Source organism: Actinophytocola sediminis (assembly GCF_054779715.1).
Map to the genome: position 1 here is coordinate 1 of NZ_BAAGXS010000029.1, position 115,343 is coordinate 115,343.

Consider the following 115,343-nt stretch of genomic DNA (forward strand, 5'->3'; position numbering starts at 1 on the left):
GCCCGCGGCGGCATCGCGGCCGCCGCCGCGTTCGCCGAACGGGCCGCGGCCCTGTCGTTGGACCCGGCCACCCGGCTCGCGCGGACCCTCACCGCCACCCGGGCCATGCTCGACGCGGGCGCCACCGACGCGGCCGAGACACTGCTGGGCACCATCGCCGCGACCCCCGATCCGCGCCGGCAGGTCGACATCGACCTGCTGCGCGGCCGGCTGTCCTTCATGCGGCACAACGACGGCGACGGCCCGATGTTCATGCTGCGCGCCGCGCACCGGATGTCGGCCACCGATCCGGCCGCGGCCCGCGAGTACTACCTGGACGCGCTGGAGATGGCGCTGGTGGTCGGGCGGGCCAGCGGGGTGCTGGACAAGGTGTTGGCCGCCGTGCGCTCGGCGCGGCCGACCGCGAGCGGGGACGTGCTCGACGCCCTGGTCGTGCTCGACGCTCACGGACACCGGGCGGCGGCCCCGATGTTGCGCGCGGCGTTGGTCGACCGGGTGCTGTGGACCGAGCGGCCGGCGCTGGCGATCATGATCGCCGGTGAGCTGTTGGACCCGCACACCCATGCCACGGTCATCGAGTCGCTGCTGAAGTCCGGCCGGGAGACCGGCTCGCCGCTGGTGTTGCGGCTCGCGCTGGCCCAGGTCGCCTCCTACGCCGCGGTCACCGGCGACCTCGGGCAGGCGATGGCCGCGATCGGGGAGGAGGAGGCGCTCGCCGACGCGATCGACGGCCCGCCGATGTTCTACCCCCGGCTGTACCTGGCCGCGATGCGCGGCCACCGCGAGGACGCGGCGGCCGAGTTCGCGACCGCGACCGCCACCGCGACCAGAAGCGGCGCCGGACAGCTGATCGCCAACGTGCACTGGGCCGAGTCGGTGCTGCACAACGGCTTGGCCGACTATCCCGCGGCTTTGGCCGCGGCCCGCCGCGCGACCGCGCACGGCGACCTGCTGCTGGCCGGGCTGGCCCTGCCGGAGCTGGTCGAGGCCGCCGTGCGCTGCGGCGACCGGGACACCGCCACCACCGCGCTCGCCGAGCTCACCGAACGGACCGAGGCCAGCGCGACCCCGACCGCGCTGGGCGTCGGCGCCTACGCCCGCGCGCTGGTGACCGGTGTGGAGGACCACTACGTGGAGGCGCTCGACCGGCTCGAGGGCAACCCCCTGCGGCCCTACCACGCGCGGGCGCACCTGCTGTACGGGGAATGGCTGCGCCGGGCAGGCCGCAGACGGGAGTGCCGCACCCAGCTGCGCACCGCGCACGACCTGCTGTCGGCCGCCGGGCTGACGGCGTTCGCGGCGCGGGCGGCCACCGAGCTGCTGGCCACCGGGGAGACCGCGCGCAGCCGCTCGACGACCACCCTGCACCTGCTGACCATGCGCGAGACGCACATCGCCCGGCTGGTGGCCACCGGCGCGACCTCCGCCGAGGTCGCCGCCCGGCTGTTCCTCAGCCCGAGGACCGTCGAGGCCCATCTGCGCAATATTTATCGCAAGCTCGACATCAGCTCGCGCCGCCAGCTCAGGGACCTGCCCGACCTCTATCATTCCGCCGGTGATGACCTACGACGATGACGTGTTCGAGCACCTGGACGTCTCGGCCCTGCCGCCGCGCCAGCAGCGGATCCTGGTCGTGATCCGGGACTGGGTTGTCCAGCACGGGTACTCCCCCAGCACCCGCCAGATCGGCGACGCGGTCGGCCTGCGGTCATCGTCGTCGGTGTCCAAGCACCTGGCGAGCCTGGAGGACAAGGGTTTCCTGCGGCGCAGCGCCGCGGTGTCCCGCCCGATCGACGTGCGGCTGTTCCTGCGCCGGCCGGCGGAGCGCTCCGGCGAGGATGTCGTGCCGGTGCCCGTGGTCGGCGACATCGCCGCCGGGATCCCGATCATGGCCGAGGAACACGTCGACGACGTGCTGTCGCTGCCGCGCGGGCTGACCGGCCGCGGCACGGTGTTCGGCCTGCGGGTGCGCGGTGACTCCATGACCGAGGCCGCGATCTGCGACGGCGACATCGTGGTGGTCCGCCAGGAGAGCGAGGCGCACTCCGGCCAGATCGTGGCCGCGATGCTCGACGGTGAGGCCACGGTCAAGGTCTACCGCCGCCGGGGCGGCCACGTCTATCTCGAACCGCGCAACCCCGCCTACGAGGTCATCGACGGCGACGAGGCGGTCGTGCTCGGCGTCGTCGTCTCGGTCCTGCGCAGCGTCTGACCACCGACAGGTCAGACACCGGCGGGCACCGGGCCCTGGTCGCGCCAGACGGTGCCGCGCCGCTCATGGGCGAACAGCGCTTCGACGGCGTGCGCGATCCGCGGACCCAGCTCGCGTTCCAGCAGGTACAGGCCAAGGTCGAGGCCGGAGGTGACGCCGGCGCCGGTGACGAGGTCGCCGTCGTCGACGACGCGGGCTGTGATCGCGTGCGCACCGGCGGCCCCGAGGGCGTCCAGGCCCAGGTGGTGCGTGGTGGCATGACGGCCCGCCAGCAGGCCGGCCATGGCCAGCACGAGCGAGCCGCCGCACACCGTGCCGACCGTCACCGCCGGATTTTTCATCGCCGCCGTCAGCAGTGTGGGCAGCTCGGTGGTCAGCGTGCGGGCCAGGCGCACCGAGATGACGTCCTCGCGCTGACCGTTGTGGTCGGGCTCGTCGAAGCGGCCCGCGGCTCCCGGGACCACGATCAGGCCCGCGCGTGCGGGGTCGAGGGTGCCGGTGGCCCGCAGCGCGAGGCCGCCGGTGCCGCTGACCACCTCGCGCGGCCCTTCGGCGGAGACCAACTCCACGCTCAGGGCGCCACCGGAGGCGATGCCGCCGGCGTGCAGCACCTCGTAGGGGGCGATGACATCGAGCGGGTCGAAACCGTCGAACAGGATGATCTGGGCGTGCATGCGGGGTTCCTTCTGGGGTGTGCCAAGTCCGGTCCGCGCCGACGCTAACCAGCTGCCGCCGCCGCTCCCAGTGGCATTGGTGACACCTTCCAACGGGATATCGCCACGGGGGGACGAGTCCCTGGTTGGCCGGTATTTTCCGGCCATGCACACCGTCGCCGTGCTCGCGCTGGACCAGGTGGTCCCGTTCGACCTGTCCACCCCGATCGGGGTCTTCGCCCGCTCCCGTCTTCCGGACGGCCGCCCCGGCTACCAGGTCCGCGTGTGCGCGGAGAAGCCGGACATCGACGCGGGTGCCTTCACTCTGCGCGCGCCCTGGGGGCTGGACGGGCTCAGGGGCGCGGACACGATCATCGTGCCCGGTACCGACGACCCGGCGACCCCACTGTCCCCCGCGGTCCGCGACGCACTGCGGGCGGCGGCCGCGCGCGGTACGCGCATCGCCGCCATCTGTTCTGGCACCTTCCCGCTGGCCGCCACCGGGCTCCTGGACGGCCTGCGGGCCACCACCCACTGGATCGCGGCCGACCGCCTGGCCGCCGCCCACCCGGACATCACGGTCGACGCGGATGTCCTGTACGTCGACAACGGCCAGTTCCTCACCTCCGCCGGCGCGGCGGCCGGCCTGGATCTTTGCCTGCACCTGATCCGCCGCGACTACGGCTCGGCCGTGGCCGCCGACGCCGCCCGGCTGTCGGTCATGCCCCTGGAACGTGAGGGCGGACAGGCGCAGTTCATCGTCCACGACTACGTGCCCGTCCCGCGCGGCTCGACCCTGGAGCCGCTGCTCACCTGGTTGCAGGACAACCTGAGCGCCGACCTCACCCTCGCCGGCATCGCCGCGCACGCCGGATCCAGCACCCGGACCCTGATCCGCCGCTTCCGCGAACAGACCGGAACCACCCCGCTCCAGTGGCTCCACCGCGCCCGCGTCCGCCGGGCCCAGCACCTGCTGGAGACCACCCGCCACTCCGTGGAACGGATCGGGGCCCAGGTCGGCTTCGGCTCACCCACCGCCTTCCGTGACCGCTTCAAGAAGACCACCGGCGTCAGTCCCTCCGCCTACCGGCGCGCCTTCAGCTGACCCCTGGTGGTCTGTACCATTGACTGGTTTAGACCAATGGTGCTTTGCTGGGGAGGTCACTCCGTGATGCTCCGATCGTCCCCTGCGCGAAGGAGTAACCCATGACGTTGCGCCGTACCCTGGTTCTCGTCGGCGTGCTCGCGGCCGCGGTGAGCCTGGCCACCGTCACCACCTCGGCCTCGGCCGCGCCAGCAAGACCGTCCGCACCGGTCGCGCCGTCCGCGGCGGCCTGCGACTACCCGGCCTGGCAGGCGGGACAGAACTACAACCCCGGCGACATCGTGCGCTACACCGACGGCAACCACTACATCGCCGTGCACGCCAACCCCGGCTACGACCCGGTGATCAGCCACTGGTTCTGGGACCCGTACGACTGTGACGGCGGCAGCGACCCGGATCCCGGCGGGTTCGTGGTCAGCGAGGCCCAGTTCAACCAGATGTTCCCCGGAAGGAACTCCTTCTACACCTACAGCGGTCTGCGCACCGCGATGGGCGCCTTCCCCGCCTTCGCCAACACCGGCAGCGACACCGTCCGGCGGCAGGAGGCGGCGGCGTTCCTGGCCAACGTGTCCCACGAGACCGGCGGCCTGGTGCACATCGTGGAGCAGGACCAGAACAACTACCCGCACTACTGTGACTGGAACCAGCCGTTCGGCTGCCCGGCGGGACAGTCGGCCTACTACGGTCGCGGCCCGATCCAGCTGAGTTGGAACTTCAACTACAACGCGGCCGGCAACGCGTTGGGCCTGCCGTTGCTGACCGATCCGTGGCTGGTGCAGAACGACGCGGCCGTGGCCTGGAAGACCGGCCTGTGGTACTGGATGACCCAGAGCGGCCCCGGCACCATGTCCGGCCACACCGCGATGACCGGCGGGCACGGTTTCGGCCAGTCGATCCGCAGTATCAACGGCGCCATCGAGTGCGACGGCGGGAACCCCGGCCAGGTACAGAGCCGGGTGACCAAGTACCAGCAGTTCAGCCAACTCCTCGGGGTCTCCCCCGGCGGCAACCTCTACTGCTGAGTCGTGACGCCCCGGTGTGCCTCCCTCACAAACGCGAGGCAGGCACACCGGGAAGCCGACGCTATGAGCCAGGTGGCTGCCAACCGCACCCAAGGGGAACGGAACGCAACCCAGCCACCGACAAGCACAAACCGGCAGAAATCAATCCAACGAAACGGAAACTTTTAATCCCGGAGAGGCGGATCAGTATCGATCAGGCCGTGTGGGGGGACGGTGACGGTGCGCTCGCCGGGCGAGCCCGCGAGGATGACCTCGCGCAGGGACATGTTGTTGGTCAGGTCGGTCTCATACAGGTTGTGGTCCGGGTTCGCGATCACCTGTACGTAGTAGGTCCCGTTGGGCAGGTCGGTGATGTCGAAGGACTGCCCGGGCAGGTACTGCAGGTAGGTGTCGCCGGAGCCGACGTCGAGCACCTCCCGCACCGCCAGCGAACCCTCGCTACCGCAGGCGGTGTGCAGGTCGGTGTTGTAGGGGTTCCAGTTGGCGTTGGGCACGGTGTAGTCGATCGCGTCGGTCGCGGCCAGGCAGAACGCCTCCTTCTGGCTGCGCACGACCTCGGACTGGGTGGCGTTGAGCAGCCGGTAGCTGGCGAAGTCGGTGAAGTGCCAGTGGTGGTGGCCTTCCCTGGCGTCCCATTCCATGGTGCCGGTCGGCGCGTAGCCGACCTGGTTCCCGTCGGCGTCGTAGAAGTACTGGTAGGCATCCATGATGTCCTCGCCGGTACGCCGGAAACCGTCCAGCACCAACGGTGACGGGCCGGCGTTCCACACGTTCGCGGCGAACCGCAGGTAGTCGCGGCCCTCCGCCGGCGCGATGTCGATCTCCCAGGCCGGCAGCGCGCGCAGGTCGGGCCTGGGTCCCTTCGGCACGCTGGGCGCGCCGGCCGGGCGGGTGGCGTTCGGTTGCGGCGCACCGGATCGCGCCGCCTCGGACAACGGGTCAGACAACGGGTCGGACACGTCAACGGCGTGCACGGTCACCTGGATGGTGACGCTCGCCTGGTCGGCCGGGATGCCGAACAGGTCCCGGTACCGCTGGGCGACGCTGATCTGGGCGGTGTAGGCGCCTTCGGCGAGGTCGACCCGGCCGTTGTACCAGTCGGTGGCGCTGGTGGCCCAGCCCGCCTGCACACCCCAGACACTGCCGAGGGTGAACGGGTTGAGCGAACAGTAGGCCGGGTAGGGCGAGGTGTCCGGGGCGTCCGGTCTGGTTCTCGCGGTGTCATTGTTGGGACAGAAGGTCTGGTCGGTCTCCAGCGCCACGTTCCCGGCCGCGTCGGTCACCGTGACGTGCAGGAAGTCCGGCAGCCCGGCGAAGTCGGTCAGCAGGCCATCGGGGAGTTTCCTGGCGCGGCCGTGCACGATCTGGGTGGCCACGATCGGTTCGGTGTAGGACTCGCGGGTCACGCGGATCTCGAACGGCGAGGACCCGGTCACCAGGTGCACCCCGAGGTCGAGCAGCACGCTCTCGCCGGGATAGCGGTGGAGGGTGACCGTCTGCGAGCCGGCGACCAGCCGCAGCGGCGGTTGGCCGGCCGCCACCGCCTGCGCCGGGATCGTGGCGGCCACGGCGGCCACGATCCCGGCCAGGACAAGTACGGGCCGTATTTTCTTGATCATTGCTCCCCTTCTCTGTCCAGGGATTTGCCCCATTCCACTGATAATGACGCGCGGGCGCGCCACGAAGTTGACGCCCACGCGCATCAATCCTGTGTGGACAGAGAAAGGCGGTGGTCACCGAGCCGGCAGTCGCCAGATCTGGTTGGTCGCGGCGGTACAGTCCCAGATGACCAGGCGGGTGCCGTCGGCGGAGGACCCGTTGGGCGCGTCCAGACACCGGCCGGACTGTGGGTTGCGCAACGTCCCGTCGGCGCCCGCTTCCCAGACCTGGGCGCCGGTTCCGTTGCAGGTCCACAACTGGGTCAGCGTGCCGTTGGCCGTGCCGCTGCTGGTCACGTCAAGGCATTTGCCGAACGCGACGATGGTGGCGCCGCGCGGGGTCCACTGTTGGGCGCCGGTGCCGTTGCACGTCCAGAGTTGGATCGGGGTGCCGTCCGCGGTGTTGCTGGTTTGCACGTCGACGCATTTGCCGCCGATGCCGGTGATCGGGCCGACGCCGCCGCCGGATCCGGTCAGATACAGGCTGTTCGCGACATTCCAGTGGCTGGCCAGATAGCTGCCGGCCGGCGGGGTGAGATGGAAGTAGTCGTCGTTGTTGCAGTCGATCTGGTTCTCCGGGGCGCCGGGGCAGACTTTCACCAGATCGCCCGGCGGGTTCGGGATGCCGCCGTCGTTGTAGCACATGATGTCCTCGTCGTCCCAGCAGTGCCCGTGCGCGGTGGCGTTGGGCGCGCTGGCGCGCACCGCGCCGATGGTGTGCAGCAACTCGTGCGCGCTCGCGGCCCATGACCAGCAGCTGGTGCCCAGCGCGGCGTAGTGCGGGCCGGCGTTGTACGGGTTGTCCGCGCCAGGGCGGTCGTCGCCGCCGCTGCCGAAGGCCAGGCCGCAGCCGGAGTTCTCGTACCAGTACAGGTACTTGCGGTCGGTGCGGTTGTAGCCCCGCGCCTTGAGCGCATTGGTGATCGTGTCGACGGTGGCCATCGCCGACTGCGGGATGACCACGTTGTCGATGACCGCGCGGCAGCCGGCGTCGGTCACGAACCGCACGTGCCGCACGCCACCGGTTCTGGCGGCCGCCTCGACGAACGCCGCGTCGATCTGGTCGGCGAAGGACTGGAACTGGCCGACGAGTTGGGGATAGCGGTCCGGTTGCCCGTCGCCGCGGACGTAGATCGGCTGCACCCGCCGACCGCTGACACCGTCGCCCGCACAGACGGTCGCCGCGACACCGGCGCCGGGCGGGGTGACCGGCTCGTCGGAGAACGCCGATGGCGGGTCGGCGATCACCGGCGGCGGCGCGGCGCTGGCCTGGGCACCGAACGAGGTGACCGTCGCGGCGAGGACGAGTACCGCCGCCGCGGCGGCGGTACCGAACCTGTTTCCTGTCATGTGCTTCCACCTTCATCACGAGCGCAGGGATTCTCGGAATCGACCCGGAAGCGGTTCCGGGCACTCCTGAACGTAGCCCGATCCGAAGATCATCAGGTCCCGCGCCGAACGCTGCCGGAACGCTGACGACCGCTGGCGCACCGAATAGGGCGCCGCGAGTCGCGGCGCCCTATTCGGCAACGTGGTCGCTACTTCGCGGCCTCGGACACGACGCGCTCGATCGCTTCCACGACGACCTGCGGCTCGTCGCGGTAGATGTGGTGGGCGCTGTTGGCGGCGGTGCTCAGCGTGCTGTTGGTGGACACCGCGAGCCACTTCCGCTGTCCCTCGCCCCACGCCCGCTCCAGGCCGGGGCCGAACTCGGGCAGGGCCGCGAGGTACTGCTGCCCGTGCTGGATGACCTCCACCGGGATGTCGCCGGCCGACTCGACCTCGCCGTCGGTGATCACCAGTTGTTCCTGGTTCTCCCCGCCGTAGGCGGCGATGGTCCCCGCGCGCAGCGTGCCCGCCTCCCCGGTCGCGGTCTCGGGAATGATGTTGGTGGTGTCCGCGACCGTGGTCGGCGTGGTGGCGTCGATCAGCACCAGCCCGGCGACGGTGTCCTGATGGCCGGGGGCGTACCGGGCGGCGATCATGCCACCCAGGGAGTGCCCGGCCAGCACGACCGGCGCGCCCCCGGCGACCCGCTCGACGAGCTTGGTCAGGATCTCCCCGGTGCTCTCGAAGGTCTGCTGGCCGTCGGGCTGGTCGCTCTCGCCCTCGCCGAGCCGGTCGTAGGCGCAGACCCGGTTCCGCGCGCTCAGGGTCTCCTGGATGCCGGCCATGTCCTTGATGCTGTCGCCCAGACCGGGCAGCAGGATGACGACCGGCCGGTCGGCCGCCGGCTCGCCGGCGCAGGACACGTTCACCGTCTTGCCGTCGATGGCGATCTTCACGGTCCCGGAGATCACGTCCTCGCCGCCATCGGCCGACGGGGACGAGGCGCCGTCGGCGGACGTGGCCGGTGGGTTCGGGCGGTTCGGCGCGGCCTCCGAGGCTTCCTCGCAGCCGGCCAGCACCCCGCCGACCAGGGTGGCGCACAGCGCGATCACAGCAGGTGCCTTGACGTTGTGAAACAAGAGTTTTCCCCAACTGACGTCACTCGACAGAGTTCTTCCGACACCGGAGAGCCCGGCCAACCGAACGTTAGGGAGTCGCCGACCCGGAATCATCCCCGCGTGGTGGACAGCTGCGTGTAGCTCGCACGGGGGACAGCGGTTGCTGGCCGTGTTCGCCTCGCCACTACGCTCGGTCCGTGATCGATCCCCGCCGATTCACCGAACAGTGGCAGCGGTTCGACGTCACGACCAGGGATGTCCCCTGCGCGCTCCTGCTCGCGGTCATCTCCCTGGTGCCCAACATGGACAGCCACGGCACCCAGGTCGGCGGGCTGCCCCACCGCCCGCTCGACGCGCTGGCCGTCGCGGTGATCCTCACCGAATGCCTCCCGCTGATCATGCGCAGACGATGGCCTGCGGCCTGCCTGGCCACCGTGTCGGCCGGCTTCACCGTCGACCAACTACTGGGCTACCACACGGTCTCGGGCACCGCGATGGCCATCGCACTGCTCAGCGCGGGCGCCCACCTGCGCCAGCGCCGCCGCCTCACCGCGGCACTGGCCACAGCCGCCTACGTGCCGCTGGTGATCGCCATCGACCGGGTCGGCGGCACCGAGAGCGTCGCCGGCTACGTCACCTTCTACTTCGGCATGGTCCTGGCCTGGGGCATCGGCTCCTGGCTGCGGCTGTCCAGAACAGCAGAGGCGCAACGCCGCCAGCAGGTCGCCGAGGCCAGCCGCCTGGCCGAACGCACCCGCATCGCCCGCGAACTGCACGACGTGGTGACCCACCACGTGACCGCCATGGTCGTCCAGACCGAGGCCGCCCGCTATCTGGCCGCCTACCCCGCCCGGCTCGACCAGACCCTGGTGGCCGTCACCACCACCGGCCGCCGCGCCATCACCGACCTGCGCCACCTGCTCGACCTGCTCAACCCCGACCACACCACCGACGAGCCGGCACCGGCGGGCGGCCACCTGCACGCCCTGGTGGCCCAGATCAGACAGGCCGGACAACCCGTGCAGTTCACCGAGGAAGGCCGACCTGTCGACGCCGCCGGCAACGCGGGCGCCGCGGCCTACCGGGTCGTGCAGGAAGCACTCACCAACGCCCTCAAGTACGCCCACGGCAGCCACACCACCGTGCACGTGCGCCACGACGACCAGGACATCACCGTGGAGATCGGCACCCACGGCACCGGCACCCGCGCCGGGTTCCCCGGCGGCAGCGGCCGCGGCCTGGCCGGCCTGCACGAACGAGTCGGCGTGCTCGGCGGCGAGTTCAGCTCCGGCCACCGCGACGACGGCGGATTCGTCGTCCGCGCCCGCATCCCGGCCGGCAGCCAGCCGTGACCACACCGGTACGCGTGCTCATCTGCGACGACCAGGCGCTGATCCGCACCGGGTTCGGCACCATCATCGACGCCCAACCCGACCTCGAGGTCGTCGGCGAATGCGCCGACGGCCACACCGCGGTCGACCTCGCCGCCCGCCTCCACCCCGACGTCGTGGTGATGGACGTGCGGATGCCGGTACTGGACGGCATCGAGGCGACCAGACTGCTCGCCGGCGCCGGCGTCGCCGACCCGGTCAAGGTGCTCGTGGTGACCACGTTCAACCTCGACGAATACGTCTACGCCGCGCTACGCGCCGGCGCCAGCGGGTTCCTGCTCAAGGACGCGCCCCCAGCACAACTGCTCCACGGCATCCGCACCGTGGCCACCGGCGCGGCACTGCTCGACCCCGAGGTCACCCGCCAACTCGTCGGCCGCTACGCCGCCAGGATCCGCCCCGCCGACGACCCCGGCGAGAACATCCCCCTCGCCCCACGGGAACTGCAGGTACTACGCCTGATCGCCGACGGCCGCTCCAACGGCGAGATCGCCGCGGCCCTGGTACTCAGCCACGAGACCGTCAAGACCTACGTGTCCCGCATCCTCACCAAACTCGACCTCCGCGACCGCGTCCAGGCCGTCGTCTACGCCTACCGCCACGGCCTGGTCACCTGATCACCGGACAGGTCCGCCGCACCGCCGACTCCGGCGTCGGCTGGATGAACCGCACCACCACCGCCGTGACCGGCGACCCACCGCCCTGCACATGCACGGCCAACGCGGTGCACACGATCTGATCAACACCCGTCGGGGTCACATCCTCGACCGCCAACGGCACCATCAGGTGAATCGTGCCCGGCTCGCTGGTCACCACCACCCTGGTCGTGCCGGTGGGCGTGATCTCGGTACCCACCGCCGAATCCCCCGGCCCGGACAGCAGCAACGTCATCGCCTCGGAGATCGTGCCCAACCGGTCGGTCCGCCGCACCTGCGCCACCAACTCGTGGCGGCTGTCGACGAAGTACAACGTCACCCCGGGCGCCACCCCCGTTGGCGCCTCACCGGCATCGGTCACCCCCGACGGCCGCACCCCACACCCCGCCACCAGCACCAGCACCACCGCCACCCAGCCGCGCCTCACCCGTCATCCCGGTGTCGCGGCAACCGCAGCACGAACCGGGCACCACCACCCTCGGCATCACCCTCGACATTGCCCGCAGTCAGCTCACCACCGTGCAGCCGGGCGTTCTCCCGCGCGATCGCCAACCCCAACCCACTGCCCGGAGTACGGGCACGCGCCGCGTCCCGCTTGTAGAACCGGTCGAACACGTGCGGCACCACCTCCGCCGGCAGCCCCGGCCCGTGATCGGTCACCTCGATCCACGCCTGCCCACCCGCGGCCGTCACCGACACCCGCCACGGCGGCGCACCATGCCGGATGGCGTTACCGACCAGATTCGCCACGATCACGTCCAGCCGACGCCGGTCCACCCACAACACGATCGGCTCCGGCGCCACCAACTCCACCTCCGCCAGCCACCCCCGAGCCCGCAGACAGTCCCGCACCGCGCCGACCACCTCGACCTCCTCCACCCGCACCGGCGCCGTGCCGGCGTCGAACCGGGACACCTCCATCAGATCCTCGACCAGCCGCACCAGCCGATGGATCTCGGTCACCGCCAACTGCGCGGACTCCCTGGCATCCGGCGCCATCCCGTCGGCCGCGCGCGCGAGCACCTCCACCACCGCGGTCAACGTGCTCAACGGCGTCCGCAGCTCATGGGAGACATCGGCGGCGAACCGCTTCGCGTCGGCCTGCATCCGGCGCTGCTCGGCCATCGAGGACTGCACCGACTCGGCCATCTCGTTGACCGTCGCGGTCAGCTCGGCCAACTCGTCGGCACCCTGCGCCGGCGACCGGGCACCCAGATCACCCGCGGCCAACCGGCGCGCGGTGTCCCGCAACTCCCGCACCGGCCGCAACACACTTGCCGCGGCCAGCAACGCCACCACCACCGCGAACGGCAACGCCAACGCCGCGGTCACCGCCGCCGACCTGGTGAGCCCGTCGATCTGCTCCGCCACCCCGGTGAAGTCGTGCACCGAGAACACCTCGATCCCCGACGCCGCCCGCGACCCGTCCGGACCGGTGATCGTGACCGGCGTGCCGATCACCAACCACGGCCGGTCATCGGCGACGATCCGCTGGGCGACCAGCCGGTTCCCCGACCGCACCGCCGCCCGCACCGCGTCGGTGACCAACGACGTCCTCGTCCCCGCCACCGAACGCCGATCACGGTAGGTCACCAGCGTGTCCGGCCCCACCGCCGCCCGCAGCCGATCCAGGGACGCCTGATCAGGCGGATAGGTCAACTCCGGCGCGATCGCGGCGATCCGGTCGGTGGTGGACTCGGTCAACCGCCGCTGGGTCGAGGTGACCAACGCGGTACTCGCCGACCCCGCACTCGACCAGGCCGCCGCCGCGGCCCCGAGCACCGTCACCACCACGAACGCGACCACCAGCCGGGGACGCAACCCCCTCGGCCACCACCGTCGGGTCATACCGGCCCGAACCGGTAACCGAACCCCCGCACCGTCTGCACGTACCTCGGCGCCGCCGGACTGGACTCGACCTTCGCCCGCAACCGCTGCACACAGTTGTCGACCAACCGGGAGTCGCCGAGATAGTCATGCTCCCACACACCCTCCAACAACTGCTGACGGGAGAACACCTGACCGGGAGACCGCGACAACGTCAGCAGCAACCGCAGCTCGGTCGGGGTCAACGGCACCGGCTCACCGCGCACCGACACCGTCAACGAGGCGGTGTCGATCCGCAGGTCACCATGGACCCGCACCCCGTCGGACGTGCCGGCACTACGCCGCAGCACCGCCCGGATCCGCGCGTCGAGCACCGTGGGCTGGGCAGGCTTGACCACATAGTCGTCCGCACCGGCCGCCAGCCCACCGACCACATCGGCGTCCTCGCCCCTGGCCGTCAACATGATCACCGGCACGTCACCGGCCGCCCGAATCCGCCGGCACACCTCGAACCCGTCGATGCCCGGCAGCATCAGATCCAGCACCACCAGGTCCGGTCTGGCCGAGCGGAACGCCGCCAACCCGTCCTCGCCGGTGTCCGCCGTGCGGATGTCGTGACCGTGCCCGCGCAGCGCGAGCTGAAGCCCGCGCCGCACGAGCGGGTCGTCCTCGATGAGCAGTACCGCCGCCACCCGTCGAGTATGGACAACACCCGAGCCGTCGGTGATCTTCTGCGACACAACCGGGACGTGCTCAGCGCGCCGGCGTCAGCTCACCCGACCACAGGTACTCCTCCGCCGGCACCGTCGCGTCCCGGAACCACGCCTCGAGAAACCCGGTGAGCTCCTGCCCGGTGACCGTCTCCGCGAACTCCTCGAACGCCGGCCAGTCGACGTAGCCGCCGCGATGCCGCTCGGGCCACTGCCCAAGCAGTTCGTCGAACGCCTGGTCACCGACCTGATGCCGCAACGCGTGCAGCGCCACCGGACCCTTGCTGTACAGGTTGATCCCCGGCGTCTGGCCGGGGCGATACAACGCGGCCCAGAAGTTCGGGTCATCCACACCCGCCGCCACCTGCTCCCGATAACGGCCGTCCAGATCGACACCGTCCTTGACCTCGTCCCACAGCCAGGGCGCGTAGGCCGCGAAACACTCCGACAGGCAGTTGTCCGCCGACGCCGCGGGCGCCACCGAGATCCCGTACCACTGGTGAGCCTGCTCGTGCACCACGGCCGTCAGATCCATGAACCGCGCGTTGCCCGCACCGAGATAGACCGGCCGGGTCTGCGGCGCCGTCGCCGGCCCGTCATCGTTGACATGCACGAACACGTTGCCCGCCGACGAGAACGGGTACCGGCCGAACACGCCGGACAGGAAGTCGATGATCTCCGGCAGCCGATCGGCCAACGGCTCGGTCGCCGCCCGCAGACCAGGGGCGTACGCGGTCACCACCGGCGTGCCGTCGGTCAACGACGAGCGCTCAACCTCCAGCCGGTCGATGGTCACCGCGACATGCGCCGGATCCACCGCCGGCTCGGTCCAGCGGAAGGTGTCATCCCCACCGGCCGCGTGCGCCACCGGCGCGTCCCGACCGATGGCCACCGCGCTCCACCCCGGGGGAACAGTGGCGGTGAGATGGAAGTCCGCCTTGTCGTGGGCATCCTCGTGCGCGGGGAACCAGGCACTGGAGCTACCCATGAACGAGGTGGCGCCACCGGAGGTCGTCGGCAACCACCCGGGTCCCGGAGTGCCGTCGTACTCAACCCGGACCTCGAAGTCCGCGCCACGGCCAAGGGGGACCGCCGGCACGATGACCAGATCCTTGTCCCCGGACTGGGTGAACGACGCCGCGCCCCCGACCGACACCGCACGGACAGTCGGCCCGCTGAGGTGGAGGGTGAAACTGTCCAGGTCGTCGGTCGCCGTGGCCCGGACCACCGTCACGCCCCGCAGAGTGCCCTCCGCCGGCAGGTAGTCCATGGTGATGTCGTAGCTGGCGACGTCGAACCGCCCCGCGGCCGGCACCGTGGCGTCCGAGGACCGGCCGCCCACCGCGACACTCGTGCCGACCCCCACCAGTGTGCAGGCCACCACGGCCCCGACCACCAGGAGCCGACGAGGTCCACTACGCCTGCTGTGAATGAGATCCATGCCGACCACCCTGCTCGGCGGATGTCCGACCAACGTCCGACCCGTGTCGCAGTCCGGTCCCAAACTGGTCAGCGATCGGTGATGCGGCGTTCCGCACGGTCCTCGTCCGCGTCCGGCCACGTGTGCCCGGTCCGGCCCAACAACTCCGTCAACTCCGGCGACAACGTCACCGTCACGCCGGCCCATCCCCGATCCGGTCGAAGACACCGCCAGCCTCGTTGTCCGCGTGTTCGTAGGCGTCGGCCATCCCACGCAGACCCGACCTACTGTGCTCGAGGCCGCCGCCGACCAGCTCCAGCGCCTCACCGGTCAACGACGTCAGTTCCCGGTACAGCGCGCCGATCAACACATCGGTGAGCAACGTGGTGCCCCACGGCGGAACCTCGCCGGCCTCCGTCTCACCGTGCAACCGACCGACATCCGCCGCCGCCCCGGCATGGGTGTCGCCAATCGCCGCACCATTGGCCCGAAGATTCTCCGGGTCGACGTCAAAGCCCATGTGCACCTCCCCAGGTACGACCGAGGCTACCGAAGCTGTGTCAGCGCCGCGCGCACCCGCTCCACCGCACCCGACCCGGTCGAGGCGTGCGGCGACAACCGCACCTGATCCGGGCGCACCGTGGCCACCACCTCCACTCCGGTCAGCGCCGCCGACACCTCGTCGGAACTCCGCCCAGGCAGCCGGAACGACAGAATCCCCGCCCGGCGATCGGTCGCGGACACGATCTCGGCGCCACCGGCGAGCAACACCTCCTCGAACTCCGCCACCCGCTCCGCAATCCGCCGGGAGATCACCGACAACCCGAGCTCCTCGACCAACTCCAGCGCCCGCGCCAACGCCCCGGCGTTCACCGGACTCAGATGACTCACCGACCACGACCGCGCACCCGGCGCGGACTCGTGGATCTCGTCGTCGAACACCCCCGGATCACGGACGCCGGTCCACCCCGAGATCAGCGTGCCCATCCGCTCCAGCGCACGGTCGGACAACACCGCGAAACCCGTCCCCCAGCCCGCACGCAGCCACTTCTGCCCACCGCACACCAACACATCGGCCACCTCCCACGGCTCGTCCACCACCCCGACACCCTGGATACCGTCCACCACCAGCAGCCGATCACCGACGACCTCCCGTAGCGCCGCAAGGTCCGCCTGGTACCCGGTCCGGAAGTCCACCGCGCTCACCGACACCGCCGTGGTACTCGCGGTCAGCGCGGCCGCGACCGCCTCCGGAGTGACCCGACCACCCGGCGCCCGCAACCAGCGCACCGTCAACCGGCCAGCCTGCTCGGCCCGCACCCACGGATACCTGTTCGCCGGGAACTCGCCGGCCGACACCAACACCTCACCCGCCGGCACCCCGAACGCCGCCTGGAACAGTCCCTGACTCGTGTGCGGCAACAGCACGACCCGGTCCTCGACCGCACCACACAGCCGCGCCACCGCGAGCCGCGCCCGCACGTCGTTGGTCATCAACTCGTCTACTGTGGACGGTCCGGCGGCCGCGATCATGCCGAGCAACGCCGTACTCTCCTCGACCACCGCCCGCGACGGCGGCCCGACTCGGGCGAAGTCGAGATACCCGACCGACTCGTCGAACTGCTCCTGCCAGATGTCACCCATCGGGCCAGTGTGCAGCACACCAGACCCTGCCCTCAGGGCTTCTTTTGGATCTTTGGTCGTACTTGGCCGCGACCGCGCCTGAGCGGTATTATCGGACATCTATATAATGACTAATCAATAGTAGGAGAGTGGTCCGATCAGGGCCGAACTCGTCACGATCGGACCACCGGCGGGCTGATTGCGAATCTGGCGCGGGCCAGTTCCGCCACGACCTTCGGCGACCCGGGCCTTGCCGGCGGACGCCGGCGACATCCGTACCACCAGTCCGAGGTGAACGCGCCGAACCAGACGACTCCCCTTGACGGTTCTCGTGGCCTTTGGGTGACGCGGGACGCGACCGAACCCAGATCCGTGCGACAATATCGGACATCTATATAGTTTATAGTAGATACTAAGAGAGTGACCGGCTTGCCGCGTTGGCCGAGGGCTCGTGGTTGGGTGTTCGCGGCCCCGCCGACCCAGTGAGGAACCACGCCATGACCACCCCGATCCACGTGCCCGACCAGGTCCTCGATGACCTGCGCGCCCGCCTCACGCTGACCCGGCCGCCGCTCGACGAGGGCAACGAGGACTGGTCCTACGGCGTCCCGAACAGCTATCTCCGCGAGCTGATCGCCTACTGGCGGGACGCCTACGACTGGCGCGCGGCCGAAGCCGCCATCAACGCCTACGAGCACCACCAGGTGACTGTCGCCGGGGTCCCGGTGCACTTCATGCGCAAGGCCGGCCGCGGCCCGCGGCCGGCCCCGCTGATCCTCACCCACGGCTGGCCGTGGACGTTCTGGCACTGGTCGAAGGTGATCGACCCGCTCGCGGACCCGGCCGCGTTCGGCGGCGACCCCGCCGACGCGTTCGACGTCATCGTGCCGTCCCTGCCCGGTTTCGGCTTCCCCGGGCCGCTCACCGGCTTTCCGGACGTCAACTTCTGGAAGGTCGCCGACCTCTGGCACGCCCTGATGACCGACACCCTCGGCTACGAGAAGTACGCCGCCGGCGGCTGCGACATCGGCGGGATCGTCTCCAGTCAACTCGGCCACAAGTACGCCGACGCGCTGTACGGCATCCACATCGGCTCCGGACTGCCGCTCGACTTCTTCACCGGCGACCGCGCCTGGGACTTCGCCCGCAACCGGCCCCTCACCGGCGACCAGCCCGCCGACGTCCGCGCCCGCATCATCGAGCTGGACCACCGCCTGGCGTCCCATCTCACCGTGCACATGCTCGACGGCGCCACCCTGGCCCACGGGCTGAGCGACTCACCCGCCGGACTGCTCGCCTGGCTGGTGGAGCGCTGGCACGCCTGGAGTGACCACGGCGGCGACCTCGAGTCCGTCTTCACCAAGGACGAGCTGCTCACCCACGCCACGATCTACTGGGTGAACAACTCCATCGCCACCTCAATGCGGTACTACGCCAACGCCAACCGCTACCCCTGGTCCCCCGCCCACGACCGCACCCCGGTCGTGCAGGCTCCAGTCGGCCTCACGTTCGTCACCTACGAGAACCCGCCGGGCATCCACACCGCCGCCGAACGCGTCCAGGCGTTCACGTCCGGCCAGCAGAGCGACTGGTTCAACCATGTCAACGTCAATGCGCACGACCACGGCGGGCACTTCATCCCCTGGGAGAACCCCGACGCCTGGGTGAGCGACCTGCGCCGCACCTTTCACGACCGCAGGCCATGATCGTCAGGCGCCTCAGGTGACTTCCCGGTCCAGGCCGAGGGTCGCATCCGGTCGGCTGGTGCCGAAGGCGAGCAGGTCCAGCATGGCGTCGACGATGCCCTCCACTGTGGACTCGTCGAAGGCGGCCCGGTTGTAGATGAGCCGCAACCGCCACGGCGCGGTCGATCGTTCCTCCCACACGATCTTCAGGTAGGTGGTCCTGGTCGTGGGGGCGACGTCGGGTAGGTAGCGGGACACCGGGGTCGTGCCGAGGGGCGGGGGACGACGCTCCACCTCGTGCAGGAACATCAGTCTGCCGAAGAAGTCCCGTGGCGCGCCGAGGATCTCCATCAGCGGCAGTCCCGCGTACGCGTAGGCCCGCGCCGCCTCGGCCGCGGTGTGTGCCAGCAGGTCGGTGAACGAACGACACTGTCGCGGGTGGAGGGACAGGAAGATCGGGTTGGCGAAGAAGCCGATCAGGCGTTCGGCTCCGGGTATGTCCCGGCCGTGGTAAGTGGTGCCCAGCGGCAGCGCCGGTCCCTCGGTGAGCGGGGCGATCGCCGCGGCGGCGGTGGCCATGCCCACGGTCGCCGCCGTGACGCCGTGGTGGCGGGCGACCGCGCGCACGCTGGTCGCCAGCGCCGCCGGCAGGTCGCGGGCGACGGTTCCGGCCGGCCACGCCACGCCCTGCGGTCGCTGTGGCAGGACCCGGTCCGTGTGCAGCGTGACCGGTGCCCAGTCCGCCAGCCCGCGGGTCCAGTACTCGCGGGCCGCGGTGCCCGCGTCCGCCGGCCAGTGGGCGCGCTGCCAGTCGGCGTAGTCGGTGTACTGGAACGGCGGAGGGTCGGGTGCCGCGCCGCCGGTGGTGAGCGCGGTGTGTGCCGCGGCCAGTTCGGCCAGCAGGTTGTCGAAGGAGATGTCGTCGGCCAGGACGTGATGCAGCGCGAAGGACAGCAGCGCACGGTCGCCGAGGTCGACCAGTCGTGCGCGCCACGGGCTGGTCGGGTCGTCCAGTGTCGGCGGGTCCCGCGGGAACGAGCCGGCCACCGACTGGAGATCGGTGTCGGTGGACCGCTCCAACGCCAGGCGCGGTCCGTCACCCGGCCGGACGAGCTGCACCAGCTCACCGTCCACAACGGACAGGGTGGTGCGCAGGACGGCATGCCGGGCGACCACGCGGTCCAGCGCCCGCGCCACGGTCGCCCCCGAGACCGGCCCGTGCACCAGATAGTGCTGGGTGAGCAGGTAGTGCCGGCAGTCGGGTTCGCGCTGCCACAGGTCGAACAGGCGCTGCTGACCGAAGGACGCGCGCGCGGGTCCGGCACGCGCCCGGGGCACGGCCCGGGTGTCGGCCGGTCGGTGCTGGGCAAGGGAGTCCGCCAGCCGACGCACCGTGCGTGACCGCAACAGGACCTCGGTCGGCAGGAACACGCCGAACTCGCCGTGGATCAGGGTGCGCAGATCGAGCAGGCGCAGCGAGTCGCCGCCGAGGGCGAAGAAGTCGTCGTCGCGCCCGACCCGCTCGGTGAACAGGATCGTCGACCAGAGTTCGGCGAGCCGACCTTCGACGGTGCCGCCAGTGTCCTCTGCTCGCGGCTCCGGGGGCCGGCGCAGGGCGTCCCGGTCGACCTTTCCGTTGATGGTGAGCGGAAAGCGGTCGTGATACTGGAAAGCGGCGGGGATCATGTAGGGCGGCAGGCGGCGCCGGAGGTACGCGCGCAGCTCGGTCTCGCTCGGTCGGCGGCCGGCGATCACGTGCGCGATCATCCGCCGCTCGCCCGCGCTGTCGTGGAACGTCTCGACGACCGCGTCGGCCAGGTCCGGGTGCGCCCGCAGCGCGCTCTCCACCTCGCCAAGTTCCACCCGGAACCCGCCCAGTTTGACCTGGTTGTCCAGCCGGCCAAGGAACTCCAGCGTCCCGTCGGGGCGTGTCCGGACCTGGTCGCCGGTGCGGTAGAGCCGATCGTCCGGGGCGACCGCGAGTGGGTGCGGCACAAAGGATCGTGCGGACAACTCGGCGTTGTTCCAGTATCCGACGGCAAGACCGGGACCGCCGAGGTACAACTCCCCCACCAGTGACGCTCGCCGCCCGTCCTGGTCGAGCACGACCGCGGTCCCGGCGCCGAAGGCCGACCCGATCGGCACCGTCCCGCCGCCGTCCAGACCGTCCACTGTGACCGGATGCGCGGTGGCCCACACCGTCGCCTCGGTGGGGCCGTACAGGTTCCACAACCGGACATCCCAGTCCAGGATCTCGCGGGCGAGCGGCTGCGGCAACGCCTCACCGCCGGCGACCACCGTGCGCACCGATTCCGGTCGCCGCGCGCCGGGCACGCCCAACAGCCTGCGCAGCGCGGACGGCGTCTGGCTGAACACCGTGATCCGCCGGCGCGCCACCAGGTTCAGCAGGTCCTCCGGCGACCTGGCGGTGTCGTGGTCGACGACGGTCACCGACCCGCCGGTCAACAGCGGTGGCCAGTACTCCCACACGGACAGGTCGAACGCGAACGAGTGGGTACACGTCCAGCGGTCCCCCTCGCCGTAGCCGAGCAGCGACCGGGTCGCGGACACCAGGTGGGTCACCGAACGGTGGCGCACCAGCACACCTTTTGGCCGGCCGGTGGAACCGGAGGTGTAGATCAGGTAGGCCGGCGACTCCGGCGTCGGCGCGCACGCCGCGGGCGGGGACCCGTCGAGCATCGCGGCGCGGACCAGGACAGCGGCCAGGCGTTCGGCGTCCAGCACCAGCGTGGGCGCGGCGTCGGCGAGGATGAGTTCGGTGCGCTCCCGCGGATGCCGCGGCTCGAGCGGCAGATAGACCCCGCCGGCCTTGAGCACGCTCAGCAGGGCCACCACCACGTCCGCCGAACGCGGCAACAGCACACCGACCCGGTCGCCGGGCCGCACGCCGTGCTCGGCGACCAGCACGGCCGCGATCCCGTCGGTGAGCCGCGCGAGCCGGGCGTAGGTCAACGCGGTCGCGTCGTCCTGGACGGCGAGCTGATCCGGCCACTGTGCGGCCGCCTGAGCGAAGCAGGTGGTGATCGTCGTCAGTTCCACGTCGTTCGCCCCGGTAGCCATGGCCGCTCCACTGTATCCGAGCGGATCACCTGTTCAGGCCAACCGTTCCCGCGCACGGTGATCACCGTTTAGGCTCCCCCCGTGGCCATCACCATGCCCCGGCCGGAGTTCGCGGCGCCCGGCCCCGGCCGCTGGTACCGCGACTCGCTGCACTGGACGAGCCCGATGACCCGGTGGCTCGGCCCGATCTACCACCTGACGTTGCGACGCGGCCTGGGCCTGTCCGCCGCCCGCTACGGCGCGCTGGAACACTACGACTTCGCCGCGGTGCACGGCGTGTCCTACGCGTCACCGCGCTGGCCGGGGGTCGATCCCCACCGGACAACGGGAATCGACGACGTGCTGCGCACCGGGCCGGCGGACGTGCCGGCCAGAATCGCGGCCAGCGAACGAGTCTTCCGGGACCGGCTCTGGCGCCAGGACATCGCGCGCTGGGACGGCACGTGGAAGCCGGCGCTGACCCGCGCCCTGCGCGCGCTGCGGGCGGTCGAGCCGGCCGGGCTGACCGACACCGCGCTCGCCGAGCACCTCGATCGGTGCCGCCGCACGCTGCTCACCTCGATGTACCGCCACCACGCGCTGAACCACTGCTGCCACGTCGCCGTCGGCGACTACGTCCGGCGGGTGCGGGAGTGGACCGGCGCGCCGACCGACCGGCTCACCGACCTCCTCGGCGGCGCCAGCCCCGCCTCGGTCGGGGCGCGCGCCGAGCTGGACGCGGTGCGCGCGGCGCTGGCCGACGACCAGGACGCCGCGACGGCGCTGCGGTCGGCGCGGGACGCCGCCGAGGTGCTCGACCAGCTGCTGGCCAGTCCTGCCGTCGGCCAGCGGATCCGGGACTACCTGGAGGTGGCCGGCCTGCGCATGGCCACCGGTTACGACGTGAGCAACCGGTACCCGTTGGAGCTGCCACGGCTGTTGGTGACGCTGTTCGAATCCGGGCGCGCGGACCCGAACGGGCAGGCGCGGGACCGGACCGCGGACCTGCGCGCGGAGGTCGCGCCGGAACGACGAGCCGAGTTCGACGAGCTGCTCGGCGAGGCGCGGGCCTGCTACCGGATCCGCGACGAACGGTCCTGGTACGGCGACGCGTTGGCCACCGGGATCGCCCGCAGGGCCCTGCTGGCGGCCGGGGACCGGTTGGTGGCCGCCGGTCGGCTCGACGATCGGGGCCAGGCCGTCGACCTGACGCACCGCGACCTGGTCACCCTGCTTCGCGGTGGGCACGTCGACACCGGCCAGGCCAGGGACTACGCGCGGTACCGGGGCGCCACCTCGGTGCTGTCCGCGCCGGAGGTCCTCGGCCCGGCGATCGAGTATCCGAAGCTGACCTGGCTGCCGCCGGGCGCCCGGCGGCTGGCCGAGGCGCTGTCCGACGACGGGTCGAGCGACGAGCCTGCCTGGTCCGGTGCGCCCGACGCGCTGCCAGGAGTCCCGGCCAGCCGGGGCGTGGCGGAGGGCACCGCCCGCGTCGTGTCCTCTTTGGATGACCTGGATCGGTTGGCCGAGGGGGACATCCTCGTCTGCCGCGCCACCTCACCGGCCTACAACGTCGTGCTGCCGGTGATCCTGGCGGTGGTGACCGCGCAGGGCGGGCCGTTCTCGCACGCGGCGATCGTGGCGCGCGAACACGGCATCCCGGCGGTGGTCGGGGTTCCTGGCGCGACCGAGCTCATTCCCGACGGCGTCCGGTTGCGGGTCGACGGCGACACCGGTGTCGTGGAGGTGCTCGGCTGAGCCGCGCTCAGCCGGCCACCGTGCGCGCTAGCTCGATCTCGTCGTGGAGTTCGATGTCGTGCGCGCCGACGAGCGGAATGCTCGGCTTGACCTCCCGTGCGCGGTCGATGGCGCCCGGGTACACCGCGGTGATCCGGTAGCCGGCACGCTGGTAGAACCGGAGCGCGTCGATGTTGTCGTTGCTGGTGACCAGCCAGACCCGGGTGGCACCGAGCCGCCTGGTCTCCTCGGCCAAGGCGTCCAACAGCGCCCGGCCGACACCGACGCCGGGGCGCAGCGCGTTGATGGTGATGAGTTCGACCTCGTCACCGGTGTGGTGGTAGGTGAGCAGCCCGGCGCGTACGTCGTCGATCTCGGCGACGAAGGCCGGCAGCTGGTCGGCCGCCAGCGCGACGCCCCGGGTGACCATCGTCGTCGAGCCCCACTGTTCGGTCAGCAACTCGGCGACCCACGGCCGATCTTCGTCGGTGACAGCACGAATCCGCATGCGCCTCATCGTGCCAGCACCGGTGCCGGCGATGGCGCCCGCCTGGCGGCCCACGGGACCAGATACCCGGCCAGCGCGCTACAGGTGAGGAAGAACAGCGCCGCCACCGCCCAGCCGAACAGCCCGAGTCCTACCGCGACGCCGGTCGCCAGTGGCGGACCGACGACCCCGCCCAACCCGGTGCCGAGGGAGAACGTGGCCTGATACCGGCCGTGTGCCTCGGGATCGGCGAGTTCGTAGCTGAGGGTCCAGGACGCGGCCGAGGTCAGCATCTCGGCCACGCTGAAGGTCACCACGCCGAACACCAGCAGCGCCAACGCCGCCGCGAACGGGGCCGCCGGCGCCACCCCGATCGCCAGGCAGGCCACCACGAACACGTAGCCGCCACGCCACATCGACCGCGCCGCCCCGTCCAGGGTGTCGGCCCGGCCGGCCAACCGCACCTGCAACAGCACACACAGCACCGTGTTGACCGCCAACAGCACCCCGGCCAGGCCGCGCGGCAGTTCCTGGTCCATGCCGATCCACAGTGGAATCGCGGTGGTGAGGATGCTGCCGCGGGCCACGAGCACGCCACACAGCGCGGTGATCACCAGGTACGAGCCGTCGGCGAGCGCGGTTCGCCTCGGTCGGCCGTCCGGGACCGGCCCGCGCGCGCGGGGTCCGAACCAGACACACGCGACCGCCACGGCGGCGGCCACCGCGTTGGCGTGGAACACCGTCAGATACGCGTCCCGGGTGTCCACCTGGAGTGGTACCACGGCCACCAGCGCACCGACCGCCATGCCGAGGTTGGTCGCCGACCGCGAGTACGCCTGGTAGCGCACCCGGGTTCGCCCTTCGAACAGGTGTGCGACCAGCGTACGCACGCCGACCATCATGCCGAGCAGCGCGACGTTGACCACGCCCTCCACCGCGGCGAACACGACCAGCGAGTCCACCGCGGCGAACCAGGGCAACGCCGCCGCCGCGACCACGCCGAGCGCGATGGCGACCGCTCGGCCGCCGACCCGGTCGGTGCACCGACCCACCAGCGGCAGCGCCGCGAACCCGACCACATTGGCCACCAGCAGGCCGGTACCGACCTCGCCGGGCGACAGCCCGACCGAGCGCACCAGATACAGCGCGGAGCACACCGACGTCGCTCCCGTACCGGCCGCCGCGAGCAGCCGGCCCAACAACAACAGCCTGGCCTGACCGAACTCGGCGAGCGGCAACGCGAATCCCGGGCCGGACCGGGTCATCGACCAGTCCCCGGCAGGCATCGGCGAGGATGGCCGACGCGCGGTTCAGGACAGGCGCAGGCCGTCCGACCTGCCGTCCGACAGTCCACAGGAGCCATCTGATTCCCCCAGCGTGCGCGGAACGTCCAACAGTTCGGCGGACAGCCTACGGGCGAACAATCCAGTGGCACGCAACGACTCCACCCCCCTGCGGAGCACCTCGCGGTGGCGGCCTGCGGCGCGGTCGGCGAGGAACTCCTCGGCCCGCCGCGCGGTCGCGCCCGCGCCGAGACACGCGGCGCCGGCCAGCAGCTTGGCCAGGCCCATCGGTGGAATCCGGTCGGTGAGCACGGACCAGGAACGTTCGACCTCGGCCCACGCGTGCTCGTTCACCCACCTGTTGGCCAGCAGCCGACCGAGCAACACCGCGGTCGCCGGGGGCGGCAGTTCACCGATGGCGACCGCGACCGTGTCCGCGACCAGCGCCGGGTCCCGGAAGCGGGCCAACGCACAGCCGTAGCGCACCCTCTCCTGTGGACCGCGGGCGGCGCGCAGGGCGTCGAGGAACGCCGCGTGCTCCCGGTCGCCGCCATGCGCCGCGACGACGGTGACCACGGTGTCGGTGAACATCGGCGCGCACCCCGTCCGCCAGGCGTCCCGGGCCCAGTCGGCGGTCGGCCGGTCGGTGCAGGTCACGCCGAGCAGCAGCAGGATGGTCGCACGCTGTCGGGCCGGCGCGGAAACGGTGGCCCGCCGCAGGACCGGCGCGAGCCAGTCGACGAATCTGGCGTGCCCGGCCCCGGCCAGCAGGGACTCCACGGTGGACAGTTGGTCGGCGGCCAGTGTCCAGGTGGGAGCGGTGGTGGCGCCGGACAGGCCGGCGATCAGCGCGGCCCAGTCGGCGGTGGCCGCGCGGCCGGCCAGCAGGCACGACCAGACGTCGCGCAGCACCACGGTCTGGTCCACCGGCGGGAGGTCGGCGAACCCCGCCAGGATCGGCGCGAACGCGGCCGGCCGGTACCGCACCCGGACAAATCCCCAGCCGCCGGCGTTCCCGACCACCGCCCGTGTGGTGTCCGCGGGGAGTTCGGCACGGGCACCGGTGAGCAGGATCGTGCTGTCCCCCACCGCCACCGGCACCGGCGCGCCGGCCCTGGTCCGTTCGACCAGGACTCGACCCGGCGTGTGGTCCACTTCGATCTCCGGATGGCCCGGCGTGTCCAGCCAGGCCGACATGAGGTCGGCGACCCGTGGCTCGTTGTCGTTGTCACCGGCCAGTGCGCGCCAGAGGTCCTCGGCACCGGCGACGCCGTGGGCGTGCGTGCGCAGGAACGACACGACACCGGCCCGGAACCGGTCCTCGCCGAGGTAGCCGCACAGCATGTGCAGCAGTGCTGCGGCTTTCCGGTAGGCCAGCGCGTCGAACATGGCCTCGGCCTGGTCGGTGGAGTCGACCGGTCGCCGGACCGGCCGCGACGACGGCTGTTCGTCGGCCTCCATGGTGGCCGCCCGTTCCACCAGGAACTCGTGCCACCGCGCCCATTCCGGCTCCCACGCGCTCACCGCCCGGTGGGACATGAAGGTGGCGAACCCCTCCTTGAGCCACAGCTCGTCCCACCACGGCATGGTGACCAGGTCCCCGAACCACAGGTGGGCCAGTTCGTGCGCGAGAACGTCGGCGACCCGCCGCAACGCGGCCTGGTCGGCGTCCACCTCGGACACCAGCAGGTCGGCCTCGGGGAACACCAGCGCGCCGAGGTTCTCCATCGCTCCGGCACAGGTCTCCAGCGCGATCAGGTCGCAGGTACGCACCGGCGCGCGCTGTCCGAAGTAGTCGGTGAACAGGCGCAGGAAGAACGCTGCCGCCCGCAGCGCGTACCCGGTCAGCCGCTCGCTGCCCGGCCGGTGCACGACCCGTACCGCCACGCCGGCCGAGGTGACCGGCGCGGTGCGCCGCAGCCTGCCGACAACCAGCGCGAGCAGGTAGCTGCTCATCGGCGGGGTGTCCGCGAACGTGGTCCGCAGCCGCCCGTGCGGCAGCGGTTCCCGCCGCACGGGGTCCATGTTGGACACCGCGAGCAGGTCGGCGAGCGCGGTGACGCTCAGGCAGAAGACCGCTTTGCGATCCGGCTCGTCCCAACACGGGAACACCGTGCGGGCGTGCGCCGGCTCCAGGTGGGTGGCCAGCAGGTGTCCGCCCGCGCCGTCGGCGGCGCGGAACAGCCCGCGCGGCGTGTCGCCGATCGCCCCGGCGAAGCCGATCCCCAGCTCAGCGATCCCTGGCTGGACGGGGTGTGCGAACCGCAGCACGAGCAGGTCGTGCCGCTCGTCCACGAGGATCTCGGCGGACTCGTCCCGTCCCGGGGCCGACAGCCGTGCCCGGCGCACGTCCAGTGCCCGCGCGTGCAGGGTGATCTCCCGCGTCGCGGCGACCACCTCGACCGTCACGTCCACCGTGCCGGTGAACCTCGTCCCGGACGGATCCGGCACGAGGTCGACCCGGTAGCGCCGGGGGACGACGGTGCGGGGCAGCCGCATCCCGCCTCACCCGAACCGCAGCAACTGCCGGATCAGCCGCTGGGTCTCGTGGTAGACGTCGGGATTGCGGTTCTGGCTGGCCAGCATGTCCGCCACCGTCACCTCGCCGACCGCCGCCGGCAACTCGCCGAGCAGGTGCTCCAGTTCGGACCGTCCCTCGGCGGTGAGCAGGTCGCCGGCCGTCGCCAGCCGCCGCCACCGCCGGTCGCCCGCCAGCCGGGTACGCAGCTCGGCGAGGACGTAGTCCAGCCAGGTCGGCTGGCCGAAGGTGATGTTGATGGCCAGGGTCTCCCAGCTGGACTCGGTGGCATGCCAGTAGCCGCGCGGCAGGAACATCCGGCTGCCGGGCCGCAGGAGCACCCGTTCGGCGTCCGGCAGGCCGTCGGCTGGCGGCTCGCCCTGCCAGTACGCGGCCAGCTCGTCCGGCAGGTACGGCGCGTCCGCCAGCTCGTAGTGCTGCAGCGGCTCCGCCGCGTTCGCGTTGGGCTGCAACAACCACGCCTTGTCCCCGACGAGCTGGAAGACGAAGTTGCAGTAGGCGTCGAAGTGCGGGCGCAGCCCGCCACCTCGGGTGGCCGCGTAGGCGATGGCCTTCTTGGAGGTCGTCTTCGGCAGCCCCAGCTCGCCCCGCAGCCGCTCGGCGAGCCGGCCGAGCTCCGGCACGAACTCGTCGAGCATGTCGAACTCGAGGGCCGCGCCCTTCTCGTACCATTCGAGACACTTGTCCGCGTCGACCAGCATCCGGTCGCTCACGCCCTCGGTCTCGGCGATGATGACCTCGCCGTAGACCATCACCGGACCGTCGTACCTGGCCACCACGTCGTCCAGGGTGCCGACGCGGCGGAACGCCGGCTGTGCGCGCAGCTGGTCGACATCGCCGTGTTCGACGACGTGCCGGTCGGGCCAGTGCTCCCGCGCGAACCGGTCGGGGTCGACGGATTCGAAGATCGTCGCCAGCGCCTCGCCGGGACGGCACGCAGTCTCCATGGTCATTCCACCCTTTCACCCAGTTCGACGGCCGGGCGCACCCGCACCACCCCGAAGTCCACGGCCTCCGCCAGCAGCTTGCGCACGTCGGACTCGGTGGCCTCGGCCGCGACCAGCAGCTCCGTCAACGGGGTCTGACCGTCCATTCCGGACAGCACGCGCAGCCAGGCGCCGGCGTCGTCCTCGGCGAGCACGTAGTGCGTGCCCTCCTGGCCGTTCATCAGGTACCACTCGCCGGTGGCACCGCGGTCGGCGCGCCGGGCGAGGACCCAGTCCGGGGCGAGGGTGAGCACCGCCTGTCCGGTCAGCTCCTCCCGGCGGACCGCGAGGTCGAGCCCGATCGCCGCCTCGTCCCAGTCGTCCACCCGCACCGCCGACCGCCGGGGCAGCGCGATCGGCAGTGCGGCGGGCGCGGCCCGGCTGACCGCCATCGACTGCAGCAGCCCGAGGTTCACCAGCCGCAGCAGGAACTCCATGCCCATCGCCTCGGGGTCGTCGGCCAGCCGCGCCAGCACGCCGAACACGGCGTCGGCGTCGACCACATCCGGCATGGCCGCCAACGCCTCCTCGACCAGTGCGTACGAGTCGGCGGCCAGCAGCGCGAGCATCATCCGCTGGGTGTAGCGCAGGTCCGGGCCGTGGAAGAACGGCACCTTGGGGCGGTCGCACAGTGCACGGGGCAGCACGTCCCTGGCCGCCCGGCGCAGGATCGTCTTGTCCCACAACAGTCGCCGCCCGCGTGCCGGCGGGATGCCGACCATCAGCTCGACCAACCGGTGGTCGAGGAAGGGCACCCGGTTCTCGACGCTGTTGCCGGCCGCGGTGCGGTCCTCGTGCCAGCAGTTGTAGGTCTGCAGGTCGCGGTACTTCGTGCGGATGTAGGCGGGCCAGGCGTCCTGCGGCCGGTCGCCGGCGAGCGCGGCGACGAAGTCGGGTGTGAAGACCGGGAGCAGCAGCTGCTGTTCCCAGGCGTCCAGATACGGCACCCTGGCCGCCAGACCGTTGTGCCGCACCGCGTCCAGCTCGGCGAGCAGCTCCGGCCACGCCGTGCCGTCCTCGCCGGGCGGGGTGAACAGGGTCGAGTAGCCGCCGTTGAACTCGTCGCTGCCCTGCCCGGTGAGCATGACCTTGAGCCCCGGCCGGATCTGCTTGGCGTAGCGGTACAGCTCGTACTTGTACATCTGCTCGGCGCCGCACAGCGGGGTCTCGCACAGCCACAGCAGCTCCCGCCACTGCTCGGGCCCCCACTGCGAGTCCTCCCATCGGAACAGCACCTGGTGGTTGGGCAGCCCGAACTCCCGCGCGGTCAGCTGGGCGTACCTGGCGTCCTCGTTGGCCAGCGTGCTCTGGCTGAGCACGGTGAACGTGTGTGGCTCGGCGCCGCGCGCGGCCAGCGCGGCGACCAGCGCCGAGTCGATGCCGCCGCTGAGCAGCACGCCGATCTCCACGTCGCTCATCAGGCAGTCGGTCGTGGCGGCGGCCAGCAGGTCCCGGCAGCGCGCCACCAGCTCGTCGTCGGTGGCGTCGGTGTCGGTCTCGGCGAACTCCAGCCGCCAGTAGACGTCCTCGCGGAGGCTGCCGTCGCGGGTGTCGGCGACCAGGGTGGACGCGGCCGGCAACTGGGTTATGCCACGGAAGTAGGACGCCGGCCGGCCGGTGTTGGCGGCCACCGCGCCGTTGATCGCCGGGTCGCACACCGCCTGCGCCCAGTCCACCTCGCGGGGACAGTCGGGATGGGCCAGCAGCGCCTTGATCTCCGAGGCGAAGATCAACCGGGAGCCCTGGCGGGTGTAGAAGAGGGGTTTGACGCCGAACCGGTCCCTGGCCAGCAGCAGCCTGCCGGCCCGCGCGTCCCACACGGCCAGCGCGAACATGCCGCGCAGCCGGGGGACAAGGTCCGGACCGTCCTCTTCGTACAGATGGGGCAGGATCTCGCAGTCGGAGCCGGACGCGAACCGGTGCTCACCCCGCAGCCCGGCGCGCAGTTCGCGGTGGTTGTAGATCTCGCCGTTGGCGACCGCCACGACCGAGCCGTCCTCGCCGCGCATCGGCTGCCGGCCACCGGCCTCGTCGTTGATGGCCAGCCGGGCGAACGCGAGCCCGATCGGGCCATCGCGATACAGCTGACGGTCATCCGGGCCGCGATAGCCGATCTCGGCGAGCATGCCGAGCAGCACCTGCTCGTGTTCGACCCCGAGCGGCCGTCCGTCCAGTTCGAGCACACCGACCACACCACACATGGCTGCTTACGGCCCTTCTCCCCGGAGGCTTACCGCTTTGCGGACCACGACCCGCTCGGTCCGGTCGTCGTGTTCGATCTCGACGTCCAGGCCGAGCCGCGCCGCGTGCGCCCTGGTGAGCACCGCGACGTAGGCGGAGAACTCCACGGGCTCCAGGCCGAGGAAGAAGAACGCCTCGGTCGGGTCGGCGCGGAACCAGATCGGGGTGGTGATCTCCCAACAGTCCTCGCCCGGCCGCTCGCGCGCGGTGCTGTGCGCGTAGAGCAGCCGGCGACCACGGACGAAGTCCGCGACGAACGCGGCCGTGTTGCCGGAACCGTTGCGCGCCCGCCACTCCGCGTAGTAGCCGAGCTCCTCGTAGTGGCCGTGCAGCCAGTCGACGAGCTCGGCGTCGGACACGCCGTGGTGGTGGGCGAAGGCGACCAGTGTCGCCAGGTAGTTGAGCGTGCTCCTGGCCCGGTCGGCGGCCAGCTCGGCGTCGCCGTCCGGAACCGCCGTCGTGGTCACGGCGCCGGCAGGGAGGCGCCGACCGGCCGCAGCACGCCCTCGGCGAGCAGCTCGTCGGCCAGGCCGGTGACATCGGCCAGCACCGTCTCGTGGTCCACCTCGTACTGGGCGGTGAGCCGATCGCAGATGTCGCGCACCGACCGGACGCCGTCGAACAGCCGGTAGACCTCGCCAGCGCTCTCGTTCAACGTGATCCCCGGCTCGATCACCACCCCCTTGAGGTAGTCCCTGGCCGGCCGGTCCGGGCTCGGCTCGAGCACGCTGCGCTCGTCGATCCGCATCGCCATCACCTTCAGGCCTTCTGTTTCGTCGCGGTCAGGTACCAGACGTCTACCTGGTCGGACTCGGCCAGGTTCAGCTCGGGAAACTCGCCTCTGGCCTCCAGCACGTCCATCGCCTCCAGCAGGTCGAGCTCGTCGAAACGCAGCCCGGCCAGCTCGTACTCGGCGATCCGCGAGCGGGTGACCAGCTCGTCGACCTGGGTAAGCGGGTAGCTCTCCCGCAGTGCCTCGTCGACGAACCGGAAGTACTCCGGCTCGACGATGGCCTGCCGCAGGGCCGCCCCGGTCACCGCCAGCCGGTGGGGCCGGATCGTGTCGACCAGGTACAGCAGGCCGCCAGGGCGCAGGATCCGGTGGCACTCGTTCAACGCCACCACCGGGTCCGCCCAGTGGTGGAAGCAGGAATAGGAGACCACCAGGTCCGCGTACCCGTCGGCGAAGGGCAGCGCGTGCACGTCCGCGTCGACGATGCGGACCCGGTCGGTCACCCCGGCCTGGGCGAACTCCGCGGCAGCCAGCTCGTGCATCGCCGGGTTGATGTCCACCGCGTCGACGACGGCGTTCGTGCGCAGCGCCAGCTCCGCGGTCAGGTAGCCAGGGCCGGTGCCCAGGTCGACAATGGTGCTCACGGTTTCCGGAAGACTCCGGCACACGCGACCAGCCAGCATTTTGTAGAGATAGAGCTGGTATTTCTCGACGAAGTCCCGATACGTCGAGCACTCGCTCGCGGTCAGCATCTCCGGGCCCTTCAGCGGAGTTTGTTCAGAAAATTACGCACAGCGGGTACGGCAGCCGCTCAGGCTACCCGGTCAACCATCGTCAGTGACCGCCTGCGGACAGCGCCCGGCTGAGTCGGAACACGCGCGGAGTCTTATAAACCTTCTTCATCGCTCATCACCCCCAAATCAGAATGACAGGGGGAGCGCAGCAGAGAGCTCCCCGAACTCGGTTGATTGTGGACTGAACAACTGCCGTACCCGAATTGAATATTAGGAGCGCCGGCAACCCAGGTCAACCAGCCCGAACACCGACGGCGAAATAGGTGCGCTCGACCCCGGAAATGAAAGAGATACACCCCGCCCGCGACCGGCGCCGACTTTCAGGCGGTCACGTCGAGGCTCTGTTCGAGGGACTCCGCCAGTTCTCGCCAGGCCGCGGCACAGTGCCGGGCGAGGTCCGCGACGGCGATCGCGGCATGCGGCGGCAGGCCGCCCACGATCTCCCCGACATTCGCGGACTCGATGGCGTGGGTGGCCAGCCACTGCAGCAGCTTGCGGCCCGACTCGGTGAACCGCAGCGACGGATCCCCCTGGAGCGTGCGCAGCAGATGCCGGCTCCGCCCGACGGACATGGCCTGGTTCACCGACAGCCGATCGTCGGCGCGCGCCAGCCCGGCCGGCGTGCCCTGCTGCGCCGGCGCGGACATCAGCAGCCGCGTCGGCACCGGGTCCTCGCCTCGCTTGAGGCGTTCCCGCACGTCACGCGCGGTGCCGATGGAGATGCCGGCGGCCCGCGCGATCTCCCGCAGGGACGCGTCCGGACGTTCACAGATGTACGCGGCCGCCGACCGCCTGCCATCCACCGAACTCAGCGGCCTGGTCCGCCCGTCCCGGCCGAGACGGGCGTTCAACTGCGGATTTTCCTCAGTTGAACGCGCCCTGATGGCCGCGACGGTCTTGGCCGACAACCCGGACACCGCCCCGATCGCTCGATCGGACCAGTGCGGATACATGCCGATGATGCGACTGGCCGCGGCCTCCCGGTCGGCGATCGTCAACGGCAGGCCGTGGGCGATGTTCGCCTCGACGGCCAGCACGAACGCGGCCTCCGCCGAGCCGTCGAAGAAGCGCACGTCAATGGTCGTGCGACCGTTCTGTCCGGCCGCCCGCACGCGATGCATTCCGTCAATCACCCGCATGGTGCCCCGGTGCACGACAATCGGCGGCAACTCGGCCACGGTTTCGGCGAGCGCGTTCACATGTGTTCGATCGATCCCCGCCTGGCGGGGCGACTCCGCGAGTCGCAACGACGCGATCGGGACGGACACGACCGGCGAACGCGACATCGACGATAGGCGAGCGTCATTATCCGGGTCCGCATTGGGAGCAGCTGGCGATTCCGAATCTTCTTCAAGCGGCAAACCGGCATCCAAGGTGCTACCCCCAGTAGCTTGTTCGCTGGCGTCAAACCCTTCCCAATTAGCAGTCACCTTCGTGGGACGATAACAGCGAACGGCCAGTGACGCCATCGCGAACCCGTGTCACAGTACGCGTGCTGGACGCCCGACTCGATACACGAACGGCTGTCCCGCGTCAAGGCAGTTGACCGCAACCGTGGGGCACCCCCAGAAACCGTCCACCCCCGCCACGCAATCACTTGACGATAACTTATCCACCTCATACGTTCGGCCTTGGCGACCAGCGTACGGAGGCGCTATGCGAGTGGTGTTCTCGGAACACGTTCCGGATTTCACGAACTACGTGTTCCCCTACCACGTATGGGGTTTCCCGGAAGCCGGAGAGAGCGTCCGGACCGCGTACGAATGTGGTTTTCTGCCGGTCGCGTACGATTTGTCCAGGTTCTACCTGGTCCGCGGAATACGCATAGCCCTCGGTGACTACACACCGAACGGGCGGGTGCGCAACATCAGGCGCCGGTGCGCGCACATCGAACACGAACTTGTCGACCGCGGCGAATACCAGGTCTCCCCCGCCGTACGCGAGCTGGCGCGGACCTACTTCGCCACCCAGGAGGTGAACGTCGACTACCGGCTACGACGTTTCTTCGAGATGGTGGACGCACCGTTCTGCACCCATGTGCTGCGGTTCTGGGACAGCGGCCACGGCCGGCCGGTCGGCCTGGTGCCGCTCCTGGTGCGCGACGGCATCGTGCACTACGGCATCCCCATCTACGACCCGGCATACCGGACGACGAGCATCGGCAACCACATGATGGGCACCGCGCTCAGCACGTTCGCCGAATCCGGCCACGACCACTGCTATCTCGGCTCCTGCTACACCCCCGGCGATCTCTACAAGACCCGCTTCAACGGCATGCAGTTCTTCAACGGCTACACCTGGTCCGACAACCGCGACGAGTTGCATTTCTTCGTCAGTCGCCGCGACACCACCGTCGACAACCACACTCTGGGCTCCACCGAGTATCTCGACGAATTCTGCGCGGCCGATGTGCAGCTACTCGGCAAACAGACCGAACTGACGATCACCGCCGGTGCGGCAGTATCTCGGCCATAGGGGAAACCGTGCGTCTAGCGTTGATCGGCGGGGGCGCCGCCGCGGTGAGCACCCTGGTGAGCCTGCTCGACACGGCCGGCGAGGACCTGCGTTCACCGGAGATCGACATCTACGAACCGGCCAAACTCGGGCACGGCTCGGCATTCGGCCCCGACCTGGACTGCGCGCTGGCCAATCTCCCCAACAGTGACATGACCGCACACCCCGGCCAGCGCGACCACTATCTGCGCTGGCTGCGCGCTCGGCACCCGTCGGCAACCAGTCACGACGACCACGCGCTCGCCACCGACTTCTCCCCCCGCCGGCTGTTCGGCGCCTATCTGAACGACCAACTCACCACCGCACGCGCCGAGGCGGCCTGCCGGGGCTGGACGGTTCGCGTGCATTCCCAGGCCGTGCGCGACCTGACCGACGGCACCGGCCACCAGCTGGCGGTGACCACCGCGACCGCGGTCCGGGAGTACTCCCACGTGGTCGTCGCGATCGGCTCGGGCGAGCCGGCCGACCCCTACCGACTCGCGGGCAGCCCGAACTTCGTCGCCGACCCGTACCCGTTGTCCACGACCGTGCCCGACATCCCCGCCAGGGAGCCGGTCGTGGTGGTGGGCACCGGCCTCACGGCCGTGGACGTCACGATGGCCCTGCTCACCCACGGCCACCAGGGGCCCATCGTGCTGGCCTCCCGCCACGGGATCCTGCCGGAGGTGCGGGCCGCCCAGTTCACCAGGGACCTCGACCAGTTCACCGCCGAACGGGTCGGCGCGCGTCTCGCGCGGGACCCGGCACTGCGCGTCGGCGAGATCTGGCGCATCCTGGAGGCCGAGCTGCGGTCGGCCGACGCCGACCCGGACGCGGCCACCGCCTGGTTCCGTACGCCGGTGCGCGCCCGGGAACACCTTCGCCACCAGCTCACCGACCCGCTGGCCAATCTCGTACAGTCGATCTTCATGAAGGTGCCACTCGAGCTCGCCAGGACGATTCGCGCCGCGTTGCCCTCGGCCGAGTTGAGCCAGCTGACGCTGCACAAGCGCCGCCTCAAGAGCCTGCAGTGCCCCATGCCGGCGCGCACCGCGCGCACCCTGCTGCACGCGATGGACTCCGGTCAGCTCCAGGTCGTCCCCGGCCTCAGCGCGGTCCGCCACGAGCACGGCCGCTTTCGGGTCCTGGCCGCGCGGGACGTGCCGGCCGCCCGCTACCTCGTCGACGCCACCCGGCTGGCACCGGGCAGCACCAGGGGCCCGGCGCGCCCGCTGATCGCGGCGCTGTCGGCCAGGTTCGGGTCCTGGGACTCCTTCGGCGGGCTGCGCACCGACCTGGCCAGCGCCCGGGTTCGCCGGCCGGACGGCACCCACGACCCTCGCCTGTTCGCCATCGGCGAGCTCACCGCCGGGGACATCTACTTCGCCAGCAGCCTCCCCGCGGTCAACCGCGGCGCGCACGCCGTGGCGGCCTCGCTCGTGGCCCAGGCCGGCGCCGCCGAGAAGAGGGTGTCCTGATGAGCGCGACGTGTGCGGTCACCGCCGACTTCCTCGACCGCAGCGGGACGACGGAGACCGAACTGGTCGACTGCGTGCGCTCGTTGCCCTTCGAGCTGTCGAACCTGGCCAACACCCTGCCCCGGCCGTTCTTCGCGCCGACGAAGGAAATGGTCGAGGTGGCCGAGGACACCGCCGGCATCATCGCCATCCTGGCCGAGCTGCCCCGGCGGTTCTTCAACGGCAGCATCGACGCGTACCTTGCGGCCCAGGGCTACGGCCAGCAGATGCGCGAGATCATGCGGCTGGGCTGCGTCGGCCAGGACATCTCCTACGGCCGGGTCGACGCCTTCCAGTCGCCCGGCGGCACCCGCGCGGTGGAGATCAACACCGGCAGCGCGATCGCCGAGTACAAGAAGGTCAAGCTGAACGAGCTCCTGTTGCGCACGCCGCGGTTCGCGGAGTTCGCCAACCAGTTCGACCTCACCTATGTGGACACGATCGCCCGGCTGGCCGAGGAGATCACCGCGATCGGCGACGCGGTCGTCGGCCGCGCCCAGCCGACGGTGGCGATCGTCGAGGAGACCGGCTGCCAGGGACTGTGCGAGTGGATGCGCGGCGAGTTCCAGGAGCGCGGCTTCCAGACCGTCTACGGCGAACTCGACGACCTCGAGAGCGACCGGGGCAAGGTGGTCCTCCACGGGGTACGCGTGGACGTCGTGCTCCGGAAGTTCTTCGTGCGCCACATCCCCGGCGAGAAGAACGGCAGGGACAGACTGCGTCTGCTGCGACACGCGCACCAGAACGGGCAGACGGCCCTGTTCACCGCGTTCGACTCCGAGATGCACGGCAGCAAGGCCGCGCTCGGCCTGCTGTACGACCCGGCCGTCAGCGCCGTGCTCTCCCCCACCGAGCGCGACCTGGTGGCCAGGAGAATCCCGTGGACCCGGCGTCTCGGCCGGGTTTTCGGGCTCACCGACACCCAGGAGCACCGCGCCCTGCTCGACGAGGTCCGCGCCCGGCGCGCCGACCTGATCCTCAAGCCGGCCGCCGAGAGCGGGGGCGCCGGCGTGGTCTACGGCGACGAGGTGACCGACCAGGAGTGGGCGGTCCTGCTGGACCGCCCCGACCGCGCGGACTACGTCGTGCAGGAGCGACTGCACCCGCTCCCCCAGGACGTGATCGACCCGGAGAGCCGCGTACGGGAGCGCTGGCACATCCTGTGGCAGGTGTTCTTCGACAGCCAGGGCTACGCCGGCCTGTCCGCCCGCGGTCGACGCGCCAGCGAACCCGGCGTGATCGGCGGCGGCAACCCCGGCACCCAGAGCGGCTGCGCGTTCACCTACTCCTGACCCCATGCCCTGAATGAGGCATTGGCGACGCTCACCGTCCCGAATGAGGCATTCAGGGCGGTTACCTGCCGAGGACCTGGCGCACGCGAGCCTGCTCGGCGACCAGGAAGTCCAGCAACGACGGCCAGGTCTGCGCGATCGCCTCCGCGCCCTCGACGTACCGGTGCACCGGCCCGGACGGCTGCCCTGGCTCCATCCAGTACAGGACGTAGCCCTGGTGGGTGCCCAGCGTCAACGACCCCGGCGCGACCAGCCGCTCGATCCCGTTCTCGTCGACGATCTCCTGGCCCCACTCACCGACGTTCAGGATCGCCGGATAGAAGAAGTCCGTGCCACGCAACAACTCCCCCGCCTCCCGGCCCATCACCGTGAGGAACTCCGCATACTGCGCCGGCAGTTCGGCGATCCCCCTGGCCTGACGGAACTCGCTCAGCTGCGCCGGCGTGCAGCCAAGGACCGACCCCTCGGTCGCCAGCCCCACCTCGACGAGCGCGTCCGCCAACGCGCGCATGCTCTCGATCAATACGTCACGGTCCTTCCCTGCGGGGTGGGGTGGTCGGGCCCGGCTCCACCGTAGTCGGTGTACTTGATCTCGATGTTCGGGTACATCTGTTTGAACTGGTCGATCACCCCCTGACAGTCGGGACAGGCCGGGCGCTCGGAATGGAAGTGGATCGTCCCGCTCGACTGCGGGGTCAGGCCAAGGTCGTTGATCAGCTCGTTGAGGATCTTGGGTTCCGAGTCGAGCGGACTGTTCGTGGTGAACGGCGAGTTCGACGGCGACGGCGCGGCGTTCGGATACTGGTGCCCGCCGCTGGGCGCCATGTTGCTCCTGCCCGTGTTGGTGCCGATCTCGTAGTCCGCGAACGCGATGTTCCGCTTCATGCCGACGCGCTGCTGGGTCCGATAGTCCCGGATGTCCTGCAGATGACACGGCGCCAGACCGAGCGGATCGATGCTGCGCCGAGGATCCGACACGTAGCCGTACGGGTTCTCCCCCGCGGCCGCGCCGACCGGGTCGGGGCTGTAGTACTGGCCGGCCACCGGGTCGTAGTACCGCTGCAGGTTGTAGTGCAGCCCGGTCTCGGGATCGTAGTACTGGCCGGGGAACCGCAGCGGCGTGCTGACCGGGCCCGGCGGGGACAGCACCTGGCCCCACAGCGTCGCCGAGCGCCGCCACGCGAGCGCCCCGTGCTGGTCGAACAGCTCGCTTGGCGCACCGACCAGGTCGGTCACGATCGCGTAGAACGCGGCGTCGATCCACTCCTGGTCGGCGCCCCGCACCCGCTCGATCTGGGCCAGCGGGCGGGCGGTGACCGGGTCCCAGTCCCAGCCGGTTGCCCGGCCGTCCGACTCGACCTGCTCCACCAGCAGCGCGCCGTCCCAACAGAAGCGCACCTCGTGGGCGACCGTGCCGTCCTCGGCCAGCCGCTGCTTGCCGACCCGCCGGCCGAACGCGTCGTACCGGTAGCGGTAACGGGTGCCGTCCGGGGTGGTCACCCCGGCCATCCGGTCGCTGGTGGTCCAGGTGAACCGCCACGTCGCCGGCTTGGCCGACAGCCGCTTCCGTTGCCGGAGCACGACTCTGCCCTGCTGGTCGCGCACGAACCGGACCCCGCCGGCCGTGGTGACCGCGTTGCCGGCGTACTCCCTCGGCCCGTGCAGGTCGCTGTCCTGGCCCGGCCAGCGCGCTGCCGACACGGCGCCGGCCTCGTTGTAGGCGTAGTCCTCCTGCCACTGGGGACCACGCACCGCGGTGACCCGGCCGAACAGGTCCAGGTCGAAGCTCCTCGGCCCGGCCAGCTGGTCCTCGACGGCCAGCAGCCGCCCGTCCGCGCGGTACCGGTAGCCGCGGTGCTGGGCGATCTCCTGGCGCTGACCGCCGCCTCGGGTGACCGACTGGCTGGTCAGCCGGTGCACCGGGTCCCAGGACTGGGTCACCGTGGTCTGGCCGAACGTCCGCCGCAGCTCCCGGCCAGCCTGGTCGAGCCCGAGCGTCATGGTCTGGCCGGCGGTGCGCAGTTCGACGGCGCGGTCGTTGCCGTCGAAGCGCCAGGTGTTCTCCCTGCCCGACGGGGTGCGCACGCCGGTCCGCCTGCCGAGCGGGTCGTAGCTGGACCGCACGGTCAGGCCGTCGATGCTCTCCGCCAGCACCCGGCCGAGCGCGTCGCGTTCGAACCGGACGTCGGCGTCGGCGTTGCGCGCCCGGCTCACCCGGCCCATGACGTCGTAGGCGAACTCCGCGACCTCGCCGTCGGCGTCCACCCGGCGGATGTTGCCCAGCTGGTCGTACTCGTAGCGGGTCACCTGGCCGGCCGCGGTGATCCGCTCGACCAGCTGACCCGCGGCGTCGTACCGGAACCGCAGCTTGCGGCCGTCGGGGTCGGTCTCGGTGATCCGGTTGCCGGCGGCGTCGTAGGCGTAGTGCCAGACCCGGTCCGGCGCGTCCACGAGCCGCACGACCCGCAGGTTGGCGTCGTAGGTGAACCGGCTGCGGGTGCCGTCGGGCCGGGTCTCGCCGGCCGCCAGGTCGAAGTGCGTGACCTCGCGCTGGTGTACCTGACCGAGCGGGTCGACGTAGCTGGTCTGGTTGCCCTCGCCGTCATAGGTCCAGCGCTCGACCGAGCCGTCCGGCCGCTCCAGCGCCCACAGGTTTCCCTCGACGCTCCACCGGTACCTGGTCGTGCCGCCGACCGGGTCGGTGATCGTGGCGACCCGGCCGAACCGGTCCCAGGCCACCCGGGTGACCGCGCCGGTGGCGTCGGTGAGCACGGTCGGCAGCCCGACCGGGTTGCGCTCGATCCGGTACCGCGCGTCCAGGGCGTCGGTGATCGAGGCGCGGTAGCCGTGCGCGTCGTAGCCGTAGCGCTTGACCACCCCGGTCGGGTCGGTCATCGCGGTGATGTTGCCCCGCTCGTCGTACTCCCGCAGCCACACCCCGCCGTCGGCCTCGACGACCTCGGTGACCTGGTGCGCGTCGTTGTGCCGCGCCTGGATCTGGCTGCCGTCGGCCCGGGTGACGCCGCTGAGGTTGCCGGCGTCGTCGTAGCGGTAGCGCGTCGTGCGGCCGAGCGCGTCGGTCTCGGCGAGCAACTGGTCGCGGTGGTCCCATTCCCTGCGGACGACCCCGCCGAGCGGGTCGGTCTCCGCCACGATCTGCCGCAGCTCGTTGTACTGGTAGACCGAGGTGTTGCCGAGCGCGTCGACGAACCGGGTCTCGCCGAGGTCGGGGTGGTAGCTGAAGGTGCCGTTCAGGTATCCGCCGTCGCCCTGGTTCGCCACGCAGCGGCCGTGGTCGTCGTAGAGATAGCGGTACCAGCGGCCGTTGCGGTCGGTCCACTGGGAAAGCCGGCCGGCGTGGTCGTAGGTGAACCGAAGTGCGAGCTGGGAGGAGTTGACGACCTCGGTCAGGTTGCCCGCCCGGTCGTAGCCGTACCGGACCAGCAGGACGTCGTCCTCCTGGTCGCCGGTCAGCCAGAGCGCGGCGACCCGGCCGTCGGCGGAGTCGACGCGCACGTGGTACCCGCCGGAGTGCCGGATGTCGGTCACCACCCCGTCGGCGGTGCGGGTGAACCGGACGTGGTCGCCGTTGCGGTCCACGATCTCGGTCAACGGCGCGGTGTCGCCGACGGTGGTGAACCGCAGGTCGACCAGCTCGGCGCCGCGGGAGACGCGGAACCCGTCCTCGGTGGCCCGCAACGGCCATTGTGGACCGAACCTCGGCAGTACGACGTCGTTGCCTGGATGGGGATAGACCAGGATCATGCCGTCGTCGGCGACGTAGACCACGCCGTCGTCGTCCACCGAGAGTCGTTGGTCCATTGTGGACGCCCAGGACGGGCCGAAGCCGCGGCCGGCGCGGTAGGAGGACACGTGCACCCGGCGCAGCACGACCGGCAGCGCGCCGGCCAACTCGACATCGGTCTGCGCGAGCACCACCTCGCCGGACACGACATCGACCGGGTCGTTGCAGGTCCGCCGCAGGTCGTCCGGGGCCCTGGTCGAGCCGGGGTCGCCCGGCCGGTCCGGCGAGCTGCCCGCCGAACTCGGCGAGGTCGAGTCCGGCGACGTGCCGTCCGGTCGGGTCGTGCCGGACGGGGTCGTCGATGTGTCCGGTGTGGACGGTGTGGCGGACGGCGTGGTCGACGATGGTGTGGTCGACGATGGTGTGGTCGAGGACGGTGTAGTTGAGGACGGCGTGGTTGATGGTGTCGACGACGGGGTGGTGGTCGAGTTCGGGGTGGTGGTGCCGCTTGGCGCGTCCGCGTCGCCCCTGCGCATCAGCTTGGCCAGCTTGGCGATGATCTCGTCGAGCTTGGAGATCACGTTCCGGATGCGGGGCGCGACGTTGCTGATCGTCTTCACCAGCTTGCGCACCACCTCGGTGACCCGGCTGACCACCGACGAGATCGCGGCCGTGGCCTGCGCGACCACCGCCGGGGTGGCCAGGCCGAGCGTCGCGGCGAGCTCCAGCGCCCAGGCGATCAACCGGCCGACCAGCTCGCCGACCATGTCCCGGATGAACTCGCGGACGAACGCCACGACCTCACCCATGATCATCACGCCGACCGAGATGCCCTCGGCCAGCGTGCCCGCGCCCTGCAACGCGTCGGCGGCCTCCGTGGAGTGTCCCCGGTAGGTGTCGGCGGCCTGCCCGGTCCACCCGGCCGTGCCGGCGTTGGCCTCGGTGAGGAACTCCTGCGCGACCGCGGTCACCTCGGCCGCGACGTTGCCCCACGTCTGGGAGAACGACTGGATGACCGGCGGGTCGCCGGCGAACCAGTCAAGGGCCTCCTTCAACGGCTGGACGTGTTCGATCAGCCAGGACACCCCGTAGGAGGCGAGCGTGCCGAGTGGGTCGATCACCATCGACAGCACCTCGAGGCCGACCCCGGCGGCCGACAGCCCGGCCTCGACCCAGTCGCCGTTGCTGATCCCGCTGGCCAGTCCCTGCGCCGACTCCGCGATCCCGATCCCGGTCACCGCGGTCGTCGTCTCCTCCGGCGCCGCGACCAGCTCGTTCCCCTCCGGCATGGAGCACCCCCATCAGTGTGGAGCTACAGGTCGCCCTCGATCCCCTGGTGTCTGGCGGCCTCCGCGTCCTCTGTTCCCTCGTAGTCGCGCACGGTGTCGCGGACCTTGCTCGCGGTGTCGGCCAACGCCGCCGCACCGTCACGCAGGGCCTGCACGCCGAGCTCCTCGAACGGCTGGAGCATGAGCGCGAATGGTTGGCACACCACGCCATAGGCACTGTTGTCCATGGTCACCGTGTTGGCGGCGTCGACCGCCGTGCGCAGCCGGTCGGTCAACCCGTCGACCTTGCCGGCGTGCGCGGACAACTCGTCGCCGAGTACCTGGAAGCCGTCCACTCCTCGACCTCACTTTCGCTGCCGTTCACCGACTTCGATGCCCGCGAACGGCATTCAGTTCCTCGCCGGACGCGTTTCCGGTCAGTGCTCTGGACGTCCCGGGGGCAGGATGCTCTCCTGATGGTCCAACTCCCGTTCCAGGATGCGCAAGTCCGCGTCCGGGAGCTGTCCGGAGTCGCGCCAGGCGAGCAGTTCCTCGCGTTCGGCGGCGAGCATCTCCCGGCGGGCCATCAGGGCGCGGTGGTACTGGGTGTCCACCGGGAGCGCGTCGTCCTCGACCGAGGACAGTTCGGTGACGCGGTCGGTGTAGCGCTCCAGGCGCAGTTCCGCGGTCTGGCGCAACGGCCGCACGGCCGGCTCGAGCCCGGGGTCCTCCTCCACCAGTTCGTCCAGTCGTTGCAGGGCGGCGCCGGTGGCCGCCGCCCGCGCCTGGTTGCGGGTCAGCGCGCGGGCGACGTCGGTGCCGGGGATCCGCAGGCGGCGCAGCAGCGGCGCGAACGTCAGGCCCTGACCGATCAACGTCACCAGCACCACCAGGTAGGCACAGAACAGCAACAGGTCCCGGTTGGGCACGTCGACGGGCACGATGTACGCGGCGGCCAGGGTGATCACGCCGCGGGTGCCGGCCCAGCTCAGCGCGAGCAGCTCCCGGCCGGACAGCGGCGGGTTGCCCGGCCTGGGGTCGCCGCCGAGACGCGCGTGCATCCTGGTCGGCAGGTGCGCGCTGGCCAGCAACCACAACGGGCGCACCAGCAACACGATGCCCACCGTGACCACGGCGGCGACCACCACGGTGCCGGTGTCGTACACGGCGAGATCGCGCAGCAGACCGGGGAGCTGCTGTCCGATGAGGACGAAGACGTAGCCCTCCAACAGGAACTCCACGAACCGCCAGACCGCCCGCTTCTGCAGCCGGGCGCCGCTGGACTGCAGGTAGGGGTTGCGGTGGCTGAGCCACAACCCGGCGACCACGACCGCGAGCACCCCGGACACGTGCAGTTCCTCGGCGAGCAGGAACGTGGCGAACGGGGTGGCCAGGGACAGCGCGTTGTCGATGAGCGCGTCGGTGACCCACCGGCGCAGCCAGCCCATGAACAGCGCCACCACCATGCCGACGACCAACCCGCCCGCGGCGACGAGGAAGAACTGGCCGACCGCGCCCGCCGGCGAGAACGAGCCGCTCACCGCGGCGGCCACCGCGACCTTGAGGATGGTCAGCGCGGTCGCGTCGTTGAGCAGCCCCTCGCCCTCCACGATGGTGATCAGCCGGGGTGACAGGCCCGCGCGGCGGCCGATGGCCAGCGCGGCGACCGGGTCCGGCGGCGCGACGGCCGCGCCGATGGCGACCGCGACGCTCAGCGGCACGGCCGCCGCCGCGCTGAGCCCGAAGCCGACCGCGAGCGAGGTCACGATGACCAGGAACACCGACAGCCCGATGACCACGCGAGCGTTGCGCCGCAACCCCATCAGGCTCGACTGCAACGCGGCGGCGTACAGCAGCGGCGGAATGATCAGGTACAGCACGACTTCCGGGTCGAGTTCCAGGTTCGCTCCCGGCAGCGGCAGGTAGCCGTAGCCGATCCCGGCCACCACCAGCAACACCGGTGCGGGCAGCCCGGTCCGGTCGGCCACCGCGTGGGCCACCATCACCACGGCCAGTCCACCGAGTACCAATGCCAAGGTCGCGATCATGCCCGGCATTCTCGCGTACCACCGAGCGCGGTGACCGGCGTGGTCGCACCCGTCCGGCCGGCACCGCCGATGCCGGCCGGACGGGTGGGTATCAGATCCCGAGACGGCAGCCGGACAGGATGATCTCCTGGCCGAGCAGCGTCACGATGCGGACCGCGTACTGGGCCAGCCGCCCGTCCGGAGTGGTCACCGTCTGGTTCACGTGTACCGCGGCCACCCCGATGATGTTGATCGTCGCCGGTGCGGTGCCGATCGGCCGGCCGTTGACGGTGCCGACGCGCGACGAGCCGGACAGCCCGTTCTCTGTTGCCACACAACGGGTTTCGATGTCGGCGATGCGGATCAGCCCACCGAGCAGGTTCGCACCGCTGATCTCGGCCGAGGCGTCGGTGTGCCCGTTGTCCTCGTCCAGCGTGCACTCCGCGTGCAACGCCTGCACGGTCGCCAGTCCGGGCACGGTGATGGTGGCGGTGGTCAGGTCGCTGTCGGGCGGGCACACCGCGTGCGGTGTCTTCGCCACGTTGATCAGCCCGCTGGCGCTGATCGCCCAGGCCTCCGCCCGGACGTGGGACACGATCCGGACCACCGCGGTCGCCGAGTCGCCGTCGTCGTCGGTGATGGTGACCAGCGCCAGGTGTGCGCCGACGCCGGTGTAGGTGTGCGCCGCGGCGCAGGAGCCGGCGCCCGCGCCCTGGGTGACGGTGCCGGCCACGACCGGGGTCCCGTCGTCGAAGTCGACCGTGCAGGTGTGCGTGTCGTTGGTCGCGATGTCGGTGAACGGCGCGGTGACCGACACCGGGGTACCACGCACCACCAGGGTGCCGTCGGCGGGTGCGGAGATGCTCACCTGTGGGGCGACGTTGGTCAGGGTGAGCTGGGTGGTCGCCACGACCTCGGCGTGCAGGCCGTCGTCGGCACTCAGGCGCAGCGTCCACTGGCCGTCGTCGGTGCAGGTCACCGTCGTGGACAGGGTCGAGGCGTCGGCGAACGAGCAGCTCGCGCCGGCGTCCACGCCCGCGTTCGGGGTGGCGCTCCACTGGGTGGTCAGGCCGGGGCCGTCCGGGTCGGTGACCAGGCCGGCGAGCGGCACGGGTGTGCCCTCCTGACCGGCGTACGGTCCGCTCGGATCGACCGAGGGTGGATCGTTGATGATCACGTGCACGCAGTCGATGACCAGGCCGGCGCCGCCGTGGTCGGTGCCGTTGGCGGTCACGCAGATCTCGTGGCGGCCGGAGGTGAGGGTGCCGGTGGTGTAGGAGTAGGTCACCGCCGCCGGACCGGTCTGTGGCGGTACCGGGCTGACGTCGGTCACCGGCTCGGCGCTCCCGCCGTCGACCGACGCGGTGAGGCCGGTCAGCGTCGACTCCAACAGCTGGGGCAACACGTCGGGCAGGTTCGCCGGGTCGGGGACGGGGGTGCAGTCGCCGCCGGTGCGGTCGGCGATCACCTGCAGGCTGGTGTTGTAGTCGGCCCCCTGGCAGGCCGAGCCGCTGCCGACGGCGAAGGTGTGGATGTCCACGTTGGCCGGCACCGCGTCCAACGCCGGGTTCACGTCACCGCCGGAGAACCCGTCGGACAGGAAGACCACGATCTTGCGGGACTCGGTCTGCGCGGCGGTCACCGTCGTGGTGTCGACCACCGCGTCCGGGAAGAACGTCCCGGTCGGCACGCTCTTCGCGGTGAACAGGCCGGCCTGCCCCTGGCTCAGCGAGCCGAGGACCTCCTCGACGTCCCGGGCGCTGTTGGTGTTCTGGTCGGTGGCCGGGCCGGTCAGCGCCTGGTCCCCCGCGGCGGGCTGGAGGTCGGCGATCGCCGCGGTCGAGCCGAAGATGACCGTGCCGACCGTGCCGATCACCGAGGTGGGCTCGGCGGCGCGCTCGTTCAACGCGACCGAGGCCTCGATCTCGCACTGCAGGATGGTGCGTCCGGTGCCGTCGCAGCTGGCCGCGGTGCTCCCGGAGACATCGACCACATAGGTCAGCGCGGTGTCCTTCACCACCGTCGCCGAGCCGACCGATGCCGTGCCGGTCACCGTCACCGGGCCCTGCGGGAACACCGTGTCCTGCGCCGGGCTGTCGATGGTGACCGAAATCGCGGTGCCGCCGGGCAGTTGGCCGTCGACGGCCAACGCGGTACCGGCGAACACCGCCAGCACGACAGTGGCTGTCAATCCGGATCCGACGAGCGTTCTTCGTCTCATCCCGTCACTTCCCTAAATTGTGGGTTATGCCTCCCCGGTGGTGTGTCGGAAAATCGAACAAAGGGTTACCGCGACAATTACGAACGTAATAACCCGCGCGCGGGACAAAGAAATAGCGGAAATTGTCAGTGCGGTACCGGATGGCGCCGTTCCAGCGCCGCCCCTTCCACGTCGACATTGGGCAGTACGCGGTCCAGCCACTTCGGCAGCCACCACGCCCCGCGGCCGATCAGGTGCATCAGCGCCGGCATGAGCAGCATCCGCACGACGAACGCGTCGAGCAGCACGCCAACGCTGAGTCCGAACCCGACCGAGCGAATGATGTTCGAGTCGGAGAACACGAACCCGCCGAACACCGAGATCATGATCAGCGCGGCCGCGGTGACCACCGACCGGCCGGCGCGGAAACCCTGGGCGACGGCGAGCCGGGCCGTCGACCCGTGCACGAACGCCTCCCGCATCCCAGTCGCCAGGAACAACTGGTAGTCCATCGCGAGACCGAACAGGATGCCGACCAGAATGACGGGGAGGAAACTCAGAATCGGCCCGGTCGTGGAGACGCCGAACACCGAGCCAAGCCATCCCCACTGGAACACCGCGACGGTCGCGCCGTAGGTCGCCAGCAGCGACAGCACGAACCCGCCGGTCGCGACCAGCGGCACCAGGATCGACCGGAACACCACGATCATGATCAGCAGCGACAGGCCGACGACGACCGCGAGATAGGTCGGCAGCACGTCGGCGAGGTTCTCCGAGATGTCGATGTTGATCGCCGCCTGGCCGGCCACCCCGAGGTCGGTGCCCGCCAGCGACGTGCCGTCCAGCACGCCCGGGGCCCGCAGGTCGCGCACGAGCTGTTCGGTGGACGAGGAGTTGGGCCCGTCGGTCGGCTTCACCTGCAACGCGGTGAGCCGCCCGTCCTCGGAGACCGCGATCGGGGCCACGGCGTCGACGTCGCCGACGTCGGTGATCGCGCGCGCGATCTCCAGCTGCGCCATCGCGGTGGTGCCCTCGTCCAGCCCGGCCGGCAGGTCGGCGGTCACCAGCAGGGTGGCGTTGGAGCCCGCGCCGAACGCCTCCGAGGTGAGCTCGTAGGCCCGGTAGGTGCTGGAGTCGACCGGCTCGGAGGACCCGTCCGGCAGACCGAGGCGCATCGACAGCGCCGGCATGGCGATCACCAGCAGCGCGGCCACGCCGACCACGATGGTGACCACCGCGCGCAGCATGCTCATCGGCGCCACCTCGCCGCCGCTGACCGGTTTGGCCGACAGCCGCGCCCGAGCGCGGGCGCCGAGCACCCGCTCGCCGATGAGCCCGAGGATCGCCGGGGTCAGCGTCACGGCGATGATCACCGCGACCGCGACGCACACCGCGCCGACGGTGCCCATCACCCCGAGGAACGAGACGCCGGTGATGTTGAGCGCGAGCAGCGCGACGATCACCGTCGACCCGGCGAACAGGACCGCGTTGCCCGCGGTGCCGTTGGCCAGCGCGACCGACTCGTCCACGTCCATGCCGTGCGCGAGCTGTTTGCGGTGGCGGTTGACGATGAACAGCGAGTAGTCGATGCCGACGGCCAGGCCGAGCATCACGCCCAGCACCGGGGTGATGGAGGCCATCTGCACGATGTCGGAGAACCCGAGCGAGGCCAGCACGCCGATGCCGACGCCGACGATCGCGGTCACGATCGGCAGCGCCGCCGCGACCACCGTGCCGAGCATGACCAGCAGCACCACACACGCGATCACCAGCCCGACGGCCTCGCCGACGCCGAACACCTCGGGCACGCCCTGCGCGATGTCGGTGGAGTAGTCGACCGTGACGCCATCGACCTGGTTGCCGTCGAAGAAGTCGACGACCGCCTGCCTGGTCTCCTCGGACATCTCCAGCCGAGGCGTGGTGAACGCGACGTTGATCACCGCGACCGAGCCGTCCTCGGACACCAGGCCGATGCCGCCGGAGAGGTCGAGCAGCTCCTTGGCCATCTCCAGCTGCGCGCGCTGGGCCTCGAGCTCGGGGTTGGGCGTGCCGAGGGTGGCCGGCGCCTTGGCGAGCTGGGCCAGACCGCCCTCGACCTCGGCCGCCCGGCCGGCGCGCAGCTGCTCACTGGCGAACGGATCGACGACGTTCGCCACGTCGGGCAGCTCGTCCTTGGCCCGCGCGACGATCTCGGCGTAGGCCTGTTGCTGCGCGTCGGTGAACGCGGCGCCGTCGTCGGTGTGGATCACGACCAGGCCCGAGGCGCCGCTGTAGGCCGGCAGCTCTTGCGCGAGCTCGTCGATGACCTCGGAGGACGCGGTCCCGGGGATGTCGAAGTTGTTCGACAGGGTGCCGAACCCGAGCGCGAACCCGCCACCGGCGACCGCGAACACGACCACCCACGCGGCGACGACCCGCCACCCGCGCCGGGCAGCCGCCCTACCGATCCGATACAACCACTCCGCCACGCGTCACTCCCTAGATCTCCGTTGCACGGCACGATACGTTGTGTCTCGTATTTCGCCGCAGGGAGGATCCCAGACATGGCGGGACCGGGGCGGCGTGGCCCCAAACGCAGTGAGGAAGCCCGGGTCGCGATCCTGGCGGCGGCCGCCGCGCGCGTGCTGGCCGACGGCTACGACCACCTGACGATGGAGCACATCGCGGCCGACGCGCGGGTCGGCAAGCAGACGATCTACCGGTGGTGGCCCTCGCGCAGCGCGCTGGTCGCCGACTGTCTGGCCGAGGGACTGCTGCTGCCGGAGCTGTTCGTCCCCAAGGACTCCGGCGACCTGCGCGCCGACGTCACGCGGTGGCTGGACAACATCGTCGCCTTCCTGACCGCGCCCGGCAACGGGGGCCTGCTGCACTCGCTCGTGGTCGCCGCCGCCGACAACCAGGACGTGGCCACCCGGTTGAACGACCGGCTCGGCATGTGGGAGATGCTCGGCGAGCGGTTCACCGCCGCGATCGCCGCCGGCCAACTGCCACCCGGCACCCCGGTCATCGAACTGGGCGACGCGCTGATCGGCGCGATCGTCCTGCGCGGCCTACGCCACGGCGACCTCGACACCGGGTTCACCCACCGGCTCACCGACCTCCTACTGCCCCCGAGAGACTGACGGTCAATAGCCCTGAATGCCCCATTCGGGACGTTGAACGTCCCGAATGGGGCATTCAGGGCGTTACAGCCAGGCGGTCTGTGGGGGCAGGGGCATGCCGGAGCGGCTGGCGGTGGTGATCGTGTCGCGGAAGGCCTTCGCGGCCGGGGACAGCGGCCGGTGCGGCACCCGGACCAGGGCGATCCGCCGGTTCATCGGCGGGTCGCCGAGCGGGCGGTGTTCCACACCGGCGAAGCCGACCAGCGGGAGCACCAGGCCGGGCACCGCGGACACGCCGAGGCCGGCGGCGACCAGCCCCGCCACCGCGCTGATGTTGCGGGCCTCGACGGCGTTGCGCGGGTGGGTGCCCGACTCCAGGAACGCGCGGTCGAGGTGTTGACGGATGCTCGTGGTGCGGTCGAAGGCGATGAACGCCTCGCCTGCCAGGTCGGCCCAGGTGACCACCTGGCGCTGGGCGAACGGGTGGCCGGGCGGGAACACGCAACAGAACCGGTCGCGCGCCACCGGGGTCACGGCCAGGTCGTCGATCGGGTCGTCGGTCGCGGAGACCACGGTGACCGCGAAGTCGACCACCCCGGCCCGCACCCGCGCCAGCACCTCGCCCGCGAGCGCGTCCTCGATGGACAGTTCGACCGCCGGGTGGGCGCGCTGGTAGCCGGACACGATGGCGGGCAGCAGGATCGCCGCCAACGACGGCAGCGTCGCCACCCGCACTCGGCCGCGCTGCCCGTCGAGCAGGCCGGCGAAGTGCCGCAGGTTCGCCTCGAACGCGGCCACCGTCACCCGCGCCAGCGCCACGAACTCCCGGCCCTCGGCGGTCGGCTCCAGCCTGCGGGTGGTCCGCTCGAACAGCGCGACCCCCAGCCTGCGTTCGACCTCGAGCACCGTCCTGGACAGCGAGGACTGCGCCTGGAGCAACGACTCCGCCGCCGAGGTGACGCTGCCCGCGTCGTGCACCGCGATGACGACCCGCAGCTGCTGAACAGTCAGATCCATGCGCACAGCGCATCAATCTATCGAATACTGATGCTTGCCCGCGATAGGTGGCGGCCGGGAAGGTGAGCGCGACGCCGCAGGAGGTCAACGATGCTCGCCGCGAGTGGTTTCCTCACCATTGCCCTGTTCCTGGTCGCCGTGCTGTCCAGGCGGGTCTCCGTCCTCATCGCACTGACCGCCCTGCCGATCCTGGTCGCGCTGGTCGCCGGCTTCGGTGGTGACCTCGGCACCCTGATCGGCGACGGGCTGCTCACGGTGGCGCCGGTCGCGATCATGATCACCTTCGCGGTGCTGTACTTCAGCCTGATGGTCGACGCCGGCCTGTTCGACCCGGCGGTCGCCCGGGTGCTGCGCTGGGCCAAGGGCGACCCGCTCAGGATCACCGTCGGCACCGCGGTGCTGACGCTGCTGGTCGCGCTCGACGGCGACGGCGCGTCCACGTTCCTGATCACCGTGTCGGCCATGCTGCCGATCTACAAACGACTCGGCATGCGCAGGCTCGTGCTCGCCGGGGTGATCTGCCTTGGCGCGGGCGTGATGAACATGGTGCCCTGGGGCGGCCCGACCGCACGGGCGATGGCCGCGCTCAAGCTCGACAGCGCGGAGGTGTTCGTGCCGGCGATCCCCGCGATGGCCGCCGGCATCGTGTGGGTGCTGGTCGCCGCCTACCTGATCGGCCGCACCGAACGTAGGCGGCTGGGCGTGATCGAGCTGGACGAGGTCGTGCCGCCCACCGAGCCGAGGGCGGGGCTCGACCGGTTCCGGTTCTGGTTCAACGTGGTGCTGACCCTCGCGCTGATCGGCGTGCTGCTGGCCCAGCTGATGGCGCTCGAGGTCGTGTTCGTGATCGCGTTCGTCATCGCGGTGATCGTGAACCGTCCATCGTGGACCCAGCAGCAGGACCTGTTCGCCAAGCACGGAAACAACGTCGTGCTGGTCACCACGATGATCTTCGCGGCCGGGGTGTTCACCGGGATCCTCGGTGGCACCGGCATGATCGAGGCGATGGCCAGGTGGCTGGTGGACATCATCCCGGACGGCGCCGGTGGCGCGCTGCCGGTCATGGTGGCGGTCACGAGCATGCCGCTGTCGCTGGTGTTCACCCCGGACGCCTACTACTTCGGGGTGCTGCCGGTACTCGCGGAGACCTCGGCGGCCTTCGGCGGCAGCGCGGCCGAGGTCGGCACAGCCGCCATTCTCGGCCAGATGACCACCGGCTTCCCGCTCAGCCCGCTGACCGCGTCCACGTTCATCCTGGTGGGCATGAGCGGCGTCGATCTCGGCGCACACCAACGGTTCATCTTCAAGTGGGCGTTCGGCACCACGCTGGTCATGACGGCCGTCGCGCTGGTCACCGGCGCCATCTCGTTCTAGGAGGAATCCGCTTGCGCAGCACCAGGATCGGCAGTGGGGCGGGGTTCTCCGGCGACCGGGTCGAACCGGCGGCGGACCTGCTGGCGCGGGGGTCGCTGGCCGACCTGGTGCTGGAGTGCCTCGGCGAACGCACCGTGGCCCAGGCACAGCAACGAAAGCTCGCCGACCCGGCGCTGGGCTACGAGAGACGGCTGCCGGCCAGGTTCACCCGGCTGCTGCCACTGGCCATCGGCAACGGCGTCCGGGTGATCACCAACATGGGCGCGGCCAACCCGCTGGCCGCCGGGGAGGTCACCAGGACGCTGATGTCCGCGCTCGGTCTGCGCGGCACGGTCGCCGTGGTCACCGGCGACGACGTGCTCGCCGACCTCGACCTGGACGCGCCGGCCTGGGAGACCGGCCGTCCACTGCGGACACACGGGGAGATCGTGTCCGCCAACGCCTATCTCGGCGCGGACGCGCTGCTGCCGGCGCTGGCCGCGGACGTGGTGATCACCGGCCGGGTGGCCGACCCGTCGCTGTTCCTCGCACCGCTGGCCGACCGGCTCGGGTGGGACCTCGCCGACGTGCCGCGCGCCGCGGCCGGCACCCTGGTCGGGCACCTGCTGGAGTGTGCCGGCCAGCTCACCGGCGGCTACTTCGCCGACCCCGGCTACCAGGACGTGCCCGACCTCGCCGCGCTCGGCTTCCCGTTCGCCGACGTCACCGCCGACGGGGTCGCCCGGCTGGGCAAGCTGCCCGGCACCGGCGGCCTGCTGTCCAGGGCCACGGTCCGCGAGCAGCTGCTGTACGAGATCACCGACCCGGCCGCCTACCGCACCCCGGACGTGGTGCTGGACGTGCGCGGGGTGCGGGTGACCGACGACCTCACGGTGTCCGGCGCCGTCGGCGCGGTCCGGCCCGACGAGCTGAAGGTGAGCGTCGGCTACCGCGCCGGGTCCAAGGTGGAGGCCGAGATCTCCTATGTCGGCCCGAACGCCGCCCGGCGCGGCGCGCTGGCCGCGGACATCGTCGGCACCAGGCTGGCCGGACTGCCGCTGCGCGCCGAGGTGCTGGGCGGGGAGACCGACTGCCGGCTGCGGGTGGCCGCGATCAGCCACGATCCCGCGCTGCTCGACCGCGTCGGCGACGAGGTGGAGTCGTTGTACACCAACGGTCCCGCCGGCGGCGGCGGGGTACGCGTGCACGTCACCGAGGTGCTCGGCATCGCCTCGACGCTCATCCCCCGCGCCGCCGTCCGGCCGGCCGTGACCCTGTTGGAGGTCACCGATGCTGCTTCATGAGCTGGCCCACTGCCGCGCGGGCGACAAGGGCAACGTCGCGACGCTGTCGGTGTTTCCCCGCGATGACGCCGACTATCCGCTGCTGGTGCGGACACTGACCGCCGACCGGGTGCGCGCGCACCTCGCGGAGTTCGTCGAGGGCGAGGTCACCCGGCACGAGCTGCCCGGCCTGTGCGCGCTGCACTTCGTGTGCCACCAGGTGATCGACGGTGGCGTCACCACCTCACTGGCCCTGGACACCCACGGCAAGTCCCTGAGTTCCCGGTTGCTCACCCTGGAAGTCTGATGAGGCAGGTAGCGGCCCCCGAACCGCAGCGAAGGGTCCCTTCACCGCGCCCAGTGCAGCGAAGGGACCCTTCGCTGCGGTGAGGTCGGCGGGCAGCCGGCGACCCGGGGCGGGCGACGCTACCGGCCGGCGGCGGTGAACAGCGGTGGCAGCACGCGCAGCATGAGCGTGGACCACACCAGGTGGGTGACCATCGGCGCCCCGACGCCGCCGGTGGCCCGGCGCTGCAGTCCGAACACGACACCCATCACCGCGGCCGCGGCCACCAGCGCGGGGTTCCTGGTGGCGGCGGTGACCAGCACGTACGTGCCGGTCGAGGCGACCACCGGCATCCGGTCGCCGACCGCGACATAGACGGCCTGCCGGAAGAACAGCTCCTCGGCAACACCGTTGACCAGTGTCGTCGCCAGCACCGCGCGGTCGCCGCCCCGGTTGGCATAGGCCAGCACGGAGGTCAGCATCCGACGCAGCGGCGGCAGGTGGCGGCCCACCATGGCCACGCCGTAGAACGGCAGGAACGCCAGCACGCCGAGCGCGGCCGGTGCCAGCACCCCGCGGCCGGGGCGTCCCCACTGGACCGGACCGGCCAGCAGGCCGCCGCCCGCCCAGGTGGCCGCGGTCGCCGCGGTCAGCACGTAGAAGCGGGGCGACCCCGGTGGGCTGGCCAGCGACGCGCCGAGCAGACCGGTGCCGGTCACCGCGGCGGCCGCGACCGCGCGGCGGCGTAACCTCCTCATCGGGTGCTGGTCTCCTTCGCCCGTTCGGCCAGCGCGGCGATCACGGCGTCGTCGAAGGTCAGCGGGTCGTGCGGGACCACGTCGTCGATGCCGTGGTCGTTGACCACCACCTCGGTGCTCATCGAGTCGATCAGCGCTCGGCTGGTGTGCGCGTCCACGTTGGCGAACAGCGCGATCCACCGCGCGGACAGCCAGGTCACCGGTTCCACCATCGGCACCATCGCGGGCAGGATCGGCATGTACCGGCCCTCGATCACCGCCAGCCTGCGCATCATCTCCAGGTAGGAGAACACGTCCGGGCCGCCGATCTCGAACACCCGGCCGGCCGCCGCCGGCAGGTCGAGCACGCGCACCAGGTAGTGGATGACGTCGGCGACCGCGACCGGCTGGCACCTGGTGTTGGTCCAGCGCGGCACCACCATCGCCGGCAGGCGTTCCACCAGCTTGCGGGTCATCTCCCAGGAGATGCCGCCGTGGCCGACGATGATGCCGGCGCGCAGCGTGGTGACCGGCACCCCGGTCGCCCCGAGCAGGGACTCCACCTCACGGCGACTGCCGAGGTGCTCGGACAGGCGCTCGTCGTCGGCGCCCAGGCCGCTCAGGTACACGATCCGGCGCAGGCCGGCCACGTTCGCGGCGTGCGCGAACGCGGTCGCCGCCCGCGCGTCCCGCTCGGCGAACTGCCGTTCGGCCAGCGAGTGCACCAGGTAGTAGGCCGCGTCGCAGTCCTGGGTGGCCAGCGCGAGCGAGTCGGCGTCGTGCACGTCGCCGTACACCGGGCTCCCCGCGCCGTCGTACTCCTCGACCCGGCGGGTCATCGCCCGCACCTCGTGCCCCTCGTCCACCAGCGCGGCGGCGAGCCGCCGACCGACGAACCCGGACGCTCCGGTGACCAGTACTCGCATGACCGTCAAGTCTCACCGAACCCGCGCGGTTCCGCTCGCTCAGCCGGTCCGTCACCCAGACGGTGGGTGGCGGCCGGGGCCGCCACCCACCCACCGGCTACGGCGTCCAGGCCGCGGCCACGCTCCAGCTGACATCCACGTCGTAGGACGACGGGTTGTCATAGATGTGCGCACCGCCGCTGGAGGCCACCCAGACCTCCTCCGCGTAGTGGCGCATGTTGGTGCCCAACTCGTTGATCGACGTCAGCCGCACCGAACCCGCGCTCGACCCCGGCTGCGCGCAGAACGTCGCGTCCTTGCGGTAGACGTCGCTGTTCTCGGTGCCCGCCAACCGCACCCGGAACGACTGGTGGCGCAGATAGCTGCCGGGGAAGTTGCGCGCCTCGAACGAGTAGCACGACGGGTCGGCCAGACCCCGCCGCACCACGAAGGTGGCGTCCGACTTCAGTACCGCCGAGCTCGCCGAGGTCACCACGTCGGTGCGCGCCAGGCTGTCCTGGTGGCGCAGGTAGCGGTCGGTGAACCCCGGTGTGGTCACCCGCAGCGACCTGGTCTGGTCCAGCGGCAGGTCGGCGGCACTGCGCCACAACGGGATCACCGCGGCCCAGGTCGTGTCGGCCGCGAAACCGGCCGCGGTGTCCCACGGGTTCGACCCGCCCTCCCGTGCCAGGTAAACCAGCTCGTTGTGGTGCCGGATGAACGCGCCGGGGTTGTTGAACGACTCCAGCGCGGTCGCCCCGTGGCCCTGCCTGGCGCAGAACGTGGCGTCGCCGTTGAACGTCGCCGACCCGTCGGAGGCGTCGAGGCGGATCCGCGAGCTGGCGTGCCGCAGGTAGCGGCCGGGCGCGTTGCGGGCCTCGAAGGACACACAGGACGCGTTGGCCAGGCCGGGGCGCACCAGGAACGTGGCGTCCTTCTTCAGCAGATCGGTGCCACTGTCCACATCGGTCCGGCCGAGACTGTCCTGGTGGCGCAGATAGCGGTTGGTGTACCCGGGGGTGGTGACCCGCAGCGACACCGCCTCACCGCGCCCCACCTCGGTGCCCGCCGCCTGCGCGAGCACCCGCCGGTTGACCTCCAGCACCCGCGCCGCGGTCATCTTCAGCACCCGCCGGTCGTAGGTGTAGAACCCGTTGACCTCGTTCTCCAGGTCGTAGGGCTCGGTGTAGACCGAGCCGGACAGTCCCCTGGTCTGGACGAACCGGCCGACCTCGCGGGTGATCTCGACATACCGGTTGGTCAGCGAGGTCTCGTCGGGATACAGGTCGCCGTAGGCGAATCCGGCACCCGGCTCCCACTCGTGGCCGACCACGCGCCTGCCGAGCCCGCCGTACTCACCGAGCACCGCCACCCGGGTGGCCGTCGGCGGTCGGGTGCCAGAGGACATCTGGTAGCCGTGGTCGTCGATGATGTCCCCATTGGACGGTTCGGGGTCCGACACACAGCAGTTCGAGCCGGAGTTGTGGTTGATCAGCCTGCTCGAGTCGATCGAGCGCACCAGGTCGACGATCCGCCCGTTGTCGTACTCGCCCCAGCCCTCGTTGAACGGCACCCACTGCACGATCGAGGTGATGCCGATCAGGTTCTCCACCATCCGGCGTAGCTCGGACTCGTAGTTCGCGTGCGCCCGCGCCGGCACGTCGTCGACCGCGTCCAGTGCCGGCATGTCCTGCCAGACAAGCAGTCCGAGCCGGTCGGCGTGATAGAACCAGCGGGCGGGCTCGACCTTGATGTGCTTGCGCACCATGTTGAACCCGAGCGCCTTCTGCCGTTCGAGGTCGAAGCGCAGCGCCTCGTCGGTCGGCGCGGTGTAGATCCCGTCCGGCCAGTAGCCCTGGTCCAGGGTGCCGAGTTGGTAGACGAACTTGCCGTTCAGCAGCGGGCGCATGACCCCGCCGACGACCGCCTTGCCAAGGGAGCGCATGCCGAAGTAGCCGGTGACCACATCGGACCCCATGGTCACCCGCAGGTCGTAGAGGAACGGGTCGTCCGGCGACCACAGTCGCGCGTTGGGTACCGGGATCCGCAGGTGCGTGCCGACGGTCCCGGTGGCCGAGCCGATCACCGTCGTGCCGGTGCGCACCTCGGCGGTCACCTGCTGGCCCGCGGTGCCGCGCACGACCAGGTCGAGCACCCCCGCCGGCACGTCGGGCACGGTGTCCAGGCGGGTGATGTGGTTGGCCTGCACAGGTTCCAGCCACACCGTCTGCCAGATCCCGGACGCCGCCGTGTACCAGATCCCGCTCGGGTCGCGGCGCTGTTTGCCGATCGGGAACGTGCTGCCGTCGATCGGCGAGTACGCGCCGACGATGATCTCGTTGGCGCCGGCGCGCAGCGCGTCGGTGATGTCGAAGGAGAACGGGTCGAAGCCACCGGTGTGCGTGCCGACCCTGGTGCCGTTCACCCAGACCCTGGTCTCCCAGGTGACCGCGCCGAAGTTGAGCTTGACCCGCCGACCGTCCCAGGTGGACGGCACGGTGAACGTGCGGCGGTAGTACATGTTGTCCTCGTGGCGCTGGATCCCCGACAGCGCCGACTCGATCGGGTAGGGCACCAGCACGCCTTCGGGCAACGTCTGGCCGATCGGCGGCGAGTCCAGGTTGGGCGCGCCGGCGAACTCCCAGACGCCGTTGAGGTTGAGCCAGTCCGCGCGGACCAGCTGCGGGCGCGGGTACTCCGGCAGCGCGTTGGTCGGCGAGACCTGGTCGGTCCACGGGGTGCTCAGCGGTGGGGTCTTGGGTATCCACTCGGCCGCGTGCGCGGTCGGCGTGACCGCGACCGCGGCCGACGCCGCGATCAGCAGCGTCGTGATGCTGGCGAGGATCCGTCTCATGGGTGGTACTCCCTCATTCGGCGGTGAGCGCTTCGAGGCCGCTCGCCTGGGTGCGCCAGTCGGTCGGGTTGGGGCTGCCGCCCGCCCAGCGCCCGCCGAGCCGGTTGAGCGCGTCGCGGTCGGCGGCCCAGATGGTGTTCGCCTGGGTGCGCAGGAACGCCTGGTAGGCAGGCGATCCGGTGGCGGAGGCGAGGTCGGCGAGGTAGCGGACGAAGATGCCCTTGAACTGCTTCTGGTTGTCGTCACAGGTGTTCTGGCCGACGTCGCAGCTTTCGGTCAGCACGCCGGCACTGGTCAGCACCGGACTGGTGGTGCCGGCGTCGGCCAGGCGCCTGGCCGCGTCCAGGTAGCCGGTCTGGCCGGTGGCCCGCCAGGTTTCCAGCAGGCCGCCGATCGCCAGCCCCTGGTTGTAGGTCCACACGGTCTGGCCGTTGTTGCGGCAGTCGCGGGTCAGCCCGTCGTTGACCAGGTTCGCGGAGTTGACCAGACCGCTTGCCAGGTACCAGTCCGCGGCGGTGCGGGCCCTGGCCAGCCAGACCGTGTCGCCGGGGATACGCCGATGCAGCGACGCGGTCAGCCGCAGGTACTGGCCGGCGGTCACGGCGTTCTTGTAGGTGCGTTCCCGGTCCCACCACACCCCGCCGCCGCAGCTGGTCTGGTCCCAGAAGCCGTGCACGTAGTCGGCGATGGTCCTGGCCATGTCCAGGTAGCGGGTCTGTCCGGTGTGGTCGTAGGCGGCCACCCAGGCCAGCGCCCACCAGGCGCTGTCGTCGATGGACCGGCTGACGAAGTTGCCCTCGATCGGATCGGTCCCGCGCCCGCCGGCGGGGAAGGTACCCCGGTTGCGGTCGAAGGTGCGCGCGATGACCCAGTCGTAGCGGCGGTCGCCCGTGCGGGCGGCGTACTCGATGACCGAGGTGAGCGTGGCCGCCGAATTCCACCAGCTGCCGGCCCACCAGCCGTCGTACGGGTCGTAGGAGTACAGCAGTGCGTCGGCGGCCGCGGCCGCGCGGGCCGGGGCCGGTCGGGCCCATGCGGTGCAGCTGCCCTGTGGGTACTGGGCGGCCCGGCCACAGGCGCGCACCGCGCCGCCGTAGTGGCGGGCGCGCGGGTCACGGGTGGCGAACATGGTGGTCCTGGCCGAGGCGCCGGTGGCCGAGGTGCGGCCGAGCGACGAGCCGTCCGGCCAGCTCACCCCGGTGTCCCAGGAGCGGTCCAGCCAGATCTCGTCGCCGGCGCCGCCGGCCTCGATGGTCCCCCAGGCCATGCCGGTCCGGTCGACGTGCAGCCGGATCGTGCGGCCGTGCAACGTGGTTGGCGGCACCGGCTGGAGGTCACCGTCCGCGCCGCCGGCGTCGGTCCGGTCGCACTGGACGTCGCACACCATCGGGTACACCCAGTCGGTGCAGACGATCCCGGCGGCGTCGCCGCAGGCGCGGATGACGCCCCGCCGGTGTCCGCGCGGGTCGGCGATGTTGTACATCAGGGTGCGGGTGCCGGTCCAGGTGTCCGGGACGCTCGCCTTGCCGAGCAGGCCCTCCCAGGTGGCGCCGCCGTCCCACGAGCGGTCCAGCCAGACCGCGTCGCCGGTGGTACCGGCGTCGATGCTGCCCCACGCCATGCCGTCCACATCGGACACGTGGAGCACCAGCCGTCGGCCGTTGATGGTGCGCTCGGGCACCGGGAAGGTCTCCTGCCCGGCCTGGGACGGGTCGAGCCGGTCGCAGTGCAGGAAGCACACCTCGGCTCTCGGCTCTGCCTGTGCCGCTGCCTGTGCCGCTGCCGGCACGGTCAGTGTGCCGGCCACCAGCGCGGCGACCAGCGCGATCGCGGCCCTCACCGCAGGCCCCAGAGGTGGTCGGCCGTCCCCGTGTCGGCGAACTGGACGACCTGCGCCGAGTCGGCGTGGGACATGCCGTCGACCGCGAGCACCTTGCCCGAGTTGGCGTTCTGCAGCCGCCACACGTTGTCCGTGCTCGACCGCAGCCGCCACAGATGGTCCCTGGTCCCGATGTCGGTGAACTGCACCACCCACGCCGAGTCCGCTGTGGACATCCGATCGACGGCCAGCACCTTGCCGGCGTGCCGGTTGCGGATCCGGAAGTAGCCGTCCTCGTCCGGCAGGAACTCCCAGTCGTGGTCGGGCGTGCCGTCATCGGCGTACTGCACCACCCGCGCCGAGTCCGCTGTGGACATCTGGTCGACGGCCAGCACCTTGGTGGAGTTGAGGTTGGACACCCGGACGAACCCGTCCGGGATGATCCGCCACAGGTGGTCGGCGGTGCCGTTGTCGTCGAACTGCACCACCGGCGCGGAGTTCTCCGTGGACATCAGGTCGACGCCGAGCACCTTCGCCGAGTGCCGGTTGCGCAGCCGGAACCAGCCGTCGCCGTTGTCCACCAGCTCCCACACGTGGTCGGGGGTGCCGGTGTCGCCGAACTGCGCGGCGGGCGCGGAGTTCGCGGTCGACATGCCATCGATGCCCAGCACCCGGCCGGAGTGCTCGCTGCCGACCTTCACCCGGCCGTTGCCGCAGTCCACCAGCCGCCACCGGTGGTCGGCCGTGCCGTTGTCGTCGAACTGGACGATCCTGGCCCCGTCGGCCGTGGACATGCCGTCGATGCCCAGCACCTTGCCGCTGTGCCGGTTCTGGATCCGGCACAGCACGCCCGGGGTGCCCCAGCCGGCGGATCCGCCGGTCTGTGGGAACGCGGTGATCCGCAGCCGGGCCGCGCCCATCGGCACCAACGTCACCGGCCGCACGGGCGCGGCCGTGGCGACCGGGCCGCCCTGCAACGTGCCGACGACGTGCTCGCTGTCGGCGGTCCAGTCCGGGATGTCCCGTGCCTGCGCGGTGATCCGGATCGGTGTGCTGGCCAGGGTGAACGGGTCGTCGACATCGCCGCCGGTGCGCACGGTCAGCGCCGCGCCGGGCACCAGGCCGACGTTCCACGCCGAGCCGGGCGTGACCTCGTACTCCGGCCAGGCCTCGGTGCCGCCGTAGCGGCGCCACCGCTCGTCGATCTCCAGGGAGAAGGTCAGCGGGCCGTGGTCCACCGACACCGCGTGGTGGTTGCGTTGCCAGACCTGGGTTCTCGGCGTCATCGGCAGCCGCAGGACCACGGTGTCGCCGCTGGTCCAGGTCCGGTTGACGGTGACGAACCGGGGGCCGCCCGCCGCGCCGACCGCGGCGCCGTTGACCGTCAGCACCGGGTTCGCGCACCAGCCGGGTATCCGCACCGCGAACCCGAACGCGCGCGGCGCCGGCAGCGCGAACCGGAAGGTGATGGTGTCCCCGAACGGATAGTCGGTCTGCTCGGTGATGGTGACCTGGTCGGCGGTCACCGAACACGGCCCGTACAGCGACGCGGCCAGCCCGCCGCCGGGCAGTGACAGCCACATCTCCTCGACGAAGTAGGGCCAGCCCTGGCCGTAGTTGTGCGGACAGCAGCGGTACTGGTCGATGCCGGGTTTGTAGGCCTGCATGGCGAACTCGTTCTGGAACTGCCGCCGGCCCTTGCCGACGTCGTCCAGCCACACCGAGTTGGCGCTGGTGACGTAGTGGCAGACCTTGCCGAGCGGATCCAGGCTCGGAGCAAGCAGGTTGAACGCGAGCTCCTCGGTGCGGTCGGCCCACACCGGGTCGCCGGTGAGCCTGGTCAGCAACTCGTGGCTGGCCATCAGCTCCACCACACCGCAGGTCTCGAACCCCTGGCGGGGATCACCGAAGCCGGGTCGGGCGTTCTCGTCGCCGGCGAACCCGCCGCCGGGGAACTGGCCGTAGGTGGCCATCATCCGGTCGTAGACCCGGTAGACCGATGCGCGATGAGTGTCCTCACCGGACAGCTGCCAGTACTGGGCCGGCTCCCGGAACCCCTGCGCGAAGTTGACGTTGTGCAGGCTCGGGATGTTGTCCACCCAGTTCGCCGAGTGCAGGTGGATGCGGTGGGTGAGGTCGAGCAGGGTGGCATCGCCGGTCCGGTCGTACAGCCAGTGCAGCACGTCGATCGTGTCGCCCCAGCGGGTGGTGCCCCAGCCGTCGACGAACACCGCGTTCGGTTGCCTGGCCACGAACTGGAAGTACCGGGTGAGCAGCCCGTCGATCCGGGTGTCCTGGTGGTACTCGGCCCAGGAGCGCAGCGCGTGCAGCATCGGCATGTGCGGCCACAGGTCGGCGTGCCCGAACTGCGAGGAGCGGTGCTGGGCCGGCCCGAAGTAGCCGTCGGCGGCCTGGGTGGCGATGACCGCCTCGATCCAGCGCTCGGTGTCCGCGAGCACCCGCGAGTCGCCGGTGACGTAGCCGAGGTCGCCGAAACCGCGCAGCCAGTAGGGCAGTTCCTCCCAGCCGGCGCGATCGGACTGGACCCAGCCGCAGTCGTCGTAGCGCAGGAAGTGGGAGACCTCCTGGAACCGGCCGTTGAGCCCGTTGACCTGCCGGTCCAGTTGGGTGGCCAGCCACCCGGCCGGCCGGACCGCGCCGGGTGGGAGTCGATGGAAGGCCGCCGGCCGAAGCGGCGGACGGCGGCCGGGGTCGGCGACCGCGGCGGTTCTCGCGGTCAGGGCGCCACCGATGGCCAGTGCGCCACCGGTCAGGAAAGTACGTCGCTGTACTGACATGTCTGCTCCAGGTGCAGGGGGGTCCTGGTGCTGTTCGGTTATGGCGTGGTGCTCTCGCGGATCTCCAGGGTGAACGGGATCGAGATGTCCTCGGGTGGGAACTCGGGGTCGATGCGCCTGCGGTTGACCAGGTCGACCGCCGTGGTGGCGAGCGCGGTCTTGTCCGGGGCGATGGTGGTCAGGGACGGGACGCTGTAGGCGCTGTACTCGGCGTTGTCGAAGCCGGCGATCGCGACGTCGCGCGGCACGTCCAGGCCGCGGTCGACCGCCGCCCGGACCGCGCCCTGGGCGAGCAGGTCGTTGAAACAGAACACCGCGTCCGGCGGATCGGCCAGGTCCAGCAACCGGTCCATGGCCGCCGCGCCGTCGCGGTGGTGGTAGCGCAACGCCTCGGCGACCAGGTCGTCGCGCGGGGGCAGCCCGGCCTCGGTGAGCGCCGCGCGGTAGCCGGACAGCCGTTGTGCGGCGGTCCCTCTGGTCGGGTGGTGGCCGATGACCGCGATCCGCCGCCGCCCGATGTCGACCAGGTGGCGCACCGCGGTGTGCGCCGCGCGGACGTTGTCGATGCCGACGTGGTCCAGCGGCAACGCCAGCGAGTGCTCGCCGAGCAGCACGACCGGCACGCCGATCGCGGTGAGGTCGCCCGCCTCGACGGCCTGCGGGCTGACCAGCGCGCCGTCGACCAGGTGCGGCCCGAGGGCGGCCAGGGTGTCGCGTTCGCGGTCCCGGTCGCCCTGGGTCTGCTCGATCAGCACGTTCCAGTCCAGCCGCGCGGCGGCCTCGATGACTCCGCCGGCCAGCTCGCCGAAGTAGGGGATGCTCAGTTCGGGCACCACCAGCGCGATGAACCCGGTGCGCCCGCGCCGCAGGTTGCGCGCGCCGACGTTGGGCCGGTAGCCGGTGGCGACCAGCGCGTCCTCCACCCGGCGGCGGTTCTCCGGCTTCACGAACTCGTAGCCGTTGACCACGTTGGACACGGTCTTCACGGACACCCCGGCGAGCACCGCGACATCCCTGAGCGTGGCCATGCCGCTGAGCCTACCGCTTTTACAACGATGTACCAACGATGGAATCAGGCAAACCGGCTTCCCAGGAAATGGGACGCCGCGCCAACCCGGCCGGCGACCGGCATCATCAGATAGCCGGCGCGGCGAGAGAGGCAGCGGAATGACCCAGCGCGAGGACCTCACCCACGAAGCCACCTACGACCGGGCACGCCTCGGCAGACGGACGTTCCTGCGACTGGCGACCATCACCACCGCGGCCGTGCCACTGGCGAGTCCACTGTGGACCGCCACGGCCGCGGCCAAGGCCGGCCCGATCGTGAAACCGTTGCCGGCGGACACGTTCATCGTGCACGGCACCAACGCCGAGACCCGGTGGGAGGCGCTGTCCGGAGTGGGCAACCTGGTGCCGGCCGACCGCTTCTTCGTGCGCAACCACACGCTGACCCCGTCGCTGTCGGCCGACACCTGGCGCCTCCAGCTGTTCGGCAGCGGTCTACTCGGCGCGCCGCCGGCGGACAACCCGGTCGAGTTCACCTACCAGGACCTGCTCGACCTGCCAGCCGAGACGGTCACCGCGCGGATCGAGTGCGCCGGCAACGGCCGGAGTCTCTTCACCACCCAGCAGGGCCAGACGGTCTCCGGCACCCCGTGGCGGCTCGGTGCGGTCGGCGTCGCGCGCTGGCGCGGGGTCCCACTGTCCACTGTGCTCGAACGGGCCGGGCTGACACCCGCCGCGGTCGACGTGCTCCCCCACGGGCTCGACCCGGACTACGTCACCGGCGGGGTCAACCTCGGCCCGGTGCGCCGGCCGCTGCCCGTACGCAAGGCGCTCAAGGACGTCCTGGTCGCCTACGAGATGAACGGCGAGCCGCTGCCGCCCGATCACGGCTTCCCGGCCCGGCTGGTGGTGCCGGACTGGATCGGCATCTCCTCGATCAAGTGGCTCGGCCGCATCGAGGTGTCCGACACCCCGTTGCTGTCGCCGTGGAACACCCAGTTCTACCGGTACTTCGGCCCGGACTACCCGCCGGAGGGCGAACTTCTCGGCGCGCAGAACACCAAGAGCGCCTTCGAACTGCCATGGGAGGGCACACTGTCCGCCGGCCGCACCCACCAGCTGCGCGGCCGGTCGTGGTCGGGCACCGGCGGCATCCGCAGGGTCGAGGTCAGCACCGACGGCCACTCCTGGCACCGCGCGACCCCGCAGGGCAGCGGGAACGGCTGGCAGAGCTGGTCTGTTCCCTGGCGCCCCACGGCGCCCGGCGCGTACACGCTGCGCGCCCGCGCCACCGACCGCACCGGCGCCACCCAGCAGGACAGCACGCCCTACAACACCCAGGGCTACCTGTTCGGCGCGGTGGTCGGGCATCCGGTCACGGTGGCCGCCTAGCCGACCAGCAGGCCGTCGAGGGCGTAGCCGACCAGCCGGGCCGCCTGCTCGGCCGACGCGTGCTCCTGGGTCCACGCGCCCGCGTTCATCAGCGCGAACACGTCGGCCCCGGTCACCTCCGGCCGCACCACCCCGGCGCGCACCGCGAGCGTGACCAGCCGCTCGCCGATGCCGTCCATCCGGGTGCAGGACGCGTGCAGCTCCGATGCCTCGTCGTCGACGCCGTCGGCGAGCATGGCGGCGAGCCCGTGGTAGGTCGCGGCGTGCTCGACGACCAGCGCCACCCACCGGCGCAGCGCCGTCCCGGGCGGCTCGCCGGCCAGCGCGTCCCCCTCGGCGAACAGCGCCTCGTTCCGTTCCCGCAGTACCGCGCCGACCAGTGCCCGCCGGTTCGGGAAGTGGCCGTACAGGGTGCCGATCGCCACGCCGGCACGGCGCGCGATGCCCTCCAGCGACGCGCCGGTGCCCTGGTCGCGGAACACCACGTCGGCCTCCGCGAGCAACCGGTCGTAGTTGCGGCGCGCGTCCGCTCTCGGCCGCCTGGGTGCCACCCTTGCCTCCCGATTAATCTGAGGTAGCCTCGACTTAACTACTCGAGTCACCCTCAGCTTAACGGGAGATCCCGATGATCCTGGTCTTCGGCGCGACCGGCAGTATCGGCCGCCACCTCGTCCACCAGCTGCGCGACGTCACCGCGTTCGTGCGCGACCGGGCCAGGGGCGAGGCGCTCGGCTGCCCGTACGTGGTCGGCGACCTCGACGACCCCGACTCGGTGGCCGCCGCGCTGACCGGCGTCGACCGGGTGTTCCTCAACGCCGGCGGCGCCCAGCCGGCCGACGGCGAGCAACCGATGATCCGCCAGCAGCGCGCGGTGATCGACGCCGCCGTCGCGGCCGGGGTCGGCCACGTGGTGAAGCTGTCGGTCTGGCACGCCCGCGAGGGCGGGCGGCTCGCCGAGGGCGCGCACTGGGTGATCGAGGAACACCTCAGGGCCTCCGGGCTCGGCTGGAGCATCGTGCAACCGAACGGGTTCATGCAGAACTTCCGCACCGGCGCGGCGGTGTTCACCGAGCACGGGGACATCCTCGGTGCCTACGGCGACACCCGAGTGTCCTATGTGGACTGCGTGGACATCGCGGCGAGCGCGGCCGCGCTGCTGACCGGCGACCCGAGGCATAGTGAGACGTTCGTCCTCACCGGGCCGGAGGCGTTGACCCACACCGAGATCGCCGCCAGGCTCTCGGCCGTGGCCGGCAGGCGGATCCACTACGTCGACCTGCCGGCGGGCGCGTTCGCCACCCGGCTGGCCGCGCTCGGCCTGCCGGCGGACTTCGCCGACGACGTGGCCACGTTGTTCGCCCAGGCGTCGGACGGCAGGCTCGCGGCCACCACGACCGCGGTCGCCGACCTCACCGGCCGCCCGGCCCGCACGTTCGACGAGTTCCTGCGCGACAACGCCGAGACCGTGCGGGCGTCCTGGTCAGCGTGACGGCAGACCGAGGTGGTCCCGCAGCGTGCTGCCGGTGTACTCGGTGCGGAACACGCCGCGCTCCTGCAGCAGCGGGACCACCTGGTCGACGAGGACGTCCAGCCCGCCCGGGGTGATGTGCGGGACGAGGATGAACCCGTCGCTCGCGTTCTGCTGCACCAGGTGGTTGATCTCGTGAGCGACCGTGGCCGGTGAGCCGACGAACGTCTGCCGGGCGCTGACCTCGATCATCAGCTCGCGGATCGACAGGTTCTTCTCCGCCGCCAGCGCCCGCCACTCCTGGGCCCTGGCAACGGGATCCCGCGTCATCCGCACGCTCGCCCTGCCCTTGGACACGGTGTTCTCCCCCGCGACCGGGTCCTCGGCCGGCAGCGGCCCGTCCGGGTCGTAGGCGGACAGGTCCCGGTTCCACACCTGTTCGAGCAGCTTGATCGCGGTCTGCCCGCTCACCTGCTGGCGGCGCACGATGCCGGCCAACTCGCGCGCGTCGGCGTCGGTGTCGCCGAGCACGAACGTGGCCGCCGGCAACACCTTCAGCGAGTCCGGTGTGCGGCCGTACTTCGCGAGCCTGCCCTTGACGTCGCGGTAGAACGCCTGGCCAGCCTCGAGGGTGCCGTGCCGGGAGAAGATCGCGTCGGCGGTGGCGGCGGCGAACTCGCGGCCGTCGTCGGAGTCGCCGGCCTGGAAGATCACCGGTCTGCCCTGCGGGCTGGTGGGCACGGTGAACCGGCCGGCGATGTCGAAGTGGTCGTCGCGGTGGGCGAACCCGCCCGGTGCCGAACCGGCCAGGAACCGGCCGGATTCCTTGTCCGCCAGGATCTCCTCGCCGCGCCACGAGTCGAACAGGGTCCACGCGGCGCGCAGGAACTGCTCGGCCCGCCGGTAGCGGTCGGGCTCGGCGAGGAAGCCGCCGCGCCGGAAGTTCTCGCCGGTGAACGCGTCCCACGAGGTGACCACGTTCCACGCGGCCCGCCCGCCGGAGAGGTGGTCCAGCGAGGCGAACTGCCGCGCCACCTCGAAGGGCTCGTTGAACGTGGAGTTGATCGTGCCGGCCAGCCCGAGCCGGGTGGTGACCGCGGAGAGCGCGGCGAGCACGGCGAACGTGTCCGGCCGGCCGACCACGTCGAGGTCGTAGAGCACGCCGCCCTGCTCACGCAGCCGCAGCCCTTCGGCGAGGAACATGAAGTCGAACTTGCCCCGTTCCGCCGTACGCGCGAAGTGCTCGAACGAGGAGAACTCGATGTGGCTACCCGCCTCGGGGTCACTCCACACGGTCGTGTTGTTCACCCCGGGAAAATGCGCGGCCAGATGTACTTGTTTGGTCATCGGGTCACTTCCGCGTACCGGTTGGCTGGTGTGCCGAGGCCAAGGCGATCGCGCAGGGTGCCGCCGGGGTAGGAACGGCGGAACCGGCCGGCTGCCTGTAAGACGGGGACCAGGCCACGGGTGATGGCCTCGAGGTCGTGGGGCAGGCGGCCCGGCCGCAGCCGGAAACCGGTCAACCCGGCGGCCTGCCAGGCGAACAGCTGCTCGGCCAACGCGGCCGGCGTGCCGGTGAACACCGCCGCGTCCGAGGTGTAGGGCTCCCCGGCCAGCTCGTCGAGCCGGGCGAGCCCGTCCGCGGCGGCGCCCGGGGTGTCGTCGAGGAACACCACGAGATCACCGAACACGTGCGCCACCCCGTCGATGCGCTCGACGATGTCGGCCGCGTCGTCGGTGTCCTTCGGCGTCACGAACACGACGTCGGCCGACCGCTCGGCGAACCGGTACGCCGGGTCGGCGTGCGCCAGCGCGAACACCGGCGGCTGTCCCTGCGGCGGCCTCGGTGTGATGGACGGGCCCTTCACCGAGAACCAGCGCCCGGCGAAGTCGATGTAGTGCAGCTTGTCCCGGTCGACGAACCGGCCGGTCGCGGTGTCCCGGATCTCCGCGTCGTCCTCCCAGCTGTCCCACAGCCTGCCGAGCACCTCCACGTAGTCGGACGCCTCGGCCATCAGGTCGGCCACCAGCGCCGCGCCCCGCTCCACGCCGACCAGCTCCGGACGCCGGCCGACGTGGGCGATCTCGTCCTGGCTCGCCGACACCCGCACCCGCACGCCGGCCCGGCCGAGGCTCGCGTAGTCCAGCGTCGCGATCGCCTTCGAGATGTGGAAGGGCTCGGTGTGCGTCGCGACGACCGTTGGCACAAGGCCGATCCCGCTGGTGCGGGGCGCGACGGCGGACGCGATCAGCGCGGCGTCGAGGCGGCCGAGCACCCGGTCGGTGCGGCCGTCGGCGCCCGGCTGGAGGCTGAACGAGTCCTCGAACGTCACCAGGTCAAGCAGCCCGTGTTCGGCCTCGCGCACCAGGTCGGTCCAGTAGCCGGCGGTGAACAGCTCGGCCGGCCGAGCTGCCGGCTCCCGCCACGCCGCCGGATGCCAGCCGGCACCGTCCAACGCGACGGCGAGGTGTGGCGATGCGGCTCCTGCCACCGTCATCGCCACACCCCCGGCGCGGCGATGGGGAGCGCCGCCGCCAGCTCTCCCACCGCGGCGTCGACCGTGGCCCGCACGTCCGGTGCCAGCACCACGCCGGTCGGCGTGCGGTCGATCTGCTTGTCCAGCAGGAACAGTCCGGACACGACGTGCCGGGCGCCCAGCGCGGTGAGCACCGGGCGCAGCGCGTAGTCGATGGCGAGCTGGTGGATCGGCGCGCCGCCGGTCAGCACCGGCAGCACCGCCTTGCCGGCCAGCGCGGAGCCGGGCAGCAGGTCGAGAAACGTCTTCAGCACCCCCGAATAGGCCGCCTTGTACACCGGCGACCCCACGATCAGCGCGTCGGCCGCGGCGACGGCGGCCACCGCCTCCGCGACCGCCGGGTCCGCGGCGTCCGCGCCGAGCAGCGCCTCGGCCGGCAGCGCCCGCACCGGCACCACCCGCACGTCGTGCCCGTCGGCACTCAGCCCGGTCGCGATGTGCGCCAGCAGCGCGACCGTGCGGGAGTCGACCGACGGGCTACCCGCCAGCGCGATGATCGAGGACAAGTGAACCTCCATACCCGGTGGGCGGAAAGCGGCCGACCGTCCATTTTGGACTACGGATGGGCGGTGTGCCACCACTTCCATTCAGGCACGGACCTCGCTGGCAGGCAACAAAGTCCGCATCGTGGGACAGCGGTCAGTCCGGCGCGAACCGGGTGAGGATGTCCCGCGCCACCGCGTCGTTCTGCCGGAAGCCGGGGGCGTTGGTGCGGGGTCTGGTGAACGCGCCCGGGGAACGCGAGCTGGTGTGCGGGCCGAGCGCGAACCGGCGCGGGTGCGGGCTGCCGGACGCGTCGACCAGCAGCCCGGCGGTGCTGGTGTGCATCCGGCCGGTGCTGCGTTCGGCGTCCGGGTCGAGCAACACCTCCTCGGCCAGCTCGCCACGGCCGAACATGGCGCGCAGCAACGGATCGGTGGCCCGCTGGATGCTCGGCGCCGGCAGCCGCGCGTCCACCAGGGTGGCCGCCTCGACCGTGCCCGGCACGGCCGGGCTGACCGCGACGAACCGGTCGCCATCGACCCGCACCCGCATGTCCGGCCCGACCAACCGCACCACCCCGGCCCGCACCAGGGCGAGCAGCTCCCGCAACCGATGACCGGGCGGCCCGCTGGCGAAGAAGCTGAAGAACCCGAACCACCACCCGTCCACATCGTCCAGTTGGGACACCGGGGTCAGTTTGCCGGCGGCGACGAGCTGCGCGAGCTGACCGAACACCGACAACAACGCCAGGAACGCACCCAGGTCCGCGCTGAACGCCTGGTCCTCCCGGCGCGCGAGGTCGGCCTCGACCAGGCGGCACACGTGTGCGGTCAGCCCGGCCCGGTCGGCGAACCCGAGACCGCGCAACGGCCGGTCGACGGCGCCGAGATCTAGTCGGTCCTGGTCGTCGGGCACCGCCTTGGCGACCAGCGCGCGCAGATCAGCGCTGTCCCAGTCGAGTCCGGCGTAGCGTTCGGCGAACTCGTCGTACTCCAGCCGCACGCGGTCCGGGTGGCCGGTGAACAGCTCGTGGTAGTAGCCCCAGCCGATGTCCTTGGCCATCAACGGCCACACGTCCGCGTCGAAGTCCAGCCGTCCCGACCGGGCCAGCAGCGCGGTGACCTCCGGCGGGCCGAAGAACCGGGGCAGCGCCGCCGGCGTGCCCTGGAGCCGGTAGGCCGGTTTCGCGTGATAGGGCACCCCGCGCCGGGAACCGACGTGCAGCACCGGTTCCGCGCCCGAGGGATGGTAGGTGAGCGTGTCGCCCTCCCCCGGCGTGAACCGGCCGCCCCGGCCCTCGGCCAGCAGCACGGCCAGATCCACGAACGCGAGCCCGAAACCGCGTACCAGCACGGGTTCGCCCGCCGCGAGGTCGGTGAGGTCCAGGTCCGCGGTGTACGCGGGCGGCACGTACCGCAGCCCGTTCGCGCGGGCCGCCTCGGCCAGCGACGCCTCCGCGGGCGCCGGCTCGGCGTCCAGGTGGCCGAGTGCGAGCACGACCACGTCGGCCGCCAGCGACGAACCGTCCGCGAGCCACACGGTCTGGGTGCCCTCCGGTGGCCCGGTGACGTCGACCGCCCTGGTGGCGTGCACGCGCACCTCGACGGCGTCCGGCAGGCCGGCCAGCACCCAGTCGTAGAACCATCCGAGGTAGGCACTCTGCAGTCGACGGGTGGGGAACGTGGTCGGCGTGACCGCCGCCAACTCGGCCCGCAGCGTGTCGTCCACAGTGGCCGCGAGGGTGCCGTCACGGACCAAGGTGATCCACTCGGCGAGTGTTGGCCCAGGCCGGATCGGGCCGGCGCAGGTCACGGTGTCGTCGGTGAACACCGTGACGTCCTCGGGCATCGAGTTCATCCGCAGCAGCGGCGACTGCGCGAACCGCCACACCCGGCCGGGTCCCGGCGGGAACGGGTCGACCAGGTGCACGGTCAGCTGTCCACGCAACAGTTCCGGCGCACTGGCCGCGATCCGCTCCAGCAGGCCGATCCCCTTCGGCCCGGCGCCGACGATGACCACGGCCCGACCGCGGTTCAGCGCCGCTCCGGATGCCAGGGCGGCACGCCCGCCGGTTGTTCTGGAATGCCCACGTCCGGCACGTTCTCCTTGATATACCAGGAAACAGGTAAACCCGGAAACTGGCCGTGCGGATCAGGCACCGTCGCGAGCGTCGCACCGTACCTGGTTATCGCGTGCAACAGGACAGTGCCACACCGGGCCATCAGGCGTCGCATGGAAACGCCTTTCGCTTACTGGATTCGGCGTACCAGGCAAGCATGGCCGACAATGGCGGACCGGTTCAACACGTCCCATATTCCGGACGAACCCAAAAATCACTGAAGTCCGGCGCGGACCGAGGTGATGCGTTCGGTGTTGAAGCCGAGCCAGTGCATGCGACCGACATAGCGGGCGTGCTCGACCTTGATGCACCGGTCCATGATCACCGGCACACCGCCGTCCTCGGCGATCCGCGCGCCTTCGGCGTTGATCACGCCGAACTGGCACCAGAGCGCGCCCGCGCCGATCCGCACCGACTGCTCGGCGATCTCGACGAGCGCGTCCGGCGCGCGGAAGACGTTCACGATGTCCACCGGTTCCGGCACGTCCAACAGGCTCGGATAGCTGGTCTCGCCGAGGATCTCGGTCGCCCGCGGGTTCACCGGGATCACCCGGTAGCCGTGCCGTTTGAGGTAGTAGCCGACGAAGTAGCTCGCCCGCAGCTCGTTGTTCGACAGGCCGACGACCGCGATCGTCCTCGCGGTGTTGAGCACCCGTTGGATCGCCAGCGGGTCCTGGTAGCGCGTCAGGTCGGTCATGCGCTCGCCGCCTCCTCCCGCACGATCGCGGCGACGTGCCGCAAACCCTGTTCCAGATCCCAGATCAGGTCATCAACCGACTCGGTGCCCACCGACAGCCGCACCGTCCCCGGGCCGACACCGGCCGCGCGCAGTTCCTCGTCGTCGAGTTGGCGGTGGGTGGTGCTGGCGGGATGGATGATCAGGCTCTTCGCGTCGCCGACGTTGGCCAGATGGGACCACAGCCGCACGTTGCGGATGAGTGCCTGCCCGCCGGCGCGGCCGCCGGCACAGTCGAACGAGAACACCGCGCCGGCACCGCGCGGCAGGTACTTCTCGACCAGCGGCCGGTACGGACTCGACGGCAGGTCGGGAAAGGTCACTCTGGACACCAGATCGTGCGACTCGAGGAACTCCGCGACCGTCCGCGCGTTGTTGACGTGCCGTTCCATCCGCAGCGACAACGTCTCCAACCCCTGCAGGAACAGGAAGGCGTTGAACGGCGACAGCGCGCCGCCAAGGTCGCGCAGGGTCTCGGCGCGCAGTTTCATCAGATAGCCGTAGGTGCCGAACGTCTCGTGGAAACGCAGGCCGTGATAGGCCGGCGACGGGTCGGCGACCACCGGGAAGCGGCCGTTGGACCAGTCGAACGTGCCGGCCTCGGTGACCACGCCGCCGATGCTCGTGCCGTGGCCGCCGATGAACTTGGTGGCCGAGTGCACCACGATGTCGGCCCCCCACTCGATCGGCCGGCACAGGTACGGGGTGGCGAAGGTGTTGTCCACGACCAACGGCACGTCGTGTTCGTGCGCGATGGCCGCCACCGCCTCGATGTCGAGCACGTTGCCCGCCGGATTGCCGATGGTCTCGGCGAAGAACGCCTTCGTCTCGGCGCGCACCGCGTCCCGCCAGGCGCCGAGATCGTCCGGGTCGACCCAGGTCAGCTCGACGTTCAGCTTGCGCAGCAGGTGTTTGAGCTGGTTCACCGTGCCGCCGTAGAGCGCAGAGGAGGAGACCACGTGGTCGCCCGGCTGCAGCAGCGTGAACAACGCGGCCGCCTGCGCGGCGATGCCGCTGGCGAAGGCCACCGCGCCGGCCGCGCCCTCCAGGTTCGCGACGCGCTCCTCGAACACCGCGACCGTCGGGTTCATGATGCGCGAGTAGGTGTTCCCGTACTCCTGCAGATTGAAGTAGGCGGCCGCGGATTCCGGATCCTCGAACACGTAGCTGGTCGTCTGGAAGATCGGTACCGCCCGGGCGCCCGTGTTCGGGTCCGGTCGTTGCCCGGCATGCAGTTGCCGGGTCTCGAACCCGAACGCGTGCTCCTGCTCGATCCGGGGGGAATCGTCGGTCACCCGCACCTCTTCCTCGCCCACGACCACGAACATGTTCCTAGGCAAGGAACCGGCGGACGATCGGCGTCTGTCGTTCTTCTTCCAGCAGGAAACAGTCGTGGCCGTACGGCGCGTCGATCAGCGCCAGCTCGGTCGGCTTGCCGAGCGCGCGCAACGCGTCGTCGATCTCGGTCGACGCGACGGGCGGGTAGAGCCAGTCGGAGCTGAAGGTGATCAGCAGCGTGCGTGCCGAGACGCCGGCGAGCGCCTGGGTGAGTGCGCCGTCGCCGTACTGGCGCGCCAGGTCGAAGTAGGTCAGCGCGCGCGACATCGTGAGATAGGTGTTGGCGTCGAAGCGTTTGACGAACGAGTCCGCCTGGTGGCGCAGATAGTTCTCCACCTCGAACTCCGGTTCGGTGATCGTGTACCGGAGGTCGTCGGCGAACTGCAGCCGGCGGCCGAACTTGTCGCTCAGCGCGGGCGCGGACAGATAGGTGACGTGCCCGACCATCCGCGCGACGCCCATGCCGGCGTCCGGCGTGCTGCCGGTGTCGTAGTAGTCGCCGCCCTGCCAGGCCGGGTCGCGCAGGATCGCCTCGCGCGCGATCGCGTTCCACGCCAGGCCCTGGGGGTGCAGCGCGTGCGTGCTGGCGATCACCACGATGGCGTCGACCTGGTCGCGGTAGGACACCGCCCACTCCAGCGCCTGCATCCCGCCGAGCGAGCCGCCGGCGACGGCCGCGAGCCGGTCGACGCCGAGCTCGTCGAGGAACGCGCGCTGGGTCCGGACCATGTCCGCGACCGTGATCACCGGGAAGTCCGAACCGTACGGTCTGCCGGTGGCGGGGTCCACCGACGACGGCCCGGTGGTGCCCCGGCAGCCACCGAGCAGGTTGGTGGACACCACGAAGAACCGGTCGGTGTCGAACGCCTTGCCCGGCCCGATCATCCCGTCCCACCAGCCGAGCGCGCCGCCCGCCGGGCCGTCGCGGTCCTGCGCGCGGAACCCGTCGCGGGTGCTCGCCGCCGGTTGCCCGGTCGAGTAACCGGCCGCGTGCGCGTCGCCGCTGAGCGCGTGACACACCAGGATGACGTTGTCGCGCCGGGGCGCGAGGGTGCCGTAGGTCTCGTACGCGACCCGGACCGAACGCAGTTCCCGGCCGCAGTCGAGCGGGATCGGCGCGGGAAGGTCGAGGTATCGCGTCGCCACCCGGCCGACCGAACCGGCCGCTAGCGTCGACGCGGGCACCATGCGCGCATCATAGCTATCCCGGACCATTCCGCGACCCGAGCCGATCCGCGTTTCGGAATATGAGATGCAGGTCAGAGCATGTGTAGGGTCGGCTACCGGCCAACCGGCACACAACAGTCAGCGGAGGACCGTCGGATGACGACGCTCGACAGTATTGACAACGGAGTCAACGTCCAGGCGCTGCTCGACGCACGCGAGACGCTCAAGGGCGCCCCCGAGGCGGCCCAGTTCACCTGGCGCGCGACCACCAGGTGGGAGAACGGCGTGCACACCACCACCACGGTCAAGGACTTCTTCGGTCTCGGTGCCGAGCACAACCACAAGGCCGAGTCGGTGTTCGTGGCCGACCACCCGGAGGTCTTCGCCGCCGAGGACCACGGCATCACGCCGATCGAGTACCTGTTGGTCGGCCTGGCCAGCTGCCTGACCGCGGGCGTCGCCTCGGTCGCGCAGAACCGGGGCATCCAGCTGCGCTCGGTCGAGGCCACCGTCGAGGGCGCGCACGACATCCGGGGCATCCTCGGCGCCGACAGCGACGTGCGCAACGGCTACAACGGCATCAAGGTGCGGTTCGCCATCGACGCCGACGCGTCCAAAGAGGACATCGAGGCGCTGGTGGCCCAGTCGCAGAAGCGTTCGGCGGTGTTCGACGCGTTGACCAACCCCACCGATGTCACCGTCGAGGTCGGCTGAGGGCCGAGCCATAGAGCACACGACCACGGTCGTCATCGGCGCCGGCCACGCCGGCCTGGCCGCGAGCCACTTCCTCACCGAGCGCGCGCTCGACCACGTCGTGCTGGAACGCGGCGAGGTGGCGAACTCGTGGCGGCGGGAACGCTGGGACTCGTTGCGGTTGCTCACGCCCAACTGGCAGAGCAGGCTGCCCGGCCACCGCTACGCCGGCCAGGATCCCGACGGCTACATGACCATGCCCGAGGTGGTCGAGTTCATCGACCGGTTCGCCGAGCGCACGCGGGCGCCGGTGCGTACCGGCACCACCGTCACCTCGGTGCGCCGCACCGACGACGGCTACCGGGTGGTGACCGATCGCGGCGAGATCGGCTGCCGGACCGTGGTGATCGCCAGCGGCGCGTGCAACCGGCCGGCCGTTCCCCCGCTCAGCGCGGCGGTGCCGGCCACCATCGAGCAGGTCACGCCGTTCGACTACCGCGGCCCCGACCAGCTGCCAGCCGGTGGTGTCCTGGTGGTCGGTGCGTCGGCGACCGGCGTGCAGCTGGCCGCCGAGCTCCAGCGGTCGGGTCGGCCGGTGACACTGTCCACTGGGGAGCATGTGCGGCTGCCCCGCACCTACCGCGGCCGGGATGTGTTGTGGTGGATGGACAACTCCGGGGTGTGGGACACCCGCTACGACGAGGTGCCCGACCTCACCCGTGCCCGGCGGCTCGCCTCGCCGCAGCTGGCCGGGACTCCGGAGCGGGCGACGCTGGACATCAACGCGCTCACCGGCATGGGCGTCGAGCTGGTCGGCCGGGCGGCGGCGGTGCGCGACGGCGAGGTGCTGTTCTCCGGTGGGCTCCGCGCGGTGATCTCGCTGGCCGACCTCAAGCTGGACCGGTTGCTGACCACCTTCGACGAGTGGGCGACCAGGTCCGGGAACGACACCGACGTCAAGCCACCGGAGCGGTTCGCGCCGACGGCGGTGCCGGCCTCGACGCGGTTACGGCTGGACCTGCGTGGCGGTGCGGTCCGGACCATCGTGTGGGCGACGGGTTTCCGGCCCGACTACACGTGGCTGGACGTGCCGGTGGTGGACGAGAAGGGCAACCTGAACCACGACGGCGGCGTGGTGGACAGCCCCGGGCTGTACGCGCTGGGGCTGCCGGTGCTGCGCAGGCGCCGGTCCACGTTCATCCACGGCATCGAGGACGACGCGCGCGCGGTGATCGAGCACCTCAGCCAGCACCTGGCGCGCCGCTGAGGATGCCGGGGCTCAGCCCCGCGATGGCCAGGCCGAACAGCCGCTGCGCGCTGGCGCCGGGATCGGGGTGGTGTTCGGTGGCCAGGACGATGCCGACGATCAGTGTGATCAGGTCGACGGCGGTGACCTCCGGCGGCATCGCGCCGTCCAGCGCGGCCTGACGCAGCAGCGGGCCGGCGGCCTGCTCGATGGTCGCCGAGCAGGCGTTGTCGTGCACCGGGTCGGGCGCGGCGCTGTCGTAGGCCAGCGCGGCCGCGAGCCCCTTGGCGGACACGCAGTAGGCGACGACCTCACCCAGCCAGGCCAGCAGCACCTCGCGGCTGTCCCCCGTGCCGGCCAGCTCGGTGGCGCGCACCCGCAGGGCCTCGACCCGCTCCTGGGAGACCGCGGTCAGCAGCGCGCGGCGGGTGGGGAAATGCCGGCGCACGGTGGCCGAGCCGACGCCCGCGATCCGGGCGATCTGTTCCAGTGAGGCGTCCGCGCCGTGCGCGGCGACCTCCTGCTCGGCCACGGCGAGGATCCGCGCGTAGTTGCGCCGGGCGTCGGCGCGCTGACGCTCTGGCATGACGGTCGTCTCCTTGCTAAGTGGCGGGCCCCGCCATATCGTAGCGGAAGATAACTGGCGGACCCCGCCACTTAGTGTTCGAGGAGTGTCATGTCCACAACTTCCGCACCCGTCCTGGTCACCGGCGCCACCGGCAGGCAGGGCGGCGCCACCGCCCGCGCCCTGCTGGCCGCGGGCGTGCCCGTCCGCGCCCTGGTGCGTGATCCGGCCACCGACCGGGCCAGGGCGGTGGCCGCGCTCGGCGCCGAACTGGTCGTGGGTGACCTGCACGACCGCGACTCGGTGAGCCGGGCCGCCGACGGTGCCCGCGCGGTGTTCTCCGTGCAGATGCCCGCCATGACCGAGGACGGCTTCGACTTCGCCGGCGAGATCGCCCAGGGCGTCAACCTGGTCGAGGGCGCGAAGGCCGCCGGCGTGCCGCAGTTCGTGCACACGTCGGTCACCGGCGCCGGGCAGCACGCCACGGAGCCGGGGTGGGTCGAGGACGGCTGGGCGGCCAGGATGCCCAGCCTGGATGCCAAGAGCGCGATCCAGGACCGGGTCCGCGCGGCGGGCTTTCCCCGGTGGACCCTGCTCAAGCCCGGCTTCTTCATGGTGAACTTCCTGCCGTCCATGAGGTTCCTGTTCCCCTGGGGCGTCGAGGGCGGGCTGGTCAGCGTGCTGAAGCCCGACACCCGGCTGTCCCTGGTCGCGGTGCCCGACCTCGGCGTGGCCGCCGCCGCGGCCATCGCCGACCCGGAGCGGTTCGACCGGCTGGAACTGGAGTTCGCCAGCGACTACCTGTCGATGACCGAGATCGCCTCGGTGCTCTCCCGCGTGCTCGGCACACCGCTGTCCGCGCCGGACATGACCGAGCAGGAGGCCATCGCCGCCGGCATGCCACCGATGGGCGCCACCCACGAGTGGCTCAACCGGACCGGTCAGCCGGGTCGCCCGCGGTACGCGAGCGACCTCGGCCTCCCGTTGACCAGTTTCGACACCTGGGCCGACGAACACCTACACGCCTCGGCCTGACCTCACGACAACCAGACCACAACCCGAAGGCTAGGGGGTCGAGTTGAAGCTGTAGGTGCCTGATCCGACTTGGTAGACGGCATAGCGTCCCTGGATGTCGATATAGGTGACGCCGTCGGCGTCGTTGGCTGGCCGCCCACCTTCGGTGATGCTGTCAGGATCGCTGGTGGGCACGTAGACGGTGGCAGTGGAGTTGACGGGGACGGTGACGTCGAGGGTGAATGCGTCGTGATCGTTCTCCCATTCGACGGCAATCCGGCCGCGAATGGAGTCGTGTGTCGCTTTGGTGTGCCGGAGGTCGCCGAGGTGTGGTCGTACGACGAACTTCTCATAGCCCGGACCGGACGGGTCGGGCGAGATGCCGGCGAGGTGGCTGTAGAACCACTGGTCGGCCGTGCCGAGCATGTAGTGGTTGTTCGATCCGGGCTGAATCTGCCAACGCGACGGAATCGTGGTCGCGCCGTTCACCATCCAGTGGCCCCAACTGGGGTAGGTGGTCTGGCTGGCTACGCGGAGCGCGACGTCGTGGTGGCCGTACTCGGACAGGACTGGTAACAGGACGCTCGTGCCGAGGATGCCAGTGTTGAGATGCCAGCCGCGGGCTTCGATATCGTCGACGAGGCTCTGGACCACGGTTGCCTCCCGGTCTGCTGGAACCATGCCGAGAGCCAGCGGGACAGCATTCGACGTCTGCTTGTACTCGATGCCCTCGAACGTGTCGTAGTAGCCGTTCTGGCCGTCGTAGTAGACCTCGTTGAACCGGTTCCGCACGGTGTTGGCCAGGGCGCTGTAGTGCTCCGCGTCGGAGGTCTCCCCGATCAGGGTGGCGATGCGTGCCATCTCGCCGAGGGACTTGTAGAAGTACGCGGTTCCGACCAGCCGTCTGTCCTCCTCGGGGTTCGCGCCGAAGGGTGACGAGTGGTCTCCGTATTGTTCGACACTCATGATTCCGTTGTCGAGGTGCGTCTCCATGAAGGTCATATATCTGGTCAGGAACTCATAATGTTCGGTCAGCGCTGTCCGGTCGCCGTAGTTCTCGTAGAGCGCCAACACAAGTGCGGGAAGCACGCCGGTCCAGGCGGACGAAACGCTGCCAGAGCGGAAGTCGTTCGGCCATGGCGCGACAACGGTCACTCGCCCGTTCTGGTCGGTGTCGACCTGGTTGTCAGCGAAGTCGTCGAGCCATTTCTTGAAGAAGGCCGCCATATCGTAGTTGTAGAGCATCGTCGGTAGTGCGACGTGCGCATCACCGGACCATCCGCGCCTCTCAAACGTCGGGCTGTCCGTCGGGATGCCTTGCAGGTTGTTCAGGACAGTGGCTCGCATCGCGTCATGGATCTGGCCGTAGAGCTGGTTGGATGACTCGAAGGCGCCGACGGATGTCACACTGTTGTGCACCTCTCGACCCGTAATGGTGTTGATGTTGGGGCGCGTTGGGAGGCCCTCGACCTGGACGTACTGGAATCCGGTATAGCTGAAGCCCGGCTCCCAAACCTCCCGCCCCCTGCCCTTGAGGACGTAGATGTCGAGCTGACCAGGTGCGTCACTGCGCTCCGGGTCATGGTGCCCGAGGTTTCGGACCGTCCCGTCGTCGTTGAGTTCCTCGCCATAGAGCATCCGAACCTCGGTGCCGGCCCGTCCCGAAACCGACAATCTCGCCCAACCCGCGGTGGTCCGCCCCATGTCGAACACGTACGTGCCCGGCCTCGGCTCCGTGATGCGCACCGGCTTGAGATCGGTGGCGGTGACCGGCGGCATGGACTGTGCCCGAACTACCGGCGCGGGTGCGGTGAGGACAGCGGCGGTCGACCAGTCGCGGGCGTCATACGACGCGGTGGTCCAGCCGGTTCGCTCCCGGCGGGCGTCGTACGTCTCGCCGGTGTAGAGGTTGTCGTAGACGGTCGGTCCCTCCGTCACCCGCCAGGAACCATCCGATACGACGTGCTTCGTGGTGCCATCGGTGTACTCGATCTCCAGCTGCAACAGCAGCTTGGTGTCGTCGACGAAATCCGCTCCACCGGCGGGGGTGACGAACCCGAAGTGTCCCCGACCCAGCTCGGCGCCGACGGCATTGGCGCCACTCCGAACCTCCTCGGTCACGTCGAATGTCGAGTACAGCACACGTTGGTTGTAGTCGGTGAACGCCGGGTCGAGAAGCCGCCTGCTGATTCGTTTGCCATTGAGGAAGTACTCCCCGTAGCCGAGGCCGCTGGCAAAGAGCCGGGCTCGCTCCACGGGCTTGGTGACGGTGAACTTCTTTCGGAGCAGCGGTGCGGACGGATGGGTCGGACGAAGCCGCACCTGGTTCAGCCATGGGCCATCTCCATAGCGCGCTACCTCCAACGCGCCGGACCAACGAGAGTCGTCGTGACCGGGCTGGTTCCAGCCCGCCTCGTTCTGCCGGGTAACCCGCCAGGCCGAGTCTGTCAGTGCCTCGACCTGCCGGCCACCGGCCAAATCGACCCTGAGCTTGGCAACCAGGCCCGCTGGGCCGGCATACCGGTTTCGGCCGGACACCGCCAGAGTGTTTGTTCCCGCGGCCAACACATCGGTGAGGTCGACCTCAATGGCCATGCGTCCGCCGAAGACGCGCGAGTGCGAACGCGCGGCCTCCGCGCCGTTGACGTACAGCACGAACGCATCGTCGGCGGCGAGAACCATCACGGCGCGCTCGATCTGCTGCTCCGGTAGCTCGAACGTTCGGCGGAAGTAGTGGGTGCCGGCCGGCACCGACGTCGCTGGGTCGCCCTCCGGGTACCAGATCCACGAGGCCCCGGAAGGGTTGTCAGGCCCTTCCGGCATACCGATCCATTCGGCCGCCCAGTCCGACTTGTGCAGGAGCCCCATCTCCCACCGGGAGGCCGCACTCCATGCCGATTGATCGCCGTCGCCGTCGGCTACCCGAACCCGCCAGAAGTACTGCGTACGGGAGTCCAACGCGGGACCGGCGTACGCGATGTTGGCCGACTGGGATGAGGCCACCCAACCGGAGTCCCAGACATCCGGTCGGCCGGCCGCCAACTGCCTACCACTCGAGGCGACCTGTATCTGGTAGCCGCTCTGCACCTGATTTCGCTCGGACGACGTCAGTTTCCAGCTCAGGAGCGGGTGTGGTGCGTCGATTCCCAAGGGGTTGTGTTCGTATTCGACTGTCATATCGGCCACGACCAGCGTCCGCTGGGACGCCGTTGCCCCTTGTGGTGCGAGCAGCGATACGAACAAGAGAAGTGCCAACACAGGAACGATAAGGCGCCGCTGCCGAACCACAATTCCTCCTGCAGGTGGTGTCTGTACCCGAATACGACGCGGTCGCGCCACGTTCGGGCGCGCCCAGCGCGAGGACTGGTGCTGCGACAGGCGCCGCGGCGGTGGTGGCCTCCATGGCCACCACCGCCAGCAAGAACCGCTCTATGACTCGATCCTGGTGAACCGCACCGCGTCGGTGCGGTGCAGGCCGGCGCCGGACACGGTCAGCGTGACCGCCGCCGTGTCGGTGAAGTCCCACTCGCCGAGTCGCCGCCACTGCCCGCCGTCGGCCAGTTGGTCGACCACGATCTCCTCGCCGGCGACGGTGTAGCGGGCCGCGGTGGTGTTGCGGACGTCGGCCGGCGCCCAGACCTCCACTGTGTACCGTCCACTGGGGACAGGAGCCTGCCAGGTGGCGGTCGCGTCCGCCGCCGAGCTGTACCGGGTGCCGCTGCCGTCGAAGCCCTTCAGCGCGCTGACCGACCACGTCCCGGTCTCGGTGTAGGGCACCGGCCCGGAACACGGCGCGGTGTTCTGCTCGTTGGTCACCACCACCGGTCCCGGGTTCTCGGCCTCGGGAATCTCGTGCGGTGCCGACGGGGCCGCCCGGCCCACCGTGTTGTAGGCCGTCACCCGAAACTCGCCGCCGGAGCCCTCGGCGCCGATGGCCACCGACGTCGCGCTGGTGGTGCTCGCGACGACCGCGTCCGCGCAGTCGCCGCCGTCGCGGACGACGACATACCCTCGGGCGCCGGGCGATGCCTTCCAGGACAACGAGGTCACACCGGCCTCCACGGTGTGGCTCAGGCCGGTCACCTGGTCCGGTGCGGTCCGCTCGACCGGCAGGGTGTCGGTGGCCCGGCCGCCGCCGGTCAGCCGGTAGTCATGGCCATCGGCGATGGGGAACGTCAGCGCGCCGGTTACACTGTCCACAGTGAACTTGATGGTGCGGTGGGTGGTGGTGTCGGTGAGCTTGAGCGACCTGGGGTCCCAGCCCGAGTTGGCGTTCACGATCGTGCTGGTGGCCCGGCCGTCGGTCCACTCGTAGGTCGACCGGCCGCGGGTCACCGGGAAGACCTTCGCGGTCAACCCTTTCTCCGCGCGGGTGACCAGCACGCCCTTGCCACCGACGAAGGCCGGCACCCGGTCGACCCCGAGCGGGTAGTCGTCCAGGGTGGCCGGTCCGGTGAACCGGGCGCCGGTCTCGTAGTCGATCCACTTGCCCGCCGGCAGGTAGACGTCCCTGGTCTGCGCGGTGTCGAAGTCCCGGCCGAACACCGGGGTGGCCAGCAGCGACTCCCCCACCAGCCACTCGTAGCGGCGGCCGTCGTGGGACGCGAGGTCGTAGGTCCGCTCGTCGTTCGGGTAGGCGATCGGCAGCGGGGTCATCGCCGACGGGTAGCCGGTGGCGTGGCCGTCGAGCACCGCGTCGTAGATGTAGGGGTGCAGCGCGCTGTGGAAGTCCGCCGCCTTGCGGGCGGCCTGCTCGAACGGCGCGTACTCCAGGACCCACGGGCCGCGCCCGAACGCCATCGACGGGGTCAGCGCGTTGAACATGGCGTTGCGCACGAAGTAGCGCCGGTAGCTCTCGTCGGTCGGCTCGGACCTCGGGGTACCGCCCACGATGTCCGGGTACACGTTGCCCGCGCCGCTGGCCGCGAAGTTCAACAGGTTGATCGGCATGCGGTCGGGGTCGTGGTGGAAGTCCTCGCCCTTGCCGAACAGGGTGTCGTTGATCCGCAGGGTGTCGCCGGGCACCGAGTACGCGGAGTTGCGCACGATCACCAGCTGGCCGGACTTCGCGAGCGCCTCGTTGAGCGGGTTCCAGTTGCCGTCCCGGTACAGCTTGGGCTCGTAGAGCATGGCGTCTTCCTTGACCCCGTCGGCGCCCCACTTCGCGTTCTGCTTCACATACCAGGCGACCGCTTCCGGGTTGTCGCCGTCGAGCACATAGGACGCACCGGCCGGGAACTGGGTCCGCGTCGCCACGGTAGGCGTGCCGTCCTCGTCGGTCAGGTAGTAGCCACGCTCCAGCGCCTCGGTGGTCGCCGGCCCGTCGTAGGTGGTGTTGTAGTTGCCGCCGTCCTCGGGCATCGCCTTGAAGTTGTTGCGGGCGCCGAGCAACAGCGCCATGTCGTTGGACTTCAGGAACTCCCGCAGCGCGGGCACGTCCGGGTAGCGCGGGTTGGGCAGGCCGTCGTCCCGGCCTGGTTCCTCGGTGTCGTCCCACATGCCGAAGCTGTTGGTGGTGCCCTCCACCGGGTTGCCGCGCGGGCCGGGCCAGAACCCGGAGCCGACGACCGCCCAGCGCAGCGGATAGTTCTCGGCGACGAACCGGCCGAGGGTCTCCTGGACGCTGGTCTGGTAGGTGTCCCAGGCCAGGGCGCCGTAGGCCTCCCAGCCGACCTCGAACAGGTCGGGCCTCGGCTGGACGTCGGGGTAGCCCTCCGCGCGGCGGACCTGTTGGTAGTTGGCGTAGATCTGCTTCGGGGAGCCGGCGAAGTAGTACAGGCCGTCCACCCGGTCGACGCCGCCCGCGCCGAGCCGGTTCTCGGTGGTGGTCAGCGCCACCCGCTTCTGCCGCTCGGTGATCAGCACCTGTCCGAGGCCCTGCTTGGGGAAGATGACGAACGTGGACAGGAACCGCTTGCAGCTGCCCTCGTTGGTCATGTCGTCACGCACGATCCCGGTCAGCTCCGCGGTCTCCCTCGGCAGGACCTTGCCCCCGCAGGGGGTGCCGGGCAGTGCGGTGTCGGACTGGGCACCGGTGTCGCCAAGGCCGAAGGCCGGGCCGGCCGGGCCGGTCCGGAAGTCCACTGTGGCCGGTCCGCCGAGCGGTGCGAGACTGAACTGGGCGGTGCCTGGCCGGGCCGCGCGGATCCGCACGGTGACCGTGGTGTCGTCGGTCATGGTCACGGCGAGCACCGCGGTCCGGCCGGTGCCGACCAGCTTGGTCGACACCGCGTCGGCCGGCTCGGCCGCGCCGTCGCGGTGGACGCGTAACCCGGACTCGGCGTGCGCCGGGGCGAGCAGCCTGCCGTCGGCGGTGCGGATCTCGTAGCGGAAGCCGTCCGGGTGGATCACCACGCGGTAACCGTTCTGGCTCACCGTGATCGGCCGCGCCGGCGGTGCCGCCAGCGCCGGCGTGGCCGAGAACACGAGTAGCAGCACGGTCAGCAGCGTGGCCAGGCGCGTGCGGCGGGTAGTTCGGATCCTTCGCATCGTCATCTCCTACTTCACCAGTGCCTGGACCTGCTCGCCCGCGGTGCGCATCGCGTCCGCGGGGGTGGCGCTGCCGATCAGCACGGCCTGTACCTGTTCGGCGATCACGGTTTCCATCTGCGCGTACTCCGGGAACCGCCAGAACGGGTTGGGGCTCGCGGTCTTGGTGATCCGCTCGGCGAACGCCGTGGTGAACGCGTCGTCGGCGACCGCGGTGGACGCGAGGCCCTTCTCCGTCGTCGGCGGCAGCGCGAGCTTGGCGAACAGCTCGTCGGTGGCCGCCGGGTCGGAGGTGAGCCACTGGGCGAACGAGGTGGCCGTGTTGGCGGCCGTGCCCTCGATCACCACGATCAGGTGGCCCCACAGCTGGGCCTGCGGCTCGTCGCCATCGGCGAGTACCGGCCGGGAGATCGGGTCCAGCTTGTCCGCGAGCTCGGGGTCCGGGGAATCCTTGACCACCGAGCCCTTGCCGACGATCGCGTCGTCGTAGATCGCCACCCGGCCCTGGCCGAACAATGCGCGGGCGTCGAACCGGTCGACGTCCGGGGCGATCAGCTTCTGGTCGTAGAGCTTCTTGAACCAGGTGACCGCCTCGACCGAGGCATCGTCGCCGATGGTGACCTGGTCGCCGTCAAGCAGCGGGCTGCCGAAGGTCTGCATCCACACCAGGATGTCCTTGAGCTGGGCCACTTTCGTCGACGCGGCGTAGGGCACCACGCCGCCGCCGAGTCCCTTCAGCTCGACCAGCGCGGCCTCGAAGTCCTCGATCGTGGTCGGTGGCGACGTGATTCCCACGCGGGACAACAACTCCTTGTTGCTGACCAGACCGATCGCGCCGGTGGTCCACGGCAGACCGAGCTGCTTTCCCTCGTACTGACCGGAACGCAGCGCGGTGTCGGTGTAGCCGCGGTCCTTGGCCGCGTCGCCGAGGTCGCGCAGCTTGCCCAGCGAGGCAAGCGCGCCAAGCCACGCGATGTCCAGCTGCGCGGCACCGACGAGCTGGTCGCCGCGCACCTGCAGCGTCAGCTGGTTGAGGTACTCGTTGAACGGGTAGGAGACCGGGTTGACCGTCAGGCCGTCCCGTGTGGTGATCGTGTCGAGCAGGCCCTGCACGACCGGCTTGCCCGCCTCCTCGTTCAGCGTCCAGGACGCGAAGGAGAAGGTCTTCTCGTTGGCCTTCGGGTCGTCGTCGGCCAGCGGTGTGGTCTCCTCGGGCGCGGGCGCGCACGCGGCGAGACCCGCCGCGCCGAGCCCGGCGCCGAAGAGCTGGAGCATGCGACGGCGGCTGTAGGCGGTTGTCATCAGTGACCTCCGGGAAAGGGAAAAACGGCAGCGTCAGCCCTTGACCGCACCGGCGGTGATGCCGCCGACCAGGAAGCGCTGCAGGGCGATGAACGCGAGCACGACGGGAAAGGAGACGACGAGCGACGCGGCCATCAGCTCCGGCCACGCGGTCTGTGCCTCGCCGAGATAGGTGTTGGCCAGGCCGGGCGGCAGGGTCTGCTTGTCCGGGCCGGCAAGGGTGAGGGCGAAGATGAAGTCGTTCCAGCCGCGGACGAACGCGAACAGGCCGGCGGCCACCAGTCCTGGACCGGACAGCGGCACGATCACCGAGTGGATGATCCGTAGCTGGGAGGCGCCGTCGATGCGGGCGGCCTCGATCAGGGAGTCGGGGATGGTGTCGAAGAAGCCCTTCAACATCCACACGCACAGTGGCAACGTGAACGTGGTGAACGAGAGCACCAGTGCGGTGTAGGTGTTGAGCAGGTCGTAGGCGTCGAACACCGCGTACAGCGTGACCAGCAGCAGCGCCTGCGGGAACATCTGCGAGGACAGCACCAGGTACATCAGCGACCGGCGGCCCCGGTAGCGGTACTTGGAGAACGAGTAGGCCATGTAGGCCGACACCACCACCGACAGCACGGCGGTGATGCCCGAGACGATCGCGCTATTCACCAGGTACTCGAACAGCTGTGAGTTGTCGGCCAGCGAGGCGAAGTGCTCGAAGGTGATGTCGGTCGGGAACAACGCCGGCGGGTAGGCGAACACCTGGCCGTCCGGGGTGAGCGCGGTGGCCAGCATCCAGTACACCGGCAGCAGCGCGAACCCGCCGAACACGACGATCGTCACCCAGGCCGCGATCCGCACCGCCGGCCGGTCCCGGTCAAGCGGTGAGCGGCGTCTCGGCGGCGGCGCGACCTGTTCGGTCGGCGTCACCGGACTGTCCACTGTGGTCGTCACGACTTCTCCTCCCGGTCAACCACGCGGAGGTAGCCGACGACGAGCACCAGCAGCAGCACCATCCACAACAGACCGATGGCGCCGGCACGACCCAGGTCGTGTCCCTTGTAGAAGGTGTCGTACACGGCGACGGCGAAGGTCTCGGTCGTGCCGGCCGGGCCGCCGCCGGTCATCACGTAGATCGTGTCGAAGTGCTGGAAGTTCCAGATCAGCTCCAGCAGCAGGACCAGGCCGATGATCCCGCGCAGGTGCGGCACGGTGACCGACCGGAACCGCCGGACGGTGCCCGCGCCGTCGACCTGGGCCGCCTCGTGCAGCTCCGGTGGCACGGTCTGCAGGCCGGCGAGCAGCATCACCATCATCCACGGGAAGCTGGCCCAGGTCTTGGCGATGATCACCGCGGTCATCGCGGTGCCCGGGCTGGACAGCCACGCCTCCGGTTCGTCGATGATCCCCAGGGTCTCCAGGACACCGTTGGCGACGCCGTAGTTGGCGTTGAAGATCCACATCCACAGGAACGACGTGACGACCGCGGGCACCAGCCACGGCAACAGGAACGCGCCCCGCAGGAAGCCCCGCCCCTTGATCCGGGTGTTGAGCGCCAGCGCGAGCGCGAACCCGATCACGAACGGCACCAGCGTGGTGCCGACGGTGAACACCAGGGTCTGGCGCAGCAGTGGGAGGAAGTCCGAGTCGAGTACCGCCGCGATGTTGTCCAGGCCGACGAACCGCCGGCCGGGCTCGACCAGGCTCTGCTCGAAGAACGCCGTGACCAGCGAGGAGATCAGCGGGTACAGCACGACCGCGACCAGCAGCGCGAGACCGGGCAACACCAACAGGATCGCGAACGCGCCGCCGGACAGCCCCTGTGCCGGTGTGCCCCGCTTGCGGGGCAGCGTGGTCATGCGCGCGCCGCCGGGGCGTGCACCGGGCCGAGGTAGCCGAGGCCGATGCTGATCGAGTCGGCCACCTCGATCACCCGGCGGGCCAGCTCCTCCTCGCGGTGTTCGAGGTCCATCGCGGACAGTGGGCCGGAGATGGAGATGCCGGCGACCACCGTGCCCGCGCGGTCCAGGATCGGCGCCGCCACACAGGCCCTGCCCAGCGCGAGCTCCTCCACCTCGGTGGCGTAGCCCTGCCGACGCACCTGGTCCACGATCCGGTCGAGGTCCTCGTGGGTGGCCGGCGAGTTGGGGGTGTAGCGGTGCAGCTCGTCGCCGAGCAGGTCGCGGCGCTGCGCCGAGGACAGCCCGAGCAGCAGGCACTTGCCGATCCCGGTGGCGTGCAACGGGTTGCGCTGTCCCATCAGGACGAACGACTTCGGCGCGAGTTTGCCCTCGAAGTTGCACAGGTAGAACATGGTGTCGTCGCGGCGTTCGGCCACGTTGGCGCCAAGACCGAGTGTGTGCGCCAGGTCCTGGGTGCGTTGGCGGGCCTCGCGGTGCACCGGGTGCTGGTTGACCGCGACGCCGGCGAGGGTGATCAGCGCGGGCCCGAGCCGGTACAGCCCGCTCACCGGGTCGCGTTCCACGTACTCGATCTGCTCCAGGGTGGCCAGCAGGCGCGAGGCCGTCGACTGGCCGAGGCCGGCGTGTTTGGCCACATCGGACACCCGCAGCTCCGCGCGCCCGTCGAGGAACGCGCCCAGCACAGTGGCCGCACGTTCGACGCTCTGGTTGGTGCCTGCTTCAGCGGCCACGTCACGGGCTCCCTTGCTTGACATGGTCTGGCTAACATGTGCGACCCTTGCGCACATGTTGGCTATCGTCAAGCACATATTGGGATCGATATGCAGATAGTGGGTGTGGATACCTACATTCTGAAACTGCGCGCCGACAGTGCGTATCTGGGCGCGCTCGCCGACGGCTCCGCGCCCAGTGCCGGCTACGCCGTGCGGCCGCCGTGGCGCAGTGTCTACTCCGACCGCTACGAGACGCTGCTGGTCCGGGTCACCGCCGAGGACGGCACCACCGGCTGGGGCGAGGCGCTCGCGCCGGTGGCCCCCGAGGTGCCGGCGGCGATCGTGAACCTGCTGCTCGCGCCCGTGCTGACCGGGATGTCGGCAACCGCGCCACGCCCGGCGTGGTCCCGGCTGCGGGACCTGATGCGCGAGCGCGGCCACCTGGTCGGCCATCAGGCCGACGCGCTGGCGGCGGTCGACATCGCGTTGTGGGACCTCGCCGGCCGGGTCACCGGTCGCCGGGTCACCGACCTGCTCGGTGGCGCGTTCCGGGAGGAGATCCCGGTCTATGTCTCGGGTCTGCCCAAGCCGACCGACGCCGAGCGCGCGACGCTCGCCGGGGAGTGGGCGGCCGGCGGCGCGCGCCGGGTGAAACTGCATCTGGGCAACGGGGTCGCCGCCGATCTGTCCACTGTGGACGCGGTGCGGGCGGCCGCGCCGGGGCTGCGGATCGCGGTGGACGCGCACTGGGCCTACTCGGTCACCGACGCGCTGCGGCTGGCGGCCGGGCTGGCCGAGCGGGACGTGTGGTTCCTGGAGGCGCCGCTGGCGCCGGAGGATGTCGCCGGGCACGCCGAGCTGGTCGCGCGGTCGGCGGTGCCGGTCGCGGTCGGCGAGGCGCTGCGCAACCGCTACGAGTTCGCCGACTGGGTGTCCCGGCGGGCGCTGCGGATCGCGCAGCCGGATGTCGCCCGTACCGGGATCACCGAGGCGATGGCCATCACCGAGGTGTGCGCGGCCGGGCATGTCCCGGTCGCGCCGCATCACTCGGTCGGCCTCGGGATCGCGCTGGCCGCCGGTCTCGCGGTGTCGGCGGCGGTCGAGGACCTGCCGTCGTTCGAGTACCAGCCGACGTCCTTCGCCGTCGGCAACCGGATCCTCAGCGTGTCGCCGACGGTCGGCGCGCACACCATGTCCCTGCCCACCGGTCCCGGGCTCGGCGTCGAGGTCGACGCCGACGCGGTCGCCGAACTCGCCAGTTGAAGGAGTCCCGTCCAGTGCCGCACACCGTGCACGGTCTCGTCCCGATCCTCGCCACCCCGTTCCTGCCGGACGGGTCGCTCGACCTGCCGAGCCTGCGCCGGTTGACCGAGTTCCAGCTCGCGTCCGGAGTGGACGGTGTGGCGGTGTTCGGGATGGCGAGCGAGAACTTCGCGCTCACCTCGGCCGAGCGGGCGGTGATCCTGCGGGAGGTGACCGGGGTGGTCGCGGGCGCGGTGCCGGTGGTGGCCGGGGTGGCGGCGACCTCGACGGTCACCGCGATCGAGCAGGTCGGCGGGTTCGCCGGCGTGTCGGCGGTGATGGTGCTGCCGCCGTTCATGGTGAAGCCGGGGCCCGCGCAGGTGGTGGAGTTCTACGCCGAGGTGGCGGCCGCCGGGCCGGAGGTGATGGTGCAGGACGCGCCGGGGGCGACCGGGGTGACGATGCCGGTGTCGCTGATCGTGGAGTTGGCGAAGCTGCCAGGGGTGACGTCGGTGAAGGTGGAGGCGCCGCCGACCGCGCCGAAGGTGGCGGCGGTGGTGGACGCGGTCGGTGATCCGGAGTTCGCGGTGCTGGGTGGGCAGAACGCGCAGTACTGTCTGGCGGAGTACGCCGGTGGCGGGGTGGGCACGATGCCGGCGTGTGAGTTCCCGGATGTGCTCGCGCCGGTGCTGGCCGACTGGCGGCTGGCCGAGGCGCGGGTGGCGTTCACCCGGCTGCTGCCGTTGATCCTGTGTGGACTGCAGCCGGGGATCGCGTGGGCCGTGCACAAGGAGGTGTTGGTGCGACGGGGGATCATCGCGCACGCGACCGTGCGCGCGCCCGCCGGCACGCCGAGCCGGGCGACCCTGGCGGAACTGGACACCGTACTGACCGATCTCGCCCTACCACCGGCACCGGGAGTTGCCCGATGACCAGGCCGCCGAATAACCACTGGTCGGCCTCCGCCCCCGGTCTCCATTCTCCCAGACACCACCGACACCGTTACCGCACACGCCGCTGGCAAAGCCCTGAATGGGTCATTGGGGACGCTCAACGTCCCGAATGCCCCATTCAGGGCATTCGGAGCCCCGCTGGGGAGGCGGCACGATGACCGGGCTCGGGGTGTTGGTGGTCGGTAGCAGTTCCGAGATCGGGGTGGCGATCGCGCGGGCGTTCGCCGTGCGGGGGGATCGGGTGGTCGGGGTGTCGCTGGCGCGGCACGAGGATCCGGCCTTCGTCGAGACCATCGCCGCGGACTGTGCCGATCCGGCGACCGCGGGGGTCGCGGTGGAGTCCGCCTATCACCTGCTCGGGCGACTGGACGTGGTCGTGCTCGCGGCGGCCGCCCAGCCGGTCGCAGCGGCCATCGACACCACCGACGCGCAGTGGCGGGCCGCCGTCGGGTCCACGTTGGACTCCGCGTTCTTCGTGGCGCGCGCGGCGTTGCCCCGGCTGGCCGCCGGTGGGGCGATCGTCGCCGTCTCGTCGGTCAACGCCACGCTGGCCGCGCCGGGACTGCCCGGTTACGCGGCGGCCAAGGCCGGGATCGAGGGCCTGGTCCGACAGCTCGCGCTGGAGTACGGGCCGGCCGGGGTGCGGGTGAACGCCGTCGCGCCCGGCATGATCGGCAACGCGGACCTGCCCGGTGTCACCGAGGGCTATCCGCTGCGCCGGGTCGGGCGGCCGGACGAGGTGGCCGCCGCCGTCGTGTTCCTCGCCGGCGCCGGGTTCGTCACCGGCGCGGTCCTGCCGGTCGACGGCGGGCTGTCCATCGCCTCGCCCGCCGCCTGGTTGCGGCCCGATCTGCGGGCCCGTTGGCTGGACACCTAGCGGGTATCCCGGTCAGGGGCAGGCACCGGCCGGTGATCAGCGCGAGGATGGGGTGGTGGGCAACGATCTCGGTGGATTCCTGCGCAGCAGGCGCGAACGGCTGACCCCGGCCGAGGTGGGCATCGTGCCCGGCGGCACGCCTCGCCGGGTTCCCGGGCTGCGGCGGGAGGAGCTTGCCGAGTTGGCCGGGGTCAGCGTCGGCTACTACACGCGGCTTGAGCAGGGGGTCAGTGCCAGCGCGTCCGACGCCGTGATCGACGCGCTGGCCATGGCGTTGCGGCTCGAGCCGGCCGAGCACGACCACCTGCGGGTGCTCGCCGGTCCTCGACGGCCGACCCGGCCGCGTGCCCGCCGGAGCAGGCTGCGGCCATCGGTGGGTGACCTGCTCGCCGCACTCGCCGGCACACCGGCGGTGGTCATCGACCATCGCGCCGAGGTGCTCGCGTGGAACCGGCTCGGGCACGCGCTGTTGGCGGGGCATGTCGACCTCGACGCGCCGGACACGCGGATCCGGCCCAACATCGCCCGCATGCTGTTCCTCGACCCGCACCACCGCGCGCTGTACCGCGACTGGCAGGCCAAGGCGCTGGTCACGGTCGCGGCCCTGCAGCAGGCGGTCGCCCGGTATCCCGCCGATCAGCAGCTCCACCAGCTCGTCGGCGCGCTCGCGGTCGACAGCCGGGAGTTCGCGCGCATGTGGGCGCGCCGGCCCGTGCGCACCTGCGCCTACTCCGTGCGCGAGTTCGACCATCCGGTCGTCGGCCGGCTGTCGCTGGCCAACGAGACGGTCACCCTGCCCGACGACGACCAGCAGCTCGGCCTGTTCCACGCCCGGGCCGGCACACCGGACGCCGACGCGCTCGCCCTGCTGGCACAGAGCAGCACCCTGGCACTGAAGGAGAACATCCGGTGAGGATCATCGTCGTCGGCGGGGCGGGCACCATCGGGCGACGGCTGGTGCCCGCGTTGCGCGCCACCGGGCACGAGGTCGTCGTCGCCGGCCGGACCTCGGGGGAGGTCCACGTCGACCTGACCTCGCACGCGAGCATCGAGGCCATGTACCGCGCGGTGCCCTCGGTGGCGGGCGTCGTGTGCATCGCGGCGCACGGGGCGCTCGACGAGTTCGCCACGCTGACCACCGGCGCGCTGCACGAGAACCTGCGCGCCAAGTTCTACGGCCAGGTCGACCTGGTGCTCACCGGCCAGCACCACTGCGCCGACGGCGCCTCCTTCACCCTGACCTCCGGCGTCTTCGCCGACCAGGCCTGGCCGCACGTCACCGGCGGCGGTGTCATCAGCGGCGCCCTGCACAGCTTCGTCCTGTCGGCCGCGATCGAACTGCCCCGAGGGATGCGGATCAACGTGGTCAGCCCGACGATGATCGGCGACTCGGTCGCCGCGTTCGGCGAGCACTTCCCCGGCATGGGTTCGGTGCCCATGGACCAACTCGTCGAGCACTACCTGCGCTGCGTCGAGGGCGCGGACAGCGGCGAGATCATCCGCGCCTACGGCTGAGCGGGAGTTCAGAGCCGGGTGATCGCCTTCTCGAACGCAACCAGGGTCTGGTCGATGTCCTCGTCGGTGTGCGCGGTCGACAGGAACCACAGGCCGCGCGGCACCGAGTTGACGCCCTCGTCCAACAACAGGCCGTGCAGGCGGGCCATCAGCGCGCGGTCGGTCGCCGCGAAGTCGCGGTAGTCGCGGACCTCGGTCGCCTCGGTGAAGTACAGCTGGAACAGCTGCCCGGGGCCGTCGACCAGCAGCGGCACCCCGGCGCGGGCGGCGATCGCGGCCATGCCGTCCATGAGACGGCGGCCCCGGCGCGCCAGCTCCGGATAGATCTCCTCGCGGCGCTCGTCGAGGACCTCCAGGACGGCGCGGGCGCCGGCCATGGCGACGGGGTGGGAGTTGAAGGTGCCGGCGTGCGCGACCTTGCCCGTGGCGATCGACTCCATCACCGCCGCCTTGCCCGCCAACGCCGAGACCTGCATCCCGCCGGCCATGGCCTTGCCGAACACGCCGAGGTCCGGGGTGATCCCCAACCGCTCCTGGGCGCCGCCGGGGGCGAGCCGGAAGCCGGTGATCACCTCGTCGAAGATCAGCAGGATGCCCTCGTCGTCGCAGAGCTGCCGGACCGCGGCAAGGTAGTCCGCGTCCGGGGTGATCACGCCCGTGTTGCACAGCACCGGTTCCATGATCACGGCGGCGATCTCGCCCCGGTGCCCGGAGATCGTCGCGGTGAGCGCGTCGAGGTCCTGCCACGCGGTCAGCAGCAGGTCGGGGTTCGTGCCGATGCCCGCCGATCCGGGCACCTGCCGCGGCCGGTCCACCGGGCCCGCCTGCTCGACCGGCGGGTGCACGCTGACCAGCACCGGGTCCAGCCAGCCGTGGTAGTGGCCCTCGAACTTGACGATCTTGGCGCGGCCGGTGTGGCCGCGGGCGAGCCGGATCGCGCCGTGCACCGCCTCGGAGCCAACGGAGTTGAACCGGACCAGCTCGGCGCACGGCACCATGTCCCGGACGCGTTCGGCGACCTCGATCTCGGTGACGTGCTGGGCGGAGTAGGTGACCCCCCGGCGCAGCTGCGCGGCGACCGCGTCGGCCAGCACCTCCGGGCTGTGCCCGAGGATGGCCGGGCCCTGGCCGAGCACGTAGTCCAGGTACTCGTTGCCGTCCACGTCCCACAGCCGGCTGCCACTGGCCCGGTCGACGTAGAGCGGGGTGCCCGGCAGCCTGCGCGCGTCGCTGGACACGCCACCGGCGATCACCGCGCTGGCCCGCTCGTACATGGCCCTGCCACGGTCCAGTTCCCGAGCCACTCGAGCCTCCACAGTGTCCAGTCGACAGGCGTCCTGCCGTGACCATAGGCGGCCGCCGCCCGCGCCCGTCAACCATCGCCGCACCAATGGTGCGCCGACCGCAACCGCGGCCGCTTGTCCGGAAGGGACGGTCGTGTTGTGCTGCCGGCATGCATCTGGGACGTATCCGGCGGACGGCCGGCGCACCGGTCGAACTTGTTGCCCTGGACGAGAACCGTGGTCTGGTGTCACTGCGCGCGCAGGCACCGGAGGCCGGGGACGATCCGCTCGCCCTGCTCGACCGGTACGGCGTGACCGGCGCGGCCGAACTGGTCGGCGACGCCGAGGTGCTCGACGAGCGGACGGTGCTCTTCGAGCCGCCCGTCGCGCGCTGCGGCAAGGTCTGCTGCATGGCGCTGAACTACCGGGCGCACGCCGAGGAGAGCGGCCTCGCGGTGCCGCCGGACCCGGTGCTGTTCTTCAAACCGTCCACCGCGCTGACCGGGCACGGGTCGGTGGTGCGTCCGCCGACCCGGACCAGCACGGTCGAGCACGAGGTGGAGCTGGCGGTGGTGATCGGCACCCGCTGCCGGGACGTGCCCGCCGCCGACTGGCGTTCGGTCGTCGCCGGCTACACGATCACCAACGACCTCACCGCCAGGGACCTGCAGCTGGTCAACCACCACCGCAACGTGCCGTGGGACCAGGCGAAGGGGTTCGACGGGTTCGCCCCGCTCGGGCCATACCTGGTCACCGCCGACGCGGTGCCCCACCCGGAGAACCTGGACATGACCCTGGAGATCGACGGCACCGTGCGCCAGTCGGCCAACACCGGGCAGATGGTCTTCGGTCTCCCCCAGCTGATCGCCGACCTGACCAACGGCATGACCTTCGAGCCGGGCGACGTGATCGCCACCGGCACCACCGCCGGCATCGCGCCGGTGGCCGACGGCGACGTCATGCACGCGCGGATCACCGGCCTCGGCACCCTGTCCAACCGGATCAGCTTCGGCGGTTAGGGCCGACAGATACCTCGGTTTTGGCCGTCCGAAATCGGGTGGGCATCGGTTAGGCTGCGGTCATGTTCGTCTGCTGCCTCATCGTCGACGTGGACGAGTTCCTCACGCTGGCGACCCGCGGCGGCGACGGCTGGGCCGACCGGACCCGGCAGTGGCTCCGGACCACCATCGACGACCGGGTCCGGCACGAGGCCGATGCCAGCGTCCAGCCCTCCTTTCCCGACGAGTGGCTGGTGGTGCTGCGCTCCTCGACCGCGCCCGAGCTGGCCGGCCGGGCCGAGCGGATCGCCGCCGGCGTGCACGGCGACGTCCGCGCCGGCGGCGAGGTCACGGTGACCGTGGCCGTCGGCCAGGTGGTGCGCGCGATCCCGGAGGCGCTGGCCTCGGCCCGCCGTGCCCACCGGGCGAAGCTGGTGCTCGGACCGGACCAGGTGATCACCGCGAGCGCGGTGACCGGCGAGCGGGACCTGCCGGCACCCCGGGACGTGCACCGCGAGCTGTCCAGGGCCATCGGCCGGGGCGCGGCCGACCACGCGAGCAGGCTGCTGTGGCACTGGTTTCGCACCGCGCTGGACCACGCGGACGGCGACGACGAGACCGTCCGGCGCTGGCTGCTCGGGCAGGTGCTGTCGGCCACCGCGGTGCTCACCGGGCGCCTGGGCACCGGCACCGCCGCCGACTGGATGGCCGTGTGCGAGACGGTGCCCTATCCGGCCATCACCGAGCTGGCCGACCTGCACGAGCCGGCCGCGGTCGCCGGGTGGATCGAGCGGGTGGTCGGTGAGCTGGCCGGCCGGCGCGCCCGGACCTCGACCACCCTGGACCTCGTACGGCGCCACGTCGACCAGCACTTCACCGACCCCGCGCTGAACCTCAGGGGAGTGGCGCTGACCGTCGGGGTGAGCCCGTACCACGTCTCCCACCTGTTCCGGTCCGAGCTGGGCACCACGTTCCGCGACTACGTCAGCCAGCGCCGGGTGCGCCAGGCCCGCCGCGTGCTCGTCGAACAACCCCACCTGGCCATGACTCAGGTCGCTCGGGCCAGCGGCTTCGGCACCCCGGTCCAGCTGCGCCGGGTGTTGGTGCGCGAGACCGGCGCGACCCCGTCGGCCATCCGCCAGTCGGCCAGGGTCAGCGGTCGAGTTTCTGGATCATGAGGCGGAACCGCTGCCGTGGCCGGCCGCCGCCAGGGGAGGACGCGGGCGGCATGGTCCAGGCCATGCCCGCCGCGACCAGGCTGTGCAGGCTCCGCCGGGCGCTGCGCAGGGTGACCGACAGGACCTCGGCGATCCGCGCGGCGTCCACGATCAGCGGCTCGGGTTCGGTGTCGGGCAACGCCATCACGATCCGCCGCAGCAGCTCCCGCTCGTGGGCGTACTTGTCGTCGGCGACCACCCGGGGCCTGCGCCGGGACCGGGGCGGCAGCCCGACGACCGTGCCGTCGGTGCCGACCAGCTGGGCCGGGTGCCCGACATGGCCCTGGGCCAGCCCGAGCGCCCGCTGGGCGTTGGCGTCGGCCTGCTGCACGGTGCCGCCGGTGCCGATGCCGACGAAGGCCCGCAGCCCGAGCGCGGCCTCCAGCCGGTCGACGAACGGCGCGGTGTGCAGGTTCTCGGTCATCCGGCGCAGCGCGCCCGCGGTCGCGGTGACCCCGAAGGTCATGCCCTCGTGCGCGACCAGCGCCGCGCCCGCATCCTCGACCTCCTCCAGCAGCACCTGGTGCACCGCCAGCCGGGTGCCCTGCAGCCGGTAGTTGCTCAGCCCCCAGTGCCCGGAGCCGACCGGCGCGGTGACGTGCACGGTCATCAACACCAGCTGGGCCTCCTCCAGCAGATACCCGCTGCCGAGCAACGCGCTGGTCACCACCGCGGTGCGCAGCACCGCGGTGGTCGGCGCGACCCGCACGGTCGGGATCCCCGCGCTGGCAAGGCGGTTGGCCACCGACGCGACGGTGGTGAACGCCGCCGTGGTGGCCCCGGAGCGGAACAGGTCGGTGTGGAACCGGTCGAAGTCGTCGACCGACGCCGGCCCGTCGTAGGGCGCGACGTGCAGCCCGCCGGCGTCCCGGCCGATGTCGGCGTAGGCCTCCCGCACCTCGGCCAGCGAGATGGAGTCGATGCTGATCCGCTCCATGTCGATCGCCGGGTCGCCAGCACCCCGGATCAGCGCCGAGAGCAGCGACGTGCCGCTGATCGGCACGAACGTCGAGGGCACCGGCAGGTGCTCGGCGGCCAGGTCGTACTGCAGCGGCCCGGTGAACAGCACGATGTCCGCCTGGTCACACGCGGTCTGCGCGGTGGCCAGGGTCTCGGAGTCGGTGTGGTGCGCGGCCCCGATCAACCGCACGTTGCCGCCCAGCGCGGCATCCAGGCTCATAATGGTCTGAACCACATCGGGTGGGCCGACGACACCGACGGTCACCGGCGCCCGCACCTGGGCGAGATGGTCGCCGACCGACGGCGGCGGCCCGGTCGGCACTGGTGACGGTGAGGCGGCGTCGGTCACGGCGTCAGTGTGCCGGACGTGGTGATGCGGTCGAGCAGAGGCGTGCCGACCAGTCGCCCACCGGTGAGCAGCGAGAGCATCGTGCCGCCGAGCACCGCGGCCCGCTCGTCGTCGGTCAGCCGGGCGAACACCACCCGCCCCAACGACATCCGCAGGTCGATGAACGGGAAGTCGGAGCCGTAGACCACCTGTTCGGCGCCGACCGCGCGCACCATCTCGGTGATCGCCCGGCTGTGCATGTGCGAGCCGCACAGCTCCAGCAGCACCCGCCGGTTGCGCCGGGCAACGTCGATCGCCCGGTCGAAGGAACCGGGCAGCACGCCGGAATGCCCGGCGAGAATCCAGGCGCGCGGGTGCTCGGTCGCCACTCTGTCCACATGGGACAGATCGTCGTACGGCGAGCCTGCCCAGGTGTGCACCAGCACCGGGCGGCCGGTGCGCTGCGCGTACTCGAACACCGGCGTGTAGCGGGGGCCGTCCAGCGGGTACTCGTGCAGGTCCGGGTGCAGCTTCACGCCGACGAACGCCGGGTGGTCGCGCCAGCGGTCGAGTTGGCCGGCCGGGTCCTGCCACGGGTTGATCACCACATAGCCGGCGAACCGGTCGGGGTGGGCGGCGCACAGCGCGGCGGTCTCCTCGTTGCCGGCGTCGGCGTCCAGCTCCACCGCCAGCAGGCTGGAGACCACGCATCCGGCGACGCCGCACCGGTCCATCACCCGCACCATCGCCTCGCCGCTCGGGTCGGCGACGAAGAACCGGTGGTAGGGCCCGACATGGGCGTGTGCGTCCAGGATCACCGGACCAGCCAACGGTTCCCGGCCAAGCACCGGCCCCCCGACGTTCATCCCACCTCCAGTACCGCGCGGCGCGCGAGCAGCCGGCGCATGGTCCCGCCACCGATCGCGCGCACCGCCGCATCGTCCAGTTCGGACCAGAGCAGCCGCACGACCGCCTCCGCCGGGTCCCGGACCGGTTGTCCGGTACCGAAAACGAGCCGGTGCGCACCGAACCGCTCGACCAGGAACTCCAGCGTGAGATGGCCGGAGAGGTTGGCCGTGCAGACGAGCACGCGCGGATGTCTCGCCAGCAGGCCGCACAGCCGCCGCAGCTCCCGGTAGCCGACGTCGGACAGGATCAGCCACAGGTCGGGGTGGGCCGCGGCAATTCGCTCCACAGTGGACCAACCGGCCTCCCCCAGCTCGACCAGCACCGGCAGCCCGTGCCCGGCCGCGGCGTCCAGCAGCGGCGCCAGATCCGGGCCGGCCAGGTCGAAGCCGTGCGCGTGCGGCCGGGCGGTCAGCATGACCACACCACTGGCCAGCGCCAGCGCCACCAGCTCCGGTCCCGCCGGCAGCTCGCCACAGGTGTCCGGCAGCACGGTCCAGCACGCGTGCAGCCGGGGCTCGCCGGCGACCTCGGCCAGCAGCCGGGTGTTGCCGGCAGGCGGATCGTGGTGGGTGGCCAGGGAATGGGTGACCACGGCGGCGGCGATCCCGTGCCGGTCCAGCTCGGCGAGCATGGCCGCTGGGGTGCCGCCGCCGACGTCGTGGGCCGGATGCCGGCCCAGCGACGCGGCGACGTCGAGCAGCCATACCTCCTGGTCAGTCATGGGCCGTCACACGGATCGTCCAGCGGCCGGCGGAAGGCAGCCGAACCCGGTTCCCGGTCGGCGAAACCCCGACGCCGTTGACGGTCATGGAGCCGGGCCACGGCGCGTGCACGGTCACCACGGCGGCCCGGTCGGTGTCGACCTCGGCCACCAGACCGTCGGCGTCGAGCCGGCACCACCAGGCGCGCACCCCTCGGCCGGCGATCGCCGGCACGGTGTCCTCGGTGTCCTCGGTGACCGGCGCGTCGAGGTCCCAGCGCGCCCGCTCCAGCACGCCGTCGCCGTGGTCGCGGGTCCAGCCGTGCCGGCCGACGGTGTCCCGCACGCCGGCCAGCCCGACGGTGACGGTCTCCCCCGCCAGCTCGGCCGTCACCTCCGGCGCCTGGTCGGCGAAGGGCACCAGGACGGTGTGCAGGACGCCGCGCTCGTGCGCCAGGTGCAGGCCGTGGATCGTGCCGTACTCGTCCGGGGTGGCCCGCCGGGCACGCAGCGCGTCCTCGTCGTCCTGTCCAGGCAACGGGACCTGGCAGCGGGGCAGCCGCGCCGGGTCGCTGGTCAGCTCGACCCCGGCCGGGACCGTCGCCGGCACCACGACCAGGCCGGGACCGGACTCGGCGACGAACCGCCGATCGCCGGCCACCCGCCACGGAGCCAGGCCGTGCAGCGTCCAGGTGGCCTCGACCGGCACGCCGCCCAGATCGCCGCCTTGATCATCGCCCAGATCATCGACAATCAGCCAGTAGCTCGGTGCCGAGCGGACGAACACGATCCGCCGGCGATGCCGGGTGGCGAAGGCATCATGCCGGCCGGCGGCCACGTCGACGCCCCGGTGGTCATCTCCCAGCGCCCAGAACGACTCCACGACCGAGTCGCGCCCGACCGAGTCCGGCTCACCGGCGAGGGTCACGCTGTTGTGCCCGCGCCCGGCCTGGAACCACGAGTAGTAGCCGGGATCGTCGTAGCTCGGCGGCCCACCCGCCTCCCAGGCCAGCGGCACCCCCCAGCCGGAGATGACGAAGTCCAGCGACGCGTGGTGCGAGTGCGGCTCCAGCTCGTGGCCGACGTACGGGCCGAGGTTCACCACCGTGGTCAGGTCGGTGGACGCCCAGCCCTGGCGCAGCATCGCGTGCCCGCTGGTGGGCAACAGCGCGCTGCGCCCGGCGGGCGCGACGCTCGGTGCGGCGCGGAAGTGCTCGACCGGGTCGCCGCCGTCTGGCCGGGGCCCCAGCCGGTCGAGCCGGTCGACGATCTCGTCGGCGGCCATCCACCGCTCCACCAGGTGCTTCCACGTCGGGTCGCCCCACAGGTGGTGGCCGACCAGCAGCATCTCCGCCGGCCGGACCACGTGCGAGTCCTGCAGGTGGGGCACCCAGCCGGCCGGGTGCGCCATGTTGGCGAGCCAGTCGTGGGCCGCGCGCAGTCGCGGGTGCGCCAGGATCGGCCACTGGTCGTGGTCGGCCGACAGCACCGCCACGTGCAGTGCCTGCAGGCACATCGTGTGATAGCTGGGCGCGCGTTCGAAGTGCCCGCCGTCGGCGTAGAAGTCCAGTTCCAGGTGGTCCTCGATGCGCCGCTGCGCGACATCGCGCCAGGTCAGGTGCTCGGCGAACTCGGGGAACATCGCCGCGGTGTGCGCCAGTTCGCTGACCGAGGCGACCTGCCAGTTGCCGTGCCGGAACGTGGCGTGTTCCTCGGCGGCCCACCGCGCGCCACCCAGCAGGCACTTCATCGTGCGCCGCCACTGCTCGTCGGTGAACGCCGGTTCGCCCGACAACAGCGAGATCGCCTGGTTGAACATCGCGCTACGGGCCCAGACGCCCAGCGAGTACCAGATGACGTCGAGTCCCGGCCAGTCGCCGACCACCTGGTCGCGCACGTCGTACCACTGGGAGAACAGCTCGCCGTAGCGCGCGGCGTACTCCGCCCGCCCGGTGAACGCGTAGGCCTCCAACAGCGGCTTGAGCCAGTACAGGTAGTGGAAACCGTAGAAGCTCGACCGGCCCCGGCTGGCGTCCAGCAGGTCGAACTCGGTGTGCAGCATGGTGTCCGCCGCCTCGCGGAACCCGCCGTGGCCGGCGCGGGTGCCCAGGATGTGGCGCACCGACTCGGGATGGCGCAGCACGAGATCGGCCGGGGGCACCGCCGGCCGGGCCGCCCGGCGCCGGACCCAGCGCCGCAGGTCGGCGACCGGAACCGGCGCGGACTCACTCGCGCGGTAGGCCCGCCACGCGCGCAGCGCGGTGTCGAGGTCCCCGGCGACCGGTTCGAGTCCGGGCGCGGTGCGGTCGAGGGAGTCGAGCAGGTGCTGATCGGTGATGTGGCGCATCGTGGCGTCGTCGACGTGCGGCGGGTTCTCCACCCAGCTGGTCACCTGGCCACCCCCGCGACCGCCACCGGCTGGCCGGAGTCCATCGACGCGTGTGCGGCCTCGAGCACCGCGGTGACGTGCCGGGAGCTCTCCACGGTGATCAGCGGTTCGGTGCCGGTAGTGGCGCAGTCGACGAAGTGGGCGATGGCGTCGCGGTAGGCGCCGGCCCGCACGCCGTGCACGACGCGCTGCAACATGTTGCGGGGAAAGGACACCGCGCGGTCGGTGGCCAGCACGATGTTCTCCTGCTGGCGGTCCAGCTGGATCGCGCCGTCGTCGCAGACCAGCGTCACGTAGCTGTCGACCATCGTCGGGAAGGTGTTCGGGTAGATCCACGCCGACTCGAACGTGGCCACCGCGCCTCCCCGGAACCGGGCCTGGATGTGGATGGCGTCGGGGGTGTCGATGCCCAGCGAGCGCAGCTTGCCGTACCTGGCGGTGGCGAACACCTGCTCGATCTCGTCGTCGAACAGCCAGGTGACCAGGTCGATGTCGTGGCTGGACAGGAACCACGCGCAGGTGGTCTTGCCGGCCCAGCTGAGCATCTCGGTCGGCACGTAGATGGTGTCGTCCTTGCGCGCGTAGCCCACCGCCGGCGCGCCGAGGTCGGCGATCAGGTCCTTCGCCTGGGCGTAGGCGGGAATCCAGCGGTGGTTGAAGATGCACATCGCGACCACCCCGGCCGCGCGCACCGCCGCCACACAGGCGTCCGCGTCGGCGACCGAGGTGGTGAACGGCTTCTCCACCAACACGTGCAGCCCGGCGTTCGCGGCCTTCACCACCACGTCGGCGTGCAGGTGGTCGGGCGTGGTCACGACCACCGCGTCCACCGTGCCGGAGCCGATCAGCTGGTCGTAGTGGTCGAACACCACCGGCGTGGCGGCGGGGAGTTGACCCGCCAGGGCCTCGGCGTCGGCCCGGCGGCGGCTGACGACCGCGGTCACCTCGGCGCCGGGCAGCGAGTCGAGCACCGTGGCGTTGCCGGTGCCCATGATGCCCGCGCCGACGACGCCGACCCGCAGTACCGCCGTCATTTGCTCAGCTCCGTGTTCCACTGCTGCTCGGCGGTGCCGAGCGCGGTCCTGGCGTCCACGCTGCCCTGCAGGAACGCGCGGATCTGCTCGTCGAACAGGTCGAGCAGTTCCTTGTCCTGCGCGGTACCCAGCGCGCCGTCCGCGAGGTCGGGCAGGGTGTCCACGATGATCTTCCGCGCGACGCTGTTCGCGTCGGTGCCCGTGGCGTCGAAGAACGGGTCCTCCAGGGTCGCCTTGGTGGACGGGAAGATCGGCACGATCTTGCAGAACTCCAGCTGGCTCTCGGCGCTGGTGACGAACTTGAGCCAGTCCGCCGCGGTCGCCTTGTTGTCCGAACCGCTGGGGATGGCGAAGGTCTGCTGCCCGGCGAGCAGCAGCTTGCCCTCCGGGGTGCGCGCGCTCGGGGTCACCACCAGGTCGCGGTAGACCTCCGGCGCGTTCTTCTGGGTGTTGACCAGCTGGGTGGCCGGCACGTTGGCGACCAGTCCGATCCGGCGGTTCTCCAGGTTCTCCGGGAAGTTGCGGACATCCTTGGTCAGCACGCCCGGCGCGATCACCCCGGCGTCGTAGGCCGCCTTCCACCGGTTCAGGATGTCGGCCGCGTCGTCGGTGTTGAACGCGGCGGCCGTGCGGTCCTCGGTGAGCATGTCGACGCCGTAGTAGGGCAGCACCAGCGACCACTCGTACAGGTTGATCCCGGCCACGCCCGACTGCTGTTTGACCTCGGCGGCCAGCTCGAGCAGCGCGTCGAAGGTCGCCGGCGGGTCCTGCTCGTCGAAGCTGGTCCCCGCCAGCGCCGTCTTCCGGTAGATCGACACCGGCGAACCGCCGTTGTACCAGGGAATCCCGGTCAGCGCGCCGTCCTTGGCCAGTGGTTCGACCAGCGATGGCTGGTAGGCGTCCAGTTCCTCGGCGGTGAAGTACTTGTTCAGGTCGGTGACCGACTTGCGGAACCGGCCGAGGTCAGGGGAGGCGATGTTCACCAGGTCCGGCGGGTCGCCGGCCGACAGGGCGGCCAGCAGCTTGGTGGCCAGGTCCGCGCCGGGGACGTCGACCCAGTTGATCGTGGTGCCCGGGTGGTCGGCCTCGTAGGTGTCGATCAGGCCCTGGACGTAGTCGCCGTAGTTGGCCTTCAGGTTGATCGTCCACCACTCGACCTCGCCGCCGAGCTCGGTGGAGTCCGGCTCCTCGGAGCTGGACGTTGTCCCGCTGATGCACCCGGACAGGGTGCCAAGCGCGGTGAGTAACGCGAGCGACGCGACCGCACCGCGCCACCATCGAGCCGAACGGAAGGTCGACGTCTTGGATCGCATGGCCGACAGTTTCGGACACGTGCAGCGCACAAGTCAATAGACGGGCTAGACCGGCTGCTATCGGTGTGTCTATAGTCGCCGCACTCGTTTAGGACGCGATCAACGTCCGTTCTAGACGTCCCAAATTCGACGACTGCCGGAGGGTGGTGGTGGGATGCCCGTCGAGTCCACGGACTCCGCCCGGCGCGTGCGTCCACGCGCCGGCGGACACCGCCGGCCCCGGTGGTTGCCGTGGCTGTTCATGGCGCCCGGCCTGGTGCTGTTCGCCGTGTTCTACGTCTGGCCGGCCAGCCAGGCACTCCAGCTCGCGTTCTTCTCCTACGACGGGATCTCCCCGCCGGTCTCGGTCGGGCTGGACAACTTCACCCGCATGGTGGCCGATCCCCGGTTCCACCAGTCGCTGATCAACTCGTTCCTGTTCCTGGCCGGCATGATCCCGCTCGCGGTGTTCGCGCCGCTGCTGCTCGCGGTGCTGGTCAACCAGAAACTCCCCGGGGTGCAGGCCTTCCGGGTGGCGATCGTGATGCCGGTCGTGGTCTCGATGGTCGCGGTCGCGGTCACCTGGAAGTACGTGCTGGACGCCGAGGGCGTGCTGAGCTGGCTGGTCACCTCGCTCGGGCTCACCGACGAGCCCCGAGCCTGGCTGCTCGACTCGACCTGGGCGCTACCGAGCCTGATCGTGATCGAGGGCTGGAAGAGCATGGGGATCTACATGATGATCTACCTCGCCGGCCTGCAGGCGATCCCCTCCGAGCTCAACGAGGCCGCGCAGATCGACGGCGCCGGCGCCTGGCAGCGGCTGACCAGGATCACCGTGCCGCTGCTCGTGCCGTACATGGCGGTCACCTCGACGATGGCCATGCTGGACTCGATGCAGGTCTTCACCTCGGTGTACGTGATGACCAGGGGCGGCCCGCAGGACAGCACCATGACCCTCGGCTACTACGTGTGGTCCAAGGCCTTCGAGGACTACGAGTTCGGCTACGCCAACGCGATCGCCCTGGTGCTCTGGGCGATCATGATCGTCCTCGCGCTGTTCAACTACCGGCTCACCAGGGAGCGCCCATGAGTACCGGTAAGCGCTCGACGCTGGTGGTCAACTACGCGGTGCTCGTCGTGCTGGCGGTGGTGTTCGTCGCGCCGTTCGTGGTGTTGCTGTCGGCCGCGTTGAAACCGGCCACCCAGGACGTGTTCTCCTTCCCGCCCGACCTGCTCCCCCGGCCGCCGGTGATGGACTGGTTCACCCGCGCCTGGACGGTCATCGACTTCCCGCGCTACCTGTTCAACTCGGTGCTCTACGTCGTGGTGATGGTGCCCGCTTACCTGATCGTGTCCGCGCTGGCCGCCTACCCGCTGGCCAGGATGCGGTTCCGGTTCCGCACGCTGACGTTCTTCCTGTTCCTTTCCACCATGTTCCTGCCCGGCGAGCTGATGCTGATCCCGCGGTTCCTGGTGGTCTCCGAGCTGGGACTGGCCGACACCTACGCCGGGGTGATCCTGCCCGGCCTGCTGTCGGCCATGGGGATCTTCCTGCTGCGCCAGACCTTCGCCGCGGTGCCCCAGGAGCTGGAGGACGCGGCCAGGATCGACGGCTGCCGGGAGTGGGGCATCTTCTGGCACGTGATGCTGCCCGCGGCGCGGCCCGCGCTCGCCGTGCTCGCCATCTTCGGGTTCATCTCGGTGTGGAACAGCTTCATCTGGCCCCTGGTCGTGCTCAAGGACACCGACAAGTACCCCATCGCACTGGCACTGTCCTATCTCACCGGGGTGACCGGCACCGACGTGCGGACCCTCGCCGCCGGCACGGTCATCTCCCTGATCCCCGTCATCGTGTTCTTCGTCCTGATGCAGCGCCACATCCTCGAGGGGATGAAGGGCGCGGTGAAGGGCTGACCGCCCATGGAGGAAACCCATGTCCAGCAACGAATCCACCGTAGGACGCCGGCAGGTGTTACGCGCGGGCGCGGTACTCGGCCTCGGTGCCGCGGCCGGCGTGACCGCCGCGCCGATCGCGATGGCCGCCGGGCGCGACTACGCGCTGCGCGCCACCTACGACTGGGCCGAGGCCTACTTCGGTGAGCACAGCGACACTCCCCCGGACCGGCCCAACGAGGTGCGCGGCGCGTTGGCCTGGGGTCAGTCCTACGTACTGCGCTCCTATCTGGCGATGTACCGGGCCTTCGGCGACACCCGGTACCTGGACCTGTTGTGCCGCAACACCGACGCCATCCTGCTGACCAGGGACAGCGAGCGCGGGGTGCGGGACTGGCGCGGGGACTCGCTGCCGGCGTGGCGGGGCTGGTACCCGTACACGGCGGGCCAGGCGGACGTCCCCGGCGCGACCGGGGTGCCGGTGCTGGGACTGCGTACCTCCCAGACCTTCGCCGACGACGTGGTCGCCGAGGTCGTGGCGGAGTCGGCCGACCGGTTCACCGTGGTGGTCACCGACACCAGGGTGGACCGCGCGGACACGTTCACCAACCTGACGATGGACGCCACCAGCCCGGACTACGCGGTCCGGCGGATCCTGGACGCCAACCCGACGCTCACCCGGGCCAGCGCCGTGGACCTGCGACCGGACAACGCGCCGGCGACCCCGCGGCCCGGGACCTACCCCATGGCGTCGGCGCACGTGGTCTTCTCGGTGCACACCGGCATGATCACCGCCCCGATCGCCGAGTTCTGCCGGATCGTCCGGGAGGACCCGCGACTCAAACCCCGCTACGGCGCCAAGGCCGCCAGGTACCTCACCGCGGTGCGCGCGGCGGTGGCCTGCCACAACCGCGAATGGCGCCAGAACGACGACGGTGAGGGGTGGTATGTCTGGGAGAAGGGCACGCCGCTGGCCTTCGACGGCTGCGAGATGCCGCACAACCAGTTTCTGGCGCTGGCCACGACCCAACTGCACCTGTCCACGCTCACCGGACACCGGTCCTATCGCGACCGAGCGGTGCGGATGCTGACCACGTTCCGCAACGACCTCGCGGTCAAGGACGCCAGCTACGTGTGGCGCTACTGGTGGACCAAGGGCCACGTGTACCGCGGCTACCGCCAGGCCGACGAGGTCTCGGCGTGGACGCCCGCCTACCCCAACGGCGCCAAGCAGATGGAGGACGGCTCGCACGGCGCGGTGGACGTCGAGGCGATGCTCGCCGCCAACGGGCTCGGGCTGGTGTTCGGCGAGACCGATGTTCGCCGCATGGCCGCCACCTACACCGACAACCTGATGCACCGCGACGCCGACGGCACCCCGCACGTCTGGACCACTGTGGACGGTTCGGGCGCGCTGGGCTCCCAGGATCTCCAGGCGCCGCGCTGGGCGAACCTGGCCGCCTGGGACGAGCGGATCTTCACCCACTCGCGGGAGATCGTCAACCTCCTCCAGCCGGAGCCGCTGTTCGGCTCCACCCTGCTCGGCACCGCGTTCCTGGCGGCACACAACAAGAAATAGCCGTCAGCCAAGCTCCTTTGTGGACCGAAACCGGTCACGAAGCGAGCCGACGGCGGGCACGATGCCGCGTGGCAGGTACAGCACCACGAGCACCAGCAACACGGCGTAGACCGCGTAGGACAGCACGCTTGGCGCGTAGCTCGGCATGCCCGGCCGGGTGCCGATGTCATTGAGGAACTGGACCAGCAGCACGATGCCGGCGGCGCCGACCACCGGGCCGAAGATCGTGCCGAGACCGCCGACCACGGCCATCACCACGTACTCGATGGACAGCAGGAGCGGGAACGAGCCCGGCCCGAGATAGCCGAGGAAGTAGGCGTAGATGCCGCCGGCCAGCCCGGCGAACGCGGCCGACAACGCGAACACCACCAGCCGGTAGCGGCCGACCGGCACACCGCTGGCCGCGGCGGCGACCTCGCTGGTGGCCAACGCGCGCAGCCCACGACCCGCCCGGGAGCGGACCACGTTGTGCGCCACCACCAGGGTGAGCGCCAACCCCGCCCACGTGAGGTAGGCGTAGTGCAGGTCCTCGCTCAGCTCGAACCCGGCGACGGTCAGCCGGGGAATGCCCTGTAGCCCGATCGCGCCGCCCGCCCACTCCGACTGGGCGAGCACCGACAGCAGGATCAGCTGCATCGCCAGCGTGGCGAAGGCCAGATAGTGCCCGCGCAGCCGCAACATCCCGATACCGACGAGGGCGGCGAACGCGGCGGCCACCACCGGCGCGGCCAGCAGGCCGAGCAGCGGCGGCACCCCGTTGGTGGCCAGCAGGCCGGCGGTGTAGGCGCCGATCGCGTAGAACGCCGCCTGTCCCAACGAGATCTGCCCGCCGTAGCCCATCAGCAGCGACAGCCCGACCACGACCATCGCGGCCAGGCCGAGCAGGATGTAGATGGCGAGCTCTGAACTGTCCAGAAAGGACGGTACGGCGAGGGTCGCGACGGCGACCGCGAGCACCGGCACGACTGTTTTCATGCTGGCTCCTGGTGGGCGACCGGCCGGCGGACGGCCCGCCAGATCATCACCGCGAGCATCAGTCCGAGCGCGACCTCGGTCTGGTGGGCCGCGTTGCCGTAGCCGGCGACCAGCGCCTGGGCCACCCCGAGCAGCAACCCGCCGACCAGCGCCACCCCGGGCCGGGTCAGGCCGCCGAGGATGGCCGCGGCGAACCCGCTGATCGCCAGCGTCACGTCCGAGTCGAACGTGACCTGCTGCACCGGGGTCACGAGCACGCCGGCCAGCCCGCCGAGCGCGCCGCCGATGCCGAACGCCAGCAACCCCATCCGCCGCACGTCGATGCCGACCACCCTGGCCGCGTACGGGTTGGACGCGCAGGCGGTGAGCGCCTTGCCGACGTTGGTGCGGCCGAAGAACGCGGCCATGGCGGCGAACACCGGCAGGGTCACCCCGATGATCAGCAGGTAGTGGGTCTGCACCCGGGCGCCGAACAGCTCGACCGCGCCGGGCAGGCCGGCGAACGAGCGCGGCTGGTCGCCCCAGATGAGCACCTCGACCGCGTACGCGAACAGCGACAGCCCGAGGGTGATGATCAGCGACGCCTGCGGCGAGGTGCCCGGCCGGCCGATCGCGACCACCCCGACCAGGAGTCCGACCAGCGCGGCGATGGCCACCGCGAGCAGCTCGGACACCCCGTGCGGCAACGAGGTCAGCAGCGAGGAGGCGGTCAGCGCGGCCACCACGGCGAACGCGCCCTGGGCGAAGTTCACCACCCCGGTCACCCGGAAGATCGCCACCAGCCCGCTGCCGACCAGCGCGAACCCGCAGCCGACGCCCAGGCCGGTGATCAGGTACTGCAGCAGCTCACTCATGGGGACCACCGAGGTAGGCGGCGGCGACCGCGGGACTGGCGGCCAGGTCCGCGGCTGCCCCCTCGGCGACGATCCGGCCGGCCTCCAGCACGTAGGCCCGGTCGCACAGATCCAGTGCCAGCCGGGCGTTCTGCTCGATCAGCAGCACGGCCAGCCCCCGCTCGGCGTTGAGCAGGCGCAGGTGGTCGACCAGGTCGGCGATCACCAGCGGGGCCAGGCCGAGCGACAGCTCGTCGATCACCAGCACGTCCGGGCGGCCCATCAGCGCCCGGCCGACCGCGACCATCTGCTGCTCACCGCCGGAGAGCAGCCCGGCCGTGCGGTCGCGCAGGTTGACCAACGCCGGCAGGACCTCGTAGATCGGTGCGGTGTCCCGGTTGCGGATCCGCCAGCCGCCCAGCCGCAGGTTGTCCGCGACGGTCATGTCGCCGAACAGCTGGCGGCCCTCCGGCACGTGCGCGAGCCGGCCGTGCACGGTGACCGATCCGCTGTGCGGCTTGACGATCCGCGACAACGTGTTGACCAGAGTGGACTTCCCGGCGCCGTTGGGCCCGATCAACGAGACCAGCTCGCCGTCCTCGACGGTGAGGCTGACCCCGTCCAGGGCGACCGCGGCGCCGTAGCGCACCACCAGGTCGGTGACGGCGATCCTGGTCATCGCGCCGGCACCTCCTTGCCGAGATAGGCGGCGATCACCTCGGGATCCGCGCGGATCTGCGCCGGGGTGCCCTCGGCGATCACCCGGCCGAGGTCGAGCACGGTGACCTGGTCCGCCAGCCGGGCCACGAACGCCACGTCGTGCTCGATGGTGAGCATCGTCAGGCCGTCGGCCTTGAGCTGTTCGAGCAGTTCGGCCAGCGCGCCGCGTTCGGCGGCGCGCAGGCCGGCGGCCGGCTCGTCGAGCAGCAGCAGCCGAGGCCGGCCGCACAACGCCCTGGCCACCTGCAGTGCCCGCTGTTGGCCAAGCGGCAACGCCTCGGCCGGCCGGGTGGCCCAGTCGGCGAGACCGACCCGCGTCAGCGCGGTGGTGGCGAGCTCGCGGATCTCGCGCTCCGCGCGGCGGTGGGCCGGTAATCGCAGGATGCCCGAGGCGAAGCCGGCGCGGGTGATCGCGTGCGCGCCGACCATCACGTTCTCCATCGCGGTCATCCCACGGAAGATGTTGGCGCCCTGGAAGACCACCGCGATGCCCAGCGCGGCCCGGCGGTGGGCCGGCAGCCGGTCGATCCGTTCGCCGGCGTAGTCGATCCGGCCCGCACCGGCCCGCAGCTGGCCGCCGATCAGGTTGAACAGGGTGGACTTGCCAGCGCCGTTGGGCCCGATGATGCCGCGCGACTCGCCGGCGGCGATGCGCAGGTCCACCTCGCGTACGGCGAACACCCCGCCGAAGGATCGGGACACCCCGGTCACGTCGAGCAGCGCGGTCATGGGCGCTATCCGGCCAGGCCGGCCAGCTGTGTCCTGGTCCAGTCGGTCGGCACGAGCACGCCGTCGCGGACCGTGGTGATCGCGATGTACTCCCCGGGAAGGCCGGCGTGGTCGGTCTCGCTGTAGGTGTACTTTCCGTTGGGTGTCACCAGGGTCAGGCCCGCCAGCGCGTCCCTGATCGCGGCCGGGTCGGTGCTGCCGGCCTCCTCGATCGCGGCCGCCAGCAGCTTCACCGCGGTGTAGCCGTCCTGGGCGAACTGCGGTGGTGGGTAGCCGTACTCGGTCTGGAACGGCCCGGCCAGCTCGTCGATCGCCGTCCGCAGCTCGCCCGCCGGCAGATGCTCGCCGATCACGCCGACGGAGCCGGCCACCACGACGCCCTCGGCCGCCGGCCCGACCGGGTCGAGGAACAGCTTGCTCGCCTGCGCGCCGGTCAGCACCAACGGGATGGACAGTCCGGTCGTGGCGTACTGCTTGGTCAGCGCGACCGCCGGTGGCCCGGCCGCCCACACGACCAGTGCCTGCGCGCCGGCCGACCGGGTGTTGTTGAACACCGAGCCGAACTCGGTGGCCGTGGTCTGGAACTCCTCGGTCGCCACCAGGGTCACCCCGTGTTCCTCGGCCTTGGCCACCATGCCGTCGAAGCCGGCGACCGCGTAGGAACTCTTGGTGTCGTGGGCGATCGCCACCTTGGTGATGCCGGTCGCCTTGAGGTACTCGAGGATGCGGTCGCCGTAGGTGGCCGAGGTGGCCGGAACCATGAACACGTACGGGTGCACCGGATCGACCTGCTCGTCGGCCGGACTCGGTGACAGGTAGGGGATCTCCTCCCGGTCGACCAACGGGATCGTGGCCAGCGCGGAGTTGGAGAACGGGGAGCCGATGACCGCGGCCACCTCCTCGCCCTTGAGCTCGTTGAACGCGAGCACCGACTGGTCGGGCTGGCTCTTGTCGTCCTTGACCGACAGCTCGAGCGGGCGGCCGAGCAGCCCGCCGGCGTCGTTGAGCTGCGCCACGGCCAGCTCGACGGACTTCTTGTTCTCACTGCCCAGCGGCGAGTAGTTGCCGGTCAGCGAGACGATCTGGCCGATCAGGATCGGGCCGGTGTCGTCGGAGTCGCCCGTGGTTCCCCCGCAGCCGGCGGCGAGGAGGGCAAGAGCGGCGAAGATCATCAGTGGTCGACGCACGCTCCAAAGTTAGGCTTACTGATCACGGCCGTCAAGATTGTGCCTAATATCGACTCCATGTCGCCCTCTCGGTCACAGTCGCTGATGCTCAGCTTTCTCGGCGACTACGTGTACGGCAGCGGCGTCCAGGTGTTCTCCGGCAGCGTGATCGACGTCCTCGCCCGGCTCGGGGTGTCCGAACACGCCACCAGGTCGACGCTCACCCGCATGGCCGGCCGGGGACTGCTGCGCCGGCAACGCCTCGGCCGGCGGATGTACTTCGGCCTCACCGAACGCGGCGCCGAGATCCTGCACGACGGACAGCGGCGCATCTGGAAGACCGGCGCGGTCAACGACGACTGGGACGGCAGTTGGACGCTGTTGTGCTTCTCGTTGCCCGAATCCTGGCAACGCCAACGACACGACCTGCGCTCCCGGCTGGCGTGGGCGGGTTTCGGGCCGCTGCAGGGCGGGCTGTGGATCGCGCCGGGACAGGTCACGGTGGAGCCGTTCGTGGCCGAGCTCGGGTTGGCCGCGCATGTGCGGGTGTTCCGGGCCACCGCCGACGAGCTGACCGACATCGCGCAGTTGGTCCACGACGCCTACGACCTGCCCCGGCTGGCCGCCGGCTACCGCGATTTCCTCGACCGCTGGACCGGCGCCGGCCAGGCCCCGTTCGCCGGCGACCCGTTGGCCGCGCATCTGGCCGTGGTCACCGAATGGCTACAGGTGATCCGGCGGGACCCGCGACTACCTGTTCGGCACCTGCCGGCGGACTGGCCCGCGGTGCCGGCACAGCAGGCGTTCCACCGACTCGAGGCCGCGCTCGACCAGCCCGCCCGGGAACTGGCCGCCGGCCTGCTGGACACCGTGCCGGACGCGTGAGCGGTGCACAATTGTCCACTAAGGACTTCAGTCAAGGGCGGCGAGGTCGTCCGGGGTCGGGTTGCGCAGCACCGTGGTGTCCCGCCAGATCACCACCGGCAGCTCGTCGTGGTGCACGTCGAGGTCGGCAAGCAGACCGGCGGCCCCCGCGTCCTGGTCGATGTCCACGAAATGGTGGGTCAGGCCGTTGTCGGTGGCCCAGTCGCGCAGCCGCCGGGTGTCCTGGTCGGCGGCCGGACCGATGATCCGCACGTCCGCCGTCTCCTCCAGAAACCGCGACCGGCGCAGCAACATCGCCCGCAGCACCACCTCACGCAGCCCGGAGGACTCGACGAAGGCGGCGTGCAGCGCGACCGGCGTCAGCTCGATCACCTCGCTGTCGGTGGTGGCCAGCGCGGTGATCACCGAGGACTGACCGGCGAACAACCCCAGCTCGCCGACGAACCGGCCGGCGCCACTGACCGCGCGCACACGTTCGGCCGGTCCGCCGAGCCCCTGCACCGTGGCCACGGTGCCCGCGACGATCACGTGGAAGTTGTAGCCGGGATCCCCCTCGGCGAACAGCACCCGGCCCGGCTCGACCCGGTGGCGGGCGCCGTGCCGGTCGAGCACCGCCAGGTGTTCCTCGCTCAGCCGGGGGTAGGCGCTGTCGTCGCCGTCGGTCTCCTGGTCCGCGCCGGCCGGGATCCGGTCCGGCACGACCACCGTGGTCCTCGGCGTCGGGTCGGGCAGCAGCAGCACCGGCCGGTCGGTCGGCTCGGGCGCGGTCTCGCCGATGCTCTCCAACAGCCGCGCCACCAACGTGTTCGCGTCGAACGAGCCGGTGTGCCGGCGGTCGCCGACGAAGAACGTCGGGGTGCCGGTGGCACCACTGGCCTCGGCCGACTCCGCGTCGTCGCGCACGTGCCCGGCGTACCGGCTGTCGCCGAGGTCGCGGGTGAACCGCGCGAGGTCCAGGCCGATCGCGGTGGCGTGCTCGACCAGCGCGGTCACCTTCAGCCGGTCCTGGTTGGCGTAGAGGCGGGCGTGCATGTCCCAGTAGCGGCCCTGGGCGCCGGCCGCCTCCGCGGCCTCGGCGGCCAGCTCGGCGTGCGGGTGCACGTCGACCAGCGGCAGGTGCCGGAACACGTAACGCACCCGGTCGCCGAGCCGGTGCAGCACCTCGTCCACCGCGCCGGTCGCCCGGCCGCAGAACGGGCACTCGAAGTCGCCGTACTCGACCAGGGTCATCGGCGCGTCGACCGGGCCGCGGAGATGGTCGCGGTCCGGGTCGACCGGCGGCACCAGCACCCCGGCGGTCGCCCGGTCCTCGTCGCGCCGCCGGTCGCCGAAGCGGAACAGCGCCCAGCCGAGCAGCGCGGCCAGCAGTGACGCGGCCAGCACGCCGACCCTGGCCTGGTCGGCCAGCGGGGAGTCGCCAAGCGCGAGGTCCACGATGAACAGCGAGATGGTGAACCCGATGCCGGACAACGCGGCGCCGCCGAGCAGCTGACCCCTGGTCAGGCCGCGGGACAGCGTGCCGAGCTTCAGCGCGACCGCCCCGTAGGCGCCGACGCTGATGCCGAGCAGCTTGCCCAGCACCAGCCCCGCGATGATGCCGAGGGTGACCGGGGAGGTCAGCGCGGCGGACAGGGTGTCGCCGCTGAGGCTGACACCCGCGTTGGCCAGCGCGAACAGCGGCACGATCAGGTAACTGCTGTAGGGCTCGTACAGCCGGTGCAGCCGGTC

At 71.0% G+C, this 115,343-nt stretch carries 92 protein-coding genes and 1 pseudogene (1 of these 93 running past the window's edge); 31 read left to right on the forward strand and 62 right to left on the reverse strand.

The genetic code is table 11. From position 1 onward, the window contains the following. Both ACYVIP_RS19515 and lexA read left to right on the forward strand, forming a co-directional pair. On the forward strand, positions 1-1,575 hold a 1,575-nt coding region (locus ACYVIP_RS19515), incomplete at its 5' end, for a helix-turn-helix transcriptional regulator (RefSeq protein WP_460398258.1). Further along, entirely contained in the window at positions 1,559-2,212 is a 654-nt protein-coding gene (gene lexA, locus ACYVIP_RS19520) for a transcriptional repressor LexA (protein ID WP_460398545.1), read from the forward strand. The genes ACYVIP_RS19515 and lexA, both read left to right, overlap by 17 nt. Positions 2,213-2,223: 11 nt before the next feature. Here the strand turns inward: lexA and ACYVIP_RS19525 are convergent, their stop codons facing one another. Continuing rightward, positions 2,224-2,886: a DJ-1/PfpI family protein gene (locus ACYVIP_RS19525; protein WP_460398260.1), complete on the reverse strand. Its 663-nt coding sequence runs from the start codon at positions 2,884-2,886 to the stop codon at positions 2,224-2,226. 145 nt (positions 2,887-3,031) lie between these two features. On the opposite strand from ACYVIP_RS19525, the gene ACYVIP_RS19530 reads away from it, so the two are divergent. Both ACYVIP_RS19530 and ACYVIP_RS19535 read left to right on the forward strand, forming a co-directional pair. Continuing rightward, the gene (locus tag ACYVIP_RS19530; protein WP_460398262.1) at positions 3,032-3,970 is read left to right on the forward strand and encodes a GlxA family transcriptional regulator; all 939 of its coding nucleotides are present in this window, start codon (positions 3,032-3,034) and stop codon (positions 3,968-3,970) included. Positions 3,971-4,071: 101 nt separating this feature from the next. Further along, positions 4,072-4,992, forward strand: coding sequence for a glycoside hydrolase family 19 protein (locus ACYVIP_RS19535; protein ID WP_460398264.1), 921 nt, complete (start codon positions 4,072-4,074; stop codon positions 4,990-4,992). Positions 4,993-5,156: 164 nt separating this feature from the next. Here ACYVIP_RS19535 and ACYVIP_RS19540 read toward each other — a convergent pair whose 3' ends face one another. The 3 genes from ACYVIP_RS19540 to ACYVIP_RS19550 all read right to left on the reverse strand — a co-directional run bounded on the left by ACYVIP_RS19540 (position 5,157) and on the right by ACYVIP_RS19550 (position 9,091). After that, positions 5,157-6,611: a lysyl oxidase family protein gene (locus ACYVIP_RS19540; RefSeq protein ID WP_460398266.1), complete on the reverse strand. Its 1,455-nt coding sequence runs from the start codon at positions 6,609-6,611 to the stop codon at positions 5,157-5,159. 114 nt (positions 6,612-6,725) lie between these two features. Further along, on the reverse strand, positions 6,726-8,000 hold the full coding sequence (locus ACYVIP_RS19545; protein WP_460398268.1) for a ricin-type beta-trefoil lectin domain protein: 1,275 nt from the start codon (positions 7,998-8,000) through the stop codon (positions 6,726-6,728). Positions 8,001-8,188: 188 nt separating this feature from the next. Then, positions 8,189-9,091: an alpha/beta fold hydrolase gene (locus ACYVIP_RS19550; RefSeq protein WP_460398270.1), complete on the reverse strand. Its 903-nt coding sequence runs from the start codon at positions 9,089-9,091 to the stop codon at positions 8,189-8,191. 203 nt (positions 9,092-9,294) lie between these two features. Here ACYVIP_RS19550 and ACYVIP_RS19555 point away from each other — a divergent pair, with 203 nt between their 5' ends. Next, the gene (locus tag ACYVIP_RS19555; RefSeq protein WP_460398272.1) at positions 9,295-10,449 is read left to right on the forward strand and encodes a sensor histidine kinase; all 1,155 of its coding nucleotides are present in this window, start codon (positions 9,295-9,297) and stop codon (positions 10,447-10,449) included. Then, positions 10,446-11,105: a response regulator gene (locus ACYVIP_RS19560; RefSeq protein WP_460398274.1), complete on the forward strand. Its 660-nt coding sequence runs from the start codon at positions 10,446-10,448 to the stop codon at positions 11,103-11,105. The genes ACYVIP_RS19555 and ACYVIP_RS19560 overlap by 4 nt, the downstream gene beginning before the upstream one ends. On the opposite strand, the gene ACYVIP_RS19565 is transcribed toward ACYVIP_RS19560, so the two are convergent. The 6 genes and pseudogenes from ACYVIP_RS19565 to ACYVIP_RS19590 form a co-directional block, all read right to left on the reverse strand. Beyond that, positions 11,098-11,571, reverse strand: coding sequence for a hypothetical protein (locus tag ACYVIP_RS19565; protein WP_460398276.1), 474 nt, complete (start codon positions 11,569-11,571; stop codon positions 11,098-11,100). The genes ACYVIP_RS19560 and ACYVIP_RS19565 overlap by 8 nt on opposite strands. Then, positions 11,568-12,992 carry an ATP-binding protein gene (locus ACYVIP_RS19570; RefSeq protein ID WP_460398278.1) on the reverse strand — a complete coding sequence of 475 codons (1,425 nt, stop codon included), beginning with the start codon at positions 12,990-12,992 and terminating at the stop codon, positions 11,568-11,570. Before ACYVIP_RS19570 ends, ACYVIP_RS19565 begins: the two co-directional genes overlap by 4 nt. Next, positions 12,989-13,663: a response regulator gene (locus ACYVIP_RS19575; protein ID WP_460398280.1), complete on the reverse strand. Its 675-nt coding sequence runs from the start codon at positions 13,661-13,663 to the stop codon at positions 12,989-12,991. The genes ACYVIP_RS19570 and ACYVIP_RS19575 overlap by 4 nt, the downstream gene beginning before the upstream one ends. A gap of 61 nt (positions 13,664-13,724) precedes the next feature. Beyond that, a complete protein-coding gene (locus ACYVIP_RS19580; protein ID WP_460398282.1) occupies positions 13,725-15,122 on the reverse strand; it encodes a gluzincin family metallopeptidase in 1,398 nt (465 codons plus the stop codon). A gap of 172 nt (positions 15,123-15,294) precedes the next feature. Further along, the gene (locus ACYVIP_RS19585; protein WP_460398284.1) at positions 15,295-15,621 is read right to left on the reverse strand and encodes a hypothetical protein; all 327 of its coding nucleotides are present in this window, start codon (positions 15,619-15,621) and stop codon (positions 15,295-15,297) included. Positions 15,622-15,653: 32 nt separating this feature from the next. After that, positions 15,654-16,745, reverse strand: a pseudogene (locus tag ACYVIP_RS19590) (aminotransferase class V-fold PLP-dependent enzyme); the annotation flags it as partial. Between the two features lie 476 nt (positions 16,746-17,221). Between ACYVIP_RS19590 and ACYVIP_RS19595 the strand changes: the two are divergent. Further along, on the forward strand, positions 17,222-18,430 hold the full coding sequence (locus ACYVIP_RS19595) for an epoxide hydrolase family protein (RefSeq protein WP_460398286.1): 1,209 nt from the start codon (positions 17,222-17,224) through the stop codon (positions 18,428-18,430). A 12-nt stretch (positions 18,431-18,442) separates the two neighbouring features. On the opposite strand, the gene ACYVIP_RS19600 is transcribed toward ACYVIP_RS19595, so the two are convergent. After that, entirely contained in the window at positions 18,443-21,490 is a 3,048-nt protein-coding gene (locus ACYVIP_RS19600) for an amino acid adenylation domain-containing protein (protein ID WP_460398288.1), read from the reverse strand. An 81-nt stretch (positions 21,491-21,571) separates the two neighbouring features. Here ACYVIP_RS19600 and ACYVIP_RS19605 point away from each other — a divergent pair, with 81 nt between their 5' ends. Continuing rightward, on the forward strand, positions 21,572-23,227 hold the full coding sequence (locus tag ACYVIP_RS19605; protein WP_460398290.1) for a PEP-utilizing enzyme: 1,656 nt from the start codon (positions 21,572-21,574) through the stop codon (positions 23,225-23,227). Positions 23,228-23,234: 7 nt separating this feature from the next. On the opposite strand, the gene ACYVIP_RS19610 is transcribed toward ACYVIP_RS19605, so the two are convergent. From ACYVIP_RS19610 to ACYVIP_RS19650, 9 genes are all read right to left on the reverse strand, one after another. Next, positions 23,235-23,714: a GNAT family N-acetyltransferase gene (locus ACYVIP_RS19610; RefSeq protein WP_460398292.1), complete on the reverse strand. Its 480-nt coding sequence runs from the start codon at positions 23,712-23,714 to the stop codon at positions 23,235-23,237. A 5-nt stretch (positions 23,715-23,719) separates the two neighbouring features. Continuing rightward, positions 23,720-24,958, reverse strand: coding sequence for an MFS transporter (locus tag ACYVIP_RS19615; protein WP_460398295.1), 1,239 nt, complete (start codon positions 24,956-24,958; stop codon positions 23,720-23,722). A gap of 45 nt (positions 24,959-25,003) precedes the next feature. Beyond that, positions 25,004-27,475: a M1 family metallopeptidase gene (locus ACYVIP_RS19620; protein WP_460398297.1), complete on the reverse strand. Its 2,472-nt coding sequence runs from the start codon at positions 27,473-27,475 to the stop codon at positions 25,004-25,006. Between the two features lie 6 nt (positions 27,476-27,481). Next, positions 27,482-28,468: a JmjC domain-containing protein gene (locus ACYVIP_RS19625; protein ID WP_460398299.1), complete on the reverse strand. Its 987-nt coding sequence runs from the start codon at positions 28,466-28,468 to the stop codon at positions 27,482-27,484. Beyond that, complete coding sequence (asnB, locus tag ACYVIP_RS19630) at positions 28,465-30,702, reverse strand: asparagine synthase (glutamine-hydrolyzing) (RefSeq protein WP_460398301.1); 2,238 nt, start codon at positions 30,700-30,702, stop codon at positions 28,465-28,467. Before asnB ends, ACYVIP_RS19625 begins: the two co-directional genes overlap by 4 nt. Before the next feature lie 6 nt (positions 30,703-30,708). Continuing rightward, a complete protein-coding gene (locus tag ACYVIP_RS19635; protein ID WP_460398303.1) occupies positions 30,709-31,209 on the reverse strand; it encodes a hypothetical protein in 501 nt (166 codons plus the stop codon). Next, positions 31,206-31,490: a PqqD family protein gene (locus ACYVIP_RS19640; RefSeq protein ID WP_460398305.1), complete on the reverse strand. Its 285-nt coding sequence runs from the start codon at positions 31,488-31,490 to the stop codon at positions 31,206-31,208. The genes ACYVIP_RS19635 and ACYVIP_RS19640 overlap by 4 nt, the downstream gene beginning before the upstream one ends. Before the next feature lie 11 nt (positions 31,491-31,501). Then, entirely contained in the window at positions 31,502-32,227 is a 726-nt protein-coding gene (locus tag ACYVIP_RS19645) for a class I SAM-dependent methyltransferase (RefSeq protein WP_460398307.1), read from the reverse strand. Positions 32,228-32,589: 362 nt separating this feature from the next. Next, positions 32,590-33,555, reverse strand: coding sequence for a ParB/RepB/Spo0J family partition protein (locus tag ACYVIP_RS19650; protein ID WP_460398309.1), 966 nt, complete (start codon positions 33,553-33,555; stop codon positions 32,590-32,592). 571 nt (positions 33,556-34,126) lie between these two features. Between ACYVIP_RS19650 and ACYVIP_RS19655 the strand changes: the two genes are divergently transcribed. The 3 genes from ACYVIP_RS19655 to ACYVIP_RS19665 are packed head-to-tail and all read left to right on the forward strand — an operon-like array spanning position 34,127 to position 37,571. Further along, the gene (locus ACYVIP_RS19655) at positions 34,127-34,744 is read left to right on the forward strand and encodes a GNAT family N-acetyltransferase (RefSeq protein WP_460398311.1); all 618 of its coding nucleotides are present in this window, start codon (positions 34,127-34,129) and stop codon (positions 34,742-34,744) included. A gap of 8 nt (positions 34,745-34,752) precedes the next feature. Next, positions 34,753-36,240, forward strand: coding sequence for an FAD/NAD(P)-binding protein (locus ACYVIP_RS19660; RefSeq protein ID WP_460398313.1), 1,488 nt, complete (start codon positions 34,753-34,755; stop codon positions 36,238-36,240). Continuing rightward, a complete protein-coding gene (locus ACYVIP_RS19665; RefSeq protein ID WP_460398315.1) occupies positions 36,240-37,571 on the forward strand; it encodes a hypothetical protein in 1,332 nt (443 codons plus the stop codon). Before ACYVIP_RS19660 ends, ACYVIP_RS19665 begins: the two co-directional genes overlap by 1 nt. A gap of 61 nt (positions 37,572-37,632) precedes the next feature. On the opposite strand, the gene ACYVIP_RS19670 is transcribed toward ACYVIP_RS19665, so the two are convergent. The 6 genes from ACYVIP_RS19670 to ACYVIP_RS19695 form a co-directional block, all read right to left on the reverse strand. Next, positions 37,633-38,094 (reverse strand): SMI1/KNR4 family protein, encoded by a 462-nt coding sequence (locus tag ACYVIP_RS19670; RefSeq protein ID WP_460398318.1) that lies wholly within the window; start codon positions 38,092-38,094, stop codon positions 37,633-37,635. Continuing rightward, positions 38,091-42,605 carry a DUF6531 domain-containing protein gene (locus ACYVIP_RS19675; protein WP_460398320.1) on the reverse strand — a complete coding sequence of 1,505 codons (4,515 nt, stop codon included), beginning with the start codon at positions 42,603-42,605 and terminating at the stop codon, positions 38,091-38,093. Before ACYVIP_RS19675 ends, ACYVIP_RS19670 begins: the two co-directional genes overlap by 4 nt. A 23-nt stretch (positions 42,606-42,628) precedes the next feature. After that, on the reverse strand, positions 42,629-42,940 hold the full coding sequence (locus ACYVIP_RS19680; RefSeq protein WP_460398322.1) for a type VII secretion target: 312 nt from the start codon (positions 42,938-42,940) through the stop codon (positions 42,629-42,631). Between the two features lie 81 nt (positions 42,941-43,021). Beyond that, on the reverse strand, positions 43,022-44,632 hold the full coding sequence (locus ACYVIP_RS19685) for a Na+/H+ antiporter (protein ID WP_460398324.1): 1,611 nt from the start codon (positions 44,630-44,632) through the stop codon (positions 43,022-43,024). 91 nt (positions 44,633-44,723) lie between these two features. Beyond that, positions 44,724-46,802 (reverse strand): choice-of-anchor P family protein, encoded by a 2,079-nt coding sequence (locus ACYVIP_RS19690; RefSeq protein ID WP_460398326.1) that lies wholly within the window; start codon positions 46,800-46,802, stop codon positions 44,724-44,726. A gap of 155 nt (positions 46,803-46,957) precedes the next feature. Continuing rightward, entirely contained in the window at positions 46,958-49,279 is a 2,322-nt protein-coding gene (locus ACYVIP_RS19695) for an MMPL family transporter (protein WP_460398328.1), read from the reverse strand. A 75-nt stretch (positions 49,280-49,354) separates the two neighbouring features. Between ACYVIP_RS19695 and ACYVIP_RS19700 the strand changes: the two genes are divergently transcribed. Further along, complete coding sequence (locus ACYVIP_RS19700) at positions 49,355-49,933, forward strand: TetR/AcrR family transcriptional regulator (protein WP_460398330.1); 579 nt, start codon at positions 49,355-49,357, stop codon at positions 49,931-49,933. A 63-nt stretch (positions 49,934-49,996) separates the two neighbouring features. Here ACYVIP_RS19700 and ACYVIP_RS19705 read toward each other — a convergent pair whose 3' ends face one another. Beyond that, a complete protein-coding gene (locus ACYVIP_RS19705) occupies positions 49,997-50,929 on the reverse strand; it encodes a LysR family transcriptional regulator (protein WP_460398332.1) in 933 nt (310 codons plus the stop codon). Positions 50,930-51,019: 90 nt separating this feature from the next. Between ACYVIP_RS19705 and ACYVIP_RS19710 the strand changes: the two genes are divergently transcribed. The 3 genes from ACYVIP_RS19710 to ACYVIP_RS19720 are packed head-to-tail and all read left to right on the forward strand — an operon-like array spanning position 51,020 to position 53,872. Further along, positions 51,020-52,303, forward strand: coding sequence for a CitMHS family transporter (locus tag ACYVIP_RS19710; protein WP_460398334.1), 1,284 nt, complete (start codon positions 51,020-51,022; stop codon positions 52,301-52,303). Positions 52,304-52,314: 11 nt separating this feature from the next. After that, positions 52,315-53,586 carry an acyclic terpene utilization AtuA family protein gene (locus ACYVIP_RS19715; RefSeq protein WP_460398336.1) on the forward strand — a complete coding sequence of 424 codons (1,272 nt, stop codon included), beginning with the start codon at positions 52,315-52,317 and terminating at the stop codon, positions 53,584-53,586. Beyond that, the gene (locus tag ACYVIP_RS19720; protein ID WP_460398338.1) at positions 53,573-53,872 is read left to right on the forward strand and encodes an AtuA-related protein; all 300 of its coding nucleotides are present in this window, start codon (positions 53,573-53,575) and stop codon (positions 53,870-53,872) included. Before ACYVIP_RS19715 ends, ACYVIP_RS19720 begins: the two co-directional genes overlap by 14 nt. Positions 53,873-53,991: 119 nt before the next feature. Here the strand turns inward: ACYVIP_RS19720 and ACYVIP_RS19725 are convergent, their stop codons facing one another. From ACYVIP_RS19725 to ACYVIP_RS19750, 6 genes are all read right to left on the reverse strand, one after another. Beyond that, the gene (locus tag ACYVIP_RS19725; RefSeq protein ID WP_460398340.1) at positions 53,992-54,609 is read right to left on the reverse strand and encodes a CPBP family glutamic-type intramembrane protease; all 618 of its coding nucleotides are present in this window, start codon (positions 54,607-54,609) and stop codon (positions 53,992-53,994) included. Then, a complete protein-coding gene (locus ACYVIP_RS19730) occupies positions 54,606-55,514 on the reverse strand; it encodes an NAD(P)H-binding protein (RefSeq protein WP_460398342.1) in 909 nt (302 codons plus the stop codon). Before ACYVIP_RS19730 ends, ACYVIP_RS19725 begins: the two co-directional genes overlap by 4 nt. A gap of 97 nt (positions 55,515-55,611) precedes the next feature. After that, positions 55,612-58,347 carry an AbfB domain-containing protein gene (locus tag ACYVIP_RS19735; protein ID WP_460398344.1) on the reverse strand — a complete coding sequence of 912 codons (2,736 nt, stop codon included), beginning with the start codon at positions 58,345-58,347 and terminating at the stop codon, positions 55,612-55,614. A 13-nt stretch (positions 58,348-58,360) separates the two neighbouring features. Continuing rightward, entirely contained in the window at positions 58,361-60,187 is a 1,827-nt protein-coding gene (locus ACYVIP_RS19740; protein WP_460398346.1) for a glycoside hydrolase family 76 protein, read from the reverse strand. Then, positions 60,184-62,964, reverse strand: coding sequence for an RICIN domain-containing protein (locus tag ACYVIP_RS19745; protein WP_460398349.1), 2,781 nt, complete (start codon positions 62,962-62,964; stop codon positions 60,184-60,186). Before ACYVIP_RS19745 ends, ACYVIP_RS19740 begins: the two co-directional genes overlap by 4 nt. Positions 62,965-63,002: 38 nt before the next feature. Beyond that, positions 63,003-63,992, reverse strand: coding sequence for a LacI family DNA-binding transcriptional regulator (locus tag ACYVIP_RS19750; RefSeq protein WP_460398351.1), 990 nt, complete (start codon positions 63,990-63,992; stop codon positions 63,003-63,005). A gap of 139 nt (positions 63,993-64,131) precedes the next feature. On the opposite strand from ACYVIP_RS19750, the gene ACYVIP_RS19755 reads away from it, so the two are divergent. Then, positions 64,132-65,361 (forward strand): sulfite oxidase, encoded by a 1,230-nt coding sequence (locus ACYVIP_RS19755; protein WP_460398353.1) that lies wholly within the window; start codon positions 64,132-64,134, stop codon positions 65,359-65,361. Here the strand turns inward: ACYVIP_RS19755 and ACYVIP_RS19760 are convergent. Then, the gene (locus tag ACYVIP_RS19760) at positions 65,358-65,912 is read right to left on the reverse strand and encodes a TetR/AcrR family transcriptional regulator (protein ID WP_460398355.1); all 555 of its coding nucleotides are present in this window, start codon (positions 65,910-65,912) and stop codon (positions 65,358-65,360) included. The two genes, ACYVIP_RS19755 and ACYVIP_RS19760, sit on opposite strands and share 4 nt — an antisense overlap. Positions 65,913-65,986: 74 nt before the next feature. Here ACYVIP_RS19760 and ACYVIP_RS19765 point away from each other — a divergent pair, with 74 nt between their 5' ends. Continuing rightward, positions 65,987-66,850, forward strand: coding sequence for an NmrA family NAD(P)-binding protein (locus ACYVIP_RS19765; protein WP_460398357.1), 864 nt, complete (start codon positions 65,987-65,989; stop codon positions 66,848-66,850). Here ACYVIP_RS19765 and ACYVIP_RS19770 read toward each other — a convergent pair. The 8 genes from ACYVIP_RS19770 to metX form a co-directional block, all read right to left on the reverse strand. Further along, positions 66,842-68,176 carry an NtaA/DmoA family FMN-dependent monooxygenase gene (locus ACYVIP_RS19770; RefSeq protein WP_460398359.1) on the reverse strand — a complete coding sequence of 445 codons (1,335 nt, stop codon included), beginning with the start codon at positions 68,174-68,176 and terminating at the stop codon, positions 66,842-66,844. The two genes, ACYVIP_RS19765 and ACYVIP_RS19770, sit on opposite strands and share 9 nt — an antisense overlap. Beyond that, complete coding sequence (locus ACYVIP_RS19775; RefSeq protein ID WP_460398361.1) at positions 68,173-69,327, reverse strand: LLM class flavin-dependent oxidoreductase; 1,155 nt, start codon at positions 69,325-69,327, stop codon at positions 68,173-68,175. The genes ACYVIP_RS19770 and ACYVIP_RS19775 overlap by 4 nt, the downstream gene beginning before the upstream one ends. Continuing rightward, the gene (gene ssuE, locus ACYVIP_RS19780) at positions 69,324-69,872 is read right to left on the reverse strand and encodes an NADPH-dependent FMN reductase (protein ID WP_460398363.1); all 549 of its coding nucleotides are present in this window, start codon (positions 69,870-69,872) and stop codon (positions 69,324-69,326) included. Before ssuE ends, ACYVIP_RS19775 begins: the two co-directional genes overlap by 4 nt. A gap of 133 nt (positions 69,873-70,005) precedes the next feature. After that, positions 70,006-71,868 (reverse strand): FAD/NAD(P)-binding protein, encoded by a 1,863-nt coding sequence (locus ACYVIP_RS19785; protein WP_460398365.1) that lies wholly within the window; start codon positions 71,866-71,868, stop codon positions 70,006-70,008. A gap of 14 nt (positions 71,869-71,882) precedes the next feature. Beyond that, positions 71,883-72,083 carry a hypothetical protein gene (locus ACYVIP_RS19790; protein ID WP_460398367.1) on the reverse strand — a complete coding sequence of 67 codons (201 nt, stop codon included), beginning with the start codon at positions 72,081-72,083 and terminating at the stop codon, positions 71,883-71,885. A gap of 99 nt (positions 72,084-72,182) precedes the next feature. Further along, positions 72,183-72,665, reverse strand: coding sequence for a CoA-binding protein (locus tag ACYVIP_RS19795; RefSeq protein WP_460398369.1), 483 nt, complete (start codon positions 72,663-72,665; stop codon positions 72,183-72,185). Then, complete coding sequence (locus ACYVIP_RS19800; RefSeq protein ID WP_460398371.1) at positions 72,662-74,032, reverse strand: O-acetylhomoserine aminocarboxypropyltransferase/cysteine synthase family protein; 1,371 nt, start codon at positions 74,030-74,032, stop codon at positions 72,662-72,664. Before ACYVIP_RS19800 ends, ACYVIP_RS19795 begins: the two co-directional genes overlap by 4 nt. Positions 74,033-74,036: 4 nt before the next feature. Continuing rightward, positions 74,037-75,230 (reverse strand): homoserine O-acetyltransferase MetX, encoded by a 1,194-nt coding sequence (metX, locus tag ACYVIP_RS19805; protein ID WP_460398373.1) that lies wholly within the window; start codon positions 75,228-75,230, stop codon positions 74,037-74,039. A gap of 135 nt (positions 75,231-75,365) precedes the next feature. Here metX and ACYVIP_RS19810 point away from each other — a divergent pair, with 135 nt between their 5' ends. After that, positions 75,366-75,923 carry an OsmC family protein gene (locus ACYVIP_RS19810; protein ID WP_460398375.1) on the forward strand — a complete coding sequence of 186 codons (558 nt, stop codon included), beginning with the start codon at positions 75,366-75,368 and terminating at the stop codon, positions 75,921-75,923. Continuing rightward, complete coding sequence (locus tag ACYVIP_RS19815) at positions 75,901-77,169, forward strand: NAD(P)-binding domain-containing protein (RefSeq protein ID WP_460398377.1); 1,269 nt, start codon at positions 75,901-75,903, stop codon at positions 77,167-77,169. Before ACYVIP_RS19810 ends, ACYVIP_RS19815 begins: the two co-directional genes overlap by 23 nt. Here the strand turns inward: ACYVIP_RS19815 and ACYVIP_RS19820 are convergent. Beyond that, positions 77,144-77,734 carry a TetR/AcrR family transcriptional regulator gene (locus ACYVIP_RS19820; protein ID WP_460398379.1) on the reverse strand — a complete coding sequence of 197 codons (591 nt, stop codon included), beginning with the start codon at positions 77,732-77,734 and terminating at the stop codon, positions 77,144-77,146. The genes ACYVIP_RS19815 and ACYVIP_RS19820 overlap by 26 nt on opposite strands. A gap of 90 nt (positions 77,735-77,824) precedes the next feature. Between ACYVIP_RS19820 and ACYVIP_RS19825 the strand changes: the two genes are divergently transcribed. Then, positions 77,825-78,748, forward strand: a complete 924-nt coding sequence (locus tag ACYVIP_RS19825) for an NmrA family NAD(P)-binding protein (protein WP_460398381.1) — start codon at positions 77,825-77,827, stop codon at positions 78,746-78,748. A 30-nt stretch (positions 78,749-78,778) separates the two neighbouring features. Here ACYVIP_RS19825 and ACYVIP_RS19830 read toward each other — a convergent pair whose 3' ends face one another. The 6 genes from ACYVIP_RS19830 to ACYVIP_RS19855 form a co-directional block, all read right to left on the reverse strand. Next, positions 78,779-81,982: a family 78 glycoside hydrolase catalytic domain gene (locus tag ACYVIP_RS19830; RefSeq protein WP_460398383.1), complete on the reverse strand. Its 3,204-nt coding sequence runs from the start codon at positions 81,980-81,982 to the stop codon at positions 78,779-78,781. Between the two features lie 174 nt (positions 81,983-82,156). Continuing rightward, a complete protein-coding gene (locus ACYVIP_RS19835) occupies positions 82,157-85,216 on the reverse strand; it encodes a golvesin C-terminal-like domain-containing protein (RefSeq protein WP_460398385.1) in 3,060 nt (1,019 codons plus the stop codon). A 9-nt stretch (positions 85,217-85,225) separates the two neighbouring features. Further along, positions 85,226-86,518: a type 2 periplasmic-binding domain-containing protein gene (locus ACYVIP_RS19840; RefSeq protein WP_460398388.1), complete on the reverse strand. Its 1,293-nt coding sequence runs from the start codon at positions 86,516-86,518 to the stop codon at positions 85,226-85,228. Positions 86,519-86,551: 33 nt separating this feature from the next. Then, on the reverse strand, positions 86,552-87,457 hold the full coding sequence (locus ACYVIP_RS19845; RefSeq protein WP_460398390.1) for a carbohydrate ABC transporter permease: 906 nt from the start codon (positions 87,455-87,457) through the stop codon (positions 86,552-86,554). Then, positions 87,454-88,362: a carbohydrate ABC transporter permease gene (locus tag ACYVIP_RS19850; RefSeq protein WP_460398392.1), complete on the reverse strand. Its 909-nt coding sequence runs from the start codon at positions 88,360-88,362 to the stop codon at positions 87,454-87,456. Before ACYVIP_RS19850 ends, ACYVIP_RS19845 begins: the two co-directional genes overlap by 4 nt. Next, positions 88,359-89,156 carry an IclR family transcriptional regulator gene (locus ACYVIP_RS19855; protein ID WP_460398394.1) on the reverse strand — a complete coding sequence of 266 codons (798 nt, stop codon included), beginning with the start codon at positions 89,154-89,156 and terminating at the stop codon, positions 88,359-88,361. The genes ACYVIP_RS19850 and ACYVIP_RS19855 overlap by 4 nt, the downstream gene beginning before the upstream one ends. Before the next feature lie 105 nt (positions 89,157-89,261). Between ACYVIP_RS19855 and ACYVIP_RS19860 the strand changes: the two genes are divergently transcribed. The 5 genes from ACYVIP_RS19860 (at position 89,262) to ACYVIP_RS19880 (ending at position 93,725) form a co-directional block, all read left to right on the forward strand. Beyond that, positions 89,262-90,401, forward strand: a complete 1,140-nt coding sequence (locus ACYVIP_RS19860) for a mandelate racemase/muconate lactonizing enzyme family protein (protein WP_460398396.1) — start codon at positions 89,262-89,264, stop codon at positions 90,399-90,401. Positions 90,402-90,415: 14 nt separating this feature from the next. Next, positions 90,416-91,312 carry a dihydrodipicolinate synthase family protein gene (locus ACYVIP_RS19865; RefSeq protein WP_460398398.1) on the forward strand — a complete coding sequence of 299 codons (897 nt, stop codon included), beginning with the start codon at positions 90,416-90,418 and terminating at the stop codon, positions 91,310-91,312. A gap of 175 nt (positions 91,313-91,487) precedes the next feature. After that, complete coding sequence (locus tag ACYVIP_RS19870; RefSeq protein ID WP_460398400.1) at positions 91,488-92,210, forward strand: SDR family NAD(P)-dependent oxidoreductase; 723 nt, start codon at positions 91,488-91,490, stop codon at positions 92,208-92,210. A 55-nt stretch (positions 92,211-92,265) separates the two neighbouring features. Next, positions 92,266-93,123 (forward strand): helix-turn-helix domain-containing protein, encoded by an 858-nt coding sequence (locus ACYVIP_RS19875; protein WP_460398402.1) that lies wholly within the window; start codon positions 92,266-92,268, stop codon positions 93,121-93,123. Next, complete coding sequence (locus ACYVIP_RS19880) at positions 93,120-93,725, forward strand: short chain dehydrogenase (RefSeq protein ID WP_460398404.1); 606 nt, start codon at positions 93,120-93,122, stop codon at positions 93,723-93,725. Before ACYVIP_RS19875 ends, ACYVIP_RS19880 begins: the two co-directional genes overlap by 4 nt. An 8-nt stretch (positions 93,726-93,733) precedes the next feature. Here ACYVIP_RS19880 and ACYVIP_RS19885 read toward each other — a convergent pair whose 3' ends face one another. Further along, positions 93,734-95,029 carry an aspartate aminotransferase family protein gene (locus ACYVIP_RS19885; RefSeq protein ID WP_460398406.1) on the reverse strand — a complete coding sequence of 432 codons (1,296 nt, stop codon included), beginning with the start codon at positions 95,027-95,029 and terminating at the stop codon, positions 93,734-93,736. A 149-nt stretch (positions 95,030-95,178) separates the two neighbouring features. On the opposite strand from ACYVIP_RS19885, the gene ACYVIP_RS19890 reads away from it, so the two are divergent. Together ACYVIP_RS19890 and ACYVIP_RS19895 are read left to right on the forward strand one after the other, a co-directional pair. Then, on the forward strand, positions 95,179-96,027 hold the full coding sequence (locus ACYVIP_RS19890; protein ID WP_460398408.1) for a fumarylacetoacetate hydrolase family protein: 849 nt from the start codon (positions 95,179-95,181) through the stop codon (positions 96,025-96,027). A 62-nt stretch (positions 96,028-96,089) separates the two neighbouring features. Next, the gene (locus tag ACYVIP_RS19895) at positions 96,090-97,184 is read left to right on the forward strand and encodes a helix-turn-helix domain-containing protein (protein ID WP_460398410.1); all 1,095 of its coding nucleotides are present in this window, start codon (positions 96,090-96,092) and stop codon (positions 97,182-97,184) included. Here ACYVIP_RS19895 and ACYVIP_RS19900 read toward each other — a convergent pair. The 6 genes from ACYVIP_RS19900 to ACYVIP_RS19925 are packed head-to-tail and all read right to left on the reverse strand — an operon-like array spanning position 97,159 to position 104,856. Continuing rightward, positions 97,159-98,532: a hypothetical protein gene (locus ACYVIP_RS19900; protein ID WP_460398412.1), complete on the reverse strand. Its 1,374-nt coding sequence runs from the start codon at positions 98,530-98,532 to the stop codon at positions 97,159-97,161. The genes ACYVIP_RS19895 and ACYVIP_RS19900 overlap by 26 nt on opposite strands. Further along, a complete protein-coding gene (locus ACYVIP_RS19905; protein WP_460398414.1) occupies positions 98,529-99,377 on the reverse strand; it encodes an amidohydrolase family protein in 849 nt (282 codons plus the stop codon). The genes ACYVIP_RS19900 and ACYVIP_RS19905 overlap by 4 nt, the downstream gene beginning before the upstream one ends. Next, complete coding sequence (locus ACYVIP_RS19910) at positions 99,374-100,141, reverse strand: amidohydrolase family protein (protein WP_460398416.1); 768 nt, start codon at positions 100,139-100,141, stop codon at positions 99,374-99,376. Before ACYVIP_RS19910 ends, ACYVIP_RS19905 begins: the two co-directional genes overlap by 4 nt. Continuing rightward, positions 100,134-102,512: a heparinase II/III family protein gene (locus ACYVIP_RS19915; protein WP_460398418.1), complete on the reverse strand. Its 2,379-nt coding sequence runs from the start codon at positions 102,510-102,512 to the stop codon at positions 100,134-100,136. The genes ACYVIP_RS19910 and ACYVIP_RS19915 overlap by 8 nt, the downstream gene beginning before the upstream one ends. Then, positions 102,509-103,543 (reverse strand): Gfo/Idh/MocA family protein, encoded by a 1,035-nt coding sequence (locus ACYVIP_RS19920; RefSeq protein WP_460398420.1) that lies wholly within the window; start codon positions 103,541-103,543, stop codon positions 102,509-102,511. Before ACYVIP_RS19920 ends, ACYVIP_RS19915 begins: the two co-directional genes overlap by 4 nt. Then, positions 103,540-104,856: an ABC transporter substrate-binding protein gene (locus ACYVIP_RS19925; RefSeq protein WP_460398422.1), complete on the reverse strand. Its 1,317-nt coding sequence runs from the start codon at positions 104,854-104,856 to the stop codon at positions 103,540-103,542. The genes ACYVIP_RS19920 and ACYVIP_RS19925 overlap by 4 nt, the downstream gene beginning before the upstream one ends. A gap of 154 nt (positions 104,857-105,010) precedes the next feature. Between ACYVIP_RS19925 and ACYVIP_RS19930 the strand changes: the two genes are divergently transcribed. The 3 genes from ACYVIP_RS19930 to ACYVIP_RS19940 are packed head-to-tail and all read left to right on the forward strand — an operon-like array spanning position 105,011 to position 108,307. Next, a complete protein-coding gene (locus tag ACYVIP_RS19930) occupies positions 105,011-105,925 on the forward strand; it encodes a carbohydrate ABC transporter permease (RefSeq protein WP_460398424.1) in 915 nt (304 codons plus the stop codon). Next, on the forward strand, positions 105,922-106,749 hold the full coding sequence (locus tag ACYVIP_RS19935) for a carbohydrate ABC transporter permease (protein ID WP_460398426.1): 828 nt from the start codon (positions 105,922-105,924) through the stop codon (positions 106,747-106,749). Before ACYVIP_RS19930 ends, ACYVIP_RS19935 begins: the two co-directional genes overlap by 4 nt. Positions 106,750-106,768: 19 nt before the next feature. After that, positions 106,769-108,307 (forward strand): hypothetical protein, encoded by a 1,539-nt coding sequence (locus ACYVIP_RS19940; protein ID WP_460398428.1) that lies wholly within the window; start codon positions 106,769-106,771, stop codon positions 108,305-108,307. A gap of 3 nt (positions 108,308-108,310) precedes the next feature. On the opposite strand, the gene ACYVIP_RS19945 is transcribed toward ACYVIP_RS19940, so the two are convergent. Genes ACYVIP_RS19945 through ACYVIP_RS19965 form a run of 5 tightly spaced genes read right to left on the reverse strand, consistent with a single transcriptional unit; the run spans position 108,311 to position 112,751 of the window. Beyond that, entirely contained in the window at positions 108,311-109,282 is a 972-nt protein-coding gene (locus ACYVIP_RS19945) for a branched-chain amino acid ABC transporter permease (RefSeq protein ID WP_460398430.1), read from the reverse strand. Continuing rightward, complete coding sequence (locus ACYVIP_RS19950) at positions 109,279-110,136, reverse strand: branched-chain amino acid ABC transporter permease (RefSeq protein ID WP_460398433.1); 858 nt, start codon at positions 110,134-110,136, stop codon at positions 109,279-109,281. Before ACYVIP_RS19950 ends, ACYVIP_RS19945 begins: the two co-directional genes overlap by 4 nt. Then, entirely contained in the window at positions 110,129-110,794 is a 666-nt protein-coding gene (locus tag ACYVIP_RS19955; protein WP_460398435.1) for an ABC transporter ATP-binding protein, read from the reverse strand. Before ACYVIP_RS19955 ends, ACYVIP_RS19950 begins: the two co-directional genes overlap by 8 nt. Further along, on the reverse strand, positions 110,791-111,564 hold the full coding sequence (locus ACYVIP_RS19960; RefSeq protein WP_460398437.1) for an ABC transporter ATP-binding protein: 774 nt from the start codon (positions 111,562-111,564) through the stop codon (positions 110,791-110,793). The genes ACYVIP_RS19955 and ACYVIP_RS19960 overlap by 4 nt, the downstream gene beginning before the upstream one ends. Positions 111,565-111,569: 5 nt before the next feature. Further along, the gene (locus ACYVIP_RS19965) at positions 111,570-112,751 is read right to left on the reverse strand and encodes an ABC transporter substrate-binding protein (RefSeq protein WP_460398439.1); all 1,182 of its coding nucleotides are present in this window, start codon (positions 112,749-112,751) and stop codon (positions 111,570-111,572) included. 57 nt (positions 112,752-112,808) lie between these two features. On the opposite strand from ACYVIP_RS19965, the gene ACYVIP_RS19970 reads away from it, so the two are divergent. After that, complete coding sequence (locus tag ACYVIP_RS19970) at positions 112,809-113,615, forward strand: PaaX family transcriptional regulator (RefSeq protein WP_460398441.1); 807 nt, start codon at positions 112,809-112,811, stop codon at positions 113,613-113,615. A gap of 27 nt (positions 113,616-113,642) precedes the next feature. On the opposite strand, the gene nhaA is transcribed toward ACYVIP_RS19970, so the two are convergent. After that, a protein-coding gene (gene nhaA, locus ACYVIP_RS19975) for a Na+/H+ antiporter NhaA (protein WP_460398443.1) crosses the window boundary here: on the reverse strand, positions 113,643-115,343 show its 3' portion. 906 nt of this gene lie beyond the right edge of the window; the window shows 1,701 of its 2,607 coding nt (coding positions 907-2,607); its start codon lies beyond the right edge, outside the window — the gene reads right to left on this strand; the stop codon is at positions 113,643-113,645.

Coding starts and splice junctions, on each gene's coding strand:
- ACYVIP_RS19650 (WP_460398309.1), bottom strand. CDS start 33,555: ATGTCGCGTTCGCCGGTCGTGTCCGTCCCGATCGCGTCGTTGCGACTC.
- ACYVIP_RS19710 (WP_460398334.1), top strand. CDS start 51,020: ATGCTCGCCGCGAGTGGTTTCCTCACCATTGCCCTGTTCCTGGTCGCC.
- ACYVIP_RS19610 (WP_460398292.1), bottom strand. CDS start 23,714: ATGCGGATTCGTGCTGTCACCGACGAAGATCGGCCGTGGGTCGCCGAG.
- ACYVIP_RS19850 (WP_460398392.1), bottom strand. CDS start 88,362: ATGACCACGCTGCCCCGCAAGCGGGGCACACCGGCACAGGGGCTGTCC.
- ACYVIP_RS19675 (WP_460398320.1), bottom strand. CDS start 42,605: ATGCCGGAGGGGAACGAGCTGGTCGCGGCGCCGGAGGAGACGACGACC.
- ACYVIP_RS19685 (WP_460398324.1), bottom strand. CDS start 44,632: ATGATCGCGACCTTGGCATTGGTACTCGGTGGACTGGCCGTGGTGATG.
- ACYVIP_RS19775 (WP_460398361.1), bottom strand. CDS start 69,327: ATGACGGTGGCAGGAGCCGCATCGCCACACCTCGCCGTCGCGTTGGAC.
- ACYVIP_RS19940 (WP_460398428.1), top strand. CDS start 106,769: ATGTCCAGCAACGAATCCACCGTAGGACGCCGGCAGGTGTTACGCGCG.
- lexA (WP_460398545.1), top strand. CDS start 1,559: ATGACCTACGACGATGACGTGTTCGAGCACCTGGACGTCTCGGCCCTG.
- ACYVIP_RS19910 (WP_460398416.1), bottom strand. CDS start 100,141: ATGACTGACCAGGAGGTATGGCTGCTCGACGTCGCCGCGTCGCTGGGC.
- ACYVIP_RS19925 (WP_460398422.1), bottom strand. CDS start 104,856: ATGCGATCCAAGACGTCGACCTTCCGTTCGGCTCGATGGTGGCGCGGT.
- ACYVIP_RS19720 (WP_460398338.1), top strand. CDS start 53,573: ATGCTGCTTCATGAGCTGGCCCACTGCCGCGCGGGCGACAAGGGCAAC.
- ACYVIP_RS19930 (WP_460398424.1), top strand. CDS start 105,011: ATGCCCGTCGAGTCCACGGACTCCGCCCGGCGCGTGCGTCCACGCGCC.
- ACYVIP_RS19960 (WP_460398437.1), bottom strand. CDS start 111,564: ATGACCGCGCTGCTCGACGTGACCGGGGTGTCCCGATCCTTCGGCGGG.
- ACYVIP_RS19595 (WP_460398286.1), top strand. CDS start 17,222: ATGACCACCCCGATCCACGTGCCCGACCAGGTCCTCGATGACCTGCGC.
- ACYVIP_RS19530 (WP_460398262.1), top strand. CDS start 3,032: ATGCACACCGTCGCCGTGCTCGCGCTGGACCAGGTGGTCCCGTTCGAC.
- ACYVIP_RS19625 (WP_460398299.1), bottom strand. CDS start 28,468: ATGACCATGGAGACTGCGTGCCGTCCCGGCGAGGCGCTGGCGACGATC.
- ACYVIP_RS19810 (WP_460398375.1), top strand. CDS start 75,366: ATGACGACGCTCGACAGTATTGACAACGGAGTCAACGTCCAGGCGCTG.
- ACYVIP_RS19735 (WP_460398344.1), bottom strand. CDS start 58,347: ATGAGACGGATCCTCGCCAGCATCACGACGCTGCTGATCGCGGCGTCG.
- asnB (WP_460398301.1), bottom strand. CDS start 30,702: ATGTGTGGTGTGGTCGGTGTGCTCGAACTGGACGGACGGCCGCTCGGG.
- ACYVIP_RS19700 (WP_460398330.1), top strand. CDS start 49,355: ATGGCGGGACCGGGGCGGCGTGGCCCCAAACGCAGTGAGGAAGCCCGG.
- ACYVIP_RS19545 (WP_460398268.1), bottom strand. CDS start 8,000: ATGACAGGAAACAGGTTCGGTACCGCCGCCGCGGCGGCGGTACTCGTC.
- ACYVIP_RS19665 (WP_460398315.1), top strand. CDS start 36,240: ATGAGCGCGACGTGTGCGGTCACCGCCGACTTCCTCGACCGCAGCGGG.
- ACYVIP_RS19585 (WP_460398284.1), bottom strand. CDS start 15,621: ATGGGCTTTGACGTCGACCCGGAGAATCTTCGGGCCAATGGTGCGGCG.
- ACYVIP_RS19870 (WP_460398400.1), top strand. CDS start 91,488: ATGACCGGGCTCGGGGTGTTGGTGGTCGGTAGCAGTTCCGAGATCGGG.
- ACYVIP_RS19705 (WP_460398332.1), bottom strand. CDS start 50,929: ATGGATCTGACTGTTCAGCAGCTGCGGGTCGTCATCGCGGTGCACGAC.
- ACYVIP_RS19600 (WP_460398288.1), bottom strand. CDS start 21,490: ATGGCTACCGGGGCGAACGACGTGGAACTGACGACGATCACCACCTGC.
- ACYVIP_RS19745 (WP_460398349.1), bottom strand. CDS start 62,964: ATGTCAGTACAGCGACGTACTTTCCTGACCGGTGGCGCACTGGCCATC.
- ACYVIP_RS19790 (WP_460398367.1), bottom strand. CDS start 72,083: ATGCGACGCCTGATGGCCCGGTGTGGCACTGTCCTGTTGCACGCGATA.
- ACYVIP_RS19645 (WP_460398307.1), bottom strand. CDS start 32,227: ATGCTGACCGCGAGCGAGTGCTCGACGTATCGGGACTTCGTCGAGAAA.
- ACYVIP_RS19570 (WP_460398278.1), bottom strand. CDS start 12,992: ATGACCCGACGGTGGTGGCCGAGGGGGTTGCGTCCCCGGCTGGTGGTC.
- ACYVIP_RS19895 (WP_460398410.1), top strand. CDS start 96,090: ATGTTCGTCTGCTGCCTCATCGTCGACGTGGACGAGTTCCTCACGCTG.
- ACYVIP_RS19950 (WP_460398433.1), bottom strand. CDS start 110,136: ATGAGTGAGCTGCTGCAGTACCTGATCACCGGCCTGGGCGTCGGCTGC.
- ACYVIP_RS19725 (WP_460398340.1), bottom strand. CDS start 54,609: ATGAGGAGGTTACGCCGCCGCGCGGTCGCGGCCGCCGCGGTGACCGGC.
- ACYVIP_RS19755 (WP_460398353.1), top strand. CDS start 64,132: ATGACCCAGCGCGAGGACCTCACCCACGAAGCCACCTACGACCGGGCA.
- ACYVIP_RS19540 (WP_460398266.1), bottom strand. CDS start 6,611: ATGATCAAGAAAATACGGCCCGTACTTGTCCTGGCCGGGATCGTGGCC.
- ACYVIP_RS19905 (WP_460398414.1), bottom strand. CDS start 99,377: ATGAACGTCGGGGGGCCGGTGCTTGGCCGGGAACCGTTGGCTGGTCCG.
- ACYVIP_RS19580 (WP_460398282.1), bottom strand. CDS start 15,122: ATGGATCTCATTCACAGCAGGCGTAGTGGACCTCGTCGGCTCCTGGTG.
- ACYVIP_RS19820 (WP_460398379.1), bottom strand. CDS start 77,734: ATGCCAGAGCGTCAGCGCGCCGACGCCCGGCGCAACTACGCGCGGATC.
- ACYVIP_RS19730 (WP_460398342.1), bottom strand. CDS start 55,514: ATGCGAGTACTGGTCACCGGAGCGTCCGGGTTCGTCGGTCGGCGGCTC.
- ACYVIP_RS19840 (WP_460398388.1), bottom strand. CDS start 86,518: ATGACAACCGCCTACAGCCGCCGTCGCATGCTCCAGCTCTTCGGCGCC.
- ACYVIP_RS19970 (WP_460398441.1), top strand. CDS start 112,809: ATGTCGCCCTCTCGGTCACAGTCGCTGATGCTCAGCTTTCTCGGCGAC.
- ACYVIP_RS19835 (WP_460398385.1), bottom strand. CDS start 85,216: ATGCGAAGGATCCGAACTACCCGCCGCACGCGCCTGGCCACGCTGCTG.
- ACYVIP_RS19825 (WP_460398381.1), top strand. CDS start 77,825: ATGTCCACAACTTCCGCACCCGTCCTGGTCACCGGCGCCACCGGCAGG.
- ACYVIP_RS19935 (WP_460398426.1), top strand. CDS start 105,922: ATGAGTACCGGTAAGCGCTCGACGCTGGTGGTCAACTACGCGGTGCTC.
- ACYVIP_RS19535 (WP_460398264.1), top strand. CDS start 4,072: ATGACGTTGCGCCGTACCCTGGTTCTCGTCGGCGTGCTCGCGGCCGCG.
- ACYVIP_RS19815 (WP_460398377.1), top strand. CDS start 75,901: ATGTCACCGTCGAGGTCGGCTGAGGGCCGAGCCATAGAGCACACGACC.
- ACYVIP_RS19795 (WP_460398369.1), bottom strand. CDS start 72,665: ATGACCGACCTGACGCGCTACCAGGACCCGCTGGCGATCCAACGGGTG.
- ACYVIP_RS19890 (WP_460398408.1), top strand. CDS start 95,179: ATGCATCTGGGACGTATCCGGCGGACGGCCGGCGCACCGGTCGAACTT.
- ACYVIP_RS19765 (WP_460398357.1), top strand. CDS start 65,987: ATGATCCTGGTCTTCGGCGCGACCGGCAGTATCGGCCGCCACCTCGTC.
- ACYVIP_RS19955 (WP_460398435.1), bottom strand. CDS start 110,794: ATGACCAGGATCGCCGTCACCGACCTGGTGGTGCGCTACGGCGCCGCG.
- ACYVIP_RS19945 (WP_460398430.1), bottom strand. CDS start 109,282: ATGAAAACAGTCGTGCCGGTGCTCGCGGTCGCCGTCGCGACCCTCGCC.
- ACYVIP_RS19800 (WP_460398371.1), bottom strand. CDS start 74,032: ATGTTCGTGGTCGTGGGCGAGGAAGAGGTGCGGGTGACCGACGATTCC.
- ACYVIP_RS19750 (WP_460398351.1), bottom strand. CDS start 63,992: ATGGCCACGCTCAGGGATGTCGCGGTGCTCGCCGGGGTGTCCGTGAAG.
- ACYVIP_RS19640 (WP_460398305.1), bottom strand. CDS start 31,490: ATGCGGATCGACGAGCGCAGCGTGCTCGAGCCGAGCCCGGACCGGCCG.
- ACYVIP_RS19615 (WP_460398295.1), bottom strand. CDS start 24,958: ATGACCCGGTCCGGCCCGGGATTCGCGTTGCCGCTCGCCGAGTTCGGT.
- ACYVIP_RS19920 (WP_460398420.1), bottom strand. CDS start 103,543: ATGACGGCGGTACTGCGGGTCGGCGTCGTCGGCGCGGGCATCATGGGC.
- ACYVIP_RS19525 (WP_460398260.1), bottom strand. CDS start 2,886: ATGCACGCCCAGATCATCCTGTTCGACGGTTTCGACCCGCTCGATGTC.
- ACYVIP_RS19770 (WP_460398359.1), bottom strand. CDS start 68,176: ATGACCAAACAAGTACATCTGGCCGCGCATTTTCCCGGGGTGAACAAC.
- ACYVIP_RS19620 (WP_460398297.1), bottom strand. CDS start 27,475: ATGCGGCTGCCCCGCACCGTCGTCCCCCGGCGCTACCGGGTCGACCTC.
- metX (WP_460398373.1), bottom strand. CDS start 75,230: ATGGTGCCCGCGTCGACGCTAGCGGCCGGTTCGGTCGGCCGGGTGGCG.